Here is a 115343-nt window from a genome sequence, read left to right as displayed (position 1 = left end):
TCCACCGACATGCGGGTGCCGAGGCCGGAGCACTCGGGGCAGGCGCCGAACGGGGCGTTGAACGAGAAGGTGCGCGGCTCGATCTCGGTCAACTGGATCGGGTGGCCGTTGGGGCACGACAGCTTCTCGCTGAAGTTCTGCCACGCGGCGGGCCCTTCGCGGTCGACGTAGTTGACCTGGACGAGACCGTCGGTCAGGCGCAGCGCCGTCTCCAGGGAGTCGGTCAGCCGGCCGAGGATGTCCGGGCCGGCGACGAGGCGGTCGACAACGACCGAGATGTCGTGCTTGTACTGCTTCTTCAGCGTCGGCGGCTCGGAGAGCTGGATCTGCTCGCCGTCGACGAGCGCGCGCGAGTAACCGCTCGCCGCGAGCTCCTTGAAGAGGTCGACGAACTCGCCCTTCTTCTGCGAGACCACCGGGCTGACGACCATGTAGCGGGTGCCGGGCTCGAGCTCCATGAGCTGGTCGGCGATCTGCTGGACGGTCTGACGCTGGATGCGCTCACCGCAGATCGGACAGTGCGGAACGCCGATACGCGCCCACAGCAGACGCATGTAGTCGTAGATCTCGGTGATGGTGCCCACCGTGGACCGCGGGTTGCGGTTGGTCGACTTCTGGTCGATCGACACCGCGGGGCTGAGGCCCTCGATGAAGTCGACGTCCGGCCGGTCCACCTGGCCCAGAAACTGCCGCGCGTACGCGGACAGCGACTCCACGTAGCGGCGCTGCCCCTCCGCGAAGATCGTGTCGAACGCGAGTGACGACTTGCCGGATCCGGACAGGCCCGTGAAGACCACCATCGAGTCGCGTGGGATCTCGAGGTCGACGTTGTGCAGGTTGTGAACGCGTGCGCCGCGCACACTGAGGTGCGACCCCGTCACCCTGCTGATGTTGCCGGATTCCCCGACCCGATCGCTGTTCACTCGCCCGCTGCTCACTCGCTCTATTCTCCGCCATCCGTACTGGGAAATCGGGGCTGTTCGCCCACCGCGCACCCGTTCGCCAGGTCGAACGTGTGTTCGATTCTACCCTGGACGGCACGGTGATCCCGTGCAGCCGCGAGTCTAGGCGCGACCACCGACATTCCAACCCTCGGCGACTGGATGCGGAGGCTGGAGTGGATGCGGAGGCAGGAGTGGATGCGGACGCCGGGCCGAGCGCTCAGCGCGGCGCGCGGCGGAGCAGGGCGGGGAGCAGCAGTCCGACCAGCGCGGCGAGTGCGAGTCCGGAGACGGCGGCGAGGACGGGGACGCTCGGCCCGATGCCCCTGCCGCCCCGGACCAGCAGCAGGGCGACGGCGGCGAGCTGCACCGGCACCTGGATGATCGCGAACCGACGGAGAGAAGGGAGCAGCACCGCGGGCTGCAGGCGTGCGGCGGCGGGCAGCGCCAGCATCCATCCGGCCAGCAGGTGGAGGGCGTGCGCACCGGCGATCAGGCCGAGCAGGCGCGGAGTGAGCGTGCCGGGCTCGATCAGGGAGGACAGCAGCAGCACCCCGATGAGCACCCACGCGGTCAGCCAGCGCGGCCGCCACACCGAGACGCCGATCAGGAGGGCTGCGATGCCGGTCCACGGACCCTCGGGCACGCCGACCAACACGAGCAGCAGCGCGATCGCGGCGAAGACCACGCGGACAGTCCAGGCAGGAACGGTCCGTACGCCGAGCACCGGTGCCGGCGTCGACGACCCGGATGGTGTCCCGATCGGCGTCCCGGTGCCGGGTGCGGACCCGTTCGCCGGCCGCGCGTCGTCGCGGCTCACCGTCGGGCCCGTCCGGACGCCAGCACACGCAGCGCCGCCTCGCGCAGCGCAGCATCCTGCCAGACGAGCAGCTCGACACCGCCCGACTGCAGCTGCTCGAGGCGGAGGGAGCGCTCGAGCTCGATGGTGCGCAGGGCTAGGCGATCACGGGCGGGCAGCTCCCGCGCATCCCGAGCAGGCAGCACGTCGACGGCGACCACCCTGTGGCCTGCGGCGCGCCAGGTGAGAGCGAGCGTGACGGGCTGATCGTCGAGGAAGGTCGACAGCACGAACACGATCGACCCCGGAGCGAGCCGCGGAGAACGGACCCGCGTGAACGGCGCCCCGTTCGCGGCGGTCGCCTCGATCGCCCGCAGCACCCGCTCCCGGTGCCGCGCGCCGGCCCGCGGAGGAAGCACGCGGCGCGACTCCCCCAGGTCGTCGAACCCGATCCGGTCGGCCGCGCCGGCGTAGGCGGCCGCGAGCGAGGAGGCGGCCTCCCGCGCGAGGTCGAGGGACGACACCGCGGGACGCGGGTAGGCGCGCGGCCAGTCGGCGACGACCGCGCTGACGTCGTCTCGCGCGTCGAGCGCGAGGTGCACGGCCGCGTCGGAGGTCGCCGTCGTGCGCCGGACGTACAGGTCGATTCCGCGACCGGCGCGCGCCGTGGCCTTCCAGTCGATGCGCCGCAGCCGGTCGCCGGGATGGAACAGGTCGATGTCGCGGAACTCGCCGCCGTCTCCCGGCCGCGTGGAGATGTGCTGCCCGGTCAGCCCGAGAAGCCGCGCGGGCAGCGGAAGACTGCGGAGGGGCGCGCGCCGCGGCCGGACGACCCGCTCGACAGCGGCCTCGTCCGTGGGCGTGCTCGCCCAGGCCGCGTCCGCGCCCAGAGCGCGAGCCTCGACCGCGGCGACGCGCTGCGGACCGGAGTGCACGACGGGCACCTCGCTGCGAAGGTCTGCGGCCGTTCGCGGGGTGACGACGGCCTCGACGGGTCCGGCGCCGCCCAGGCCCAGGCGGAGGTGCAGGGCGTCGGGGCGCTGCGTTCCGCGCCCCTGGGTGGCAGACGCCGCGACGTGGATGCCGAGGGTCGCGTCGCCGCTGCGGCCAGTCTCGTCAACCGTTACGGCGGTGCTGATCTCGACCGGGTCGACGGACGCGGCCGGCCGGCGGTCCCATCCCCACGCGGCGGAGAGCAGCAGCGGGATGCCGATCAGCGCCGGTTCGAGCCGGGACATGACGAATGCGGCGACCACGCCGATCACTCCGACCACGATCGCACCCGCCAGCGCCGGGCTGGGCATCCACCCCGTCCGTGTGACCGCGACGGCTCGCTCGGTCATCGGAACCTCGCCATCTGCGTGCGGCCCGTCACGCGGACGCCTCCGCCCCCGCGCGCTGCGCCGTCCCGACGGCCGGCGGTCCCGGCACGGTGTTGACCACCTCCAGGACGACCTGCTCCGCACGAACGCCGCCCGTCCACGCCTGCACCGTGAGCGTGAGCCTGTGGGCGAGCACCGGGACGGCCACGGCCTTCACATCGTCCGGGATGACGAAGTCGCGCCCGTCGAGCACAGCAAGAGCTCGGGCGACGAGCAGGAGGCCCTGCGACCCGCGTGGGGATGCCCCGACCTCGACGGAGCGGTGCCGGCGGGTGGCCGCGGCGAGGCGGACGCAGTACGCGGCGATGTCCGCATCCACATCCACCGCTTCGACCCCCGCCTGCATGGCCGCGAGCGTCGCCGCGTCCATGACCGCCTCGACCGTGGCGACCTCATGCCGTCGTGCCACACGGGAGAGCAGGACGCGCGACTCCCCCGCCTCGTCGGGGTAGCCGACGCCGAGCCGCACCATGAACCGGTCGAGCTGCGCCTCGGGAAGCGCGTACGTGCCCTCCGACTCGATCGGGTTGGCCGTCGCGACGACGTGGAAGGGCGACGGGAGCGGGAAGCTGCGGCCCTCGACCGACACCTGCCCCTCAGCCATGGCCTCCAGCAGCGCGGACTGCGTCTTGGGCGAGGTGCGGTTGATCTCGTCGGCGAGGAACAGCCCCGTGAAGACCGGCCCGGGACGGAACTCGAAGTCGCCGCTGCTCGGCACGTACACGAACGACCCGGTGATGTCGGACGGCAGCAGGTCGGGCGTGCACTGGAGGCGACGGAAGTCCAGCCCGACGGCGGCCGCGATGCTCCGGGCGGCGAGGGTCTTGCCGAGGCCGGGCACGTCTTCGAACAGCACGTGGCCGCCCGCCAGGATCGTGGCGAAGGCGATCCGCAGCGGTTCGCGCATCCCGACCACGACGCTCCCGACCCGGTCGAGCACGGCCGCGCCGAGCCGGGCGACCTCGTCGACCGGCAGCGAGGGGGATGCGGTGGACGTGGATGCGGTGCTGGATGCGGTGCGGGGGTCAGCGGGCACGGGTCGGCTCCTCGGGCGAGTGGGTGGTGGGCAGGCGAGTGACGGACAGAGTGTGTTGAGGCACGAGCTTTTCGAGGCGGTCGAGCACGGCGGAGATCTGCGAGGTCCGCGGCGATGTGACGACGGACCCGCGGCGGAGGAGCACGAGGATGTCGGGGCCGAGGAGTTCCTCCAGCTGCGCATCCGCCGCGCGGTCCTCCAGGTCGAGTCCGCGCAGGCGGAGAGCGCGCTCCGCGACCGAACGGAGGGCGCGCAGCCCCTCCGGCGACGCGCGTCCGCCGCGCGAGCTGAGCGACCAGCCAAGGGCGACGACATCCCGTCGCGACCCGGGGCGGAGTGGCGGCGCGGCCGGCGGCCAGGTCAGATCGGCCGCTTCGCCGAGGGCCGAGAGACAGGCCGTGAACGCCAGGGCCGCAGCACCGAGGCCGGTTGCGTGGGCTTCGTCCATCCCGAGCGACCAGGCCGCCAGACCGACCGCGACCCCCAGCACGGCGCTCAGGATGAGACGGCGCAGCAGCCGTGGCGGCAGGCGCTTGGGGCGCGGCGCGACACGCTGCCGGCCGTCGTCGCGCCGGGCTGGCCGCTCGGAGCGGTGCGTTCGGCGGGTGTCTCGTGTGCTCATCGGCGGCCGCCTTCCCGGGTGCTCGACCGGCCGCCGGACGCGACGCTCCAGGATGCGCGCAGCGCCTCGACCGCGTCCCGCGCGGCTGCGACGTCGGCTGCGGTCACGGGCGCGCTGCTGAACCGCGCGCGCAGGTAGAGGGCGAGGAGCCGGGCTGCGGCGTCACGGTCCGCCGCCACGCGGGCGACAACGCGCGCTGCGAACTCGGCGGGCGTCTCGGCGGGGAGGCGACGGACGCCGGAATCGGCGGCGCCCTCCTCCAGGCCCACCCAGGCGGCCTCGATCGCGTCACGCGGCTCGCGCGGTTCGGCGAGAACCTCAGCGGCGCGGTCGAGGCCGCGGCGCACCTGCTCCGGCTCGGGCTCGGGCCCCTGGTCAGCGTGCACCTCGGAGGTCTCCGCCACACCGACCGTGTCGAGCGGAGGCAGTTCGAGCGGCCGCGACGGACGGCGACGAAGGCGCCAGAGCAGCGCCAGTCCGATGATGACCGCGAGGACGACGAGGGCGACCAGCAGCCACGACAGGTCGATGCGGACCTCGTGCGCGGTCCCGCGGGGCGCCGGGGTGCCCGACTCCTGCGGAGCCGGCGCCTGCGTCCGGACGGGGCCGGGCGGCAGGAACATCCGCGGCCCGCTGAACTGCGGCGCTCCCTGGAACGCCACGGCGACAAGGGCGACCGCCGCGAGCACGACGCACACGGCGAGGGTCCATCGCCGCCGTCCGCCCGCCTTCGTGGTCACCCTGCCACCGTAGCCCGCGCGAGCGCCCAGCGGTGCCGACCGGTCAGCCCAGGTGCCCGGCCTTCTCCATCTGCCGCAGATCGCGCTTCAGATCGGAGAGCTCGTCGCGCAGGCGGGCCGCCAGCTCGAACTTCAACTCGCCCGCCGCCGCCAGCATCTGCTGGTTGAGGTCGGCGATGAGACCTTCGAGTTCTGCCGCGCCCTGGGCCGCGATGCCGCCGTTGCGCAGGTTGGGCGTCGGGCTCTTGCGCTTCTGCTCGCGCCCGGCGAGCATCCGTGCGGTGTCCGCCTCCTCGCGCGCCAGCACGTCGGTGATGTCGGCGATGCGCTTGCGGAGCGGCGTCGGATCGATGCCGTTGACGCGGTTGTACTCGATCTGCTTCTCGCGCCGCCGGTCGGTCTCCTCGATCGCGCTCTTCATGGAGTCCGTGAGCACGTCCGCATACATGTGGACCTGCCCGGACACGTTTCGAGCCGCTCGTCCGATCGTCTGCACCAGCGAGGTCGAGGAGCGCAGGAAGCCCTCCTTGTCGGCGTCGAGGATGGCGACCAGCGACACCTCCGGAAGGTCGAGTCCCTCACGCAGCAGGTTGATGCCGACCAGCACGTCGTAGACGCCCGCGCGGAGCTCGCTGAGCAGCTCCACCCGGCGCAGCGTGTCGACGTCCGAGTGGAGGTACCGCACCTTCACCCCCGCCTCCGCGAGGAAGTCGGTGAGCTCTTCCGCCATCTTCTTGGTGAGCGTGGTGACGAGCACGCGCTCGTCGCGCTCCACCCGCAGGCGGATCTCCTCCAGCAGGTCGTCGATCTGCCCCTTGGTGGGCTTGACCACGATCTCGGGGTCGATCAGGCCGGTCGGTCGGATGATCTGCTCGACCACGCCGTCCGCGATGCCCATCTCGTACTTGCCCGGGGTGGCGGAGAGGTACACGGTCTGGCCGACGCGGTCCTTGAACTCATTCCATTTGAGCGGACGGTTGTCCAGCGCGCTCGGCAACCGGAAACCGTGCTCGACCAGCGTGCGCTTGCGCGACGCGTCGCCCTCGTACATGGCGCCGATCTGCGGCACGGTCACGTGCGACTCGTCGATCACCACCAGGAAGTCGTCGGGGAAATAGTCGAGCAGGCAGTTCGGGGCCTCCCCCGGCGCGCGACCGTCGATGTGTCGGGAGTAGTTCTCGATGCCCGAGCAGAAACCGATCTGCTCCATCATCTCGAGGTCGAACTGGGTGCGCATCCGCAGCCGCTGGGCCTCAAGCAGCTTGCCCTCGCGCTCCAGCTCCTGCAGGCGCTCCTGCAGCTCCTCCTGGATGGTGCCGATCGCACGCTGCATCGTCGCGGGGCTCGCGGCGTAGTGCGTCGCCGGGAACACGGACACCGCATCCATCTTCTTGATCACGTTGCCGGTCAGCGGGTGCAGTGAGTACAGCGCCTCGATCTCGTCGCCGAACAGCTCGATGCGGATCGCGTTCTCTTCGTAGACGGGGATGATCTCGATCGTGTCGCCGCGCACGCGGAACTTACCGCGCGAGAAGTCGACGTCGTTGCGCTCGTACTGCATGTTGACGAAGCGGCGGATCAGCGCGTCGCGGCCGACGTTCTGGCCGACCTGGAGGGCGACCATGGCCTCCAGGTACTCCTCAGCGGCACCGAGGCCGTAGATGCACGAGACGGTCGAGACGACGACGACGTCGCGCCGGCTGAGCAGCGAGTTGGTGGTGGAGTGACGCAGCCGCTCGACCTCAGCGTTGATCGACGAGTCCTTCTCGATGAAGGTGTCCGTCTGCGGAACGTAGGCCTCCGGCTGGTAGTAGTCGTAGTACGACACGAAGTACTCGACCGCGTTGTTGGGCAGGAGTTCGCGGAACTCGTTCGCAAGCTGCGCCGCGAGCGTCTTGTTGTGGGCGAGCACCAGCGTCGGGCGCTGCACCTGCTCGATCAGCCACGCGGTCGTCGCCGACTTTCCCGTGCCGGTCGCACCCAGCAGCACCACGTCGGTCTCACCCGCGTTGATGCGGGCGGACAGTTCGGCGATCGCCTGCGGCTGGTCGCCGCTCGGACTGTATTCGCTGACGACCTCGAAGGGACGGACGGAGCGCGTGGGAAGCATGCCTCCAGTCTAGGAAGGACCACCGACAGTACGGTCGGCTCTCGCTCACAGCGGAACGGCGCGGGTCACGGCCGCGCGCACAGTTCCTCCCAGAGGGCGTCGACCTGCTCGAGGGTGTGCTCCAGGGTGCCGCCGGTCTCGATCACGACGTCGGCGACGGCCAGCCGCTCGGCGTCGGATGCCTGGGAGCGGATGCGGCGCTCGGCCTCGACCCGATCCATCCCGCGCAGCTCCACCAGCCGGGAGACGCGGGTCTGCTCGTCGGCGTGGGCGACGACCACGCGGTCGAACGGGTACTCGTTGGCGGACTCGACCAGCAGGGGCACGTCGTAGACGACGATGGCGTCGGGGTCGCGCTCGGCGGCCGCCCGGAACCGTGCCGTCGACTCCCGGAGCACTGCGGGATGGGTGATCCCGTTCAAAGCGTGCAGTGCCTCCGGGTCGCCGAAGACGATCGCCCCGAGAGCAGGACGGTCGAGGCTGCCGTCGGGTGCGATGACGCCGTCGCCGAAGCGGCGGGCGATCTCCGCCAGCGCCGGCGTTCCTGGCTCCACCACCGCGCGGGCGATGCGATCGGCGTCCACCACGACGGCGCCGTGCGACGCGAGGCGGGAGGCGATGGTCGATTTTCCGGACGCGATCCCGCCCGTGAGTCCGATCAGCTGCACGTGCCCAGCCTAGCCAGGCCGGCGCGGAGCCGTGGCGCGGTCGGCCGCCGGGAACGACGAAGCGGCCGGCCCCGAAGGACCGGCCGCTCGTACTCAGATGCTCAGGAGTTGGAGCTGAGCTTCTCGCGGAGTGCCGCGAGCGACTCGTCGTCGGCGAGCGTTCCGCCGGCGCCGGAGTCGGAGGAGTAGGTCGACGTACCGCTGTCGGCGGCAGCCTCCTCGAGGCCCTTCGCAACCTGGCGCTTGTGCGCCTCCCAACGAGCCTGGGCGGCAGCGTACTGCTGCTCCCACTCGTCGCGCTGCGACTCGAAGCCTTCCTTCCACTCGTTGGTCTCCGGGTCGAAGCCCTCCGGGTACTTGTAGTTGCCCTGGTCGTCGTACTCGGTGACCATGCCGTAGAGCGCCGGGTCGAACTCGGTGCCCTCGGGGTCGACGCCCTCGTTCGCCTGCTTGAGCGACAGCGAGATGCGGCGGCGCTCCAGGTCGATGTCGATGACCTTGACGAACACCTCGTCGCCCACCGAGACGACCTGCTCGGCCAGCTCGACGTGCTTGCCGGACAGCTCCGAGATGTGCACGAGGCCCTCGATGCCATCGGCGACGCGGACGAACGCACCGAACGGAACCAGCTTGGTGACCTTGCCCGGTGCGACCTGACCGATCGCGTGGGTGCGGGCGAAGACCTGCCACGGGTCCTCCTGCGTCGCCTTGAGCGACAGCGAGACGCGCTCGCGGTCGAGGTCGACCTCGAGGATCTCGACGGTGACCTCCTGGCCCACCTCGACGACCTCGGAGGCGTGCTCGATGTGCTTCCAGGAGAGCTCCGACACGTGGACGAGACCGTCGACGCCGCCGAGGTCGACGAACGCACCGAAGTTGACGATCGACGAGACGACGCCCTTGCGGACCTGGCCCTTGTGCAGGTTGTTGAGGAACGTGGTGCGGGACTCCGACTGGGTCTGCTCCAGCAGCGCGCGGCGCGAGAGCACCACGTTGTTGCGGTTCTTGTCGAGCTCGAGGATCTTGGCCTCGATCTCCTGACCCAGGTACGGGGTGAGGTCGCGGACACGGCGCAGCTCGATGAGCGACGCGGGCAGGAAGCCGCGCAGGCCGATGTCGACGATCAGGCCGCCCTTGACGACCTCGATGACCGTACCGGTGACGACACCGTCGGCCTCCTTGATCTTCTCCACATCGCCCCAGGCGCGCTCGTACTGCGCACGCTTCTTGGACAGGATGAGGCGACCCTCCTTGTCCTCCTTCTGGAGAACGAGGGCCTCGACGGTGTCGCCGACCTCGACGACCTCGCTGGGGTCGACGTCGTGCTTGATGGAAAGCTCACGGGAGGGGATGACGCCCTCCGTCTTGTAACCGACGTCGAGGAGGACCTCGTCGCGGTCGATCTTGACGACGGTGCCTTCGATGAGGTCTCCGTCGTTGAAGAACTTCAGCGTCTTTTCGACCGCGGCAAGAAAGTCCTCAGCAGATCCGATGTCGTTGACGGCGACCTGCTTGGGTGCCTTGTCGGTCGTTGCGGTTGTCATGTAGTGGGTGCTCCGTAATGGACAGGAATCAGGCCGGTCGCGTTGTTCTTCTGATGTGTTTCCGCGAACGGCAGGCGGATAGGGATGTCACACAAGTGACGTTCTAGTCTACCCGGCCGCGGAGGCGTGCAGCAAGCCGCGGTCGGAGAGGATGTCACGCAGCGCCGGGCCGAGGTCGGGGTAGGCGAAGTCGTAGCCGGCGTCGAGCAGCCGTTCGGGCACGACCCAGCGGCTCTTCAGCACCAGTTCGGTCTCCGTGCGGATCGCGATCGAGCCGAGCTCGAGCATCCACCGGTGGGCCGGGAGACCGATCGGGCGGCCGAGCAGACGGCGCAGCTCCGCCATCAGCGTGCGGTTGTCCGTGGGGTGCGGCGCCGCGATGTTGACCGGCCCGTCGAGGTCGGGCCGGCCGCGCAGAAACTCGATCGCGCCGAGCACGTCGGCGATGTGGACCCAGCTGAACCGCTGTCGTCCGCCGCGCGCCCGGAACTCGTGGAACGTTCCGGCGTTCCGGCGTGCGGTCGTGGCGAACCAGCGGCCGTCCACCTGGGGGCCGCCCAGCCCGAACCGGGTGAGGTTGACGAGTGGCGTGAGCGCGCTGCCGTCACCGAGAACGATGGCCATGCGCAGCGCGACGCGACGGGTGCCCGAGAGGTCGCCCTCGAACAGCTCGTGCTCCCAGGCCTTCGCGACCTCGACCGAGAAGCCGGAGCCGAGCTCGCCGGTGGACTCGGTCATCGGGCGGTCCTCGGCATGGCGGTAGATGGTCGCCGTCGAGGCGTTGAACCAGACCGGCGGCGGCGCGTCGCTCGCGGCGATCGCCTCCCGGAGCGCCCGCGTGGTGGCGAGCCGGGAGCGGAAGATCTCGGCCCGGTTGGCATCGCCGTAGCGGCAGTTCACGCTCTTGCCCGCCAGGTTGATCACCGCGACGGCACCGGTGACTGCTCTGCGCAGGCCGTCGGCGTCGTCCCAGCGCACGTCGGGCCCGCTGCGGCCCACCAGGATGACCTCCGAACCCGCGGCGCGGTAGTGCTCCTCCAGGTACTGCCCGACGAATCCGGACGCTCCGGCGATGACGATGCGCTCGTTCACTCCGACCGCTCCCCCGTTTCTCTCTTCTCTGGTGTATCTGTGTTCCGCGATGCCCGCGTCTGCGCCGCCGGACCGCCCGGCTCGATCGCATAGCGGAACCGGCCGCGGTACTGGTAGATCCGCCCGATCAGCGGCACGTGCACGGTGATGGACACCCGCTGGTGCTCGTGCTGGTCGTCCCAGCGTTCGGTCAGGACGACGACCGGAGCGAGTGGACTCGGGACACGCACCCGCCGCCCACCGACCACCAGCCAGACGGCGGTGGAGCGCAGCCGGAGTCCGCCATCCCGGACGGTTGCGGCGAACCGCGCCTCCGCCCGCACCGGATCGCCGAGACGATCGATCACCGTTCCCCGACGGACGCCGATCTCGTCCACCATGGTCGCCGCACCGGACCGGAGTGCGAACCATCGCGTGGCCGCGACGGCGGGCGAACCGTCGGCCGCGGTGACCGCGCGGTTCTCGACGGTGAAGGGCACCTCGCGCTCCCACACCGGGAACATGACGTGCGACCGGGCGAACACCGCCAGTACCGGCCACAGCCACCGGCACGGCGTGCCCACCGTCTCGAACACGCCACTCCCCCGCCCGACCGCGCCGGCCGGGATGGCGTCGAAGTACGCCCGCAGTCGCGGATGCAGCTCGTCGAACGCCGCGCCCAGCACGGCGCGGTACGGGGAGGTCACCGGTGGAAGGACGCGCCGCTCAGTCGAGCAGCGCAGCCTTCAGCGTGTCGAGGCCGACGCCGCCGATGTCGAGGGCCTTCTTGTGGAACGCCTTGATGTCGAACGACGCGCCCTCGCGGCGGGCGTACTCGTCGCGCAGCTGCTCCCAGATGCGCTGCCCGATCTTGTACGACGGAGCCTGCCCGGGCCAGCCCAGGTAGCGGTTGACCTCGAAGCGGACGAACCCGTCGTTCATGTTGACGTTCTCGCGAAGGAACGGGAAGGCGTCCTCTCCGGTCCACGGACGCGAGCCGTCCGGCAGCGGCTTCTCGAGGTGCACACCGATGTCGAGCACGACGCGCGCCGCGCGCATGCGCTGCCCGTCGAGCATCCCGAGCCGGTCCGCCGGGTCGTCGAGGTAGCCCAGCTGCTCCATGAGCCGCTCGGCGTAGAGCGCCCAGCCCTCCGCGTGCCCCGAGGTGCCGGCGATGCGACGCCACGAGTTGAGCTGCGCCTTGTTGTAGGTCGCCTGCGCGATCTGCAGGTGGTGGCCGGGAACGCCCTCGTGATAGACGGTCGTCAGCTCGCGCCAGGTGTCGAACTCGGTCACGCCCTCGGGCACGCTCCACCACATCCGCCCCGCGCGCGAGAAGTCGTCGCTCGGGCCGGTGTAGTAGATGCCGCCTTCCTGCGTCGGCGCGATCATGCACTCGAGACGGCGGATCTCGGCAGGGATGTCGAAGTGCGACTTGCCGAGCTCTTCGATGGCCCGGTCGCTCGTCTCCTGCATCCAGCGCTGCAGCGCATCGGTGCCGTGCAGCTTGCGGCTCGCGTCGCCGTCGAGGAACTCGATCGCCTCGAGGACGGTCGCTCCCGGCTTGATCTCGCGCGCGATCGACTCCTGCTCGGCGCGCATGCGCGCGAGCTCTTCGATGCCCCACTCGTACGTCTCATCGAGGTCGACCGTGGCGCCGAGGAAGCTCCGCGAGGCGAGCGCGTACAGCTCCCGGCCCACGGCGTCCTTCTCGGGGGCGTGCTGGGCCAGCTCGTTCTCGAAGAAGTCGGCCAGCGTGGCATACGCCTGCGCGGCCTCCTTCGCGCCATCCGCCAGATCGCCCTTCAGCGACTCGGGAAGCGTGCCGTTCAGGGGCTTCGCGTCGGCGGTGAACTCATAGAAGAAGCCCGTGTCGGCCACCTGCTTCCGCGCCTGCGCGAGCACCTCGCGCACCTGGCGGATGGCCGGGACGTTGCCTGCCGCGATGCCGCTGCGCAGGGTCTCGATGTAGCCGTCCATCGCGGCGGGCAGATTGTGGAGGCGCTTGGCGACGTTGGCCCAGTCGTCCTCCGTGTCCGTCGGCACCAGGTCGAAGATGTCTCGCAGCTCCTGCGGCGGCGATGCGATGACGTTGAGGTCGCGCTGGGCGAAGCCCGCCTCGTGCTTCTCGACCGTGAGCTGCAGCTCACGTGTGAGATCCATCTTCGTGACCCGGTCGATGTCGTCGACCGGGTCGGCCGCTTCGATGCGGGCGAGGGTCTCTCTGACTTTGCCGATGGCGTGCTCAGCGCCGGCAGGCGAGTAATCGGCGTACTCCCCCTCTCGGCCGGGGCGGCCGAGCCAGACGTGGAACTCCGGGTACAACTCGAGCTGGGTGTCGACCCACTCCTCGGCGATCGTGTCGACCGGAGTGGGTTCGCGCTTCTGATCGTTGGTCATGATCCGACCCTATCGAGGAGGCAGCGGCCGAGGCACGGTGTCGTCGGGAATGTGGACAACTCCCCGTCGGCGGGAGCTGTGGGCATATCTCGCCGCCGCGCTCAGCGGCCTTCGTCGATGGCCCTGTCGCCGCCGTCCGGTCGACGATGACGCGCCCGACGGTCGAGCTCATCGTGCAGGGCGACGAAGAAGCGGTCGATCTCGCCCAGACGACGCGTGTACATCAGTACGTCGGCCCCGGGAAGCTGGCCCACCGCGTCGAACTCGATCCGCGTGTGCGTCTCGTCCACGGGCACATACCGGACGCGCTGTTCGAAGACGAGCTCGAACGAGAGCAGCTGCGCGAACGGGTCCCGCAGACTCGTGCCCTTCAACGCGTCGCGGACGAAGTCGCGCGCCTGCGCCGGGGGAACAGGCACGACCTCGCTGGGGATGCGTCGCGGAACGACCGCCTTCTTCCGGCGCTTCCGAGGCTCCAGCTCGCTCACATCCGGAGACTACGCCCCGCGGCGATCAGTGCGCCCCCCGATCAGTGCGCGGCGGCGTCCCAGTTGGAGCCGCGGCCCACCTGCACGTCGAGCGGCACGCGGAGGTCGGCCGCGCCGGCCATGCGGGCGCGTACGATCGCCTCCAGCGCATCCCACTCGCCGGGGGCCACCTCGAAGATGAGCTCGTCGTGCACCTGCAGCAGCATGCGCGACTCGAGGCTCTGGTCGATGATGTCGCCCGCGATCCCGAGCATCGCGACCTTCATGATGTCGGCGGCGGAACCCTGGATGGGCGCGTTGAGCGCCTGCCTCTCCGCGTTCTCGCGAAGCACCCGGTTGGTGGAGGTCAGGTCGGCGAACGGCCGGCGGCGGCCGAAGATCGTCTCGGTGAAGCCGTCGACGCGCGCCTGCTCGACGACGTTGCGCAGGTAGTCGCGCACGGCGCCGAAGCGCTCGAAGTAGTCGGTCATCAGCTGGCGCGCCTCGGAGGTCTCGATGCGCAGCTGCTTGGAGAGGCCGAACGCGCTGAGGCCGTAGGCGAGGCCGTACGACATCGCCTTGACCTTCGTGCGCATCGCGGACGTCACCTCGGACGGGTCGACGCCGAAGACGCGCGCGCCGACGAAGCGGTGCAGGTCCTCCCCCGCGTTGAAGGCCTCGATGAGGCCCGGGTCCTCCGACAGGTGCGCCATGATCCGCATCTCGATCTGCGAGTAGTCGGCGGTGAGCAGCGTCTCGAAGCCCTCGCCATGGCGGAACGCCGAGCGGATCTCGCGCCCCTCCTCCGTGCGGATCGGGATGTTCTGCAGGTTGGGGTCGTTCGACGAGATGCGGCCCGTGCTCGTACCGGTCTGGTCGTAGGTGGTGTGGATGCGTCCGTCCACCTCGACCGAGCGCTCCAGCGTCTCCACGATCTGCTTCAGCTTCGTGGCGTCGCGGTGCTGCAGCAGGAGCCCGAGGAACGGATGCGGGTTCTTCTCCTGCAGGTCGGCGAGCGAGCCGGCGTCTGTCGAGTAGCCGGTCTTCGTTGCGCGCGTCTTCGGCATCCCGAGCTCCTCGAAGAGCACCTGCTGGAGCTGCTTGGGCGAGCCGAGGTTGATCTCGTGGCCGATCTGCGCGTACGCCTGCGCGGCGTAGTCGTTGGCTTTGTCGGTCAGCTGCCCGCGGAGGCGTGCGAGGACCTCGGAGTCCATGGAAACACCGTTGAGCTCCATCTCGGCGAGCACGGCGACGAGCGGCAGCTCGATATCGTCGAGGACGGCGCGGGTGCCCTCGTCGAGCGCGATCATCTGCCCCTCGGCGACCCGGCGGATGTACCACGCCTCGGTCGCGGGGCTCACGGCGTCGTTGATCGGGACGAGCTGGTTCGGGTCCGAGACCGGCAGCGTCTCGCCGAGCACCTCGTACACCTGCTCCGCCAGCGACTGCGGCGCGGCGCCCGGCTTCACGAGCCAGGACGCGATCCGCGTATCGAACGCCAGACCGTCGACCACGAACGCGGCACGGCTGAGCGCCTTGAACTGCGGCTTCGCGTGGAAGAAGAACTTGGGCGCGCTGCTCGCCAGCCACTGCTCGAGGGCCTCGTAGTCCTTCCGGCCGGCCACCCAGGGCACGTACACGGTGTCGTCCGCTGCGGCGAGGCCGAAGCCCGTGATGCCGGCAGGGCCGACCTCGAGCTGGACGGCGACCGCGGTGTCGTCCGCCGAGGCCTTGGACAGCCAGTTCGCGAGTTCCTCGTCGACCAGCGTGCGCACGGCCGGGGCGCTGACCGCGCCGGCGTCGCCCACCTCGGCGACGGACATGGCGCCGTCGAGCATCCCGTCCTCCGCCGCGGTCTTCATGAGGCGGTCGAGGAGGGTCTTGAACTGGAGGCGCGCGAAGATGTCGCGCACGGCGTTCTCGTTGAGGGGCTTGCGCTCCAGGTCGTCGAGCGCGATCGGCAGTTCGACGTCGTCGAGCAGCTGGTTCAGCCTCCGGTTGCGGAGTGCGTTCTCCTTCTGGTCGCGCAGGTTCTGCCCGACGACGCCCTTGATCTCGTCGGCGTGCGCGACGATGTTCTCGACCGTGCCGTACTGCTGCACCCACTTGACGGCGGTCTTCTCGCCGACCTTGTCGATGCCGATCAGGTTGTCGCTCGTCTCGCCGACCAGGGCGGCGATCTCGGGGTACTGGTGCGGCTCGATGCCGTACTTCTCGCGGACGGCGGCGGGGTCGTAGATCTTCAGCTCGGAAACTCCGCGCACGTTCGGGTACAGCAGGGTCACGTCGTCGTTGACCAGCTGGATGGTGTCGCGGTCTCCGGACACGAGAAGGACTTTGTAGCCCTCCTCCACGCCGCGGCGGGCGAGGGTCGCGAGGATGTCGTCGGCCTCGTAGTCCTCCTTCGCGATGGTCGTGACATTCATCGCATGGAGTGCTTCTTCGAGCAGAGGGACCTGGCCGGCGAACTCCGACGGGGTCTCACCGCGGGTGCCCTTGTACTCCGGATATTCGCGCGTGCGGAACGAGTAGCGGGAGATGTCGAACGCGACCGCGATGTGGGTCGGCTTCTGCTGCTGGAGCAGGTTGATGAACATCGCGATGAAGCCGTGGATCGCGTTCGTGTGCTGACCCTCACGGTTGACGAAGCTGTCCACCGGGAGTGCGTAGAAGGCCCGGAAAGCGAGCGAATGGCCGTCGACGACGAGGAGGGTAGGCTTTTCGGAGTCTGACACCAGGACAGCCTACAAGGGGCCGGTGACAGTCCAGACGACCCGTCGAGAGAGGCCGAGGATGACCGAAGACGCGCTCGCGTACGTGCAGCAGAGGGGGCTCGGCCGGCTGGCCGAGAAGATGGGGATCGAGATCATCGAGTTCAGCGTGGAGCGCTCCGTCGCGCGCATGCCGGTCGAGGGGAACACCCAGCCCGCGGACCTCCTGCACGGCGGCGCGTACGTCGTCCTCGGCGAGTCGCTCGGCTCGATGTCGGCCAACCTCTACGCAGGCGAGGGACGCCTGGCGGTCGGGATCGAGATCAACGCATCGCACACGCGCTCGGCGACGAGCGGCTACGTGACCGGCGTGTGCACGCCCATCCACCTGGGCCGGACGCTGACGACGCACGAGATCGCGGTCACCGACGATCGCGGCCGCCGCTGCTCGACGATCCGCATCACGAACCTGATCAAAGACCTCTAGCGCCCCGCCATCGAGTACGCACAAACTGCACGCGAAACTGGGCGCGAGCGTGCAAAGTTTGTGTACTCGACGGTGGACTACTTCTTGGGGGCGAGCTGCTCGATGATCGCCTGCGCGACATCGTGCATGGTGAGGCGGCGGTCCATCGACGCCTTCTGGATCCAGCGGAACGCCTCCGGCTCGCTGAGGCCCATCTTCTCGTTGAGGAGGCCCTTCGCCCGGTCGACCAGCTTGCGGGTCTCGAAGCGCTGCACCATGTCGGAGACCTCGGCCTCGAGCGCGATGATCTGCTGGTAGCGCGCGAGCGCGATCTCGATGGCGGGCAGCAGGTCGTTCGGCGTGAACGGCTTCACCACGTAGGCGAGTGCACCGGCCTCGGTCGCCCGCTCGACGAGCTCCTTCTGGCTGAACGCGGTCAGCAGAACGACGGGCGCGATGTGGTCCTTCGACAGGCGCTCGGCCGCGGAGATGCCGTCGAGCTGCGGCATCTTGACGTCCATGATGACCAGGTCGGGGCGCAGCTCGGTCGCGAGGGCGACCGCCGTCTCGCCGTCTCCGGCCTCTCCGACGACCTCGAAACCGTTGTCGCGCAGGATCTCGACGATGTCGAGGCGGATGAGCGATTCGTCCTCCGCCACGACGACGCGGCGGGGTGCGGTGGTGGTGGATTCCTGGTCAGTCACGTCCGAAAGCCTACGGTATTCTTCAGGGGTTGTTGTGCGCCGCTGTGGCGGAATGGCAGACGCGGAGCACTCAAAATGCTTTGTCCGAAAGGGCGTGTGGGTTCGAGTCCCACCAGCGGCACGACTTCAGATGCGGGCGCCGACCACGGTCGCGGCGAAGCGCCGGGCGCGCTCGGCGAGGCCGGCGATGCGGTCCTCGACCACCTGATCCGCGTCGAAGCCCACGTACGACGGCGGTGGAGTACGACGCACGTTGGCGCTGCACTCGAAGGCGCCGCACACATGCGTCCCGACGGTGTCGCCATTGCGGCCCGGCTGACCGGCGCGGCGCGCCGACCAGAACCAGACGTCGTTGGTGAGGTGCACATCCTGGCACCAGCCGCACATCGACGGCACATGTGACCGCATGGAGGCCTCAGAAGCGCGGAGCACGATGCCCACCGGGCCGTCCGCCGTCGGGATGACGACGTAGCCGCGCTGCGGGAGCCGCGGGTCGCGCCAGCCGAGATACTCGCGTCTGGCCCAATCCACCTCGTGCAACCCCGGGGGAAGCGGAAGCTCTTCTGCTTCGCTGCGGGAGCAGTTGACGAACGACTCGCGGATCTGCTGCGGGCTCAGGATCTCCATGCGCACCTCCTCCTCCCATGCTCGCACAGGATCGGGGAAGCACCGCTTGACCCTGCCCCCGTGGTCAGGGCTTAGCGTGCTCGCATGACCACGATCGAGAGCGTCACCGACGCCACATTCCAGGAGGCCGTGCTCGCCGCCCCGGGCACCACCGTCGTCGAGTTCTGGGCGGAATGGTGCGGTCCGTGCCGGGCGCTGAGCCCGATCCTGCAGCAGCTGCAGGAGGAGCACGCCGACCGCATCCGCATCGTCAAGATCAACGCGGACGAGAACATGGAGAGCACTGTCGCCTACAAGGCGCTCGCCCTGCCGGTGATGAAGGTGTTCCGCGACGGCGAGGTGGTGAAGACGATCATCGGGGCGAAGCCGAAGCCCGCGATGGAAATGGAGCTCGCCCCGTTCCTGTGACCGGACGCCGACCCGCCGCGTGCGGGAGCGTCAGGTGAGGTGGTCGAACGCCCCGCTCACCCACCCGATGTAACGGTCCGCCGATCGCAGCACCGCTTCGCGCGCATCCCGCGGGATGACGTTGCCGAGGTTGCCGTACATCCGCTCGAACGGCCGGTCGCATACCGTGTCGGCGATCCGCCGCGCGACGGCGGCCGACAGGGGGATGTCGTTGGGGAAGCTGCGCTGGAAGGTCACCCACCGCTGCGACGGCCCGGGGAACACCGTGTCGCCGCTGAGCACGACCCCACGGTCCCAGTGCACGACCGCGCTCCCCGGGAAGTGGCCGCCGATCGTCCGCAACAGGACGCCGGGGAGCACCTCCTCCTCACCGGTCCACGACTGGATGGCCGGGTCCTCCCGCTGCACCCAGTGGCGGTCGGCCTCGTTGACCAGCACCGGCGGGTCGCCGAGCATCCTCGACCAGGTCACCTGCGCGCCGAACATGTGCGGGTGACTGGTCGCGATGACGGCGACCCCGCCGAGGTCCTGCACGGCGGCCGCGGCCGCCTCGTCGACGTAGCCCGGCGGGTCCCAGAGCAGGTTGCCGTCGGGGGTGCGCAGCAGGATGCCCTGCTGCCCGATCCCCACCTTCGGCTCGCTGCGCAGCCCGTACAGGTCGGGCTCCAGTTCGACGACCACGACGCGCTCGCCCTCGCGCTGCAACCGCTGCAGCGTCGTCCACTCCTGCCCGGTCGGCGGCACGTACTGCCGCTCGTCCTCGCAGATCGGGCAGCGCTCCGGGGGCTCCTCCCCCGACGCCGTCATCACGGGCGCCGTCTCCACGGCACAGGTCGTACACAGCCACTCCGCCACATCCGGGACTCTAGCCCGACGGAATAGGCTGCGACCAGGACCGATTGGAGTGGATGTGAAACGCATCGGGTTCCTCAGCTTCGGGCATTACCAGCCCATCCCCGGCTCCGTGTCGCGCACCGCCGCGGACGCCCTCCACCAGGCGATCGACCTCGCCGTCGCCGCGGAGGAGCTGGGGGCCGACGGCGCCTTCTTCCGCGTGCACCACTTCGCGCCGCAGCTGGCGTCGCCGTTCCCGCTGCTCGCCGCCATCGGTGCGCGCACGTCGCGCATCGACATCGGCACCGCGGTGATCGACATGCGGTACGAGAACCCCCTCTACATGGCCGAGGATGCGGCGGCGGCCGACCTGATCTCCGGCGGCCGGCTGCAGCTCGGCGTCAGCCGAGGGTCACCCGAGACGGCGCTGCGCGGCTCCGAGTCGTTCGGGTACGTGCCCGCGGAGGGCGAGTCGGATGCGGACATGGCACGCCGCCACACCGAGCTGTTCCGCGCGGCGATCGCCGGCGCGGGCGTCGCCGAGGCGAACCCCGCGATGACGGGCGGACAGCGCGGCGCGTTGGCGATCGAGCCGCAGTCGCCGGGACTTCCCGACCGGATCTGGTGGGGCGCCGGCACCCGCGCGACGGCCGTGTGGGCCGCCGAGCAGGGCATGAACCTGATGAGCTCGACACTGCTCACGGAGGACACCGGCGTGCCGTTCTCCGACCTCCAGGCAGAGCAGCTGCAGCAGTACCGCGACGCGTGGAGGGCCGCGGGCTGGGAGCGCGAGCCGCGCGTGTCGGTCAGCCGCAGCATCCTGCCGATCACGACCGACCTCGACCGCCGCTACTTCGGCGCCTCCGCCCTCGCCGACCGACACGACCAGGTCGGCCACCTCGATGGCGGGCTGGCGCGCTTCGGCAAGAGCTACGTGGGCGACCCGGAGCGGATCGTGGAGGAGCTGCGCGAGGACGCCGCGGTCGCCGACGCGGACACGCTGCTGGTGACCGTGCCGAACCAGCTGGGCGTCGAGTACAACGCCCACCTGCTGGAGACGATCGTCACCCAGATCGCGCCGGCGCTGGGCTGGCGCGACTGACGAGGCGAGGCACACGGCGCGGACGATGTACCCCGAATGCGGCATAGACGTATTCCGGGATACTGCGATGATGGTCGTACCGCACACCCGAATCTGCGGTGACCGTACCGTTCCGCGATCAAAGGGTGTGCCATGCGAGCTCCGACTCTCCGCTCAGCGATCACGTCGGCCGCGCTCGCGCTCGTCATCGGCGGTTCGCTCGTCGCAGCGGCCCCGGCGACCGCGGTGACCCAGCGCGTGGACGCCACGACGCCGTCCTCGGCGATCACCAGCATGTGGGCGTGGGGCAACCCCATCGACCCGGCGACGGATGCGCGCGGCGAAGGGCTGCCGCAGTTCGAGCCGCAGGCGCTCGCCGACTTTGCGGCGGCCCACCACCTGCGCACCGTCTTCCTGTCCGTGCCGTGGGCGGCCGACGAGGGAGCGTTCGGGGTCTGGCTCACGGATGCGGTCAACGCTCTGCACGCTGCGGGCGTGACCAAGGTCGCGGCCCTCGGCGGCGATCCGGCGTGGGCGGATGATCCGTCGCTCGCGGCCACCTGGACGTCCGCCGCTCTGCGCGCCGCCCCGTTCGATGCGGTGCAGTTCGACGTCGAGCCGTGGGTGGTGTCCTCGGGCGCCCAGCTCCCCGCCGTCGTCGCGCAGCTCCAGGCGATGTACGACGCGGCGCGCGTGGCCGCCGGGACGGTGCCGATCGGCGCCGACCTGCCGTGGTGGCTCGCGGCCAAGCCGCAGCCGGGAGGCGGAACCGCGTTCGACGCGCTGCTCCCCCACCTGAAGTCGGTCGCGATCGTGGCGTTCAGCGACCACGCGGCGGGCACCGACGGGATCGTGGCGCTCGCGAAGCCCGCGGCGACGGCCGCCGCCAACAAGCGCATCCCGTTCACCATCGGCGTGGAGACGGACACACCGGAGGTCGCCGGCGGACCGGCCGCAACGTTCGGCGATGACAGCGCCGCGCTGCTCGAGTCGGAGACGGCGAAGGTCCGCACGGCCCTCGGCGGCCTGCGCGGCTACGGCGGCGTCACGGTCGAGCACCTGCTGTCCTGGCAGACCCTCATCGGCTGAGCTCCGGCCCCTTCTGCTTCTCCGCGAGGTGCACGTTGTTGCGGCCGACACGCCGTGCGCGGATGCAACAACGTGCACCTCGCGGGATGCGGACGCACCTCAGCGGCCGTCGGCGGCGGCCTCCAGCGCGGCGATGTCGAGCTTGCGCATCCCGAGCATGGCCTGATTCACCCGGGCCGCACGCGCCCGATCCGGGTCGGACTGCAGCTCGATCAGGCGTCGGGGAACGATCTGCCAGCTGACACCCCAGGGGTCCTTCAGCCAGCCGCACATGCTCTCCTCGCCGCCGTCCGCCGTGAGCGCCTCCCACAGCCGGTCCACCTCGGCCTGGTCGTCGCACAGCACCGACAGCGAGAACGCCTCGGTGAAGCCACCGGCGGGGCCGGTGTTCATCGCCTGGTACTCGACGCCGCCGAGCGTGAAGCGCAGCACGACGAGGCCGTCCGGCATCCCCTCACCGAAACGCTGCACCTCCAGGATCTCGGAGTCGGGGATGAGGGACGTGTACAGCCGGGCCGCCTCCTCCACCCCGCTCTCGAACCACAGGAACGAACTGACCTTCTGCATGGGTGTCCCCCTTCTGGCGTCGCTGCCGATGCGGCCCATGGTAGCCGTGCGGAGTAGCGTTGCACCCGTGTCCAGCACTGCATTCGCCAGCTACATCGCCATCGGGGACAGCTTCACGGAGGGGGTCGGCGACGAACTCCCGGACGGCCGGGTGCGCGGCTGGGCCGACTTCGTCGCGCTCGGGATGGCCGCAGCGGCCGACGGTCCCTTCCGGTATGCGAACCTCGCGGTGCGCGGCCGCAAGCTGGGGCCGATCGTGGCCGAGCAGGTCGAGCCGGCGATCGCCCAGCATCCCGACCTCGTCAGCCTCAATGGCGGCGGAAACGACATCATGCGACCGCGCGTGTCCATCGACGGCGTCGCGCGGACGCTGATGGATGCGGCGGACCGGGTGGTCGCATCCGGCAGCCACATGCTCCTTCTGAGCGGCGCGAACCCCAGCGCGCACCTGCCCCTCGGCGGTCTCATCCGGCGCCGCGGCGAGGAGCTGGCCGCCGCCGTGCGGGCGATGCTGCCGCGCGAGGGGATCACGTTCGTCGACAACTGGGCCGACCAAGGTCTGGAGGACATCCGCTACTGGTCGGAGGACCGCCTGCACCTCGGTCCGCTCGGCCACGCGCGGGTCGCGAGCAACGTGCTCACGGCCCTCGGCATCCCCGTTCCGGGCGAATGGGGCGTGGAGGAGGTCGCCGCCGCGCCGGCCGGCGAGAGCACGCGCCGCACAGCCGAGTACTACCGCCGCTTCGTGCTGCCGTGGATCGGCCGCCGGCTCACCGGGCGGTCCTCCGGCGACGGCCGCGCCGCGAAGATCGCAACCCTCACCCCGGTCGACCCGGAGTCCGCCCACCCGCTCTGACCCGCCGCCCCGCCGCCGTTGAGTTGACGCGACACGCCGTCCCGCGCTCGGCGCGGACGGCGTGTTGCGTCAACCAGAGTGCACGGGAGACAGGGGTCAGTCGTTGTCGCCGCCGGTCGTGTCGAAGCGGGTGGTGCGCTCTCCGCCGGCCCACGTCCACTCGGCGACCTCCGGGATGTCCTCCCCGTGCTCGCGCGTGTACTGCCGGGCGCGCAGGCGGGCGTCCTGCATCTCCTGCCGCAGCTCCGCCTCGCGCGTCGCCAGCCCCGGGACGCGGTCGATCACGTCGATCACCAGGTGGTAGCGGTCGAGGTCGTTGAGCATCACCATGTCGAACGGCGTCGTCGTGGTGCCCTCCTCCTTGTAGCCGCGCACGTGGAGGTTGTCGTGGCCGTTGCGACGGTAGGTAAGGCGGTGGATGAGCCACGGATAGCCGTGGTACGCGAAGATCACCGGCTTGTCGGCCGTGAACAGCGCGTCGTACTCGCGGTCGTTGAGGCCGTGCGGGTGCTCTCCCTCGCTCTGCAGCCGCATCAGGTCGACGACGTTGACCACGCGCACCTTGAGGTCCGGCAGGCGGCGGCGCAGGATGTCGGCCGCAGCGAGCGTCTCCAGCGTCGGGATGTCGCCCGCGCAGCCGAGCACCACATCCGGCTCCTCGCCCTCCACCTCGGTGCCGGCCCACGGGAAGATGCCGATGCCGCGCGTGCAGTGCGCGATGGCCTCCTCCATCGTCAGCCAGTTCGGCGCGGGCTGCTTGCCCGCGACCACGACGTTGACGTAGTCGACCGAGCGCAGGCAGTGGTCGTACGTCGACAGCAGCGTGTTCGCGTCGAACGGCAGGTACACGCGCACGACGTCGGCCTTCTTGTTGACGACGTGATCGATGAACCCCGGATCCTGGTGGGAGGCGCCGTTGTGATCCTGCCGCCAGACGTGCGAGCTGAGCAGGTAGTTGAGGGAAGCGACCGGCCGCCGCCACGACACCTCGCCCGCCGACTTCAGCCACTTGGCGTGCTGGTTGAACATCGAGTCGACGATGTGGATGAACGCCTCGTACGACGTGAAGACGCCATGGCGGCCGGTCAGGAGGTAGCCCTCCAGCCAGCCCTGGCACTGGTGCTCGCTCAGCACCTCCATCGCCCGGCCGGTCGGCGCGAGGTGGTTGTCGTCGTCGATCGGCAGGTAGCCGGCGTTCCACTGCTTGCTGGTGGTGTCGAAGACCGCCTGGAGGCGATTGGAGGCGATCTCGTCCGGGCCGAACAGCCGGAAGTCGTGCGGGTTGGCGATCATCACATCCCGCAGCCACTCGCCGAGCACGCGCGTCGCCTCGGCAACCGTCTCGCCGGGCTGCGGCACGTCGACGGCGTAGTCGCGGAAGTCGGGCAGCCGCAGGTCGCGGCGCAGCAGGCCGCCGTTCGCGACCGGGTTGGCGCTCATCCGCCGCTCGCCCTCCGGCGCGAGGCCGGTGATCAGCTCGACCGGGCGTCCCTGCTCGTCGAACAGCTCCTGCGGACGGTAGGAGGCCATCCAGCTCTCCAGCAGGCGCGTGTGCGCCTCGGTGTCGCGCGCGTTGGCGAGCGGGACCTGATGCGAGCGCCAGTTGTTCTCGGCGGGGTGCCCGTCGATCTCGGCGGGGCACGTCCATCCCTTCGGGGTGCGGAGGATCAGCATCGGCCAGGCGGGGCGCCCATCCAGTTCGTCGGCATCCGCCTCCGCCTTGATCTGCGCGATCCGGTCGAGGATCTCGTCCAGCGTCGCCGCCATCCGCTTGTGCACCTCGCGCGGGTCTTCGCCGTCGAACCCGCCCGAGACGATGTACGGCGTGTAGCCGTAGCCGCGCATGAGGTCGAGCAGCTCGGACTCGGGGATGCGGGCGAGCACCGTCGGGTTGGCGATCTTGTAGCCGTTGAGGTGCAGGATCGGCAGCACGACGCCGTCATGCTTCGGGTTGAGGAACTTGTTCGAGTGCCACGCGGTGGCCAGCGGGCCGGTCTCGGCCTCACCGTCGCCGACGACCGCCGCGACCAGCAGGTCGGGGTTGTCGAAGGCTGCGCCATACGCATGCGAGAGCGCGTAGCCGAGCTCGCCGCCCTCGTGGATGGAGCCGGGCGTCTGCGGCGCTGCATGGCTCGGGATGCCGCCCGGGAACGAGAACTGGCGGAACAGTCGCCGCAGGCCGTCCTCGCTCTGGTCGATGGCGCTGTACAGCTCGCTGTAGGTGCCGTCGAGGTAGGCGCCGGCGACGACGCCCGGACCGCCATGGCCGGGGCCGGCGACGAAGAGGGTGTTCAGGTCGCGCTCCCGGATCACCCGGTTGAGGTGCGCGTAGATGAAGTTGAGACCGGGGGTCGTGCCCCAGTGACCGAGCAGCCGCGGCTTGATGTCGTCCCGCGAGAGCGGGCGCCGCAGCAGCGGGTTGTCGAGCAGGTAGATCTGCCCGACCGAGAGGTAGTTCGCCGCGCGCCACCAGGCGTCGATGCGGTCGAGCGTCTCCTCGCTGAGGTCGTGGACGCGCTGGTCGGTGGGCCGGTCGGACGCAGTGGTGGTCTCGGTCAACGGGTGCTCCCTGCTCGGTGAGGTGTCCCGCGCGCGGAGGGGCCGGGCGCAGGGTGGGCTCCTCGCGAATCCTACGGCCGGTCCGCTCCGAAGAACAGGAGTGGAACAGACGATGGTGGAGACGGATGCCGGGCCGGTGACGGTGCACAGAACGGCGCGTGAATCCGCGGTGGCGACCATCCTGCTGCACGGGGCGGCGGGATCGTGGACGACGTGGGAGCCGATGGTCGCCGCGGCCGCGGCTGCACGCGGCTCGGCCGTCACGGATCTGATCGTCCCCGATCTTCCGGGCTGGGGCGACTCCCCCGCCGAGGTGGCGTCGCTCGACGCCGCTGTGCTCGCGTCGAGCGTCGCGACCGTCGCCCGCGCGCTCGGGTACGAGCGGTGGCGCGTGGTCGGACACTCGCTCGGCGGGTTCGTCGCGCTCGAGCTCGCGGTGCGTGAGCCGATCGCCACGGAGTCGGTGGTCCTGGTGTCGGCCACGACGTTCGGCGGGCAGGCCGATCGGCGCGGCACCGCATCCCTGCTGTACCGCCACGCACCGCTCATGCTGCTGCTCGGCGGGATGCGCGTGCTGGCCGCGCTCGGACCGGCCGGGCTCCGACTGGTGCGGGCGCTGGAGCGGATGCGGTTGCTGCCGCTGCTCATCGCCCCGATGTTCTCGTCGCCCGTCCCCGGCTCTGCGCACGAGCTCGCGCGCGATCTGCGGCCCGCCGCGTTCGTGCGCGCGGTCGCGTGCGCGCGGCGGTACCCGGCGGCCGAGCGCTGGGCGCGCATCCGGTGCCCGGTACTCTCCCTGCACGGCGACCGGGACGTCTTCGTCACGGCGGCGGACGACGCCGGACTCGCGGCCATCGTCCCGGGGCTGCGCACGCGCATCCTGCCCGCTACCGGGCATTTCGCGCACGTCGAGCATCCCTCGCTCCTCGCGGCACTGTGCCTGGGCGCGGTCGGTGAGGCAGGCGGCGACGAACCGCCCCTGGCCCGTGTCACCCGTGCGCGCTAGCGTCGAACCATGAGCGACACCGTGGTCCGTCCCGTCGACGACGCCGTCTGGGGCGATCTGGAGACCGTGTTCAGTACACCGGGAGACCCATCGGGATGCTGGTGCCAGTGGTTCAAGGTGCCGCGGTCGCAGAACGACCGGCTCTCGGTCGACGAGCGGCGGGAGCTGCTGCACGACCAGGTGCGGGAGGGCTCCCCCGGGGTGATCGCCTGGATCGACGGCGAGCCCGCCGGCTGGGCGGCCGTTGAGCCGTATTCCGCGTATCCGACGCTCGCGCGCTCCCCCATCACCAAACGGCGCGAGGGCGACCCCGATGACCCCTGGGCGGTCACCTGCTTCGTGGTCCGCTCGGAGTTCCGCCGTCAGGGCCTCGCCCGGATGCTGCTCGACGGCGCGGTGGAGCATGCCCGAGCCCAGGGCGCCGAGTCGGTCGAGGGGTACCCGGTGGACACTGAGGTGCGTCCGTCGCTGTCGGCGGCGGAGCGCTATCACGGCACCGTCGCGCTGTTCCGCGACGGCGGGTTCGAGGTGGTGCGCCGTCCGAGCGCGACGCGAGCCATCATGCGCCGGGCGGTCTGAGCTCCGCCGGCCGGTAAGCTCGACCGGGTGAGCTCCACCCGTCGCGACCGCCTCGTCGGCGCGGGCACCCAGGTGGCGACGGAAGTGAGCATCAACTACGGCTCGGCGCTGGCCGGCCTCCTCATCCCGATCGTCGGATCCGTCGTCGTCGTCGCCGCACGGCAGGTCGTGACGGCCGCGGCCGTGTTGCCGTTCTACCGGCCGCGCCGCGCGGAACTGACGTGGCGGCGGCTGTGGCCGGCCCTCGCGCTGGGTGTGGTGCTCGCCGCCATGAACCTCAGCTTCTACGAGGCCGTCGGGCGACTCGGGCTCGGCATCGCGGCCACCATCGAGTTCCTGGGCCCGTTCGCCCTCGCGCTGGCCGGATCCCGTCGCCTGCTGGATGCGGGATGCGCGGTGGCCGCCGCAGCGGGCGTCCTGCTCCTCACGGCGACCGAGGGGACGGTCGACCCTCTCGGGGTCGCGCTGGCCTTGACCGCTGCCGCCGCCTGGGCGGCATACATCCTGCTCACCCGTCAGGTCGCGATGCGTCTGCCGGGCCTGGAAGGCCTCAGCGTGGCGAGCATCGTCTCCACAGTATTGACCGTGCCCATCGCGCTCGTGGTCGTCGACTACAGCCGGGTGGATGCGCGCGTGCTGCTCCTCCTGCTGGCGCTCGGCGTGCTGTCGTCGGCCGTCCCGTACAGCCTGGACACCTTCATCCTGCGTCGGATCACACCGCGGCTGTACGCCGTCATCACGAGTTTCGGGCCGGTGGTCGCCACCGTCTTCGGGGTCATCGTGCTGGGCGAGCACTTCACGCTCATCCAGCTGGTCGGCATCGTGGTGGTGTGCCTCGCGGCCGGGATCACCATCGCGACGCAGCGCGACCATCCCCGCTCCGAGCTGGAGCAGACCGCCGAGTCCGTGCCCTGAACCGCGCCCGCTGTGGGACGCAACACGCCGTTTTGCGCGCCGCATAACGGCGGGTTGCGCCCCACGGATCAGCTGAGGATGTCCTTGGTGGTGAAGCGGCCCACCGCCAGCGCCCCGAAGACGACGATGTAGCCGAGCTGCAGCAGCGCGTTGTCGCCGAACGAGTCCCACGAGATCGGGTCGCGGAGGAAGTCGCCGAACCCCAGCCAGTAGTGGCTGAACAGCCAGGGGTGGAGTCCCTCCAGCTGCGGGAGCTGGTCGAGCACCTGCGAGACGACCGCCAGGACGGCAGTCGCGGCCATGGCGCCGACCGGGACGTCGGTGAGCGTCGACAGGAACAGCCCGATCGCGCACAGCCCGAGCAGCGACACCACGATGTAGAGGGCGATGAGCAGCAGGCGGAAGTACGCCTCCCCCATGCTCACCTGGATCCCGGACAGCAGAGTGACCGGGCCGATCGGGAAGAGCAGCATGCCGATCAGTGCTCCAGCCAGCCCGACGACCAGCGCGGCCGCGATGCAGAACACGGCGCTCCCGGCGTACTTGACCGCGAGCAGCCGGAGCCGCCCGGCCGGCGCGATGACGAGGTAGCGGAGGGTGCCGTGGCTCGCCTCGCCCGCGATCGTGTCACCGGCGACGACGCCGATCGTCAACGGAAGGAACAGGGGGACGCACACCACGAGGGCGGTGAACGCGACGAACAGCCCATTGGAGGTGATCTCGCTCAGGAAGGCCGGACCGCGCGAACTACCGCCGGTGACCCGCACCGCGATGGCGATCAGCAGCGGGATGGCCGCGAGAGCACCCAGCATCGCCCAGGTGCGCCAGCGCCGGAACATGACCGAGATCTCCGATCCCAGCAGCGCCCATCCCCCGCTCGGATGCTCACGACGTTCCGCGACGCCGCCCGCCGGGCGCGTGACGGACGGCTGGATCGCCCGCTCGGTGCCGACCTGGTCGGTGCGGGGCGCCGCACTCGGCAGGTCACTGCTCGGCAGTTCATTGCTCGACATCGAAGCCCTCCCCCGTGAGCTCCACGAAACGCTCCTCCAGGCTGGAGGAGCGCACGGCGAATCCACGCAGCCGCACTCCGTCGCCGACCAGCGCCGCCGACAGCTCTTCGGCCGCCGGAGCAGCGTCGCCCAGGGACGCCTCCACTCCGTTGCCCGTCACGACGGGGTCCAGACCGAACCGGCTCAGCACACCGACTGCCTGTGCCGCATCCGGCGTCTCGACCGCCACGCGCGGACCGGACGCGCTCCGGAGCTCGTCGAGCGACCCTTGCGCGACCAGCCGGCCGGTGCGCATGATCGCCGCGTGCGTGCAGACCTGTTCGATCTCGGCCAGCAGGTGACTGGAGACGAACACCGTCGTCCCCTCGTCGGCGAGCGACCGCACCAGCGCGCGCACCTCGCGGGTGCCCTGCGGGTCCAGCCCGTTCGTCGGCTCGTCGAGCACCAGGAGGTCGCGGTCGGTCAGGAGTGCGCCCGCGATCCCGAGGCGCTGCTTCATCCCGAGCGAGTAGGCGCGGACATGCTTGCCGGCCGCGTGCGACAGGCCGACGCGTTCGAGCGCAGCCTCCACCCGCGCGCGGCGGGTGGCGCCCGGAGCGTAGCGGTCGGCGGTGTCGCGCCGCATCAGGTTCGCCGTGCCCGAGAGGTATGGCGCGAACGCCGGCCCCTCGACCAGCGCACCGACCCGCGGGAGCACGCGGGCGCCGCGATCGGGCATCGCCTCCCCCAGCACCCGGATCGAGCCGGCGGACGGGGAGACGAGGCCGAGCAGCATCCGGATGGTCGTGGTCTTGCCCGACCCGTTCGGACCGAGGAAGCCGAACACCGAACCGCGCGGAACGTTCAGGTCGAGGCCGTCGACGACCGCCCGCGACCGGAAGCGCTTGGTGAGCCCGCTGGTCGCGATCGCCGCGTCGGTCACTGCGCGGTCGCCTGCGCCGCCGCGGTCTGCAGGGCCGAGACCGGGACGAATCCGGCCAGGACGCGGCCGTCCGCGGTGATGAGCACCGACACCAGCGAGGAGCTCAGCGCCCGGCCTCCGTCGACCGGCTGGGTCAGCTGCTGGAACAGCGGGTCGTCGGCCACCCCGGCCGGAGCCGAGCCGGCGGGCAGGGAGACGACGGTCGCCCAACCCTCGCCCGAGACAGCGGGCTTCGGGTGCGAGCCCGCGGCATCCTTGACCTGGTCACCGGTCGGCAGCTTCTGCTCGGACACGCTCGCACCCTGAGGCGGCGTGAACGAGAAGACACCGGCATCCGGCTTCTGGTCGCTGAACGCGGTGAAGCCGGCCTCGAAGGCGGGCGCGCTCGCGCCGCGGGCGGTGACGGCGACCTTCAGCGGGATGCCGGTCTTGCCGTCGACCGCGATGGAGACGCTGCCGATGAGGGTGGCGTCGGTGCGCGGGGTCAGCACAAGGTCGTACGCATCGCGTCCGGCCACCTTCGTCTCGTCGCCGAGGGTCACCTTCGTGGACGGGTCGACCGCCGCGAGGAAGCGCTGCGCCAGCTGCGACGGCGTCAGGGCCGTGGCGTCCGGAGTAGGCGTTGACTTCGCGTCGGAGTCCGGGAGGGTCGCGTGGGCGACCTTCTTGCCGTTGGACTCGTACAGCCAGAGGTCGTCGCCGTTGCGGATCGCATCCCGCTCGGCCAGCTTGTCGAGCACCTGGACGCGCACGTGCGTCGGGCCGTCGACCCACACCTTCGCGGTGTGGTCGGCGAGAGCCAGTTCGAGCAGGCTCGCGGCATCGCCGTCGTCCATGCCCTTCGACGTGGTCGCGGGGAGCTCGGGAAGTCCGAGCTCGGAGCTCTGCTCGACCGTGCCGGAGAACGACCGCGTGTCGCTCGCGGCAACCAGCCGCAGGACGTCGGAGGGCGACTTCACGGGGAGGTCCGACGCTCCGGCGGCGAGGGGTGAGACGATGACGGCGGCGGCGATCGCCACGGGGGCGACGACGGCGGGCGCCCAGCGCATCCAACGGTGTTCCATAGCCCGAGGATACGCGCGCCGGAGCGCCCCCGACCCTCCGGATTGGCTGGCAAAGCCGGACTTCATCCCCCGGTCGTACACCGCGTCATCCCTGAGGACGACGCCTGGATGCCCGGCCCGGTCGTCCCGCTCAGAACCGCCTGTCGACGGAAACGGAGGACGCGGTCAGGGCCGGCCTTCCGATCCCCTCCGTTCCGGTTCTGTCCTCGGCGTGTCGCGCCGGATCGCCTCCCTTTCCGGCCGCCTCCGAGACGCCGAATGGACGCGTCCCCTCGCCTCGCACGGCGGTGGAAAGGGAGGAGATACCGACCCGACGCGCCGCAGAATGCGGGAAAGGGAGGTGGATGCGGGCGCGAGGGCTCGGATGTCCTCCGGATCCCGCGCCGCGACGAGGGCGGGTACCCGGAGCGCAACCCGGGAACGCAGAAGGGCCCCGCCGAAGCGGGGCCCTTCCGACCGGTGCTACAGGACGTCGCCGACCCGGTGCACGCGGATGTCGTTGGTGGTTCCGGGGATCCCGGGAGGGGAACCGGAGATGATGATCACCTTGTCGCCGTCGACGGCGCGGCCGGTCGACTTGAGGGCCTCATCCACCTGCGCGACCATCTGGTCGGTGTGGGTGACGCGGCCGACGACGAACGACTCGACGCCCCAGAACAGCGACATGCGGCGGCGCACCGACTCCTCCGGCGTGAACGCCAGGATCGGGATCTTGTTGCGCAAACGCGCCATGCGGCGGGCGGACTCGCCCGACTCGGTGAAGACGCAGAGGAACTTCGCCTCGACGAAGTCGGCGACCTCGACCGCGGCAAGCGTGATCGCGCCCGACTGGGTGCGGGGCCGGGTGCCGAGCGGCTGGATGCGGTCCAGACCGTGCTCCTCGGTCGAGGTGACGATGCGCGACATGGTCTGCACGGTGACCGTCGGGTACTCGCCGACGCTGGTCTCGCCCGAGAGCATGACCGCGTCCGCGCCGTCGAGGACGGCGTTGGCGACGTCCGACGTCTCGGCGCGGGTCGGCACCGGGCTCGAGATCATCGACTCCAGCATCTGCGTCGCGACGATGACCGGCTTCGCCGCACGGCGGGCCAGCTCGACTGCGCGCTTCTGCACGATCGGCACGGCCTCGAGCGGCAGCTCGACGCCCAGGTCGCCACGGGCGACCATGATGGCGTCGAACGCCTCGATGATCTCTTCGAGCGCATCCACGGCCTGCGGCTTCTCGATCTTCGCGACGACGGGGACCTTGCGGCCCTCCTCCGCCATGATCTCGTGCACGCGCTCGATGTCCTTGGCGTTCCGCACGAACGAGAGGGCGATCAGGTCGGCGCCGAGCTTGAGGCCCCAGCGCAGGTCGGCCTCGTCCTTGTCGGACAGCGCCGGGACGTTCACGGCGACGCCCGGCAGGTTGATGCCCTTGTTGTTGGAGACGGGACCGGCGACGATCACCTCGGTCGTGACGACCGGGCCGTCGACCGCGACGACGCGCACGCGCACCTTGCCGTCGTCGATGAGCAGGTAGTCACCCGGCTTGACGTCGTTGGGCAGGCCCTTGAACGTCGTCGAGGAGATCTCCTTCGTGCCGATGATGTCTTCGGTGGTGATCTTGAAGATGTCGCCCTCGGCGAGCTCGTAGGGGCCTGCCTCGAACTTGCCGAGGCGGATCTTGGGGCCCTGGAGGTCGACGAGGACGGCGACCGGCTTCCCGGCGTCGTCGGCGGCCTTGCGCACGTTGGCGTAGACCCCCTCGTGCACCTCGTAGCTGCCGTGGCTCAGGTTCATGCGGGCCACGTCCACACCCGCGTCGATGATCGCGCGGATGTTGTCGTAGCTGGAGGTCGCCGGCCCGAGGGTCGCGACGATTTTGGCCCTTCTCATGCTTTTCTGTTCGCTCCGTGATTCTGCGCCGACGGCGCGTGATTTCTTGGTGGCGCCCGGTCGTGCGGGCATCGCCTCGCTCAGACGAGGATGCCGCGGTCGGTGGGACGGATCGGAGACGGCAACTGCGTCTCCCCTTCAAGATACCGGTCAACAGCGGCCGCCGCTGCCCGGCCCTCTGCGATAGCCCACACGATCAGGGACTGACCGCGGCCGGCGTCGCCGGCGACGAACACGCCCTCCTGCTCCGTCTGGTAGTCGGAATCACGCGCGACGTTGCCGCGGCCGTCGAACGGCAGGCCCAGCTGCGAAGACAGGTCCTGCTGCTCCGGGCCGGTGAATCCGAGGGCCAGCAGCACCAGGTCGGCCGGGATCTCGCGCTCGGTTCCGGCCTTCGGCACCCGGCGTCCGTCGAGGAACTCGGTCTCGGCCACGCGCAGGGCGCGCACCTCGCCGAACTCGTTGGAGAGGAACTCGACGGTCGACGCGAGGTACTCGCGCTTCCCGCCCTCCTCGTGGGCGGACTGGACCTCGAACAGCGTCGGCGTGGTCGGCCACGGCTGGTGGTCCGGGCGCTCCGACGGCGGCTGCTTGCCGATGGCGAGGTTGGTGACGCTCGCGGCGCCCTGACGGTGGGCGGTGCCGATGCAGTCCGCACCGGTGTCGCCGCCGCCGAGGACGATGACATGCTTGCCGTCCGCCGTGATCTGGTCGGCGATCTGGTCGCCCGCGCCCGCCTTGTTCTGCTGCACCAGGTACTCCATGGCGAAGTGCACACCGGAGAGCTCACGGCCCGGGATGGGCAGGTCGCGCGGCACCATGGCGCCGGTCGCGACGACGACCGCGTCGTACCGGGCGCGCAGGTCGTCCCAGCTGATGTCCGTGCCGATGTCGACACCGGCGCGGAAACGCGTGCCCTCGGCCATCATCTGGTTGAGACGCGCCTCGAGGTGCTTCTTCTCCATCTTGAAGTCCGGGATGCCGTAGCGCAGCAGGCCGCCGATGCGGTCGTCCCGCTCGTACACGGCGACCGTGTGGCCGGCACGCGTCAGCTGCTGGGCGGCGGCGAGGCCGGCAGGGCCGGAGCCGACGACGGCGACCGTCTTGCCGGTGAGGCGCTCCGGCGGCTGCGGCTGAACCCAGCCGTGCTGCCACGCCTGGTCGATGATCGAGACCTCGACCTGCTTGATCGTGACGGCCGGCTGGTTGATGCCGAGCACGCAGGACGACTCGCACGGCGCCGGGCACAGCCGCCCGGTGAACTCCGGGAAGTTGTTCGTCGCGTGGAGGCGCTCGATCGCCTGGCGGCCCTCACCGCGCCACATGAGGTCGTTCCACTCGGGGATGAGGTTGCCGAGCGGGCAGCCCGAGTGGCAGAACGGCACGCCGCAGTCCATGCAGCGGCCGGCCTGGCGGCGCAGCTGCGCCGGGTCCTGGGCTTCGTAGACCTCTTTCCAGTCCATGAGCCGAACCGAGACGGGGCGGCGCTTGGGCAGCTCCCGCTCCGTCACCTTCAGAAAGCCTTTGGGGTCAGCCACCGGTCACCTCCAGAATCCGGTTCCACACGATGTCGCCGTCGGGGTCGAGACCCTCGTCGACGGCTTCCTGGCGCATCTGCATCACCGCGGCGTAGTCCCGCGGCAGCACCTTGACGAACTTCGCGACGGTCTCGTCGAAGTCCTCCAGCATCCGGGCGGCGAGCTCGGAGCCCGTCTCGGCGGCGTGCTGTTCGAGCAGGTCGCGCACGATCTCGATGTCCGCGCTCCCGAGAGGCAGGAGCTCGAGCTCGCCGGTCGCGAGCGAGTCGCGGTTGACCCGCTCCGGCTTCAGGTCGTACACGTACGCGGTGCCACCGGACATGCCGGCGCCGAGGTTGCGCCCGGTGCCGCCGAGGATCACGGCGAGGCCACCGGTCATGTACTCGAGCGCGTGGTCGCCCACGCCTTCGACGACCGCGGTCGCACCGGAGTTGCGCACCAGGAAGCGCTCGCCCACGATCCCGCGGATGAACATGCTGCCCTGCGTCGCGCCGTAGCCGATCACGTTGCCGGCGATCACGTTCCGCTCGGCGGCGAACACGCTGTCGCGCGGGGGCTTCACGACGATCTGGCCGCCGGAGAGTCCCTTGCCCACGTAGTCGTTGGAGTCGCCCTCCAGCCGCAGGGTGATGCCCGCGGGGAGGAACGCGCCGAGCGACTGGCCGGCCGAACCGGTGAGCGTGATGTCGATGGAGCCGGCGGGGAGGCCGTTCTCGCCGTGGCGGACGGTCACCTCGTGGCCGAGCATCGTGCCGACGGCCCGCTCCGTGTTGCGGATCGGAAGGCTCAGCTCGATGCGGCCCCCGTTCTCCAGCACGTCGCGCGCCGCGTCGATCAGCTGCACGTCGAAGTGGTGCTCCAGCTCGTGGTCCTGCGCCCGGCCGTTGCGCCGAGGAGCCTCCGGGCCGAAGGCCGGACCGTGCAGGATGGGCGCGAGGTCGAGACCGGACGCCTTCCAGTGGTCGATGGCGCGGTCGACGTCGAGCAGCTCGGCGTGACCGATCGCCTCCTCAAGGGTGCGGAAGCCGAGGGCCGCGAGGTACTCGCGCACCTCTTCCGCGATGAACTCGAAGAAGTTGACGACGAACTCGGGCTTGCCAGAGAACCGTGCGCGCAGCTCCGGGTTCTGCGTCGCGACGCCGACCGGGCAGGTGTCCAGGTGGCAGACGCGCATCATGACGCAGCCGGAGACCACCAGCGGCGCAGTCGCGAAGCCGAACTCCTCGGCTCCGAGCAGCGCGCCGACGATGACGTCGCGGCCGGTCTTCAGCTGGCCGTCGACCTGAACGACGACGCGCTCGCGCATCCCGTTCAGCATCAGGGTCTGCTGCGTCTCGGCGAGCCCCAGCTCCCACGGCGTCCCCGCGTGCTTCAGCGAGTTGACCGGGGATGCGCCCGTGCCGCCGTCGTGGCCGGAGACCAGGATGACGTCGGCCAGCGCCTTCGCGGTGCCGGCCGCGACCGCGCCGATGCCCGACTCGGAGACGAGCTTGACGTGGACGCGGGCGCCCGGGTTGGCGCGCTTCAGGTCGAAGATCAGCTGTTTGAGGTCTTCGATCGAGTAGATGTCGTGGTGCGGCGGCGGCGAGATGAGGCCGACACCGGCGGTCGCGTGACGGGTGCGCGCCACCCACGGGTACACCTTGGTCGGCGGCAGCTGCCCGCCTTCGCCGGGCTTCGCCCCCTGCGCCAGCTTGATCTGGATGTCGTCGGCGTGGGTCAGGTACATCGACGTCACACCGAAGCGGCCGGAGGCGACCTGCTTGATGGCGCTGCGGCGCTCCGGGTCGAGCAGGCGGTCGAGGTCTTCCCCGCCCTCGCCGGTGTTCGACTTGGCGCCGAGCCGGTTCATAGCGATCGCGAGCGTCTCGTGCGCCTCCTTGGAGATGGAGCCGTAGCTCATCGCGCCCGTGGAGAACCGCTTGACGATGGACGAGACGGGCTCGACCTCCTCCAGCGGCACCGGCGGACGCTCGCCCTCCTTGAGCGAGAACATTCCGCGCAGGGTCATCAGCGACTCGGACTGGTCGTCGACGAGCTTCGTGTACTCGCGGAACACGTCGTACCGCCGCGTGCGCGTGGAGTGCTGCAGGCGGAAGACCGTCTCCGGGTTGAAGAGGTGCGGAGATCCGTCGCGGCGCCACTGGTACTCGCCGCCGGTCGCGAGGCGCTCGTGCGCGAGCGCGGCGCCCTCGGCGGGGTACGCGCTCTCGTGACGGGCGAGGTTCTCGGCCGCGATGACGTCGATCCCGACGCCGCCCAGCTTGCTCGTCGTTCCGGTGAAGTACTGGTCGACGAACTCCTGGCTGAGCCCGACGGCCTCGAACGCCTGAGCGCCCGCGTAGGAGGACACCGTCGAGATGCCCATCTTCGACATGATCTTCAGCACGCCCTTGCCGAGCGCCTTGATGACGTTCTTGACCGCCTTCTCGGGGCTGACGCCGGTGATCATCCCGCTGCGGACGAGCTCCTCGCAGGTCTCCATCGCCAGGTACGGGTTGATCGCCGAGGCGCCGTACCCGATGAGCAGGGCGACGTGGTGCACCTCGCGCACATCCCCGGCCTCCACGATCAGGCCCACCTTCATGCGGGTCTCCGAGCGGATGAGGTGATGGTGCACGGCGGCGAGCATCAGCAGCGACGGGATGGGCGCGAGGTCCTTCGTCGAGTCGCGGTCGCTGAGCACGATGAACTGCGCTCCGGCCGCGATGGCCTCGTCGACCTCGTCGCACATCTCGGCGAGGCGGCGCTCCAGGGCGTCGGGGCCGGCGTCCGAGCGGTACAGGCCGCGCACGGTCGTGGTCAGCGTGCTGCCCGGCCGCGGGTCGATGTGCTGGATCTTCGCCAGCTCGTCGTTGTCGATCACCGGGAAGTCGAGCACGACCTGCTTGGCGTGCTCCGGACCGGCCGACAGCAGGTTGCGCTCCGGGCCGAGACCGAGCTTCAGGGAGGTGACGACCTCCTCGCGGATCGAGTCGAGCGGCGGGTTGGTGACCTGCGCGAACTGCTGCGTGAAGTAGTCGAACAGCAGGCGCGGGCGCTCCGAGAGCACGGCGACGGGCGTGTCCGAACCCATGGCGCCGAGCGGCTCCGCGCCGGTGGTCGCCATCGGGCGGAGGAGGATGCGGACCTCTTCCTCGGTGTAGCCGAACGTCCGCTGTCGGCGCGTGATCGACGCCGGGGTGTGCACGATGTGCTCGCGCTCCGGGAGGTCCTTCAGGTTGATCCGGCCCTCGTCCAGCCACTCCCCGTAGGGAGCGCCGGCGGCGAGCTCGGACTTGATCTCCTCATCCTCGATGAGGCGGCCGCTGACCGTGTCGACCAGGAACATCCGGCCGGGACGCAGCCGGCCCTTCCGGACGACGCGGCTGGGCTCGAAGTCGAGCACGCCGATCTCGGAGGCGAGCACGACGAGGCCGTCGTTGGTGACGACGTACCGGCCGGGGCGCAGGCCGTTGCGGTCGAGCGTCGCGCCGACGACGGAGCCGTCGGTGAAGACGATCGCGGCGGGACCGTCCCACGGCTCCATGAGCATCGAGTGGTACTCGTAGAACGCGCGGCGGACCGGGTCGATCTCGGTCTGGTTCTCCCAGGCCTCCGGCACCATCATCATGACGGCGTGCGGGAGCGACCGGCCGCTCAGCGACAGCAGCTCCACGACCTCGTCGAAGGAGGCCGAGTCGGAGGCGCCGGGCGTGACGATCGGGAACACCGGCTTCAGGTCGCCGAGCAGCTCGTTCTCCAGCTGCGACTGGCGGGCGCGCATCCAGTTGCGGTTGCCCTGCACGGTGTTGATCTCGCCGTTGTGGGCGATCATCCGGAACGGCTGCGCGAGCGGCCACGACGGGAACGTGTTCGTCGAGTAGCGCGAGTGCACCAGGGCGAGCTTGGATGCGAAGCGCTCGTCGGAGAGGTCCGGGTAGAACGGCTCCAGCTGGAGCGTGGTGACCATGCCCTTGTAGACGAGCGTGCGGCTCGACAGCGACGAGAAGTACAGGTCGAGCTCGCGCTCGGCCCGCTTCCGCAGGAAGAAGGTCTGACGGTCGAGCGCGATGCCGGAGACGGCCTCGCCGTTCTCGTCGACGCGGGTGGACGCGACGTAGAGCTGTTCGATCACCGGCATGGCCTGGCGGGCCAGCGTGCCGAGCTCGTCCGGTCGCACCGGGACGGACCGCCAGCCGAGGACGGTCAGCTCGTGCTCGGCCGCGATGGACTCGAGAGCCGCCTTGACCTCGGCGCGCTCGTCCTCCGCGCTCGGCAGGAACGCGTTGCCCACCGCGTACCGGCCGGCGGCGGGCAGGTCGAAGCCCGCGACGGCGCGCAGGAAGGCGTCCGGCACCTGGGTGATGATGCCGGCGCCGTCACCGGTGCCGGCATCCGAGCCGACCGCGCCGCGGTGCTCGAGGTGACGCAGCGCCTCCAGCGCGGCGTCGATGATGTCGTGCCCGGCCGTGCCCCGGAGGGTCGCGACCATGGCGAGACCGCAGGCGTCCTTCTCGTGGGCAGGGTCGTACAGGCCCTGCGGGCCAGGCACGGTCCCGAAGCGGGAATGGGGAGGCGTGAGCGCCATCTGTCGACCGTCCTCACAGTGTCGTGGATGTGGGGATGTTGGGTGCAGGGACGCCATCGGCCCGGTGCTTATGAGTTCCGCCGCATCCTCCGGGCCGTGTGCGGCTCGGACTCGTGGAGCGGTCAGGTGCGTGGGATCGCCTCGACGGTTTCGTACTTCGAGCCGTCGGGTTTATCCGTTCGTGGGGCTTGTGGCCTTGGCCGAAGCGGACCCGGCAGGCACACCGTCTGCGTCGGCGGCGTCCTCGTCCTCCAGGTCCGTATCGTCCGAGTCTACCTCAGCATCCGGGTTCACCCATTCACGACCCGGTCGGTACGGGCTGGGCTCGAGACCCGGGTGCCTGCGCGACTGGACGAAGAAGATGACGAGGCCCAGAACGACCGCGCCGAACGCGGCCCAGACATTGCTCGGGATGCCGAGGAACGTGAACTCGCTCGGGTCGATGCGGATCGACTCCAGGTAGGAGCGGCCGGCGCCGTACCAGATCAGGTAGACGGCGAACACCTTGCCCCACTGGAGGCGGAAGCGCCGCTGCAGCCAGACGATCACGAAGACGCCGATGATATTCCAGATCATCTCGTACAGGAAGAGGGGCTGGAACAGCGTGCCGTCCGGAAGACCGACCGGGATCGCCTTGTTGCCCGCGTCGATCTGCAGACCCCAGGGCAGGTCGGTCGGCAGACCGAAGAGCTCCTGGTTGAAGTAGTTGCCGAGGCGGCCGATGGCCTGCGCGAGCAGGAGCGCCGGTGCGAGGGCGTCCGCGAACGTCCAGAACCGCAGACCGGTCCAGCGGCAGCCGATGAGCACACCGATGGCGCCACCGATCAGCGCGCCGAAGATGGCGCCGCCGCCCTCCCAGATCGCCCAGATGCTGCCGGGCTCGAACGGGTTGAAGAGGTTGGCGCCCGGGTAGAAGAAGTCCTTCGGGTGGGTCGCGACGTGGTAGAACCGGGCGCCGACGATCCCGAGCGGCACGGCGCACAGCAGGATGTCGAGAACGACACCCGGCTCAGCGCCCTGCTTGGTGAGGCGGCGCGAGGTCCACATGGCGGCGACGACGATGCCGACCAGGATGATCAGCGCGTACATCTGGATGCGGTACGGCCAGAAAGGCAGCGGGATCTGCGCCCACTCGGGCCCAGGACTCGGGATGCTGGCCATCCAGCCGCTCATCGTCGCAAACACCCGATGACTCACCTTTCGTGTCGATCATGCCGCGGCGCGGAGAGGCGCGCGGCCACCATAGTCTAGAACGCCCGGCTAGGCCGCTGTGCCGCGGGCGAGCTCGGCCGCGACGCGCCCGGCCTCCGCCACGCCCCCGTCGCCCAGTGCCTTCACGAGCGCCGAGCCGACGATCGCGCCGTCCGCGTACTCGAGCACCTCGGCCACCTGCGCGGCCGACGAGATACCGAGTCCGACGCACGTGCTGGTCGCTCCCGCCTCGCGGAGACGGCCGACGAGCGTGCGCGCCGCCGCATCCACATCGGTGCGCGCGCCCGTGATGCCCATGGTCGAGACGGCGTAGACGAACCCGCGGCTCGCCTCCACCGCCTGCTTCAGGCGGGCGTCGGTCGAGCTGGGCGCGGCGAGGAACACGCGGTCGAGACCGACGCGGTCGGATGCGGCGAGCCAGTCGGCGCCCTCATCCGGGATGAGGTCGGGCGTGATGAGGCCTGCTCCCCCGGCCGCGGCGAGGTCGTCCGCGAAGCGGTCGACGCCGTACTGCAGCACCGGGTTCCAGTAGGTCATGACGAGCACGGGGATGTCGACCTGCGCGGTGATCTCACGGACGGCGGTGAAGCCGTCACGCAGGCGGAAGCCGGCGCTGAGCGCCTGCTGCGTCGCCGCCTGGATGACCGTGCCGTCCATCACGGGGTCGGAGTACGGCAGGCCGAGCTCGATGACGTCGACGCCGTTGTTCGCGAGCGCGACGGCCGCATCCACACTGGTCGCGAGGTCGGGGAAGCCGGCCGGGAGGTAGCCGATCAGCGCGCCCGATGCCTCGATGTTGCGGCGGGCGATCGCGTCGGCGACGCGGCTCGTGACCACGCCGCTCACGACTGCACCGCGTCCGCGTCGATCAGGTCGAAGTACCGCCCGGCGGTCTCCATGTCCTTGTCGCCGCGGCCGCTGAGGTTCACCAGGATGATGCCCTCAGGCCCGAGCTCGCGCCCGAGCGCGATGGCGCCGGCCAGCGCGTGGGACGACTCGATGGCCGGGATGATGCCCTCGGTGCGGCTGAGCAGGCGCAGGGCCTCCATGGCGTCCGCGTCCGACACCGGCCGGTACTCGGCGCGGCCGATCTTCGCGAGCCAGGCGTGCTCCGGGCCGACGCCCGGGTAGTCGAGGCCGGCGGAGATCGAGTGGGATTCGATGGTCTGGCCGTCCTCGTCCTGCAGCAGCATGGAGCGCGCGCCGTGCAGCACGCCGGGGCGGCCCTTCGTGATCGTCGCGGCGTGGCGCGGGGTGTCCGCACCCTCGCCGCCGGCCTCGAAGCCGACCAGGCGCACATCCTCGTCGTCCAGGAACGCGTGGAAGATTCCCATCGCGTTCGAGCCGCCGCCGACGCACGCGACGACGGCGTCCGGCAGGCGGCCGGTGAGCTCCTGCACCTGCTCGCGCGCCTCCTCGCCGATGATCTTCTGGAGGTCGCGCACCATCGCCGGGAACGGGTGCGGGCCCGCGACCGTGCCGAAGATGTAGTTGGTGTGCTCGACGTTCGTCACCCAGTCGCGCATGGCGTCGTTGATGGCGTCCTTGAGCGTGCGCGAGCCGGTCTTGACGGCGACGACCTCGGCACCGAGCAGACGCATCCGGGCGACGTTCAGCGCCTGGCGCTCGGTGTCGACCTCGCCCATGTAGATCGTGCACTCGAGCCCGAACAGGGCCGCGGCCGTCGCGGTGGCGACGCCGTGCTGGCCCGCGCCGGTCTCGGCGATCACGCGGGTCTTGCCGATGCGCTTCGTCAGGATGGCCTGGCCCAGCACGTTGTTGATCTTGTGCGAGCCGGTGTGGTTGAGGTCCTCGCGCTTGAGGATGATGCGGGCGCCGCCTGCGTGCTCGGCGAACCGGGGCACCTCGGTGATGATCGACGGGCGGCCGGTGTAGCTGCGGTGGAGCTCATCCAGCTCGGCATGGAACGCGGGGTCGGCCTTCGCCTCCTCCCACGCCGCCGACAGCTCGTCGAGCGCTGCGACCAGCGACTCGGGGACGAACCGCCCGCCGAAGTCGCCGAAATACGGACCCTGCTCAGTGCGGAGGGACATCAGACTCCCAAGAACTCTTCGAGCGTCGCGACGGGGTCGCTCGTGACGAGCGCCTCGCCGACGAGCACCACATCGGCGCCCGCCGCTCGGTAATGCGCGACATCGTCGGCCGTCTTCACGGCCGACTCCGCCACGCGGATGACGCCGGAGGGGATGCTGCCGGCCAGGCGGCCGAACAGGTCCCGATCCAGCTCGAACGTCGTCAGGTCGCGGGCGTTGACGCCCACGAGGCCCGCGCCGGTGTCGAGGGCGCGGCTCAGCTCGTCGGCCGAGTGCGCCTCCACCAGCGAGGTCATGCCCAGCTCGGTGATCAGCTCGTGCAGCTCGACGAGCCGCTTCTGTTCGAGCGCGGCGACGATCAGCAGCACCAGGTCGGCGCCCGCGGCGCGGGCCTCGAACACCTGGTACGGATCGGCGACGAACTCCTTGCGCAGCACCGGGATCGAGACGGCATCACGGACCGCCTCCAGGTCGGCGAGCGAGCCGTGGAAGCGGCGCTCCTCGGTCAGGACGCTGATCGCGCTGGCGCCCCCGGTCTCGTACGAGACCGCCAGGGCGGCGGGATCCGGGATGGCGGCGAGCGACCCGCGGGACGGGCTGGCGCGCTTCACCTCGGCGATGATCTTGACGCGCTCCGCCGGGGCGAGCGCGGTCAGGGCATCGAGTGCGGCGGGCCGGGCGAGCGCCGCGGCCTCCACCTCGGCGAGCGGACGCTCGTCGCGTCTCCGCTCAGCGTCCTCGAGCGCGCCGGCGACGAGGTCGGCGAGCACGGATCAGTGCCCCTTCGGGGTGTACTTGTCGCCGCCGACGCCGTACCCGGCGCGCTTCATGACCCAGCCGACGATGAGGCCGATCACCGCGAGACCCGCAGCCGCCCAGACGATGATGGGGGCGTCGAAGAAGAAGGCGATGGCGCCGATGGTGAACGCGACCAGCATGATGATCACGGCCGTCCACGCCGCCGGCGAGTGACCGTGGCCTGGCTCGACTGACTCGCTGCTCATGGGACTCCTGCACGTCGGGTGCGCGCCGCCCGGCGCGCACGGGAATTTGGAACGCACCCAGTCTAGTAGTCGCTCTTCCCCCGCCGCCCTCCACGCGCCAACCCCACCGTCGAGTCCGCAAACTTTGCACGGTTTCGCGGGCGCGGGCGTGCAAAGTTTGCGGACTCGACGGGGGTGGGAGGGGACGCGGAAGGGGAACGGACGGGAGGTCAGCGGGTGGGGTCGTCGCCGCGGGTGAGGTCGTCCCAGCTGTCGATCGCCGTGTCGCGGTCGAGGGTGGTGGGGGTCGCGGAGTCGGGCGCGTCAGTGTCCGGCGCGTCAGCGGCCGGCTCCTCGGCGGCGGCGCGGGCCTCGGCGTCGTCGGTGGGCTCCTCGTCGGCGAAGAGCTCGTCGGCGGGGCGCCCGTCCTCCCCCGCGAAGCGGGTCTGGTACTTGCGCGACGGACCGGGCCAGAGCCGCGAGAAGACGACGACCGCCGCGCTCGCCAAGATGACCAGGATGCCCGCCACGAGGGCCACCCACGGCCACAGCTCGATCGCGGACGAGTGCACCAGACGGCGGATCGAGGAGTCCCCGGCCACGCCGGTCGCCGTCGTGATCGCGGAGGTCGACGCGCCCACCGCATCCGACACCGCGCTGATCGCCGAGATGAGCACCGAGACGCCGAGCAGCAGGCCGAGCAGAGCGAGCACGATCCGGAAGACCGGACCGGCGATCGCCAGCGCAGCGGTCAGCGCCAGCCCCGCGAGCGACAGGGCGGTCAGCGCCGGCGCGGCCACCGACCCCGCCACGCTGATGGTGGTGGAGTGCTCGGCCGTGTCGGTCAGCGTGATCGTGAACCACGGCTGGGTCGCCGCCAGCAGCGCGAGACCGCTCCCCACGAGGAGGAGCAGCATCGTGGAGTACTTGACGCGGCGGCCGTTCACGGTCTCGGTCCTCACAGCACGCGCTTCATGGCGTTCGCCACGGCGACGGCGCGCAGCGGGGCTGCCGCCTTGTTCTGCGACTCCTGGAACTCGTTCTCGGGCACCGAATCGGCCACCAGTCCCCCGCCGGCCTGGACCCGCGCGACGCCGTCCATGATCGTGGCGGTGCGGATCGCGATGGCGAGGTCCGCATCCCCGGCGAAGTCGAAGTATCCGATCACGCCGCCGTAGACGCCGCGCTGGATGGGCTCCAGCTCGTCGATGATCCGCAGCGCCATCGGCTTCGGCGCGCCCGAGAGTGTTCCGGCCGGGAACGTCGCGCGGAACACGTCGATCGCCGTCGCGTCCGGCAGCAGGTCGCCCTCGACGGACGACACGATGTGCATGATGTGGCTGAACCGCTCGATGCGCATGAACTCCGTCACCTCGACGGTGCCCGCCTCGCACACCTTGAGCAGGTCGTTGCGGGCGAGGTCGACGAGCATCAGGTGCTCCGCGCGCTCCTTGTCGTCGGCGAGCAGCGACGCCTCCAGGTCGAGGTCCTGCTCCGGCGTCGCGCCGCGCGGACGCGATCCGGCGATGGGATGCGTGAATGCGCGTCCCTCCTGCACCTTCACCAGCGCCTCGGGCGACGAGCCCACGATCTGGTACGGCTCGCCGCTCGGCTTCTCCAGCGACAGCAGGTACATGTACGGGCTCGGGTTGAGCGCGCGGAGCACGCGGTAGACATCGAGCGCGGGAGCCGTGCACTCCAGCTCGAAGCGCTGCGAGATGACGACCTGGAAGATGTCGCCGTCGACGATGCGCTCCTTGGCCGTGACGACCGACGAGAGGAAGTCCTCCCGGCGCGTGCGGGAGATCGGCTCGGCCGGGATGCCGAGGTCGACGTCCTCCAGCCACGCCTCGGAAGGTTGGGCGAGCTCGCGCTGCATGCGGTCGAGACGTGCCTGCGCATCCGCCCACAGCGCGTCCGCGTCGGCGACGCCGTCGGCCAGCGCGTTGGCGACCAGCTTCACGGTGCCGGTGCGGTGATCCACGACGACGAGGTCGGCCACGAACGCGAGCGCCTGGCCGGGCACCTCGACATCGGCGGGCGGGGCGTCGGGCAGACGCTCGATCTGCCGGATCGCCTCCCAGCCGATGAAGCCGACGAGACCGCCGGTGAGCGGAGGGAGGCCCGGGATGCGGGCGGTCTGCCAGCGCGCATGCAGCGCCGCGAGAGCCTCCAGCGGCCGGAGGGAGGCCGCCGTGCCGAGGGCGCGCTCGGCGGGCAGGCCGTAGTCGAGCCAGTTCACGGCTTCGCCCTCCTGCGTCAGCACGCCGAACGACGACGCGCCGACGAACGAGAAGCGCGACCAGATGCCGCCCTGCTCGGCGGACTCCAGCAGGAACGTGCCCGGCCGGCCGGCCGCGAGCTTTCGATAGATGCCCACAGGGGTCTCCCCGTCGGCGAAGAGCTCGCGGATCACCGGGACGACGCGGTGGTCGCCGACGAGTCCGTCGAAGGCGCTCCGGGTCGTCGTGCCGCCCACGGTGTCGATCACAGGTCGGCCGCCTCGATCTCGGGGCTCGAACCCACGACCGGCTCCAGCACATCCGCGTCGAAGCAAGTGCGTGTGCCAGTGTGGCAGGCCGCGCCGACCTGCTCGACCGTGACCAGCAGGGTGTCGCCGTCGCAGTCGAGCGCGGCGCCTTTCACGTACTGCACGTGCCCGGACGTGTCGCCCTTCCGCCAGTACTCCTTGCGGGAGCGCGACCAGAACGTCACCCGGCCCTCGCTCATGGTGCGGCGGAACGCCTCCGCGTCCATCCACCCCATCATCAGCACCTCGCGGGTGTCCCACTGCTGGATGATCGCCGGCACCAGCCCGGTGTCGGTGAAGCGGATGCGCTCCAGCACCGCATCGGTCGTCGTCGCGTTCATCGGCGGACCTCCATCCCGGCCGCGGCCAGTTCGTCCTTCACCTGCTCGATCGTCAACTCACCCTGGTGGAACACACTCGCCGCGAGCACGGCGTCGGCTCCCGCCTGGATGGCCGGAACGAAATGCTCCAGCGCCCCCGCGCCGCCCGAGGCGATCACGGGAACGCTGCTCAGGGCGCGCATCTCGCGGATGAGCTCCAGGTCGAAGCCCTCCTTGGTGCCGTCGGCGTCGATGGAGTTGACCAGCAGCTCCCCCGCGCCCAGCTCGATCGCGCGCGCCGCCCACTCCAGGGCGTCGAGGTCGGTCTCCGTGCGCCCGCCGTGCGTCGTCACGACGAAACCGGACGGCGTCGCGGCCGAGCGCTTCACATCCAGCGACAGCACCAGCACCTGCGCGCCGAACCGGGCGGCGATCTCGGAGATCAGCTCCGGGCGCGCGATCGCGGCCGAGTTGACACCCACCTTGTCGGCACCGTGGCCGAGGAGCTTCGCCACATCCTCGGGGCTACGCACGCCGCCGCCGACGGTGAGCGGGATGAAGACCTGCTCGGCCGTCGCCCGCACCACGTCGTACGTGGTGGCGCGGTCGTCGACGGTCGCCGTCACATCCAGGAAGGTCAGCTCGTCCGCGCCCTGCTCGAAGTACCGCCGGGCGAGCTCGACCGGGTCGCCCTGGTCGCGCAGGTTCTGGAAGTTCACGCCCTTCACGACGCGGCCGGCGGCCACGTCGAGACAGGGGATCACCCGGACCGCGACGCTCATCAGATCCGCGCAGCGTGGATGGAGGTGACCAGGATGGCGCGGGCGCCCAGCTCGTACAGGTCGTCCATGATGTGGTTGGTCTGCTCGCGCTTGATCATCACGCGCACGGCCACCCACTCCGGCTCCCCCAGCGGAGAGACGGTCGGCGACTCGACGCCCGGCGTCAGCGCGACCGCCTTCTCGAGCAGTGCGACAGGGAGGTTGTAGTCGATCAGCACGTACTGGCGGGCGACCATGACGCCCTGCAGCCGGCGCACCAGCGTGTCCACCCCGGCGGCCGGCGACGGGGACGAGATGAGCACGGCCTCCGACTCCAGGATGACCGGTCCGAAGATCTCCAGCCCCTGCTTGCGCAGGGTGGAACCCGTCTCGACGACGTCGGCGACCGCGTCGGCGACGCCGAGCCGCACGGCCGACTCGACCGCTCCGTCCAACTTGATCAGGGAGGTGCTGACACCGTGCTCGCCGAGGAACGCGCCCACGAGGCCCGGGTAGCTCGTCGCGACGCGCTTGCCCTCCAGGTCGGCCAGCTCGGCGAACACGCCGGCCGGACCGGCGAACCGGAACGTCGACGCGGCGAAGTCGAGGGCGCTGATCTCGGCGGCGGGTGAGCCCGAGTCGAGCAGCAGGTCGCGGCCGGTGATGCCGACGTCGAGCGCGCCGGAGCCGACGTAGGTGGCGATGTCACGCGGGCGCAGATAGAAGAACTCGACGCCATTGCGGGCGTCGGTGACGATGAGCTCCTTCGGGTCGCGGCGGCCGACATAGCCGGCCTCGTGCAGCATCTGCGCCGCGGTCTCGGAGAGGGAGCCCTTGTTGGGGACGGCGATCTTCAGCATTCGCAGGTCTTTCGTGACGTGATCGGACGAGTGGATGGGCCTAGGTACGGCGAAAAGGCTGGTCCATCACAGATGTCGGTACACGTCGGCCGGCGTCAGTCCCTTGGCGAGGAGCAGGACCTGCAGGTGGTAGAGCAGCTGCGAGATCTCCTCGGCGGTGGCCTCGTGGGACTCGTACTCGGCGGCCATCCAGACCTCGGCGGCCTCCTCGACGATCTTCTTGCCGATGGCGTGCACGCCGGCGTCGAGCTCGCGGACGGTGCCGGAGCCCTCCGGGCGGTCCTGCGCCTTCTGCGCGAGTTCGGCGAAGAGGTCGTCGAAGGTTTTCACCTCTCCAGCGTACCGGTCCGCCCGAGCCGGTCAGACATTCGTGCCGAATGTGCGGTATGCCTCGCTGATTCCGCACATTCGGCACGAATGTGCGGAGTACGGGTCAGTGGAGGTGCGGCAGCGCGGCGGCACGGAGGGCCGCGATGCGGTCCGCCGGCTCTCCGCGGAAGACGCTGGAGCCCGCCACGAACGTGTCCGCCCCGGCTGCGGCCGCCGTGACGATCGTCTCCTCGGTGATGCCGCCGTCCACCTGCAGCCACACGTCGAGACCCCGCGCCTCGACGGCCTGCCGGAGCGCGTTCAGTTTCGGCATGGTCTCCGGCATGAACGACTGGCCGCCGAATCCCGGCTCGACCGTCATGACGAGCACCTGGTCGAACTCCTCGAGCAGGTCGAGGTACGGCTCGATGCCGGTGCCCGGCTTGACCGCGATGCCCGCCCGCGCGCCGATCGAGCGCAGGCGGCGCGCCAGTGCGACGGGATCGTGCGCGGCCTCGGCGTGGAAGGTCACCGAGTACGCCCCGAGCTCCGCGTACCCCGGCGCCCAGCGGTCCGGGTCGTCGATCATCAGGTGCACATCCAGCGGGACGGGGCTCACCTCCTGGATGCGGCCCACCATCTGCGGCCCGAACGTCAGGTTCGGGACGAAGTGGTTGTCCATCACGTCGACGTGCACCAGGTCGGCGGTCGCGATGCGCTCCACCTCGGTCTGCATATTGACGAAGTCGGCGGCCAGGATGCTGGGGTTGATGCGGACGCGCGGGTCGATCCGGTCGGCGGAAGGGGTCGAAGCCATGACTCCAGCCTAGGCGGAGCGCTTGCGGAGCAGCGCGATGAACATCCCGTCGGTGAGGTGCCGGTGCGGCCACAGCTGGACGGTGTCGCCGTCGCCCGCGAGATCGAGCCGTTCGACGGCGATGGACTGCAGGGTGTCGGCGGTCGCCTGCGGTTCGAGCAGGTCGCCGTGGCGCTCACGCGCGTCGGCGACGACCCCGCGGGTCTCGGCGAGGTGCGGTGAGCAGGTCACGTAGGCGAGCAGGCCGCCGGGCTTCAGAGCGGCGATGGCCGAGTCGAGCAGCGCGGACTGCAGCGCGGTCAGCTCGGCGACATCCCGTGGGCTCTTCCGCCAGCGCGCCTCCGGGCGGCGACGGAGCGCGCCGAGCCCGGTGCACGGGGCGTCGAGCAGGATGCGGTCGAACGCTTCGGGATGCTCGGCGCCGACGACCGTGCCGTCCAGCTCCCAGACGGGCACCTCCAGCGGCACCGGAGCGAGCGCGCGCCGAACCAGCTCGGCGCGGGCGGGGACCAGCTCGTTCGCGACCAGGGTCGCGCCGCCGGTCAGCGCCTCGGCGGCGAGCAGAGCCGCCTTCCCGCCGGGGCCGGCGCACAAGTCGAGCCAGCGCTCCCCCGGCCGCACCGGCTCCGCGCGGGTCAGCGCGAGGGCGGCCAGCTGCGAGCCCTCGTCCTGCACGCGGATGCGTCCCTCGGTCTTCTCGACGATCCCGAAAGGGTCGCCGCCGCCGACGGTGAAGCCGGGAGGCGAGAAACGGTCGTCGCGGGCGTCGTCCGGCTTGTCGACGAGACCGGGCAGTGCGATGAGGTTGACCCGCGGCGCGGTGTTGTCGGCCTCCAGGAGCTGCTCCAACTCCTCCACCCGGCCCTCGGCGTCGAGCGACCGGCGCAGCGCGCGGACCACCCAGACGGGATGCGAGTACAGCGCCGACAGGCGGTCGTCGTCGTTCTTCGCCCGCGACGCCACCTCATCCCGCCACTCGTCGGGAGTGTGGCGGCCGATCTCGCGCAGCACGCCGTTCACGAAGCCGGTGCCCGAGCGGCTGCCGACGCTGCGCGCCAGCCCGACCGACTCGTTGACCGCCGCGTGCGACGGGACGCGCATCGACAGCAGCTGGTGCGCGCCCAGCCGCAGCACGTCGAGGAGAGGCGGGTCGATCCGCTCGACGTCACGGCCCGCCGCGATGGCGATGACCCGGTCGTAGTAGCCCTGCATCCGCAGCGTGCCGTAGGTCAGCTCGGTGGCGAGGCCGGCATCCGCCGGGGAGAGCCCGGCGCGGGCGATGCGCGTCGGAAGGAGGAGGTTGGCGTAGGCGTCGGAGTCGCTGACGGCCTGCAGCACGTCGAGTGCGACCTGGCGGGCGGGCTGGACGCGGGTCTGCGGCGGACCAGAACGCGGACGGGGCCGACGGTCGCGGTTGCGGTCGTCGCGCGGCGCGTTCATGCGAACACCACCCCGGTCGACCCGGCGGAGGAGGCCGACGCGGAGGCGACTCCACGCAGCCAGTCGGCGGCGGGCATCGCGCGCTTCCCGGCCGGCTGGACGGTGACGAGCTCCAGCGGAGCGGTCCCGGTCCCGACGAGCACCCGCTTGCCGCGCAGCTCGACCGCGCCAGGAGCCACGGGCTCCTCACCGTCGGTCGTCCGCGCTTCGTGCACCTTGAACCGCTCGCCGTCCAGCAGCACGAACGCGCCCGGCTCGGGCGTCACGCCACGCAGCCGCGCGGAGACCCGCTCGGCCGGTTCGGTCAGGTCGAGCCGCGCATCCTCGAGCGTCAGCTTCGGCGCCAGCGTGACTTCACCCTCCTGTGGCGTTGCGACGGCCGTGCCCGCGGCCAGCGCGTCGGCGGTGTCGGCCAGTAGGGCCGCGCCCTCCTGGGCCAGGGCGGAGAGGAGCTCGCCGGCCGTCTCATCCGGGCCGATGGGGCGTCGCAGCTCGGCGTACACATCCCCCGCGTCGAGCTCCGGCACGAGATGGAAGACCGCCGCGCCGGTCTCGGTGTCCCCGGCGATCACGGCGCGCTGCACGGGCGTGGCGCCCCGCCAGCGCGGGAGCAGGGAGAAGTGGAGGTTGACCCAGCCGAGGCGCGGAAGCGACAGCAGCGGCTCGCGCACCAGGCCGCCGTACGCCACCACCACGCCGAGGTCGGGCTGCAGGGCGGCGATGTGCTCGGTCACATTGTCGCCGAGGCGGTTCGCCTTGATCACCGGCAGCCCGAGACGCTCCGCAGCCTCCGCGACGGGCGATGGGGTCAGCACGCGCTTGCGGCCGAGCGGCGCATCCTCACGGGTGACGACGGCGACCACCTCGTGCCGGGCCGCGACGGCCTCCAGGGACGGGAGGGCGACGGCCGGCGTTCCGGCAAAGACGATGCGCATGGAGAAGGTTCTTTCGGTTCGGGACGGCGACCCAGCCTACTCTGCGAAGCTCATGACCGGCCGCGAGCGGCGGCAGCCCGGGGTCGGCTCCTAGAGGATCTCGGGATCGTCGAAGCGCACCCGGAGCGTCGGGGCCGGACGGTAGCCCGGCCGTCCCGCCGGCGCGCGACGACGTCGGGTCGCGTTCTTCACGACGGCGGCACGGACGGACGCCGCGACGTCAGCGCCGTGCGCGTACTCGAACCGCAGCACGGCGCGGACGAGGTCGGGCCCGGAGCGGGCGGCGCGCGCCGACGGACCCTCCGCCTCCACCGGCGCGGGCCCCAGCACGTCGATGAGGAGCGAGCGGTCCACCGCATCCAGCACTTCGGTCACGGTGGCCTCCGACCCGGTGACCGAGGCGAGACGCACCGCGGGCGGGAAGCGCAGCTCGCGGCGGTCCACCAGCTCCTCGTGCGCGAACTCGACCAGGCGCCCGGTCGCGAAGTCGCGCGCCAGCGGTCCCCCGACGCCGACCAGGACGGTCGGGGCGCCGGGTGCGGCGAGCCCGGCCGCGCTCTGCCACCAGCGCAGACAGTCCTCGGCGACGTGCAGGCTCTCGCGCGCCAGCATCCGCTCGCCGTCCAGCAGCAGCACCGCCTGGTACCCGCCCTCGGCGATCGGCTCGGCGCCGCGGGTCGCGACGACGAGCGCGGGCGCCGACCCGACGCGCTGCACGGGATGATCGCCGTCGGCGAGGATGACGCGCGTGCCGGGGAACGCGCGTCCCAGCTCCTCCGCGGTGCGGCCCGAGCCGACGGTGACCAGCCGGAACCGCCGGTGCTCGCAGTGCTCGCACTGCCAGTCGGTCGCGAGCCGGCCGCAGACGGTGCACGACGGCGGCGAGCCCGCCCGCGTCTGGTGCAGCGCGCCCTTGCAGTTCATGCACCGCGCCGCCTGGCCGCAGTTCGCGCAGGCGATCACCGGAGCGTAGCCGGGGCGCCCGACCTGCACGAGCACCGGGCCGCGCGGCCGTCCGCTCTCGCCGTTGAGCGCCTCACGGGCGGCGCGCCAGGCCGTCGACGGGATGCGTGCGGCGCGGGCCATCGGCTCGGGCGCCTGCTGGTTGGCGGTGAGCACCACCTTCGGGGTCTGGATGCGCTCCGGCGCGATGTCGCGCAGCCAGCCGAGCTCCACCAGGCGCTGCGCCTCAACGCTGCGGATGTTGCCGCTCAGCACCAGAGCGCAGCCATCGAGCTCCTGCCGAACGAGGGCGGCATCCCGCGTGTGCACATACGGGCTCAGCGGCTCGGCGTGCAGAGGGTCGCTGTCCTCCCAGACCGCGATCAGGCCGAGCCGCTCGGCGGGGGCGTAAACGACCGAGCGGTTGCCGATGACGATGCGCGGACCGGAGAGCGCCTCCAGGAAGCCGCGGTACCGGTCGGGGTTCGCCTGCCCGGCGTCGGCGCGCACGACCGCGTGCGCGGGAGCGGTGACCGCGAGTGCTGCGGCCAGCTGCTCCAGGTCGCGGTGATCGGGAACGGCGACGATCGCGGTGCGGCCGCCGCGCCAGCAGTCGGCGGCCAGCGCCGCCAGGGTGACCGCCCACTCGCCGACCCAGGTGCCGTCGGGCAGCGGCACGAGGCGCGGGATGGCGCGGAGCGCGATCCGCTCGCCGCGCGCGACCGCATCCTCCAGCACCCGCTCTCCGTACCCGCGCACCGCCACGGCCGCCCCCGACAGCTCCTGAGTTTTTCGGCCCTCCGATGGCGTGTCGGGCGGAAAAACTCCGGAGCTGTCGGCGGCGGCGGATCGCGCCGAGAGCCACGCCTTCTCGACGCGCACCATCCGGCCGGGGACGGCCAGGCGCAGGATGTCGCTCGCCGTACCGGCGCTCCGATCCGCGAGCCGCCGCGCCAGCCGCCACACGCTCGGCGTGAGCACCTGTGCGGGCGAGACGACGGCCTCCAGCGGGCTCAACGTCCCGTCGTACCCGTCGTCCGGCTCGCCGACCTCGACCAGGTAGCCGTCGGCGACACGGCCGGCCGACCGCAAGGGGACGCGCACGCGCACGCCCGGCTGCGCCTCGGCGGCGAGCTCCTCGGGGATGCTGTAGTCGAAGAGGTGGTCGAGCTGCGGGAGCGGCGAGTCGAGGACCACCCGGGCGACCCGTCCGGCCGCCGCCACCGCTAGATCCCCGCGGCCGAGCGCAGGTCGTCGACGCGGTCGAGCCGCTCCCAGGTGAACTCGGGGAGCTCGCGGCCGAAGTGCCCGTAGGTGGCCGTGCGCGCGTAGATCGGGCGGAGCAGGTCGAGGTCGCGGATGATCGCGGCCGGCCGCAGGTCGAAGACGTCGCGGATCGCGCCGATGATGCGCTCCTCCGGAACCTTCGCGGTTCCGAACGTCTCGACGTACAGCCCGACGGGCGCCGCCTTGCCGATCGCGTACGCGATCTGCACCTCGAGCCGGTCGGCGAGGCCTGCGGCGACGGCGTTCTTCGCCACCCAGCGCATGGCGTACGCCGCCGAGCGGTCGACCTTCGACGGGTCCTTGCCCGAGAACGCGCCACCGCCGTGGCGGGAGGCCCCGCCGTAGGTGTCGACGATGATCTTGCGGCCGGTGAGACCCGCGTCGCCCTTGGGGCCGCCGATCTCGAAGCGTCCGGTCGGGTTGATGAGAGTCCGGATGTGCGAGGTCTCGAGCCCGGCGGCGTGCATCACCGGGTTGATGACCTCTTCGATGACCTCCGCCTGCAGCTGCTCATTGGAGACCTGCGGGGCGTGCTGCGTCGACAGCACGACCGTCTGCACCGACTTCGGGACCGCGCCCTCGTAGCCGATGGTCACCTGGGTCTTGCCGTCGGGCCGGAGGTAGTCGAGCGTCCCGTCCTTGCGGACGGACGCGAGGCGCTCCGCGAGTCGATGCGCGAGCCAGATCGGCAGCGGCATGTACTGCGGGGTCTCGGTGGTGGCGTAACCGAACATGATGCCCTGGTCGCCAGCACCCTGACGGTCGAGGTCGTCGTGGCTCTGCTCCGCGCGCGTCTCGAGGGCGTTGTCGACGCCCTGCGCGATGTCGGGCGACTGTGCGCCGATCGACACGGACACGCCGCACTGGGTGCCGTCGAAGCTGACGTCGGACGAGTCGTACCCGATCTCGACCAGCTTGTTGCGCACCAGGGCCGGGATCTCGACGTAGCCGTTCGAGGTCACCTCGCCGGCGACGTGCACGAGACCGGTGGTGACGAGGGTCTCCACGGCGGCCCGGCTGTGCGGGTCGACGGTGAGCAGCGCATCCAGAATGCTGTCGGAGATCTGGTCGCAGATCTTGTCCGGGTGCCCTTCGGTGACGGACTCGGACGTGAAGAGACGCAGATCTGCCATTGTTCTCCCTGGTCGACGGGGCGCTTGTCTCACGACCGGATTCCTCCGGCGCAAGCGTGTTTACGCGATGACGTCGAGGATACGGTCGGCCACCGACAGCTTGCTGCCCGAGGCCTCCATTACTATATCGCCGCCCTTGCGCAGGACCACGACCTCATTGCTCTCCGTTGCGAAGCCCTGCGACCAGCCCACCTGATTGAGCACGAGGAAGTCGCTGCCCTTGGCGGCGAGCTTGGTGCGGCCGAGCTCGATGAGGGCCTGCGGGTCCGGCTCGGTCTCGGCCGCGAACCCGACGACGACCTGGTCGTCGCGCTTGTGCGCGGAGAGCCCGGCGAGGATGTCGGGGTTGGCCACCAGCTCCAGCGTCAGGGTGTCGCCGTGGTCCGACTTCTTGATCTTGGCCTCGCGGGTCTCGGCCGGACGGTAGTCGGCGACGGCCGCTGTCATGATGACGACGTCGGCGGCGCGGGCAGCCTCCTCGACCGCCTCTTGCAGTTCGAGCGCGGTCTGCACCTCGATGAGCTCGACGCCCTCCGGCGGTTCCACCTCGAGGTGCGCGGCGATCAGCACCACGTCGGCGCCGCGAGCCTGCGCGGCGCTGGCGATGGCGACCCCCTGTCGACCGCTCGACCGGTTGCCGAGAAAGCGGACGGGATCGAGCGGCTCGCGCGTCCCCCCGGCGGTGATGACCACGCGCTTCCCGGCGAGGTCCACGCCGCCGCGTGGGCGCCGGGCGGCCTCGTTGGCGCGGCGTCGCTCGGAGAGCACCACCACGTCGTTCACCGCAGGAGCCTCGGCCGCGGACCCCGCGGGAAGGGCGGCGGGCGCGTCAGCGGGGGCTTCGACCGCGCGCGGCATCGCCCCGGCGGCACGCAGGGCGGCCCGGACGATGACCTCCGGCTCCTCCATGCGGCCGGGGCCGGAGTCGGCGCCGGTCAGCTGACCGCTCGCCGGCCCGACGACCGTGACGCCGCGGCTGCGCAGGGTTGCGATGTTCGCGACCGTGGCCGGGTTGCGCCACATCTCCGTGTGCATCGCGGGCGCGATGACCAGAGGCGCGGTGGACGCGAGGACGGTGTTGCCGAGCAGGTCGTCGGCCAGGCCGGCGGCGAGCTTCGCGATGGTGTTCGCGGTCGCCGGGGCGATCACGATCAAGTCGGCGGACTGGCCGATCGCGACGTGACGGACCTCGGCGACGCCCTCGTACAGGTCGGTCGCGACCGGGTTGCGGCTGATCGCCTCGAGCGTCGGTCGCCCGACGAACCGCAGAGCGGCCTCCGTCGCGACCACGTGCACCGAGTGACCCTCGAGGACCAGGGCGCGGATGACACCGACGGCTTTATACGCAGCGATGCCGCCGGTCACTCCGACGACGATGGTCAATCGTGGGCTCAACGGCGGCACCTCTCCTCGGCCGGGGCCTCCCGGCTGCGGTCGTCCTGCGGTGTTGTCTTCTGCCTCTGTCTTACTCGGCGGCGATCGGCTTCAGGACGAGCTTGTCCTCGTTGATCTCGTGGAGCGCGACCGACAGCGGCTTGTCGTCGACGGACGAGTCGACCAGCGGGCCGACGTTGTCGAACAGGCTGCCCTCGTGGAGGTCGGCGTAGTAGTCGTTGATCTGGCGGGCCCGCTTGGACGCGAAGATCACGAGCGCGTACTTGGACTCGACGCGCGACAGGAGGTCGTCGATGGGCGGGTCGATGATGCCGTTGTTGCTGGTGGCCATGGATGCTCCTTGCTCTGGGCGATCGGGCGCTGAGCCGGATCGGACGACCGCGAGAGGCGGCCGAGGACGGTGGGCGCGCCGGCGACGGCGCGGAGGAAGGTCATGGACGCGCTGGCGCCGCACGGACCTTCATCAAGTCTACGACCTCGCGGGCCGCCTCGGCGACGTCGTGGTTGACGACCTTGTAGTCGAACTCGTCCTGGGCGGCCAGCTCGACCTTTGCCGTCTCCAGACGCCGCTGCTGCTCGGCCGCATCCTCCGTGCCACGCCCGATGAGGCGCCGCACCAGTTCGTCCCAGGTCGGCGGGAGGAGGAAGATCAGGCGGGCCTCCGGCATCGACTCGCGCACCTGGCGGGCGCCCTGGAGGTCGATCTCCAGCAGCACGCTGCGTCCGGCGGCGAGGGCTTTCTCGATCGGAGCGCGCGGCGTGCCGTAGCGGTAGGCGTTGTGCACGGTGGCGTGCTCGAGCAGCTCGCCGGCGGCGATCATCCGGTCGAACTCGGCGTCATCGACGAAGTAGTAGTTGATCCCGTCGACCTCGCCCGGGCGCGGCGCACGCGTGGTCGCGGAGACCGACAGCAGCACGTCGGGATAGTGCTCCCGGATGTAAGTGGAGACGGTGCCCTTGCCGACCGCGGTCGGACCGGCCAGCACGACCAGCCGGTTGCGCTGGCGCGCGCTGCGGTTCTCGCGCTCGATGAGGTACTGGCGCAGCCGGAGCCGCTGGTGGCGCCCCAGGCCGCCGAGGCGCTTCGCAGGCGAGATGGCGAGGCGGTCCAGGGCCTCCTTCATCTTCGTCGTGCCGATGGCGGGCACGCTGAGCAGGAACTCGGTCACGCGCAGGCGCCCCTCGACGCCCTCCGGGTCGGCGGTCGCGCGGTCGAGCACGACGAGCGGCGATACCTCGCGCGAGGCGATCGCGGCCTTCACCGCGGCACGAGCACGGCGCGCGGCGACGGCGGCCTGCGAGGCGGCCTGACGGTCGACCTCGGGCGGTGCAGGGCGCAGGGAGGCAGCCTCCCGGGTGGATGCGGCCTCAGACATGCGCGGACCGCACCTCCTCGGCGCGACGCGCGATCGCGTCGGCCAGACCCGCGGGCCCTGCCGTGAGGAGCCCGCGCGACTCGCTGACGATCACACCGGTCGCGAGCGAACCGAACAGCCGCGGCGCGTCCTCGACCCGGGCGCCCTGGTGCCCGAATCCGGGCGCGAGCACCGGGAGTGCAGGTGTCCGCTCCCCCGCCGTCGCCACATCGATCCCGTAGTGGGCGAGCTCGACGGTCGCGCCGAGCACCAGCCCGACCGATCCGAAGGGCGCGCCGCCCGGCTGCTCCTGATTGAACGAATGCACGTCTTCGATGATCGCACGAGCGACAGACTGTCCCGCCCGAGGCCCGGAGCGGACGACGGCCTGCTGCACATCCGCCGCCTCCGGGTTGGAGGTCGCGGCCAGGACGAAGAGTCCCTTGCCGGCCCGCTCCCCCAGCGCCATGGCGTCGGCGAGCGACCCGACCCCCTGGTAGGCGGCGACGGTCATCGCGTCGGCCTCCAGAGGAGACCCGGGAGTCAGCCACGCCTCCGCGTAGGCCGTGACGCTCGTTCCGATGTCGCCGCGTTTGACGTCGGCGATCACCAGGAGACCGGCGGCACGAGCGGCGGCCAGCACCTGCTCCAGCGCGCCGTAGCCCGCGGCGCCGAAACGCTCGAAGAAGGCCACCTGCGGCTTGACGATCCCCGCCCGGCCGGCTGCGGCCTCCACCACCGTCAGCCCGAAGGAGCGGAGGCCGTCGGCCGACGCCGGGAGCCCCCAGGCCTCGAGCAGGTGCGCGTGCGGGTCGATGCCGACGCACAGCCGCCCCTCCTCGGCGAACACCCCCGCGAGGCGCTCCCCGAACCGCGCCCGGCGCCCGGCCGACGGCTCCTGAGTTTTTCGGCCCGCCACCGGCGTGTCGGACGGAAAAACTCCGGAACTGTCGGCTGCGGGAGCGGGGGTCGTCATGCTCGGGCGGCCCTCTCGACGGCGTACTCCTGGAGGGACTTCACGTCGAAGCCCTCGCGGATGGCGTCCAGCGACGCGACAGCGGCGCTGAGCTCGGCGATGGTCGTGAAGAGCGGCTTGTCCGCCGCGACCGCCGCGGCACGGATCTCGTACCCGTCGGCGCGGGCGGACCGCCCGCTCGGGGTGTTGATCACCACATCCACCTCGGCACGGTTGATGATGTCGACGATCGAGTCGCCGCCGCTCTCCTGTGCCTCGCTGTGCTTGCGCACGATGCGCGCCGCGATCCCGTTGCGGTTCAGCACCTCGGCCGTTCCCTCGGTCGCGACGATCTCGAAGCCGAGCTGGTGCAGCCGGAGCACCGGGAGCACAACAGCCCGCTTGTCGCGGTCGGAGACGGACACGAACGCCGTCCCGCCGAGCGGCATGCCGCCGTACGCGGCCGACTGGCTCTTCGCGAACGCCGTCGGGAAGTCCTTGTCGATGCCCATGACCTCACCGGTCGAGCGCATCTCCGGGCCGAGCACCGAGTCGACGACGGTGCCCTCCTTCGTCCGGAACCGCTTGAACGGCAGCACGGCCTCCTTCACGGCGACAGGCGAATCCATCGGGATGCGCGAGCCGTCCTGATCGGGCAGCAGGCCCTCGGCGACCAGGTCGGCGATCGTCTCGCCCACCATGATGCGCGAGGCCGCCTTGGCGAGCGGGATGCCGAGCGCCTTCGAGACGAACGGCACCGTCCGCGACGCGCGCGGGTTGGCCTCGAGCACGTAGAGCACGCCCGCGCCGATCGCGAACTGCACGTTCAGCAGGCCGCGCACGCCGATGCCCTCGGCGATCTTCCGTGTGGCCTCGCGCACGCGGTCGATCTCGCGGCGGCCGAGCGTGATCGGCGGGAGGGTGCACGACGAGTCGCCCGAGTGGACACCGGCCTCCTCGATGTGCTCCATCACGCCGCCGATGTACAGCCGCTCGCCGTCGAACAGGGCGTCGACGTCGATCTCGATCGCGTCGTCGAGGAAGCGGTCGACCAGCAGTGGATGCGACGGGCCGACGATGCCCTGGCCCGCGACCCGCTCGAAGTAGTCGGCGAGCGACGCGCTGTCGTACACGATCTCCATGCCGCGACCGCCGAGAACGAAGCTCGGACGCACCAGCACCGGGTAGCCGATCTGCTCGGCGACGTGCGAAGCGCTCGGGAAGTCGACGGCGGTGCCGTTGCGCGGCGCGACCAGGCCGGCGTCGTCGAGGATCCCGGAGAACAGTCCGCGCTCCTCCGCCAGGTCGATGGCCTCCGGCGTGGTGCCGAGGATCGGGACGCCCGCGGCCTCGAGGCCCTTCGCGAGCCCCAGCGCCGTCTGGCCGCCGAGCTGCACGACCACGCCGACGAGCTCGCCGGACTGCGACTCCGCGTGGATGATCTCCAGCACGTCCTCCAGCGTCAGCGGCTCGAAGTAGAGCCGGTCGCTGGTGTCGTAGTCGGTCGACACCGTCTCGGGGTTGCAGTTGATCATGATCGTCTCGAACCCGGCGTCGTGCAGCGCGAACGACGCGTGCACGCACGAGTAGTCGAACTCGACGCCCTGCCCGATGCGGTTCGGACCGGAGCCCAGGATGACGACCTTGCGCTTGTCGCTCGGCTCCACCTCGGTCTCCAGGTCGTAGCTGGAGTAGTGGTACGGCGTGAGCGCCGGGAACTCGCCCGCGCAGGTGTCCACCGTCTTGTACACCGGCCGGACGCCGAGGATGTGGCGCACTTCGCGCACGTCGGCCTCGCCGAAGCCGCGCAGCTCGCCGATCTGCGCGTCCGAGAACCCGTGGTCCTTGGCGTAGCGCAGCGTGTCGGTGTCGAGCGTCGGGGCGTCGCGGATCTGGTCGGCGACCTCGTTGATCAGGACGATCTGGTCGATGAACCAGGGGTCGATCTTCGTGGCCTCGAACACCTGCTCCGGCGTCGCGCCGAGGCGCAACGCCTGCTGGACGTCGACGATGCGGCCGTCGGTCGGCGTCGCGATCGAGTCGAGCAGCTCGTCCACGGTGCGCGTCTGCGGCCCCCAGTGGAACGACGAGCCGCGCTTCTCGAGCGACCGGAGCGCCTTCTGCAGCGCCGAGCTGAAGCTGCGGCCGATGGCCATCGCCTCGCCGACCGACTTCATGGTCGTCGTCAGCGTCGGGTCGGCGGCCGGGAACTTCTCGAACGCGAACCGCGGGACCTTGACGACGATGTAGTCGAGCGTCGGCTCGAAGCTCGCCGGGGTCACCTTGGTGATGTCGTTCGGGATCTCGTCCAGGCGGTAGCCGATGGCGAGCTTCGCCGCGATCTTCGCGATCGGGAAGCCGGTCGCCTTCGACGCGAGCGCCGAGGAGCGGGAGACGCGCGGGTTCATCTCGATGACGATGATGCGGCCGTTCTCCGGGTTCACCGCGAACTGGATGTTGCAGCCGCCGGTGTCGACACCCACCGCGCGGATGATGTCGATGCCGATGTCGCGCATCCGCTGGTACTCGCGGTCGGTCAGCGTGAGCGCCGGGGCGACCGTGATCGAGTCGCCGGTGTGCACGCCGACCGGGTCGACGTTCTCGATGGAGCAGACGACGACCGTATTGTCGGCCGTGTCGCGCATGAGCTCGAGCTCGTACTCCTTCCAGCCGAGGATCGACTCCTCCAGGAGCACCTCGCTGGTCGGGCTCTGGTGGATGCCGTCGCCGGCGATGCGGCGGAGCTCCTCCGGGGTGTGCGCGAAGCCCGAGCCGAGTCCGCCCATCGTGAACGAGGGCCGGACCACGAGCGGGTAGCCGAGGTCCTCGGCGAACTCGAGGGCCTCATCCACCGTGTGGGCGATGTGGGAGCGCGCGACCTCGGCGCCCGCCTCCACGACGAGCTCCTTGAAGATCTGGCGGTCCTCGCCCTTCTGGATCGCCTCGAACTTCGCGCCGATCAGCTCGACGCCGTACTTCTCGAGGATGCCGTGCTCATGCAGCTGCATGGCCGCGTTGAGCGCCGTCTGTCCGCCCAGGGTCGGGAGGATCGCGTCCGGGCGCTCCTTGGCGATGATCGTCTCGATGACCGGCCAGGTGATCGGCTCGACGTAAGTCGCGTCGGCGAAGTCGGGGTCGGTCATGATCGTCGCCGGGTTGGAGTTGACGAGGATGACGCGGACGCCCTCCGCCTTCAGCACGCGGCAGGCCTGGGTGCCGGAGTAGTCGAATTCGACCGCCTGGCCGATGACGATCGGCCCGGAGCCGATGACCAGGACCGAATTAATGTCGTTGCGTTTAGGCATTCTGATCTCGCTTGTCTGTTTGAACCTCGGTCGCAAGCTCCCTCGGCGCTGGGTTCGCAGGACCGCTCCGCGCTCCTCTTGAGCTCCACCGCGCGCGTTTGGGCATCAGGCGTTCTCCTGGTTCTCGGTGCCGGCGGACTGGTCGGCGTGCTGAGCGCGCACCATGTCCAGGAAGCGGTCGAAGAGGTAGTTGGCGTCGTGCGGGCCCGCGGCCGCCTCGGGGTGGTACTGCACGCTGAAGGCGTTCAGGTCGAGGCAGTTCAGGCCCTCGACGACGTTGTCGTTGAGGGAGAAGTGGCTCACCTCGACGCGGCCGAAACCGGCAGGCGAGTCGAAGGACGCGTCGATCGGCGCCTTCACCGCGAAGCCGTGGTTCTGCGCGGTGATCTCCACACGGCCTGTGCGCTTGTCGAGCACCGGCTGGTTGATCCCGCGGTGGCCGAACGGCAGCTTGTAGGTGTCGAGGCCGAGCGCGCGGCCGAGCAGCTGGTTGCCGAAGCAGATGCCGAAGTACGGCAGCCCGGCGCGCAGCGTCTCCTGCAGGAGCGCGACATGCTTGTCGGAGGCCTGGGGGTCGCCGGGGCCGTTCGAGAAGAACAGTGCCGAGACGCCGAGGTCGAGCACATCCTGCGCGGACACCTGCTGCGGGAGGACGTGGACGTCGAGCCCGCGGGCGGCGAGGTTCTCCAGCGTGGACTTCTTCACGCCGAGGTCGAGGACGGCCACCGAGCCGACCTTCTCGCCGACGGCCGGGACGGTGTACGGCTCGATCGTCGACACCTCGGCCGACAGGTTGCGGCCCTTCATGGGCGCTCCGGCGAGCACCAGATCCAGCTGCTCGCTGTCGCTCAGCGCGAAGTCGTCGCCGGAGAAGACGCCGGCGCGCATGGCACCGGCCGAGCGGATGTGACGGGTCACGGCGCGCGTGTCGATGCCGCTGATCCCGACGACGCCCTGGGCGACGAGGTCGTCGTCGAGGCTCCGCTGGGCGCGGAAGTTGGAGACGACGCGGCTGGGCTCGCGCACGACGTAGCCGGCGACCCAGATCTGGCGCGACTCCATGTCCTCGTCGTTCGTGCCGGTGTTGCCGATGTGCGGCGCCGTCATGAGGACGATCTGGCCCGCGTACGACGGGTCGGTCAGCGTCTCCTGGTACCCGGTCATCCCGGTGGCGAACACGGCCTCGCCGAGCGTGCGCCCACGGGCGCCGTAGGCCCGGCCGACGTACCGTTTTCCGTCTTCGAGGACGAGCACTGCGGGTTCTGCAGCGAGCACGTCACACCTCCTTGTCGTTCGGGCGGTCGACGCCCGTCGTGTCGTCGCCGGTGGTCTCCGCACCGGCCGTGCCTGCGGTGTCCGACCGCGGCACGAGATCTTCGATGGCCGCGGCGAGCTGCGCGCGGCCGGCCGGGTCGACGACCCGGACGTAGCTGTCGGCGGCGGTGCCGCCGCTGGTGGTCCAGCCGAGGCGGAGCAGGCCGTCCTTCTCGACGACGCGGTCGATGGCGACGCTCGCGGCGCCGATGCCGGTGACGACGGCGGCCGGGATGAACACCGGCTGCTCCCCCGTCACCGCGAGCTCGACGCCCTCCGGCCGGACGGTCACCGTCGCCGTCCCGCGGAACGCAAGCCCCGGCAGGGTGAGCCGCTCCAGGGGCTGACCGGCGCGGGTCGTCGCGACGTACAGCACCTCGGTGGAGGCGGTCGGCGCGCTCAGCGTTCCCGGGGTGGAGTAGCCGCCGCCGGATGCCGTGTCGCGCCGCACGCGCCGGCGCCAGCCGACGACCGCCAGTGCGAGCACGATGACGACGACCGCGAGGATCCCGAGGGTGGGGAGCACCTTATCCATGCGCCGTCACCCCCGCTCCGGCGGCCAGACGCCCGGCGTCGACCACGGTGCCGTCGAGCACGGTCGCCCGGCCCTGGTGGAAGGTCGCCACGACACGTCCGGGCAGCGTCAGCCCGAGGTAGGGCGAGTTGACGCCCTTGCCCGCGAGGTCGCCGGTCGAGAACGTGCGCGACGCGGTCGGGTCGTAGAGGAAGAGGTTCGCCGCAGCGCCCGCGGCCAGCGGCGCGCCGTGGCCGTCCAGCCGGCCGATCTTCGCCGGGGTGGCGGACAGGACGCGCGCGATGTCGGCCCAGCCGAGCATCCCGTTGTCCACGACCGACGCCTGCACCACCGAGAGCGCCGACTCGAGGCCGACCATGCCGAACGCGGCGGCATCCCACTCGCAGTCCTTCGACTCGACGGGATGCGGAGCGTGGTCGGTGGCGACGATGTCTATCGTGCCGTCGGCGAGGCCGGCGCGGAGCGCCTCGACGTCCTCCCGGCTGCGCAGCGGCGGGTTCACCTTGTAGCGCGCGTCATAACCGGTCGCCAGCTCCTCGGTGAGAGCGAGATGATGCGGGGTGACCTCGGCGGTCACGTCGATGCCGCGGGCCTTCGCCCAGCGGATCACGTCGACGCTACCGGCCGTCGAGACGTGGCAGACGTGCAGGCGCGAGCCGACGTGCTCGGCGAGGAGCACATCCCGGGCGATGATCGACTCCTCGGCCACCGCCGGCCAGCCCGCCAGACCCAGCTCGCCCGAGAGCGCGCCCTCGTTCATCTGGGCGCCCTCGGTCAGGCGCGGCTCCTGCGCGTGCTGGGCGATGACGCCGTCGAACGCCTTCACGTACTCCAGCGCCCGGCGCATCAGCAGCGGGTCGGAGACGCACTTGCCGTCGTCGGAGAACACCCGGACACGGGCACGGGACTGCGCCATCGCGCCCAGCTCGGCGAGGCGCTCGCCCGCGAGTCCCACCGTCACGGCGCCGATCGGGCGGACGGTCGCGTAGCCGGCGGCCTCGCCCAGGCTCAGCACCTGCTCCACCACGCCAGCGGTGTCGGCCACCGGCGACGTGTTCGCCATGGCGAACACCGCCGTGAAACCGCCCGCGGCCGCGGCGCGCGTACCGGTCAGGACGGTCTCGCTCTGCTCGTAGCCGGGCTCGCGCAGGTGCGTGTGCAGGTCGACCAGTCCGGGCAGCGCGAGCAGCCCGTCCGCGTCGATCGCCGTCGCGCCCGCAGCGCTCAGCCCGGTACCGGTCTCCACGATCCGGCCGCCCTCGACCAGAAGGTCGGTCCGGGTGCCGTCGGCCAGCGTCGCGCCGCCGATCAGGAATCTCTCGTCCACACTCACCTCACACCGCCGGGCCGTACCTGTTCGGGACCTGCACCCGACAGCAGCAGGTACAGGGCTGCCATCCGCACGGAGACGCCGTTCGCGACCTGCTCCCGGACCGTCGAGCGCGGGGAGTCCGCGGCCGCGGCCGAGATCTCCAGCCCGCGGTTCATCGGTCCCGGGTGCATCACAATGCTATCGGCCCGCAGCCGGCCCAACCGTTCCTCGTCCAGCCCCCAGCGTCGCGTGTATTCGCGTGTGGTCGGGAAGAACGCGGCGTTCATCCTCTCGGCCTGGATGCGGAGCATCATCACGACGTCGGGTCCCTCCGCGATCGCCGCGTCGAGGTCGTAGCCGACCGTGGCCGGCCAGCCGGACACATCCACCGGCAGCAGGGTCGGCGGTGCGACCAGCGTGACGTGGGCGCCGAGCGTGCGCAGCAGCCACACGTTCGAGCGCGCGACGCGCGAGTGGAGGATGTCGCCGACGATCGCGACGCTCACGCCGTCGAGGTCCTTGCCGCGCGATGCGGTGCCGTGGAGGCGGCGGCGCATCGTGAACGCGTCGAGCAGCGCCTGGGTCGGGTGCTCGTGCGTGCCGTCGCCGGCGTTGACGATGCCCGCGTCGATCCAGCCGCTCGCCGCGAGCGTCTGCGGAGCGCCGGACGACCCGTGACGGATCACCACGGCGTCCGCGCCCATCGCCTGCAGCGTCTGGGCGGTGTCCTTGAGGCTCTCGCCCTTCGAGACGCTGGAGCCCTTCGCCGAGAAGTTGATCACATCGGCCGAGAGGCGCTTCGCGGCGGCCTCGAACGAGATGCGCGTTCGCGTGGAGTCCTCGAAGAACAGGTTGACGACGGTCTTGCCGCGCAGGGTCGGGAGCTTCTTGACCTCGCGGTCCTGCACATCCGCCATGTCCTCGGCGATGTCGAGCAGCCGGATGGCGTCCTCGCGCGGGAGGTCGCGGGTGGAGAGCAGGTGCCTCATGCGTCGGCCTCCTGCGTCGCGTTCGGTTCGGCGTTCGGGTCCTCGATGGTGACCGACTCGTCGCCGTCCACGTCGGCGAGCCGCACGTAGATACGCTCCGACGCGGCCGACGGCAGGTTCTTGCCCACGAAGTCGGCGCGGATCGGCAGCTCGCGATGGCCGCGGTCGACCAGCACCGCGAGGCGTACGGCCCGGGGGCGGCCGAGGTCGCTCACCGCGTCCAGGGCTGCGCGGATGGTCCGGCCCGAGAACAGCACGTCGTCGACCAGCACGACGGTCTTGCCGTCGATCGGGCCGGGCAGTGAGGTGGGCTGCGGCGTGCGCGTGGGATGCCGCGAGAGGTCGTCGCGGTACATGGTCACGTCGAGCGCGCCCACGATGTCCGCCGGCAACGCGATGGCCGCCGGTTCGATGCGCTGGATGTTCTCGGCGATCCGCCGCGCGAGCACGACGCCGCGGGTCGGGATCCCGAGGATCACCAGGTCGTCCGTTCCCCGGTTGGACTCCAGGATCTCGTGAGAGATCCGAGTCAACGCCCGGGCGATGTCAGCCTGTTGCAGCACGGTGCGCGCTGTCATGCCGACCTCCTTCCCCGCCTCACAGGACGGCTCTTAAAGGATGCCTACGTCGCCCACCCTATCAGCCTCCCGCCGCCAGTCGCCGCCGTCCCCCACTCCGAAAACGGAGGAGTCCGCGGGTGTCCGCCCTTCGTATCCCCTCCCTTTCCCGCCGACACTCCGGGCGGGACGTCGGAAGTCCTCCGTTTCTCCGCAGCGCCCGCCAACCGGCAGGGATGGGCGAAACGGAGGAGACGGGAGGCGACACGCCGCCGGGATGCACGAAACGGAGGAGCCGGCGGGCTTGCACCCGGCGATCTCCCCCGTTTCAGACGGGGTCAATGGTCGGCGAGGAACGCGGTGAACGCCTTCTTGTCCGTGACGCCGCCGGGATACTGCTTGCCGTTCACGAGCACGGTCGGCGTCCCCTTGATCGTGTCGAGCACCTTGGTGCCGTCGACCTCGATCGGGCCCTTCTGGGAGTGCGCGGTGTTCGCCTGCGCCCACGCCTGGTACGGCCCGCTGTCGGCCAGGCACGACGTGATGTCCCCCGCACCGGCGTCGCTCGCGCGCTTCGCAAGCTGCTTGTCGGTGAGCCCGTCGGAGTTCTCCTCCGGCTGGTCGGTGAACAGCGCCTGGTAGAACGGCAGCACCGCGCTCCGGTCCGTCACGGCGACGCAGGTCAGCGCCGCGGCCGCCCTGGTCGAGTATCCGGTGCCGTTCGATGCGGCGTCGAGGAAGGTCAGAGGGTGCAAGCGGAGGGTGATCGACCCGTCGTCGACGGCCTTCGCCAGCGTCCCGCCGTTCGTCTGCTCGAACGCGCCGCACACCGGGCACATCGCGTCGAACCAGATGTCGACCTTCTTCTCGCCGTCGCCCGCCGTGATGAAGCCTCCGTCGAAGTCGACAGCGCCGTCCGTGCCGGTCGGCGGCTTGTCGGTGGCCACCGGGACATTGGATGCTCCGCCCAACAGCGAGCACGCCGCGACGCCGGAGACGATGCCGACCGCCAGTACGGCGGCAGCCGCCGCGCGGGCGACCCGGCGACGCAGGCTCGTCCGCACGCCGCTCATACCGACCTCGTTTGGGCGATCTTGGCGAGCAGTCCGTTCACGAAACCGGCCGAGTCATCCGTCGAGAGCACCGTGGCCGCCTCGACCGCCTCGGAGATCGCGACGCCCTCGGGCACCTCGTCGTTGAACAGAACCTCCCACACGCCGATGCGCAGGATCGCGCGGTCGACGGCGGGCATGCGCGCCAGCGTCCAGCCCTGCGCGTACGTCTCGATCAGCTCGTCGATCTCATCCTCGTGCTCGATGACCCCGTCGAGGATCTCGCGCGCATACAGCCACGACGCCTCACGCGCAGGCTCGTTCGCCGCGCGCTCGGCCTCGGTCGCCAGCGCCTGCCGGAGCGGCGTCTGCCGCAGGTCGGCGCTGTAGAGCACGTCGAGCGCGCGCTTGCGCGCCTTCGTCCGAGCGCTCATTCAGTCGTTGACGCGGCCGAGGTAGTCGCCCGTGCGGGTGTCGACCTTGACCTTGGTGCCGGTCTCGAGGAACAGCGGGACCTGGATCTGGTAGCCGGTCTCGACCGTCGCGGGCTTGGTGCCGCCGGTGGAGCGGTCGCCCTGCAGGCCCGGCTCGGTGTAGGTGATCTCGAGAACGACGGAGGCGGGGAGCTCGACGTACAGAGGCGAGCCCTCGTGCAGCGCGACCGTCACGTTCTGGTTCTCGAGCATGAAATTGGCGGCGTCGCCGACGACCGGGCCCGGGATGGTGATCTGGTCGTAGTCGGACGTGTCCATGAACACGAAGTCGGCGCCGTCCTGGTACAGGTACTGGTAGTCGCGGCGGTCGACGTTGGTGATCTCGATCTTGGCGCCTGCGTTGTAGGTGCGGTCGACCGTCTTGCCTGTCGTGACGTTCTTCAGCTTGGTGCGGACGAACGCGCCGCCCTTGCCCGGCTTGACGTGCTGGAACTCGATCACGGTCCAGAGCTGTCCGTCGATGCTGAGGACGACGCCGTTCTTGATGTCAGCGGTTGAGGCCAAGGGGATGTTTCCGTTCGCTCGATGAGAAGTTTCGGGTGGTGCCGGCTTCGCTACGGGAAGCGGCCCACGGTCGGCCGCGCACGGCGGCCCCCAGAGATTCTAGACGTCAGCGGGCGTTTCGGCGAATGAACGCGAGCGCCAGCCGGTACGACTCGAAGCCGAACCCGGCGATGACGCCGGTCGCCACAGCGCTCAGCACGCTGGTGTGGCGGAACTCCTCCCGGGCGTGCGGATTCGACAGGTGCACCTCGATCACGGTGCCTCCCGCCTTCGTCACGAGCGACACCGCATCCCGCACGGCGTAGGAGTAGTGCGTCCACGCCCCGGCGTTCAGGATGACGGGCGCACCCGTGTCCGCCGCTTCATGCAGCCAGCGAAGCAGCTGGCCCTCGTCGTCGGTCTGGCGCAGGTCGATGGTGTCGTCGCCGGCGTCCTGCGCGAGGACGACGCGCAGGTCATCGAGGGTGCCGGAGCCGTAGACGTCGGGCTCGCGGGTGCCGAGGCGCCCGAGATTGGGGCCGTTGAGGACGAGGATGCTCGTCATGTCACTCCTCCCCGTCCTTGAGCGGGCGCACGCGTACCGCCGACCAGGTGTCGTCGACCGCGATGTTGCTCACGCCACGCCAACCGTAGGCGCGGGCCTCGCCCGCGACCACGTCGCGGTTGACGTCAGCGCGCCCGCCCTTCGGGTACACGACCCAGACGGCGCGCGCTCCGGATGCCACCGGCAGCTGCTCGGCGTAGCGCGCCAGCAGGTCGTCGCGCGTCCGGACCACGCTCACCACGATCGCGGCGGACTCCACCGGCGCCTCGGTCGCACCGTCCGGGAGCGCGCCCAGCAGTGCGCGGTCGCCGTCCTCTGCGACCACCAGCGCGATCCCGTCGCCGGGCTTCGCCTGGAACCTCTGCAGCACGGTCTTCTCGCTCACGAGCCCACCTCCTGGTATGCGGCGAACAGCAGGCTCTGATCGGGGCCGGCCAGCACGGTGGGCCGGGCGACGTCGTCGAGCACGATGAACCGCAGCATACTGCCCCGGGCCTTCTTGTCGCGCTGCATCGTGGCGAGCAGGGTCTGCCAGCGGCCCAGCGGATACGACACCGGTAGGGTCAGCGACTCCAGGATGCGGCGGTGCCGGTCGACGACCTCGTCGCTCAGCCGCCCGCTCAGCCGGGCGAGCTCCGCCGCGAAGACCATCCCGACGGAGACGGCGGCGCCGTGGCGCCACTGGTACCGCTCGGCGTGCTCGATGGCGTGCCCGAGGGTGTGGCCGTAGTTGAGGATCTCGCGGAGCCCCTGCTCGGTGAAATCCTCCCCCACGACCCGCGCCTTGATGCCGATGGACAGCTCCACCAGCCGGCGCAGTTCCGGCGTCTCGGGGTCGGTCGCCCGGTCGACGTCGGCCTCGATGATGTCCAGGATCTCCGGCTCGGCGATGAACCCGTACTTCACGACCTCCGCGAAGCCGGCGAGGATCTCGTTCTTCGGCAGGGATGTGAGCGTGTCGAGGTCGCAGATCACGGCGTCCGGCGCGTAGAACGCCCCGACGAGGTTCTTGCCCTCCGCGGTGTTGATGCCGGTCTTGCCGCCGACCGCCGCATCCACCATCCCGAGCAGCGTCGTCGGGACCTGGATCAGCTTCACGCCGCGCAGCCAGGTCGCGGCCACGAATCCGGCCAGATCGGTGACGGCACCGCCGCCGAACCCGATGACGGCGTCCGATCGGGTGAAGTCGGCCTGCCCCATGATGCCCCAGAGGAACGACGCCACCTCTACGCGCTTGGCCGCCTCCGCGTCCGGCACCTCGGCGAGCAGCACCTCGTAGCGCCCGACGAGCGACTCGCGCAGTTCGGCGGCCGCAGCGCCCAGCGTCGGCGGGTGCACGACGAGCACCTTGTTGACCGCGTTCCCGAGGTGGTCGGCGAGTTCCAGCCGGAGTCCGCGGCCCACGATCACCGGGTACGGATGCGCACCCGGGACCAGGATCTCGGTGGGGGCGTCGGTCATGCGTGTCCTTCCTTCTGCGACTCGACCCAGGTCGCGATCTCCTCGACGATGGTGTCGATGGGACGGGACGAGGTGTCGGCCGTGTAGTCGGCGAGCGAGTGGTAGAGGTCGCTACGCGCGGCGACGAGGCGCTTCCACGACTCGAGGTCGGTCACCAGCGGCCGCTTGGAGTTGTCGATGCGGCGGGCGATCGCCTCCGGGCGCACGGTCAGCAGCACCACGCGGGTCTCGGCCAGGTCCGCCTGCGTCGCGGGGTCGAGCACGGCTCCCCCGCCGAGCGAGACGACACCCGGTTCGCGCACCGCCTCGGCGACGGCAGCTCGCTCCAGCTGGCGGAAGTACGGCTCCCCGTGCTCGGCGAAGAGAGCAGGGATGGGGCCGTGCTGCGCCACCACGACGGCGTCCGTGTCCACGAACGGCAGGTGCAGCCGGCGCGCCAGACGCTTGCCGACCCGCGTCTTGCCGGCCGCGGGCGGGCCGATCAGGACGACGGGCGTCGTGAGCTCGGACGACACGGCGTCAGGCGTAGGGGGCGCTGACGCGCTCGGTCGTGAGGTTCTCCGGGATGCTGGCCAGGTACGCGTGGAGGTTGCGGGCCGTCTCGCCGATCGAGTCGCCGCCGAACTTCTCGAGCACGGCGTTCGCGAGGACGAGAGCGACCATGGCCTCCGCCACGACTCCCGCGGCCGGAACCGCGCAGACGTCGGAGCGCTGGTGGTGCGCCGGTGCGGCCTCGCTGGTCGCCACATCCACTGTGCGCAGCGCGTGCGGGACGGTCGCGATCGGCTTCATGCCGGCGCGGACGCGGAGCACGCCGCCGGTGCTCATTCCGCCCTCGGTGCCGCCCGCCTTGTCGCTGGTGCGCGCGATCGTGCCGTCAGCGGCGACGAGCTCGTCGTGCGCCTCCGACCCGCGACGCGTCGTGGTGAGGAACCCGTCGCCGATCTCGACACCCTTGATCGCCTGGATGCCCATGAGCGCCGCGGCGAGCTGTGCGTCGAGCTTGCGGTCCCAGTGGACGTGCGAGCCGAGCCCCGGCGGGACGCCGTACGCCAGCACCTCGACGACGCCGCCGAGCGTGTCGCCGTCCTTGTGTGCGGCATCCACTTCGGCGACCATGCGCTCGGAGGTGGCCGGGTCGAAGCAGCGCAGCGGGTCGGCGTCGAGCGTGTCGACGTCGGACGGGCGCGGAAGCGGGGCGTCCTCCGGCACGCGCACCGGTCCGATGGAAAGGGTGTGGCTGACCAGGGTGATGCCCAGTTCGTTCAGGAACGAGCGCGCGACGGCGCCGAGGGACACGCGGGCGGCCGTCTCGCGGGCGCTCGCGCGCTCCAGGATCGGTCGGGCCTCGTCGAAGCCGTACTTCTGCATGCCGACGAGGTCGGCGTGACCGGGACGCGGACGCGTGAGGGCGGCGCCGCGGCCGGACTTTAACACCTCCGGATCGACCGGCTCGGGGCTCATCACGTCGACCCACTTCGGCCACTCGGTGTTGCCGATGCGCAGGGCGATCGGGCTGCCGAGGCTCAGACCGTGACGGACGCCGCCGGAGACCTCCAGCGCATCCTGCTCGAACTTCATGCGCGCACCGCGGCCGTACCCGAGCTTGCGACGCGCCAGATCGGCACGGATCGCGTCGAGCGAGACCGGGACCCCGGCGGGAAGACCCTCCAGGACAGCGATGAGTTCGGGACCGTGGGATTCCCCGGCCGTGAGCCAACGAAGCATGATTCGATTCTGGCACAGCGCAGTGACTTCGCCGGCAGCGTGACGGCCCAACGCGTCGGCTCCGAAGTGTCCTGAATTGGGCCGCTAATGGCGGTGGCCTCTGAGGATCGCTTGCGGGACGACACCCGCCGCGAACCCCGCCCCGCTCTGGAAGAAGAGTTCCGAAGGGTGGTTCTCCAGGCTTTCGAAGTCGGCGCTGAATCCGGGCGGACTGGACCCGGACAAGTCGTGGGCGGCCGCAATCCTTACCCTGTACGGACCAGGGGTGAGGAATGATCCATTGAAACTAACGTCTAATGTCGCTGCCGCACAGGATGCTGTAGCCGGTATCGCTGAGATCAAAACGGATATGCAGGCGCAGAAAGTGGAACTCGGTTCCAGCAATATCGCGAGCATGAAGGATGCGGCAGTCGTGACGAACACCGCACTGGAGGGCATCCTCAAGCTGTCTGCGACATTGATCAGTCACTCCCGGAATGTCGATTCGCTCGCGAAGAAGATCGAGCAGCGCGACAGTCTGGACGCAGCGATCTGGGGGGCTGAGTCATGAGCGGTCACGACCGTGAGAGCCAGGGATCCAGCGCGTCCGAGGAGGAGACCGCGGAGGCTCTTGCACAGGTTCGCGTGCAGGAAGAGCGGTGGGACGAGTATCGGCGCGCGATGAGGGAGCACACCTCCCGGTTCGAAGAGGCGGCCGCTGCCCTGGGCCCGACGAACTACTTCGTACAGAAAGGGCTGGCGGCGCGAAGAGAGCTCGACAGCTACGTCGGCCAACTCACGTATCAGCAGACGGAGCTCCTGAACGAGGCCGAACGGGCGATCACGTCGTCCTCGGAAGTGGGTGCCTGATGGGGTTGATTTATGACGCGGCCGACTCGAACAACCTGAAGACCGCACTCACCGGGAATCTGACCTCGGCGTTGTCAGTGTTGCAGGCGACGGAGAATGCCTCTCGTCGTCTCGTCGAGGCACTGAGTGGCGGTGAGCTGTCCGGTAAGGGCTATTCGGCCGCGCAGCTCGTTCTTACGCGGGACATCATCCCTCAGATCACGGCTGCCCGGGATGAGATCGACCTCATCCAGAACGACCTCACCAAGTACACGTACGAAGACGGCAAGGTCAATCGCTTCGGCGTCCTGAAAGAAGACGAGCTGAACGCACAGCTCACCGCCACCCGGGCGCAGCGGGATCTCACCGAGAGTCTCAAGGAGATGAACAGCGCGCTCGTCACTGCGGTGAATGCTGTCCTGCCTGGCACAGCGGAAGCCTTGGGCGCCGTGAATTCCCAGTTGGACCTGGTGTTGACGCAACTGGAGAGCGACCTCCGCGATCTGACGGACAGGCTCGATGCTCTCCGTGGGTTCCATCAGGGGACCACCGGGCTCTTCCATAAGACCGTGTCCAAGGGAAAAGGCGTCGACATGTTCGCCCTGAAGGAGGCGAAGCCGGACCCGAAGAAGGACGCACAGTATCTGACGGAACTCTTGAAGGGGATGACTCCGGAGCAACGGTCTGCGTATCTCAACAGTCCGCAGTTTCGGGAGTGGGCGTCAAAGCATTGGGAGGGCGCGAAAGTCGCGATGGACGCGGCCGCCGATTCCGGTCTCATCGCCGTGAAGTCGCCGGAATATGCACACTTCCTCACCGGATATTGGAACCACAAGGCTCTCCTCAAGGCGGGGATCGACCCGGCGACCTGGGACCTCCGTCGCGGAACGGAGGCGAACTGGGAGACGATCAAGAAGGTCTACGACTACTACGGCCGCCTCTATCTGAAGAACCCCGACCTTCAGTGGGCAGGCATGGCGAACATGATCGGTCCGTCATTCGCCGGCGGGTTCCGTGATCTGGCCATGCTGCGCAGCATCCTGAAATCCGGGGTACAGCCCCCATTGATCCCGGACAACGTTTGGGCGGTCCTGAAGCAGTTCAGCGACGAGGAGTTGCGGTTCTACGAAACGACTCTTCTGGGGATGCAGAAGGAGATCTTCCTCGATCAGGCCCGTCAGCACGAGGCGTTCCTCGGTGGCGGCATGAAAGAGATCGAGCGCCTCCGCGCCTCCGGTGCGATCGACCAAAAGACGGAGATTGCCTGGGGTCAGATCGCATCCGGAGATCCGGCACAGGTCTCTCAGGGGAACGGGTACCTGCTCGAGCGTGAGCAGAACGAAATCATCAATGACAATTACGATGCCATGCGGAATCACGCGCCCACGGGAGGGGCGATGACGCAATTGATCACACTGATCGGCGCCGCGTCGATACCGGGGGCGAAGACGTTCCCCGAGGTGTTCTCCGAAGGGAACATCTCCGTCAAGGAGGACCGCTGGTCGTTGATCAAGGAAGACACCCTGCCCGTCTATCGGGAACTGCTGAAGAACCAGCCAGAGAAGGTGCGGGAGATCATCGAGTCCGACTTCACCAACCGCACCGAGGGGATGCGCATCCCCAACAGGCTTCCCGAGATTGTGGGCCGGTTGCGGCAGGGGTTCACCGGGAAGGAGAAACCATGAGGTACACGAGACCGGCCCGCGCTGCGGTGGCGGGGATGCTGGTGTTCACACTGACTGGGTGCGGAGTTGTCCAGGTACTCACGGCTGACACCTCCCTACCGCAATGCGACACCCGACCGAAACAGGAAGCAACCATGACTAGCGCGACAAACTCGCAACTGGACGAGACAGGACTGAAGAAGATCTACGAAACCTGTCAGGTCACCTTCGACATCAGCAGGAACGAACTCCTCAAGGAAGACCTCGCCCTCCCCGCCACTGCCCGTTATGTGCCCAGCATCACGACCGACGGCCCCATAGCCCTCACCCTTCGGGGTTCCAAAGGGACACTCACTGCACGCACTGACCACATCAGGTTCTTCTCAGTGGAGGAAGAACCTTGGGTTGATATCACGTACTTCCTGACCGCCGAGACTTTGGAAGAGTTCGTCACGATCATCCGCGACGGCGCCGAGGCCTACGGCTTCGACAAGACCAGCGCGGAATATCAGATTAAGGCCATGAAAGACCGTCCCAATGATGGTTTCAAAATTGCACTTGATCCCGGCTACAAACTCGGGTTCGAAGTGATCTATGACCTCCGCTATAGGGGTCCAGGGCACGTCAACACCGTCATCGTCTTGGTCACTCCGGCGGTCAGCGAACCGAGGCCGCATTCCTATTCTGAGCCGACCTCCTGAGATCGTGGACCGCACGCGACAGGCATGCACGGAAGCAAGAACCACGAGATACAGACTGGCCCGCGCTGCGGTGGTGGGGATGCTGGTGTTCACACTGACCGGGTGCGGAGTGGTCCAGGCACTCACAGCAGAGTCCTCGCGACCGCAATGCGACAACCCAACGCAACAGGGAACCACCATGAACGACCCGAAAAGCTCCCGAATGGACGAGGCGGGCCGGAAGGAGATCTACAAAACCTGCCAGGTCACCTTCGACCTCACCAGAAACGAACTCCTCAAAGAGGATCTCGGCATCGCCGCCACCGGCTACCCGCCCAACCTTTCAACCGATGGCCCGATGACTCTCACACTCCACGGCTCCCACGGAACACTCACCGCCCACTCCGACCACATCCGGTTCTTCACGGTCCCAGAAGAAGCGGGGGTTAGCGAGATCTCGTACTTCCTGACCGCAGACACCCCGGAAGAGTTCTTCACCATCATCCGCGACGGCGCCGAAGCCTACGGCTTCGACAAGACCAGCGCGGAACGCGAAATCAAGTACATGAAGAATGACCCCGATCGCGGTTTCAAAGTTGCGCTTCAGCCTGGTTACAAGCTCGGGTTCGAAGTGATCTATGACCTCCGTTACAGAGGCCCAGGGCATGTCAACACCGTCATCGTCTTGGTCACTCCGACCGCCAGCGAATTCCAACCCCTGCCAGGACTCTGAGCACCGCGTTTCCCGACCTGAGAAGCGGCCGAGACCAGGTCTCGTCCTCCTCTCAACGCTCTGAGCGCCGGAGTTCTCCGCTCGGAGCACGTGGGCCTCCGCCCTCAGACCTCCAACGGAGCGCCCTGCGCGTCGATGCCGACCGCGTCCAGCATGGCCGCGAGCACGGCCTCCTCGTCCTCCAGCGGCTGCAGTGGGTCGCCCGAGACGAACACACGCACCTGCAGAAGGGCCTGGTGGGCCAGCATGGCGAGGCCCGAGACGACACGGCCGCCCACGGACTCCCACTGGCGGGCCAGCGGCGTCGGCCACGGCTCGTACGCGACGTCGAACAGGACGGACCGGCGCCGCGTGGAGTCGGTGTAGACCGCCTCGGTGGTGGTGCCGCCCGGCAGCGTGCTGATCACGAGGTCCGGCACGTCGAGCGAGCGGTCCGCCTGCGCGAACGGACGGATGCGGACGCGCAGGCCGAGCTGGTTCGCCAGCGGTTCGATCCATGCGCTGCGCTCCAGGTCGCGCACGTGCGCATCCACCCGGTCGGCGCCGAGCTCCGCCGCCGCGACGAGCGCCGACGCCGCGGTCGCTCCCCCGCCCAGGATGTGGACGTAGTGCGCCTGCTCGAGCCCGGCCGCCTGCAGGGCGCGCACGATGCCGGCGACGTCGGTGTTGAAGCCGCGGACCGCCTCGCCGTCGAGGAGCACGGTGTTCGCTCCCCCGGTCTGCTCCGCGATGCGGTCGGTCTCGGTGAGGAGCGGGAGCACCGCCTTCTTCAGCGGCATAGTCAGCGACAGCCCGCGCCACTCCGGTCCGAGGCCCGCGATGAACTCCGGCAAGGCGTCCTCGGTGACGTCGATGGCCTCGTACGACCAGTCCATCCCGAGCGCCTCGTACGCGGCCCGGTGCAGCAGCGGCGACTTCGAGTGGGCGATCGGCGAACCGAGCACGGCCAGCTTGCGGCTGGGAGCCTTCGGCTTGCGGGGCTTGGATGCTGTCGACTTCGCGGGGGCCTTGGTCGACTGCTTCGTCGGGGCCTTCGCGGGCTCAGGCTCGGAGGCCGTCTCGGGCTCCGGCTCTGCCTCATCCTCCGGCTCGTCGTGCGGGGCCTCCCGCTCGACGGCCTCCTCCGCCTCCTCGACCGCTGCCTCCTCGGCTTCGCGCTTCCGCTCGGCCTCGACGAGCGCAGCGATCGATGCCTCCGCCGATGCCTCCGAGACGCCGTCCTCGACCGCGGCCCGCTCGTCGGCCTCGTCCGTCTGCGACTCCTCGACCGTGTCGTCCTCGAGCACCGCGGGCTCCGCCAGGTCCTCGTCGCGCCGCTGCTTGCTCGTGTCACTCATAGCCGGGGTTGTCCCTCATCCACTGCTGCCATTTCTCCACCGCTGCCTCGTGTTCTGCCTGCGTGGTGGAGAAGATCGTCTCTCCGGTCTGGAGGTTCCAGGTCACGAAGTACATCCAGGTGCCGTCGGCGGGATGCTGCACCGCGTTGATCGCCAGGTCGCCCGGGTTCGAGATCGGGCCGACCGGCAGGCCGGGATGCACGTACGTGTTGTACGGGTTCCCGGCGTCCTCGCGCTCGGCGTCGGTCGTCTCCACCCGGTCGGTGTGGCCGGTGCCATAGGCGACCGTCGCGTCCGACTGCAGGTCCCATCCCTGGGCCAGCCGGTTGAGGAAGACCCGAGCCACCTTGGGGTAGTCGTCCTTCAGGCCGGCCTCGCGCTGAACGACGGACGCGAGCACGACGGTGTTCCAGCGGTTCTGCGGGGCGACGCCCGCCTCGTCGAGTGCCTGGAACATCCGGTCGACCATGGTCTTGATCGCCTGCTGCGCCGTCGTCCCCGGTGCGAAGGTGTAGGTCGCCGGGAACAGGAAGCCCTCGAGCGACTTGGCCTCGGCGGGGAGCCCGTACGCGGCCGGGTTCGCGGCCGCGGTCTGCAGGTCGGCGAGCGGGATCTTGGTCGCGTCCGACACCGTCTGCAGGATGTCCTTCTCCGGAGTCCCCTCCGGGATCACCGCGGTGTTCTCGACGCGCGACGACGGATCCTTCAGGGCGGCAAGCGCCGCTGCCGCGCTCATCTGCTTCGCGAGCTTGAAGACGCCGGGCTGGAACTCCACATCCGGCTTCTGCCGCAAAAGCAGCGAGTAGAACGCGTCGTAGGTCTTGACGACACCCGCCTTCGCGAGGTTCTCCGAGATCGTCGAGCCGTCGTCGCCGGACTTGATCGTGAACATGACCTCGCCGGTCCCTGTGCCCTTGTAGTCGTTCTCGGGCGGGAAGAGCGCGTTCTGCACCTTGGCGATCTGCGGCTGGAAGATGGCGTACGCGGCGCCGGCCATGCCGCCGAGGATGCCGAGCACGACGATGGTCACGATCAGCCGCTTGACCCACCGGCGCTTCTTCGGCGGCTCGTCATGCGACAGATAGTTCTGCTGCCGCCAGACGAGTGGATGCTCGTCCTGGGCGGAATCATCCTCGGTCTCCTCCAGCACTCCGAAGATGGTACGCGCAGGATGGTCATGGTGCGATGGCGTCTGATCGTCCGAGCCGTGGCGCGCCGCGACGGAGACCGTCTCGGGCTCCTCGACGTGGGCGATGGGGCCGGTGATGACGGCGTCGAAGTCGAGGCCGTCGAGCGCCGCGCGATCTGCTGGCGTCTCCTGGGACGGGATCGGCGAGGAGATCGGCGTGCTGTCGTCGAACAGCGACCACGGCGTCGCGGACGGGGATTGCGCGGCCGAAACGGGAGCTCCGGCGACGGGCGCCGACGGCTCCTGCGGCTCCTCGGGCTGCGCCGAGGTTGGCTGCTGCTGCACCTGCTCCGCCTGCGCCTGCGACTCCTCCGCCCGGCGCTCCTGCGCCTCGCGGGCGGCCCGCGCCTCGCGGCGCGTCATCGGCGGACGCTCGCCGCTGTCCGTCGCCGGCGTCTGCGGCGGCGACGGCGGCCGGTTCACGGCCGGGAAGGCGGGCGGCTCGGGCCGCTCTGGGGGGTTCTGAGCCAAGCTACTGTCCAATGCTCGATTCGACGGGGTCACCCGGCGGACGGCCTGTGGCCCGTTCCGCATCGAGGGCGTGCTGCAAAATTATCGTGGCCGCGACCTGATCCACCACCGGACGCGCCTTCTTCGCATTCCTGCCCGACGCGCGGAGCGCCGAGGCCGCCGACACGGTCGACAGGCGTTCGTCGACCAGCCGTACCGGGATCCCGACCTCGACGGCCAGAGACTCGGCGAAACCGATCGCGTCCGCCGTGGATGCGGTGTGCGCGCCCGAGAGCGCCAACGGCAGTCCGACGATAACCTCGAAGGCTCCGAGTTCGCCGACGATGTCGGCGATCCGCCGGCGGTCCGCAGCGTCCTCGGAGCGAGGGACCGTCTCGACCGGGGTGGCCAGCATCCCGTGCAGGTCGGACCGGCTCACTCCGATCCTGACCTTGCCGACGTCGATGCCGATCCGCACCCCGCTACGCACGCGGTGCTATCCGATCGCCGAGACGACGGCGCTCAGCGCCGCGGGGATCGCGTCCGCGTCGGTCCCGCCGCCCTGCGCCAGGTCGGCCTTGCCGCCGCCACCGCCGCCGAGCACGCCCGCCGCCGTCTTCGCGAGCGCACCCGCGTTGACGCCCGCGTCACGAGCGGCCTGGTTGGTGCCGACGATCACGACCGGCTTGCCGCCGGCGCGGGCCGCGAGGGCGACCGCCGCGGCGTCCGAGCCGAGGCGCTCGCGCACCGTGGTGACCAGCATCCGCAGGTCATCGGCGCTGTTCAACGTGCCCGCGTCCTCGGCCACGACGGTGACCGCTCCGCGACGCGACGCCGACTCGAGCAGCGTCGGCACCTTGTCGAGCACCGCACGGGCCTCGAACGCCTGGATGCGCTTCTCCGCCGCCTTGAGGCTCGCCATCAAGTCGGCGATCTTCTCGGGCAGCTGCTCGCGCGGCGTCTTGAGCGAGCTCGACAGCTGCGACACGATCGTGCGCTCGACCGCGAGGTCCTTGAACGCCTCCAGGCCGACCAGCGACTCGACGCGGCGGTTCGTGGAGCCGACGGAGGACTCGCTGACGAGGTTGATCATCCCGATCTCGGAGCTCGTCGAGACGTGCGTGCCCGCGCAGAGCTCGCGCGACCACGGGCCGCCGATGTCGACGACGCGCACGACATCGCCGTACTTCTCGCCGAACAGCGCCATAGCGCCGAGCGCCTTCGCCTCGCTCAGCGGCAGCTCGCGGGTGGTGACCTCGAGGTTCTGCCGGATGGCGTTGTTCGAGATCTCCTCGATCTCGCTCCGCGTCTCAGCCGAGAGCGCCTGGTTCCACGAGAAGTCGAGACGCAGGTAGCCGGCCTTGTTGTACGAGCCGGACTGGTGCGCGTTGGAGCCGAGCACCTGGCGGAGCGCGGCGTGGATGATGTGGGTGCCCGAGTGCGCCTGTCGCGCGCCGCGGCGGTAGTCCGCATCCACGATGCTCGTCGCCGGAGCGCCGACGCCGACCTCGCCGCTGCGGACCAGCACCTTGTGGCTGATCAGGCCCTTCACGGGCTTCTGCACGTCGAGCACGTCGAGCTCGTAGCCGGGGCCGACGATCGAGCCCGCGTCCGCATCCTGTCCGCCGGACTCCGCGTAAAGCGCCGTCGCGCCGAGGATGACCTCCGCGACCTGGCCCTCGCGGGCGCTGTTCACCGAGCGCCCATCGACGATGAGGCCGAGGATGCTCGACTCCGTCTGCAGCTCGGTGTACCCGGTGAACACGGTCTCGCCGAGCGAGCGGAAGCTGCTGTACACCGACAGGTCGGCCAGCGCGGTCTTCTTCGCCTTCGCGTCCGCCTTCGCCCGGGAGCGCTGGTCGGCCATGAGCTTGTCGAACGCGCCGCGATCGACGGTGAGCCCGGCCTCCTCCGCCATCTCCAGGGTGAGGTCGATCGGGAAACCGTAAGTGTCGTGCAGGAGGAACGCGGTGTCGCCCGCGAGTTGCTTCCGCCCCTCCTTCTGCGTGGTCGCCACCGCGGTGTCGAGGATGCTCGTTCCCGCGGTGAGGGTGCGGAGGAAGGTCTCCTCCTCCGCGTAGGCGAGCTGCGAGATGCGGTCGAACTCGGTGTCGACCTCCGGGTACGCCGCCTTCATCGCGTCGCGCGAGACGGGGAAGAGCTCCGGGAAGGTCGCGGTCTCGACGCCGAGCAGGCGCATGGCGCGCACGGTGCGGCGGAGGAGGCGGCGCAGAACGTAGCCGCGTCCCTCGTTCGACGGGGTGACGCCGTCGGCCATGAGCATGAGCGCACTGCGGACGTGGTCGGCCACGACGCGCAGCCGCACGTCGTCCTCGTGCGCCTCGTTGCCGTACGGCTTCTCGGCGAGCTCGGCCGCGCGGTCGAGCACCGGACGCACCTGGTCGATCTCGTACATGTTGTCGACGCCCTGCTTGAGGAACGCGACGCGCTCGAGACCCATGCCGGTGTCGATGTTCTTCTTCGGCAGGTCGCCGAGGATCTCGAACTCCTTGCCGTCGCCCTCGCCGCGCAGGTACTGCATGAAGACGAGGTTCCAGATCTCGACGTAGCGGTCGTCGTCCGTCGCCGGTCCGCCGTCGATGCCGTAGGCGGGGCCGCGGTCGAAGAAGATCTCCGAGCACGGGCCCGCGGGGCCGGGCTGGCCGGTCGACCAGTAGTTGGTGTCCTTGCCGAGGCCCTGGATGCGGTCCGCCGGCAGGGTCGAGACGCGCTGCCAGATCTCCCGCGCTTCGTCGTCCTCCTCGTAGACCGTGACCCACAGGTCCTTCGGGTCGAAGCCGAGGCCGCCGTCGTCCTCCGACGTCGTCAGCAGCTCCCAGGCGAAGGTGATCGCCTGCTCCTTGAAGTAGTCGCCGAAGGAGAAGTTGCCGCACATCTGGAAGAACGTGCCGTGCCGCGGCGTCTTGCCGACCTCGTCGATGTCGAGCGTGCGGATGCACTTCTGGACGCTCGTCGCGCGCGGGAACGGCGCCGGCACCACACCGGTCAGATACGGGACGAAGGGCACCATCCCGGCCACCGTGAAGAGCAGCGACGGGTCGTCGCTGACCAGGGAGGCGGAGGGGACGACGGTGTGGCCGCGCTGCGCGAAGAAGTCGAGCCAGCGGCGGTGGATTTCAGCGGTCTGCATGGGTTCCGGTCGATCGAAGTCTGCGGGTGGGAGGGAAAGGGGGCGTCAGTCGCCCTGGATGGCCGAGCGGATCTCGGCCTCGCGCTGACGGTATCCGTCGGTGACGGCCTCCCCGAAGTCGCGCGCCTTCTGGTCGATGTTGCTGAAGAATTCGCGACCCTTGGCGGTCTCGTTGACCTTGTGGGCGACGGCGAAGCCGATGGCCACGCCGGTGAGCAGCCACAGGAAACTCTTCATGCTGATCCTCCCTCTCTGGATGCCGCCGCGCGCGGGCGCGGCGCACGAGAGTCAAGTCTAGTGCGAGCCGCCGCGTCCCTTCCTGGAGCCGAATCCTCCAGCGGCCCGGAACGCCGCCCGCGCCGCGGCGCTGAAGCCGGCGAGCTTGATCAGCGGGCCGCCGACCGTCGCGGCGAACAAAGCCACCAGGGCTGACACGTTGCCGGTGACGTCCGCGACGTTCTTGGTGATCACATCCACCCGGGCGAGCTGCTTGTTCGTCTCCTGCAGCGTCGTCGCGGTCTCGTCGAGGATCGGCGTGATGCCGTCGCTCGCCTCCTTGATCGCGTCGCGCGTCGAGTCGAGCACCCGCCCCAGCTTGATCAGGGGGATGGCGATGAAGCCGACGAGGACCGCGAACACGACGGCCGCGATCAACCCTGCGATGTCTCCTCCGGACACGTGGGCTCCTTCCATTCCGCCTCAGGCATACGGCACAAGCGTAGTCGCACGCGCGGGCGGCGGGAACGGCGCGAGCAGGAAAGGCGTGCCCGGAAACGACGAACGGGGCCGCGACGAAGAGTCGCGACCCCGTCCGGGGTGGTGCTGATGCTCAGCGAGCCGCGTAGTACTCGACGACCAGCTGGACCTCACAGGTCACGGGGACCTCTGCGCGCTTCGGGCGACGCACGAGGCGGGCCTGCAGCTTGTCGATCTCGACATCCAGGTAGCCCGGGGTCTTCGGCAGAACGTCGAGGTGACCGCCGGCGGCCGCGACCTGGAAGGGCTCGGTGCCCTCGGAGCGGGCCTTGACGTGGATGAGCTGGCCCGGCTTCACGCGGAAGGACGGGCGGTCGACGAGCTGGCCGTCGACGAGGATGTGACGGTGCACGACGAACTGGCGCGCCTGCGTGATGGTGCGGGCGAAGCCGGCGCGGAGCACGAGGGCGTCCAGACGCATCTCGAGGAGCTCGACCAGGTTCTCACCGGTCAGGCCCTGCGTACGGCGGGCCTCCTCGAAGGCGATCCGGAGCTGCTTCTCGCGGATGCCGTACTGGGCGCGCAGACGCTGCTTCTCGCGCAGACGCACGGCGTAGTCCGAGTCGGCCTTGCGCTTGGTGCGGCCGTGCTCACCCGGAGCGTAGGGGCGCTTCTCCATGTAGCGCGCCGCCTTCGGGGTGAGCGGGATGCCCAGGGCCCGCGACTCGCGGGTCTTGCTGCGGGAACGTGAAGACACGGTTTCCTTTCGAAAGTTCTCTCTGACGTGATGGATGCGGGCATACGTGTGCGCCCGCAGAGAGAGGGATTGTCGCCAGGGACGCCCGGCTACAGGGCTCTTCCCATCGAATCGTGGACGCGGCAGCCGCACCCCGAACACGCTTCTAGGCGCAGAAAGTCTAACAGATCGTGGTCAGCGCCCGCGCACGATGCGGCGCAGCTTCGCCAGCCGTGCGGAGACGTCCCGTTCGTTGCCGTGCTCGGTGGGCGTGTAGTACGTCGTGCCGGCCAGCTCGTCCGGCAGATACTGCTGCTCGAGCACGCCGAGCGCGTCGTCATGCGGGTACTTGTAGCCCTTGCCGTGACCGAGCCGTTTTGCGCCGGGATAGTGGGCGTCGCGAAGGTGCTTGGGCACGCGTCCGATCTTGCCGGCGCGCACGTCGGCGATCGCGGCGTCGAGCGCCATGTAGGCCGCGTTCGACTTCGGTGCCGTGGCCAGGTGCACGACCGCCTGGGCGAGAGGGATGCGGCCCTCCGGCATCCCGATGTACTGCACGGCGTCGGCCGCGGCGATGGCGACGCCGAGTGCCTGCGGGTCGGCCATCCCGATGTCCTCCGACGCCAGCACGATGATGCGGCGGGCGATGAAGCGCGGATCCTCCCCCGCCTCGATCATGCGGGCGAGGTAGTGCAGGGACGCGTCGACGTCGGAGCCCCTCACCGACTTGATGAAGGCGCTGATGACGTCGTAGTGCTCGTCGCCGTTGCGGTCGTAGCGGAGCAGCGCGCGGTCGACGGCCTGCGCGACGAGCTCGGCGGTGATGACCGGCTTCTTCTTGGAGGTCGCCGGCGTGGCCGACGCCGCTGTGACCGAAGCGGCCTCCAGTGCCGTCAGCGCCCGTCGGGCGTCGCCCGAGGCGAGACGGATGAGGGCGGCGCGCGCCTCCGGGTCGAGCGTGTACTGGCCGCCGAGACCGCGGTCGTCTGCCACGGCGCGGTCGATGACGACGCCGAGGTCGTCGTCGCTCAGCGTCTCCAGGGTGAGGAGCAGGCTGCGCGAGAGCAGAGGCGAGATGACGGAGAACGACGGGTTCTCGGTCGTCGCAGCCACGAGGATGACCCAGCCGTTCTCGACGCCGGGCAGCAGCGCATCCTGCTGCGCCTTGGTGAAGCGGTGGATCTCGTCGAGGAAGAGGACGGTCGAGACCCCGTAGAGATCGCGCGTCGAGAGCGCCTCGTCCATCACCAGCCGGACATCCTTCACGCCGGCCGTCACGGCCGACAGCTCGACGAATCGGCGGCCCGAGGAGTGCGCGATCGCCTGCGCGAGGGTCGTCTTGCCCGTGCCGGGCGGACCCCACAGGATGACGGAGACCGACCCCGACTGCCCCTCCTTGTCGGAGGCGAGCGCGACCAGCGGCGAACCCGGCTTGAGGAGGTGACGCTGACCGGCCACCTCGTCGAGCGACTTCGGGCGCATGCGCACCGCGAGAGGAGTCGCTCCGGTGCGGAGCCCAGGTTGCACGTCGACCACCCGTCCAGGCTAGTCGTGACCACCGACAGTCCGCCTGGGAGCGGCGAGTTTGTCGTCCATAGGGCCGCCGGATAGGGTTCTCCATGATCCAGCGGGCGCACGCCTCGCGGAGATCCCCCGTACCGACGCCGGAGGACACACGTGGCACCGAAGCAGAACGACCGCGAAGCGCGACAGGCACGCGAGCGGCTGCGCGCCTACCAGGCGCGACAGACCGTGCACGAGCACAAGGTCAAGCGCCGCAAGCGTGACAACTGGGTGGCCGGAATCGCGGCCATCGTGATCGTCGCCCTCGCGGTGGGCACGCAGCTCCTGTACTTCTCCGCCGGACCCGGCGCGGCGAAGGCTTCGTCCTCGTCGTCCCCGTCCACGTCGCCCTCCGCGGGCGGCGTCCCGCCGAAGACACTCGCCGAGGACCGCACCTGGACGGGCACGATGACGATCAACGGCGTCCCGCTGGGGGTCTCGCTCGACGGCGCCGCGGCCCCGCAGGCCGTCTCGTCCACGGTGTCGCTCGTGCAGAAGAAGTTCTACGACGGCCTGACCTGCCACCGCCTGACCAACGGCGGCTTCTACGTGCTGCAGTGCGGCGACCCGAAGGGCGACGGTACCGGCGGACCGGGCTACGAGTACGGCCCGATCGAGAACGCGCCTGCCGACGACGTCTACAAGGCGGGCACGATCGCGATGGCCCGCCAGGGCAACAACGCCGAGAGCCAGGGCAGCCAGTTCTTCATCGTCTACGAGGACACGAAGATCCCCTCGGACGACGCCGGCGGCTACACCGTCATCGGGTCGGTGACCAGCGGCCTCGACCAGCTCAAGGCGCAGGTCACCGACAAGGGCATCGAAGGCGGGAAGACCGACGGCACCCCCGCGGTGAAGACGACGATCGACAGCTTCACCCTGCAGTGACCGTGGCACGTGCAATAGGCTGATTCCCAAACGAGGGGCGGCATCCCGCCCGATCGCGCAGCAGCAAGGTGAGGCTCTTGGCTACTTCTGAACAGCACCCCTGGGGACGTGTCGACGACACCGGAACCGTGTACGTCCGCGAGGGCGACGGCGAACGCGTCGTCGGCGAGTACCCCGACGGTACGGCGGAGGAGGCGCTCGCGTACTTCGAGCGCAAGTACACCGATCTCGCCGGACAGGTCGGCCTGCTGGAGCAGCGTGCGCGCCGGGGAGCCCCCGCGAGCGACGTCGCCAAGTCCGTCGCCAACCTGCGGTCCGCCGTCGAGGGCGCGAACGCGGTCGGCGACCTCGCGTCCCTCCTGACGCGCCTGGATGCACTGGGCGGCACCGTGGAGGAGCTCACCGAGCAGCAGAGCGCCGAGGCGAAGGCTGCGCTCGACGCCGCCATCGCCGAACGCACCGCGATCGTCGAGCAGGCGGAGGCCCTCGCGGCCCAGGACCCGGCGCGGACGCAGTGGAAGACGACGAGCGCCGAGCTCGACGCCCTGTTCGCGCGCTGGCAGGCCCACCAGCACGACGGCCCGCGCATCCCCAAGAACGAGGCGAACGAGCTGTGGAAGCGTTTCCGTGCCGCCCGTTCGACGATCGAGCACAACCGCAAGGCGTTCTTCGCCGAACTGGACACGCAGCACCGCGACGTGCGCAACCGCAAGAACGCGCTCATCGAGGAAGCCGAGAAGCTCATCCCGCTCGGTGCGGACGGGGTGCCGGAGTACCGCCGCCTGCTCGACCAGTGGAAGGCCGCCGGCCGCGCCGGCAAGAAGAACGACGACGCCCTGTGGGCGCGCTTCAAGGCCGCGGGCGACGCGATCTACTCGGCGAAGGCCGAAGTGGATGCGCGCGACAGCGCCGAGTACGAGGCGAACCTCCAGCAGAAGCTCGCGCTCCTCGACGAGGCCGAGCCGCTGCTGAAGGCCACCGATCGTGAGACTGCCCGCGCGCAGCTGCTGTCGATCCAGGAGCGCTGGGACCAGATCGGCCGCGTGCCGCGCGAGCAGGTGCGGCCGATCGAAGACCGCCTGCGCCGCGTCGAGGCGGCTGTCCGCCGCCTGGACGAAGAGCACTGGGAGAAGAACAACCCCGAGAAGAAGGCTCGCTCCGAAGGACTGGCCAGCCAGCTCAACGCGGCCATCGCGAAGCTGGAGCAGGAGCTCGCCGATGCGCAGGCGACCGGCGACAGCGCCAAGGTGAAGGCAGCGCAGGAGGCCCTCGACGCCCGCAAGATCTGGCTCGACGCGCTGGGCTGAGCCGTCGTGATGACGCGGCGGTGAGCTCACCGCCGCGTCGCACTTCTCCACAGCACGCCTGACGAGGACGTTCTCCACCGTTCCGAGAATCCCGGCCCGCCCGGGATCCTCCCGGACGAGGCTGGAGGCATGAACACGATCTCCGCTCCCCTGCTCGACGCCGACATCCTGCCTGTGGTCGAGCTGCTCTCCCTCTGTCTCGACGGTCACCTGTTCCGTGTCGGCGACGCGTTCGCCCCGGCCGACGCGGTCGACGGGCCGGCGCTGCGGTCGCAGGCGTTCGCGCGCACCGCGCCCGGCTGGGCCGTCGCCGACCGTGGGTCGGCGGCCTGGATCCACGGCACCCGCGCCATGGCGCCCCCGGTCCCCCAGGTCTGCGTCCCGCCCCATCGCCGGGGAGGCGCGCTCTTCCCCGCTGTCGACACCTCACATCGCGTGCTCGGTGACGGCGAGACCGTCGTCTACGACGGTGTGCGGGTCACGAGCCCCCTGCGCACTGCGGTCGATCTGCTCTGCTCCGGCACGCGCTTCGGCGAGACGGAGGCGCTCGAAGTCCGGCACCTCCTGCTGCTCGCCGGAGTCTCACCGTCTGAGCTCGACGACCGGCTGCGGAGCAGTCGGCAGAAGGGATGCGGCCTTGCGCGGCAACGGCTGCCCGCCGTGGCTCGCGCACGGCTGCCGCTCGCGATGGAGCCGGCGGTCGGGTCGGCGGTCGTCGGTGGTCAGCCGCCGCTGACGCGGTAGACGTCGTAGACGGCGTCGATGCGGCGCACCGCGTTGAGGACGCGGTCGAGGTGGGTGGTGTCTCCCATCTCGAAGACGAAGCGGCTGAGGGCCAGCCGATCGCTGGAGGTGGTCACCGTGGCCGAGAGGATGTTGACGTGATGTTCGGACAGCACGCGGGTGACGTCGCTGAGGAGGCCGGAGCGGTCGAGGGCTTCGACCTGGATCTGCACCAGGAAGACGCTCTTGGAACTCGGCGCCCACTCGACGTCGATCATCCGCTCGGGCTCCTGAAGCAGCGACTGCACGTTGTGGCAGTTCGCCTGGTGCACCGAGACGCCCTGGCCGCGAGTGATGAACCCGACGATCGGGTCGCCCGGGACGGGAGTGCAGCACTTCGCCAGCTTCACGAGGATGTCGGGGGCGCCACGAACGAGCACTCCGGAGTCGCTGTTGCGCAGCTGACGGCGGCCCTTGACCGGGATCTCGAGCTCGCCGTCCGACTCGACCTCGGTCTGCAGGGAGGCGACGATCTTCTCGATGACCGACTGCGTGGAGACGTGCCCCTCACCGACGGCCGCGTACAGGGCGGACACGTCCGGATACTTGAGCGAGAAGGCGACCTCGACCAGGGCGTCCTGCGTCATCAGCTTCTGGAGCGGCAGGTTCTGCTTGCGCATCGCGCGCGCGATCGCATCCTTGCCCTGCTCGATCGCCTCGTCGCGGCGCTCCTTGGTGAACCACTGGCGGATCTTGTTGCGCGCACGCGGGCTCTTGACGAAGTTGAGCCAGTCCTGGCTCGGGCCGGAGTCCGGGTTCTTCGAGGTGAAGATCTCGACGACGTCGCCCGTGTTGAGGCTGCTCTCCAGCGGGACGAGGCGACCGTTCACCTTCGCGCCCATCGTCCGGTGGCCCACCTCGGTATGCACGGCATACGCGAAGTCGACCGGGGTCGCACCGGCGGGCAGGCCGATCACTCGTCCCTTCGGCGTGAAGACGTAGACCTCCTTCGCGCCGATCTCGAAGCGGAGCGAGTCGAGGAACTCGCTCGGGTCGGCGGTCTCCGCCTGCCAGTCCGAGATGTGGGCGAGCCAGGCCAGGTCGGTGTCCACCTTCGCGGGGCCGCCGGAGCTCTTGCCGGTGGTCTGCTCCTTGTACTTCCAGTGCGCAGCCACACCGAACTCGGCGCGCTGGTGCATCTCCTCGGTGCGGATCTGGATCTCGACCGGGCGGCCCTGCGGACCGATCACGGTCGTGTGGAGCGACTGGTACAGGTTGAACTTCGGCGTCGCGATGTAGTCCTTGAAGCGGCCGGGCATCGGGGTCCAACGCGCGTGGATCTGCCCGAGCACCGCGTAACAGTCGCGCACCGTGTTCACCAGAACGCGGATGCCGACCAGGTCGTAGATGTCGTCGAACTCGCGGCCGCGGACCACCATCTTCTGGTAGATCGAGTAGTACTGCTTCGGCCGGCCGACGACCTTGCCGCGGATCTTGGCGGACTTCAAGTCGTCGTTGATCGCGTCGATGACCTGCTGCACCAGGCGCTCGCGCTCCGGCGTGCGCTGCTTCACGAGACTCTCGATCTCGGCGTACAGCTTCGGGTACAGCACCGCGAACGACAGGTCCTCGAGCTCCCACTTGATCGCCTGGATGCCGAGACGGTGCGCGAGCGGTGCGTAGATCTCGAGAGTCTCGGTCGCCTTGCGCGTCGCGGATGCGGCCGGGACGAAGCCCCAGGTGCGCGCGTTGTGCAGGCGGTCCGCGAGCTTGATGATCAGCACCCGGATGTCCTTCGACATCGCGACGATCATCTTCCGGACCGTCTCGGCCTGCGCGCTGTCACCGTACTTGACCTTGTCGAGCTTGGTGACGCCGTCGACCAGCATCGCGATCTCGTCGCCGAACTGGTCCCGCAACTCGTCGAGCGTGTACTCGGTGTCCTCGACCGTGTCGTGCAGGAGCGCAGCGGCGATGGTCTTGGCGCCGATGCCCAGGTCGGCGATGATCTGCGCGACGGCGACGGGATGCGTGATGTACGGCTCGCCCGAACGACGCTTCTGGCCGCGGTGCGCCCGCTCCGCAACGGAGTAGGCGCGCTCGATCAGCGACAGGTCGGCCTTCGGGTGGTGCATCCGCACCGTGCGCATCAGTGTCTCGACAGCACCGCCGGACGGCTGCGCTCGGGAGAAGATGCGCGGCACGAGACGGCGCAGGGAAGCGCTCTGCGATGTCGTCGTGTCAACCATTCGCGCGCCTCCTGTCGTCCATTATGACCGCTCCGGAACACCGTTCTGTCACGATGCGGGATCTCGGCCCTAGACGATCGCTCCTGGCGTACCGTCGTCGCGCAGAACGGGACCGCCCTCGGCGTGCCAGGCGCTCATCCCGCCCGCGACGTTGGCGACGGGATAGTTCGCCTCGATGAGCGCATCGGTGACCCTCCGCGACCGGGCGCCGCTCCGGCAGATGACCAGCAGCTGCTGGTCCTCCGGAAGCTCATGCTGCCGCTCCCCCAGCTCACCGAGCGGGATGTGGTGCGCACCGGGCGCGTGCCCGGCCTCCCACTCGAAGGGCTCGCGTACGTCGAGCAGCCACGCGTCACCCGCGTCGGTCAGCTCGCGCGCACGCGCAACGGTGATCTCGTCCTCGGGGAGGAAAGGCGTCTGCGGGGCGGCGTCGGTCATCCGGCCAGGCTACTCCGCGGCCGCAGCGACTGCGTCGGTCTTGACCTCGGCCTTCGGACGGATGGACAGCACCTTCTGGTCGTGCTTCCGGATCGCCGGCTCCTTCTCACGGAACTGCGAGTACATCGGCGCGGCCAGGAAGATCGTCGAGTACGTGCCGACGATGATGCCGATCAGCAGGGCGAGGGAGATATCGCGCAGCGTCGCCGCACCGAGCGCGTAGGCACCGATGAACAGGATGGACGCGACAGGCAGCACCGCCACGACGGCCGTGTTGATCGACCGCACCAAAGTCTGGTTGACCGCCAGGTTGACCGACTCGGCGAACGTGCGCCGGGTCAGCTCCATCTCCTCCTTGGTGTTCTCGCGGATCTTGTCGAACACCACGACGGTGTCGTACAGCGAGTAGCCGAGGATGGTCAGGAAGCCGATCATGGTCGCCGGCGACACCTCGAACCCGACGAGCGCATACACACCCGCCGTGATGATGAGGTCGTGGAACAGCGAGATGATCGCGGCGGCGGACATCTTCCAGGTGCGGAAGTAGAGCGCCATGGCGATGAAGGCCAGCAGCAGGAACACCACGAGGCCCTGGATGGACTGCTGCGTCACATCCGCACCCCACGACGGCCCGATGAAGGTCGCAGAGACCTCCGACGCGTCGACGTCGTACGCCTTCGCCAGCGCGTCCGACACCTCGCGCGTCTGCGTCTCCGACAGCTGGTCGGTCTGCACGCGCACGGCGTTGTCGCCGACCACGCTGACGTGCGAGACGGCGCTCGGCACGACACTGCTGACAGCGTCCTGCGCCTTGCCGGTGTCGGTGCTCGACACGTCGCTCACCTGGAACTGGGAACCGCCGCGGAACTCGATCGAGAAGTTGAACCCGCCGCGGACGATCGGCACGAGGATCGAGAGCACGACCATGACGGCCGCGATCGAGTACCAGATCTTGCGGCGGCCGACGAAGTCGATCGAGCGCGCGCCGGTGTAGAGGTCGTTACCGAATTGCACGAGACGGCTGGCCATCAGGAGTCCTTCCCCTCGGTCGATCGATCCGAGGACGTCGAAGCGCCGGCGAGCTCTGCCGCCTTGCGCTCGGCGATCGTCTGGCGGCGAGCCGCCTCCTTGCCCGCTCGCGCGGCCGTTCCCGCCTTGACGGCTGCCGTCGGCGCCCGGAACTGTGCGGCGCCGCGATACACTGCGCCGAGCGCCTGAGGGTCGAGGCCGGACAGCGGGTGACCGGAGCTGAAGAAGCGCGTCCGCGCGAGCAGCTGCAGCGTCGGGTGCGTGAAGAGCAGCACGACGATGACGTCGATGATGGTCGTGAGTCCGAGCGTGAAGGCGAACCCGCGCACGTTCGCCGCCGCGAGCACGTACAGCACGACGGCCGCGAGGAGGTTGGTGGCCTTCGACGCGTAGATCGTCCGGCGGGCGCGTCCCCAGCCGGCCTCCACGGCGGATTCGAGACCCCTCCCATCGCGCAACTCGTCTCGGATGCGTTCGAAGTACACGATGAAGGAGTCGGCCGTGAAGCCGATCGCGACGATCAGACCCGCCACACCCGCGAGGGAGAGCCGGTAGTCGTAGTGCCACGAGAGCAGCGAGATCGTCAACCAGGTCAGCACGCCGGCCACGACCAGCGAGAAGATCGTGACGAGACCGAGCAGTCGGTACTGGAAGAACGTGTAGATCGCGACCAGGATGAGGCCGATCAGACCCGCGATGAGACCGGCGAGCAGCTGCGCGGTACCGAGGGTCGCCGAGATGGTGTCCTGGCTCTGCACCTTGAAGCTGAACGGCAGCGCGCCGAACTTCAGCTGATCGGCGAGGGCCTTCGCGGTCGTCTCGGTGAAGTTACCGGTGATCTGCGGCTTGCCGTCCGTGATCGCCGCCTGCGTCGTCGGCGCGGAGATCACCTTGCCGTCGAGCACGATCGCGAACTGGTTCTGCGATCCCTGGAGGCCGACGAGGCGCGTCGTGACGTCGGAGAAGGCCTTGGTGCCCGCCCCGTTGAAGACGATGTTCACGGCCCACTGGCCGGTCGTCACGCCCTGCGAGCTCTGGACCAGCCCGGCGTTCGCGTCGCTGATGTCCTGACCCTTGACCTCGACCGGGCCCAGCAGGTACTTGACCGTGTTCTTGTCGTCACACGTGATCAGCGGCTGGTCCGTCGGCGCGGAGCTCGTCGTCTTGTTCGCGTTCGCCTTGCAGTCGTAGGCGTTGAAGTCGGCCTGGAGCTTCGGCGTGACCCAGGCGAGGTCGCTGCCGTTCGTCGGCTTCGTCGAGGGCGTCGCCTGCAGGTCGGGCGCCGGTGACGGCGCCGGGGTGGACTTGCCGTCGGCGCCGACGACCTCGTTCGTCGGGCCGCCGGCGATGAGCACCGGACGGAAGTCGAGACGTGCGCTGGACTTCACGCGGTCGAGCGTCGCCTGGTCCGGCTTGCCGGGAAGCGAGACGACGATGTTCTTCGAGCCCTCGGTGGAGATCTGCGCCTCGGACACGCCGGACGCGTCGATGCGCTGGCGGATGATCGACACCGCCTGGTCCAGCTGCTGCTGCTGCACCGACTGGCCGTTCTCGACCTGCGGGGCGAGGATGATCTGCGTTCCCCCCTCGAGGTCGAGGGCGAGCTTCGGCAGCCACGTGGCGTTGCTGAACAGGACGCCTGCCGTGAGGGTGCCGAGGAGCACCACCACGATGACGCCGAGCCACGTCAGCGAACGCCAGGCTTTCTTGACCGGGGTCGACTTTGCCACCAGGAACTCAGCTTTCTACGAGCGCTCCGGCCCCGCGTGGGGGCCGGAGCACAGGGGATGTGTCAGTCGTCGCTCTTCGAGCCGGGCTTCTTGGGCGAGTCGTCGAGACGCTCGCCGTACTCCGGCGTCGTGGAGTCCGACGCGTCGTGAGTGATCGCGTGGTCTTCGTTGAGTTCGACACCGGGGGCCTCGGCGTCGTCGCTCGTGGCCTCCGCGTTCGTGGGCTCGACGACGCGGGCGAGCACCTGGCGGTGCACCTTGACGACGTGGCCGGGGCTCGTCTCGATGGTGGCGGTGTTGTCGTCCTCGTTGACGGACAGGAGCGTGCCGTAGAGACCGAAGTTGGTCATGACCTCGGCGCCGGGCACCATCTTCGAACGCGTCTCCTCCTGCTCCCGGCGCCGCTTGCGGCTGTTCCGGAACATGAAGAACACGAGGGCCGCCAGGATGACGACCATCAGGATGGTCAACGGGTCAAAGACCATGAAGCTGCCGAACCTTTCGATGGGGGCAAGGGGGTTGGCCGAACGGCCAGCTTGGATTATATGTCATCGACGAGCGTCGGAGGCTGGGAGGAATCCCGCCGCGGGCTCGGAATTCCGAGATGACGCCATGCCGCAGCGGTCGCCATGCGGCCGCGGGGCGTTCGGGAGAGCAGTCCGATGCGCACGAGGAAGGGCTCGACGACCGACTCGATCGTCTCCGCCTCCTCCCCGACGGAGACCGCGAGGGTGTTCAATCCCACCGGTCCGCCGTCGAAACGTTCGAGGATGATCTGCAGCACCGCACGGTCGAGGCGGTCGAGGCCGAGCGGGTCGACATCGTAAAGTTCGAGCGCCGCGCGCACCGCATTCACATCGGCCCGGCCGCCGTGGACGAGCGCGTAGTCGCGCACCCGGCGCAGCAGCCGGTTGGCGATGCGCGGCGTGCCTCGGCAGCGCCCGGCGATCTCGGCCAGCGCCTCCCGGTCGACCTCGAAGTCGAGCATCGTCGCCGCCCGCGTGAGCACCTGGGTCAGCTCGGCCTCGTCGTAGAACTCGAGGTGTGCGGTGAACCCGAAACGGTCACGCAGCGGGTTGGGCAGCAGCCCCGAGCGCGTCGTCGCGCCGACCAGCGTGAACGGTGCCAGATCGAGCGGGATGGACGTGGCGCCCGCGCCTTTTCCGACCATGATGTCGATGCGGAAGTCCTCCATCGCGAGGTACAGCATCTCTTCCGCCGACCGCGCCATGCGGTGGATCTCGTCGATGAAGAGCACCTCGCCCGGCGTGAGCGACGACAGCAGCGCCGCGAGGTCGCCGGCGTGCTGGATGGCCGGACCGCTGGAGAGGCGCAGCGGCCGCTCGCTCTCGTGCGCGACGATCATCGCGAGCGTCGTCTTTCCGAGCCCCGGGGGGCCGGCGAGCAGGATGTGGTCGGCCGTCCGCTCCTGCATCCGTGCCGCAGTAAGCAGCAACTGGAGCTGACCGCGCACCGTCGCCTGCCCGACGAACTCGGACAGCGTGCGCGGCCGCAGGGCTCCCTCGAAGGCGAGCTCGGTCTCCGACTCGAGCTCCGGGGTGGTCAGATCGTCGCTCATCGCGCCGGTCCGAGCCGCGAGAGGGTGAGGCGCAGGAGGGCCTGGACGCTGTCGCGGTCCTTCTCCTCGGTCTCGGCCGTGACCTCGGCGACCGCCTCGGCGGCGACCCGCTCCGGCCAGCCGAGCCCGACGAGGGCGACGAGCACGCTGTCGCCGACCGACGACGGGGCTCGGGATGTCTTCACCGCGGGCGCCGGACGGCGGACGGCGGTGAGCTTGCCGGCCAGGGAGACGACGATCAGCTTCGCGGTCTTGGGCCCGATCCCGGACACCTTGCGGAAGGGGGCGTCGTCGTCGGCTGCCACCGCGGTGGCGATGTCGTCCGGCGACAGCACGGACAGCACGCCGATGGCCGACTTGGGACCGACGCCCGACACGCCGTTGAGAAGCTCGAACACGTCCAGCTGCTCCCGGTCGGCGAATCCGAACAGCTGCAGGGCGTCCTCCCTGACGATAAGCGAGGTGTGCAGGAAGGTCTCTTCACCCACGCGCAGCGACAGCACGTGGTCGGGCGTCAGCTGCAGGGCGAAGCCGACGCCGCCCACCTCGACGACGGCGGTGCCGCCGCTCGCCGAGAGCACGGTACCGCGGAGGGAGGAGATCACCGTGCAAGCCTACGGGGCACCGCCGACGTGCGGCTGGAGCGCTCCGCGGCGCGCCACGCCTGCTGCGCGGGGGTGAGCGCGGTGTCCGTCGCTCCCCCGGCGTCGGCCGCCACCGGGCCGCCGCGCCAGGCATGGCAGATGGCGATCGCGAGGGCGTCCGCCGCATCCGCCGGCTTCGGCGCCTCCGCGAGCCCGAGGATGCGCGCGACCATCGCCTGGACCTGCCTCTTGTCCGCAGAGCCGTAGCCGGTGATCGCCGCCTTCACCTCGCTCGGCGTGTGCAGGGCGACCGGGAGGCCGCGCTTCGCCGCCGAGTGCAGGGCGACGCCGCTGACCTGCGCGGTTCCCATCACGGTGCGGAGGTTGTGCTGCGCGAACACGCGCTCGATGGCGACGACCGCGGGCAGATGCTCATCGAGCAGGCGCTCGATGCCGTTCCCGACCGCGAGGAGCCGCTCCTCCAGGGCCATGCCCGGCGGGGTGCGGATGACCGTCACATCCACCAGCGTGGCGCGACGGTCCGCCTGCACGTCGACGATCCCGACACCGCAGCGCGTCAGACCCGGGTCGATGCCGAGCACCCGGATCGTCACGGCCGCGACCTACTCGTCGTCTTCGTCGAGCTGCGCCTGCACCTCAGGGCTGATGTCGAGGTTCGTGTACACGTTCTGCACGTCGTCGGAGTCCTCGAGGGCGTCGATGAGGCGGAACACCTTGCGGGCCACCTCGGCGTCGGCCTCGACGTTGACGGTCGCCACGAACTCCGCGTCGGCCGAGTCGTAGTCGATACCGGCCTCCTGCAGCGCGGTGCGTGCCGCGACCAGGTCGGAAGCCTCGGTCAGCACCTCGAATCTCTCGCCCCGGTCGGTGACCTCCTCCGCACCGGCGTCGAGCACGGCGGTGAGGACCGTGTCCTCATCCACACCGTCGGCGTGCGGCACGACGATGACGCCCTTGCGGTGGAAGTTGTAGGCGACACTGCCCGGGTCGGCCATGGTGCCGCCGTTGCGGGTCATCGCGGTCCGGACCTCGGCCGCCGCCCGGTTCTTGTTCTCGGTGAGGCACTCGATCAGCAGTGCGACGCCGCCGGGGCCGTAACCCTCGTACATGATCGTCGTGTAGTCGATCGACTCGCCGGTGAGGCCTGCGCCGCGCTTGATGGCGCGGTCGATGTTGTCGTTCGGGACCGAGGTCTTCTTGGCCTTCTGCACCGCGTCGACGAGCGTGGGGTTACCCGACAGGTCGGCACCGCCGGTCTTCGCCGCAACCTCGATGTTCTTGATCAGCTTCGCGAAGGACTTCGCGCGGCGGGCGTCGATCACCGCCTTCTTGTGCTTGGTCGTTGCCCACTTGGAATGCCCGGACACTGGTGCTCCCTCGTCTCACGTCTGAAGATCCTGACCATTGTAGGACGACTGCCCGCCCCGCTCCCGCACCGACCCTCGCGGCGGGGTCAGGCCGCCCGCAGAGCCGCCCGGCGCACCTTCCCGAGGAAGTACTCGTGGAAGCGGGTGTCGCCGGTGATCTCGGGGTGGAACGACGTGCCGAGCAGGTTGCCCTGCTCGACGGCGACGACACGACCGTCCGCGACCGTTGCCAGGGGTGTCGCCCGCTCGCCGACGCTCTCGACGATGGGTGCGCGGATGAACACCGCGTGCATCGGCTCCTCGCCGACCGCCGGGATGTCGAGGTCGGTCTCGAACGAGTCCACCTGCGAGCCGAACGCGTTGCGCCGCACCGACACATCCAGGCCGCCCAGGCTCTGTTGGCCGGCGATGCCGTCGAGGATGCGGTCGGCGAGCATGATCAGCCCGGCGCACGTCCCGTACACGGGCAGACCGTCGGCGATGGCCTGGCGCAACGGCTCCGCGACGCCGAATGCGCGCGAGAGCTTGTCCATCACGCTGGACTCGCCGCCCGGGATCACCAGGCCGTCGATCTCCTCCAGCTCGGACGCACGGCGTACGGGGACGGCGTCGGCGCCCAGGCCCCGCAGGACCGCGATGTGCTCGCGGAAATCCCCCTGCAGGGCGAGGACGCCGACCCGCGTCGTCGTTCCGGCCACGCTTACCAGCCGCGCTCGGCCAGACGGTGCGGAGCGGGGAGGTCGCCGACGTTGATGCCGACCATGGCCTCGCCGAGGCCGCGGGAGACCTCCGCGATGACCTTCGGGTCGTCGTAGAACGTGGTCGCCTTGACGATCGCCGCCGCGCGCTGCTCGGGGTTGCCGGACTTGAAGATGCCCGAGCCGACGAACACGCCGTCCGCGCCCAGCTGCATCATCATCGCCGCGTCGGCCGGGGTGGCCACGCCGCCCGCGGTGAAGAGCACGACCGGCAGCTTGCCCGTCTCGGCGATCTCGGCCACCAGCTCGTACGGGGCCTGGAGCTCCTTGGCCGCGACGTACAGCTCGTCCTTGGTCATCGACTTCAGGGCGTTGATCTCCGAGGTGATCTTGCGGATGTGCTTCGTCGCCTCGGAGACATCGCCGGTGCCGGCCTCGCCCTTCGAGCGGATCATCGCCGCGCCCTCGTTGATGCGGCGGAGCGCCTCGCCCAGGTTCGTCGCACCGCACACGAACGGCACGGTGAAGCGCCACTTGTCGATGTGGTTGACGTAGTCCGCGGGCGAGAGCACCTCGGACTCGTCGATGTAGTCGACGTCGAGCGCCTCGAGCACCTGCGCCTCGACGAAGTGGCCGATGCGGGCCTTCGCCATGACGGGGATGGACACCTCGGCGATGATGGCCTCGATCAGGTCCGGGTCGCTCATCCTGGCTACGCCGCCCTGGGCGCGGATGTCGGCGGGGACGCGCTCGAGCGCCATGACGGCGACGGCGCCGGCGTCCTCGGCGATGCGGGCCTGCTCGGGGGTGACGACGTCCATGATGACGCCGCCCTTCAGCATCTCGGCGAGGCCGCGCTTGACCCGGCTCGAACCGGTCGCGCTGCCCTGTACGTTGTCTGTCATCATCGCCCTCTCGTGCGGAACAAAGAATGTTTTGGCCTATGCCGAACGATAGCATCCCCCTCGCAGCTGGATAGACTCGACCGCGGGACCATCGGCGGGGAGCGTAATGGACGGAAACGGCATCACCGGCGCCACGGCGTCGGAGATCGCGGCGAGCGTGCGCGCGCTGCACGAACGCGGTGCGCTGCGCCGCGGCGACGCTCTGCCGCCGGTGCGCGAGCTGGCGGCGCAGCTGCAGGTCAACCGCAACACCGCCGTCGCCGCCTACCGTCTGCTCGCGCATGCGGGCGTCGTCACGGCGCGCGGCCGGGCGGGCACCGTCATCGCCGGGGTCGAGGCGGTCGCGCAGGAGGGCTACGCGCAGGACAGCGTCCTCCGCGACATCGGAACCGGCAACCCGGACCCGCGCCGCATCCCGCAGCCGTCCGCAGCGCTCGCCGGCGCCATCGGACGACCCGTCCTGTACGGGGAGCCCGTCATCGACCCGGCCCTCGAGGAGCGCGCGCTCGCCTGGGTGCGCGACGACCTGCCCGACCAGACGGTGCGCATCACCGTGACCAACGGCGCTGTGGATGCGGTCGAGCGTCTGCTCGCGCAGGCTCTGCTCCGTGACGACGCCGTGGCGCTGGAGGATCCGTGCTTCCTGGCGAGCATCCACACCGTCCGGCTGGGCGGGTATCGGGCCGTCCCGGTGCCGGTGGATGCGGAGGGCATGACCGTGGACGGCCTGCGTGCCGCTCTCGCCGCGGGCGTCCGCGCCGTCATCTGCACGCCGCGGGCCCAGAATCCCACCGGCGCGACCCTCTCCCCCGCACGCGCCGCCGAACTGCGCGCGGTGCTCGCCGACCATCCCTACGTGCTCGTCATCGAGGACGACCACTTCTCCATGCTCTCGCAGCGGCGCTACGAGACGCTGATCGGGCCGGGGCACCGGCGCTTCGCGCTCATCCGCTCGGTGTCGAAGTTCCTCGGCCCGGACATGTGCCTCGCCGTCGCCGCCACCGACCCGGAGACGGCCGAGCGCCTCGCCTTCCGGCTGAGCCCGGGCACGACCTGGGTCAGCCATATCCTTCAGCGCCTCGTGCTCGCCCAGCTGACCGACGAGACGGCCCTCCGCGAGATCGCCGACGCCGGCCGGCACTACGCCGAGCGGAACCGCGACTTCGCGGCGGAGCTGACCGTGCGCGGACTCCCCGCCGAACCGGCCGACGGCCTCAACCTGTGGGTCGAGCTTCCCGTGCAGGCGCGGACGGTGGCGGAGCGCCTCATGCGGCGCGGCTGGCTGGCGCGGACGGGCGACGAGTTCCAGCTGGCCGAACATCCCGAACCGTCACATCACCTGCGCCTGACCGTGCACGACCTCACCGCCGAGGAGAGCGCGCGGCTGCTCGACGACCTGGTGGATGCGGCGCGCTGAGCCCCGGACCAGATGAGAGGATCGAGGGATGAAGATCCTCTCGATCCAGTCCGCGGTCGCCTACGGTCACGTCGGCAACTCCGCCGCCGTCTTCCCGCTGCAGCGCATCGGCGTCGAGGTCCTGCCCGTCTACACGGTGAACTTCTCCAACCACACCGGCTACGGCGCGTGGCGTGGACCGCTCATCTCCCCCGACGACGTCCGCGAGGTCATCACCGGCATCGAGGAGCGCGGCGTGCTCGGCCAGATCGACGCCGTGCTCTCCGGATACCAGGGCAGCGAGGGCATCGGCGACATCATCATCGACGCCGTCGCCCGCGTGAAGGCGGCCAACCCGGACGCCGTCTACGCGTGCGACCCGGTCATGGGCAACGCGAAGTCCGGCTGCTTCGTCGCCCCGGCCATCCCGGTGCTGCTGCGCGAGCGTGTGGTTCCGGTGGCCGACATCATCACGCCGAACCAGTTCGAGCTGGGTTTCCTGACAGAGACCTCGCCCGACACCCTCGAGTCGACGCTGGAATCGGTGGATGCGGCGCGCGCCATGGGCCCTCGCACCATCCTCGTGACGAGCGTCGAGCGTCCGGATGCACCGGCCGACACGATCGAGATGCTCGCCGTCGACGACGCGGGCGCGTGGATCGTGCAGACCCCGCGCCTCCCGCTGAAGGCCAACGGATCGGGCGACGTGACGGCGGCGCTGTTCACGGCGCACTACGTGCGCACCAGCGATGCCGAGCTGGCCCTGCGGAAGACCGTGTCGAGCGTGTTCGACCTGCTCACGCGCACCCTGGAGTCGGGCGAGCGCGAGCTGCAGCTGGTCGAGTCGCAGGACTCCTACGCTAACCCGCGCGAGCAGTTCGCGGTCACGCGCGTACGCTGACCCGCCTCCCCCACCATCAGCTCCTGAGTTTTTCGGGCAAATCGCCGCTAAAACGGCGAAAAACTCAGGAGCTGTTGGCTAGGGACGCGGCCAGGCGTCTGCGATGGCCGCCCGGACCTCTCCGAGCAACTGGGGCAGCGCCTTCGTCTTGGCGATGATGGGCAGGAAGTTCGCATCCTGAGCCCACCGCGGCACAACGTGCTGATGGAGGTGCGCCGCGATCCCGGCTCCCGCGACCTCGCCCTGGTTCATGCCGATGTTGAAGCCGTCGTTCTTCGACACCTGACGGATGACGCGCATCGCCGTCTGGGTGAGGCTGCCGATCTCGGCGACCTCCTCCGGCGTCGCCTCGTCGTACGTGGCGATGTGGCGGTACGGGCACACGAGCAAGTGGCCGCTGTTATACGGGAACAGGTTCAGCAGTGCGTAGGCGTGCGTTCCGCGCGCGACGATCAGCGCATCCTCGTCGCTCATGCTCGGGGCGACGCAGAACGGGCAGTCGTCTTTGCCCGGCTGCTGGCCGTGCTGGATGTAGACCATCCGGTGCGGCGTCCAGAGCCGCTGGAACTCGTCCGGAACGCCGACGAGGTACGACGGGTCGTCGACGCGGATGCGCGCAGCGTCGACGCTGTCCCGGATCGCCCCATCGGCTGCGCCGTCTCCGTTCGGGTCGTCCGACGTCCCGTACGAGTCGAGGTTCAGTCGTGCCATGCCGTGTCGACCAGCTCGTGCGAGCGGATGCTCTCGACGATCCGCTCGATCGCCTCGTCGACGGTCACGCCGTTGCGCTGCGTGCCGTCTCGGAACCGGAAACTGACCGTGCCCGCCGACGCATCCTCTTCTCCCACGATCAGCTGGAAGGGGACCTTCGCCTTGGTGTGGGTGCGGATCTTCTTCTGCATGCGGTCGTCGGAGTGGTCGACCTCGGCGCGCACCCCGCGGGCGCGGAGCCGCGAGATCACGTCGTCGAGGAACGGCGCGTACTGGTCGGCGACCGGGATGCCCACGACCTGCACCGGCGACAGCCAGACCGGGAACGCGCCGGCGTAGTGCTCCAGCAGGATCGCGAAGAACCGCTCGATCGAGCCGAGCAGCGCCCGGTGGATCATCGCCGGCTGCTTGCGTGTGCCATCCGCCGCGTTGTACTCCAGCTCGAACAGCTCCGGCTGGTTGAAGTCCAGCTGGACGGTCGACAGCTGCCAGGTGCGGCCGATCGCGTCGCGCGCCTGCACCGAGATCTTCGGGCCGTAGAACGCCGCCCCGCCCGGGTCGTCCACGAGCTCCAGACCGGACTCGATCGCCACCTGGCGCAGCGTCTCGGTCGCGGTCTCCCAGCTCTCGTCGCTGCCGACGTACTTGTCCGGGTCCTTCGTGGAGAGCTCCAGGTAGAAGTCGGTGAGGCCGTAGCCGCGCAGGGTGTCCAGTACGAACTCGAGCTGGCGGGCGACCTCGTCCCGGATCTGGTCTTCCGTCACGTAGATGTGGGCGTCGTCCTGGGTGAGCCCGCGGACGCGCGTCAGACCGGCCAGGGTGCCGGACTTCTCGTACCGGTACACCGTCCCGAACTCGGCCAGCCGGAGCGGGAGCTCGCGGTAGCTGCGCCCGCGCGCACGGAAGATCAGGTTGTGCATGGGGCAGTTCATCGGCTTCAGGTAGTAGTCCTGGCCCTGCCGGGTGATGTTGCCCTCCGCGTCGCGCTCCTCGTCGAGGTGCATCGGCGGGAACATCCCCTCCTTGTACCAGTTGAGGTGCTGGCTGGTCTCGAAGAGGTGCGCCTTGGTGATGTGCGGCGTGTTGACGAGCTCATAGCCGTTGGCGATGAGCCGGTCGCGCATGTAGTCCTCGATCTCCTTGCGGATGATCCCGCCCTTCGGGTGGAACACCGCCAGGCCCGAGCCGATCTCGTCGGGGAAGCTGAACAGGTCCATCTCGGCGCCGAGCTTGCGGTGGTCGCGCTTGGCGGCCTCCTCCATGCGGGTCTGGTAGGCGCGCAGCTCCTCCTTGCTCGCCCAGGCGGTGCCGTAGATGCGCTGCAGCTGCTTGTTCTTCTCGTTGCCTCGCCAGTAGGCGGCGGCGACGCGGGTGAGCGCCCAGCCGTTGCCGATCATGCGGGTGTTCGGGAGGTGCGGGCCGCGGCAGAGGTCCTTCCAGACCGTCTCCCCCGTCTTCGGGTCGACGTTGTCGTAGATGGTCAGCTCGCCGGAGCCGACCTCGACCGACTCGCTCTCGTCGAAGGCGGCGGTGTCGCCGTGCTGGACCCCGCCCTTGAGGCCGATGAGCTCCAGCTTGTACGGCTCGTCGGCGAGCTCCGCGCGCGCCTCCTCGTCGGTGACGACACGGCGGACGAACCGCTGGCCCGCCCGCTGGATGCGCGACATCTCCTTCTCGAGAGCCTTCAGATCCTCCGGGGTGAACGCCTCCTGCACGTCGAAGTCGTAGTAGAAACCGTCCGTGATGGGCGGCCCGATGCCCAGTTTCGCGTCGGGGTTCACGGCCTGCACGGCCTGGGCGAGGACGTGCGCCGTCGAGTGGCGCAGGATGCTGAGGCCGTCGGGCGAGTCGATGGTGACCGGCTCGACCTCGTCGGTCGTCGTGACGGTGGTCGCGAGGTCCTTCAGCTCACCGTTGACGCGCATCGCGACAACGGAACGGTCGGTGAAGAGCTCGAAGCCGTCGGCCACCTGTCCACTCCTTGTTCGTGGGTCGATTTGGGAACCCTCCAACTCTAGCCGGACCGGGGATGCCGGACGGAGCGGCCGCCGACGGGCGCGCTCTCGTCGTGCACCCGCCCGGCGATGCGCCCGAGGGCCTCCGCCATGGCGTCGGCGACCACCCGAGCAGGCGGCACGTGCTCTCCGTCGGTCTGCACGCTGACGCGGAACCGACCCGCATACGACACGGCGAGGACTCCGACGCGGACGTTCCCTGACAGCAGCGCCAACGGCCAGGCGGCGACGAGTTCCGTGCCGGCCAGGCGGTACGCGCGCGGCGGCCCGGTCAGTTCGGATGCGATCGCCGCCACAGCGCGCTGACTCCGCGCGAACCGCATGAGAAAGCGCGCAGCGCGGGGGCTGCGCATCAACCGGAACGTCCCGATGGCGCGCGCCCGCGCCTTCTCGGAGCGCGTCGCAGCGGCAACCTGCGCGATGGAGCCGTCGGAGCGGGGATCGGTCTGCGGACCTCCGAGCGGGATGTCGACCAGCATCACTCCTGTCGCATTCCCCTCCCCTGCCGACCGCGCAAGCCGGACGGGACACGAGACGGGGACCGACGCGGGCGGCACCTCCCCTGCATCGACGAGCGCCGCGCGAATCCCTCGCCCGAACGCCGTGAGGAACGCGTCGTTGATGGTGCCGCCGGCGCGCCGGGCACCCTCGTGCAGTGAGGCGAGATCGACATCCAGGAACGCGACATCGCGCGTCGTGCCCAGCGGTCCGAGCAGGACCTGCGAGCGGACACGGCGGCGGAAGACGGCGAGCGTCTGGACCACGAGGTCCCCCAGTCGCAGGATGAACGACCTCCGCGGGGGTGGAACGGTATCCGCGTGCCCAGGGCCGGCCACGTCGGTCGTGTCCGCCGGCAGGGGGTCGGAGAGGGCGGCGACCAGCTCCTCTGCGCCCAGGCCGTCGGCGACCGCGTGGTGCAGCCGGAACAGCATCCCGCAGCGGTCACCGGCCACGCGCGGAACCAGGAGAAGCTCCCAGAGCGGGCGTCCGTCGTCCAGCGAAGTCATGGCGACGCGCGCGCAGGTCCGCTCGAGCGCTGTCGACACGTCTCCGTCTGCGGCCGCGGTCTCCGCACCGATCACCCGGACGTGATGCGTCAGGTCCGGAGTGACCGTCCGCCACGTCCACTCACCGCCGGCGTCCACCGGCACACGGTGAAGAGCGGGCAGCCGCGCGACCCGAGGGGCCAGCGTGTCGCGGAGGACGTCCACATCGGGGGCACCGGCTGCGTTCACGAAGCCGCCGGGGGCGAGAAGGCCGACCAGGGTGACGACGTTCGGCTGTCCCTGCTCCACGGCGAAGTTGGCCGCATCCACCCCTGCCATCGGCGTCGGCTCCACCCGAGCGGTCCTCATGGACCAACGCTACGGCGGGCCGGACGCGCCCCTCAGGCCGAAGGTCCCTGGCTCGCGCCCGGGTTCCGTGCACCCTGGCGGGACGTTCGGCCCTCGTCGGCCGTCTCCCCCTCGCCCATCGTTGCGGCATGACCGATATCGCCGTCGTCCAGCATTGGGAGCAACCGACCGCCGTCCTGCACGAGCGCGTCCCCCTCGCGGACCTCCCCGCATTCTTCGCCCGCGCGTTCCAGGAGACCGCGGCGGAACTGCAGGTCCAGGGGCGTCATCCGGCGGGGCCCCCGTTCGGCAAGTACTCCGGGATGCCCACCGACACCGTCGAGGTCGAGGCGGGCTTCCCGGCCTCCGGACCGATCACGGCATCGGGTGATGTCGTGCCGGGGACGCTGCCCGGAGGACGAGTGGTGGAGGCCACGCATGTCGGACCGTACAACACGATCCGGCAGACCTACGACGAGATCCGGCGCTTCGCCGCCGACGCCGGCCTGACTCCCGGCGATGTCATGTGGGAGTGCTACCTGAGCGATCCGCAGAGCCAGCCCGATCCGGCCACGTGGCGGACGACGATCTGCTGGCTCGTGGACTGACCGCTTCAGGAGCCGCCGACGCCTACGCGCTGAGTCGCGGGTAGTCCGTGTAGCCCTCGGCACCGGTTCCGTAGAACGTGGCCGGGTTGGGCTGGTTCTCCGGGTGCTCGCCCTTCCACCGCTCCACGAGGTCCGGGTTGGCGATTGCGAGCCGGCCGACGGCGACCGCGTCCGCATGCGCGTCCTCGACAAGCGAAATCGCCTCGTCGCGCGTCGTGATCGAGCCGAATCCGCTGTTCACGATGAACGGGCCGCCGAAACGCTGCCGGAGGTCTTGCACGAGCTCGCCGGTCGGCTCCCTGTGCAGCACGCTCACGTAGGCCAGGCCGAGCGGCGCGATCCCGTCGACGACGGCCCGGTATGTGGCGGTGGTGTCGGCGAGATCGGTCTCGAACACATCCTGGATGTTGTGCATCGGCGACAGTCGGATGCCCACCCGCCCCGCACCAACAGCGGCAGCGATCGCGCCGACGACCTCGACGACGAAGCGGGCGCGCGCCTCCGGGGAGCCGCCGTACTCGTCGTCGCGGATGTTCGACACCGGTGAGAGGAACTGGTGCAGCAGGTAGCCGTTCGCACCGTGCACCTCGACCCCGTCGAACCCGGCCGCGATGGCGTTCCTCGCCGCGGCGACGAACTCATCACGGACCGTCGCGAGCTCCTCGGCGGTGAGCGCGTGCGGCACCGGGTAGGCGACCTTCCCGGTCGTTGTGCGCGTCTCGCCGTCGATGGGGACAGCGCTCGGGGCGACGATGCGCTCGGTGCCGGTGATGAGCGGATGCGAGACGCGGCCGCCGTGCATCAGCTGCATGACGATGCGCCCGCCCCGGACGTGCACCGCGTCGGCGACGGCACGCCACCCGGCGATCTGCTCGTCTGTGACGATGCCCGGCTGGCCCGGGTACGCGCGGGATTCGTGGCTCGGATAGGTGCCCTCGGAGATGATCAGACCCACGCTCGCCCGCTGCGCGTAGTGCTCCGCCACCAGTGGCCCCGGGATGCCCGCCTCGCCCGCGCGGGTGCGGGTGAGCGGCGCCATCACGACGCGGTTGGGAAGGTGGAGGTCTCCGAGCGAGACGGGAGAGAACAGATCCATCGAGGGGATGCCTTTCGGGGTGCGGATGCGTGAGACCGGTCGGGGTCAGCAGGTGCGCGGTCGAAGCGCGACCTTGGCGGCAACGGGCGTTCTCCTCGATGTATTCCGTCGCCCAGGAGACTCTCACGCTGGATGCGTACCCCTGGTGCACGGCGATCGGTCCCGTCACACTTGACGGAGAGGACGAGGGAGGTTCCGCATGACGGTGACCGCTCAGCATGCGATCAAGCCGCTGACCCTGGAGACCTTCCCGGCCTGGCTGGCGCTCGCGCAGAAGCACAACGGCGTCTGGGGCGGGTGCTACTGCTCCTACTTCCACGGCGACACGGAGGCCACCGTCAAGCGCGAATACGACGGTCCGACCTTCAAGCAGCGGCTCGTGGCGGAGGGCGTGGCCCACGCAGCGCTCGTCTTCGACGGTGACGATGCGATCGCCTGGTGTGAATACGGCAGTCCCGCCGAACTGCCGAACATCTACCACCGCAAGCAGTACGACGCCGGCGAGACCCGTCCTGCGCCGTGGCGCATCACGTGCTTCTTCGTCGACCGCGACCACCGTCGCGAGGGGGTGGCCCGGGAGGCACTGGATGGGGCGCTCGAGCTGATCGGGCAGGCCGGTGGTGGCGAGGTGGTCTCGTTCCCCAACGAGCTCGCCCCCGGGAAGCGGACGTCGTCGTCGTTCCTCCACAACGGCACGAGGGCGATGTTCGAGAAGGCCGGATTCACCTTCGAGCGGCACATCGGCAAGAGCAAGACGGTGATGCGCATCACGGTCCCGCCGTCGGCGGACTGACACAGGCACCTGCGACGAGGTCTCTCCGCTCTCCGTCGATCGTGCGCTCGTACACTCGGCACATGCGGACGCATGACGTGATCGTGATCGGTGCCGGGCTCGCGGGGCTGCGATGTGCCGCCGAGCTGGCCGCCCAGGGCCGCGAGGTGGTCGTGCTCGAGGCCTCGGACCGTGTCGGTGGGCGGCAACGGACCGACCGCGTCGACGGCTTCACCCTCGACCGCGGCTTCCATGTGCTGAACACCGCCTACCCGGCGGTCCGCGCGGCAGTGGACGTCCACAGTCTTTCCGTCGCAGCGTTTCCGACAGCGGTCCGGGTGCGTCGCACGGACGGCTCGATGGCCTCCCTCGCGCATCCGCTTCGGCATCCGGGCCTGATTCCGGCGACACTCGCCAGCGGTCTCGTCACACCGCGTGACCTTGTCGGGCTCGTCCGGTGGCTCGGTCCCGTGGCTTTCCGCCCCCGCGCTACGGTCGCGCGCCCGGATCGCACCGTCGGCCGGGGCTGGGACGAGGCCGGTCTGACTGGGCCGCTCCGCACTCAGGTGTTGTCGCCGTTCTTCGCGGGAGTCCTCGCCGACTCCTCTGAAATGACGTCAGACACGTATGTCCGCCTGCTCGCACGATCGTTCCTTCCGGCTGCTGCGGGCCTCCCCCGCGAGGGCATCGCCGCGCTCCCGAACGCGCTCGCTTCGCGCGCTCGTGCGGCGGGAGCGGACATCCGGCTCGGCCGCGCGGTGAGTCGACTGCGCCGGCACGACGGTCGATGGGATGTGGATGCGCTCGGGGAGCAGACCCTGCGGGCGCGCGACGTCGTCGTGGCGGTGGGTGCGGAGGCCCTCACGGGGCTCGTGGACGCGTCCGCCCCATCCACACGGGGCTTGCAGACGTGGTGGTTCGCGGCGGAGGAAGCTCCGGTCTCCGGGTTGCTGACGATTGATGGGAGTCGCGAAGGCCCGATCGTCAATGCGCTGGCGATCTCCGCCACGATCCCGGAGGCGGCGCCGTCGGGCCGCCACCTCGTGCAGGCGACTTGCCTCTTGACGCCCGGCAGCGTGGCGAGCGAGGCCGACGTGCGTGACCAGCTCACACGGCTGTACGGCCCGGCCTCGTCATCGTGGCGGCTCCTTCGTCGCGACGACATCCCGCACGCGCTCCCCGCTCTGCCCCCGCCGATGCGACGTTCGTCTCCCGCCCGCATCGGCCCTGGCCTGCATCTCGCGGGCGACCACCGCGAGTCGCCGTCGATCCAGGGCGCGCTCCATTCGGGACTGCGGGCGGCGAGATCGGTGGTTCATGAACCACGGTGATAGCGCGGACGAGCGCTACGATCGCGCTGTGTCGTCCTCTCGGTCACCGGCGCGGTTCCGCCGGACAGGAGCGGTGATCGTCGCGGCGGTTCTATCGTTCTGCTACTCATTCGTGCTGACGTTATTGGCCGTCGCACTTGTCGTGCAATGGGTCACAGGGCAGGGCACCATCGGCAACCTCACCAGCAACGCCGCAAATCGCGGCGTCGCCTTCCTCGTCGTCGTTTGCGTCGGCGGCGCCATCGCTCTCGCGGCGGGTGCGGGAAACGCCGTGAGGGGTCGCCGCGGCCTCTCAGCGATCATCCCTCTCGCTGTGCTCGTGCTGTTCGGTCTCATCGGCGAATCGATCGATATCGCGTCCGGGAACCCGCTGCTCGACAACCTGATCGGTTCCGCGATCATCGTGGCGGCAGCGGTACCGCTGGTGCTGCTTCTCCTACCGAGGCGACTGCACGCGGACTCGAGGGAGCCGAGCACTGCCGTCGGCACTCTTCCGTGATGATCACCAGGATCTAGTCGGAACCCCACACCGGACGGGCCTCAGAGGCCCGCGCGAGAAGTGGTGCGGTATCCAGCACGACGTGCGACTCAGGGATGTCGAACGCCGACCACTGGACGACCACCTCGAGGGGGCCCTCCGGAGGAAGCGGCCAGAAGCTCACGGTCGCCACCTGACCACAGAGCTGGCGCTGCTCGCAAGAGGTAGCTCTTGTTTCCCGGGCCGTCCTCGCTACGCTGACACTCATGATCCCGAGCACCCAGGGCAAGCCGCCAGGCAAGCGGCCGTGGTGGGTCCCTGCCGCCAGCCTGCGGAACTCGCGAATATGGCTCTGTGGTACACAGCCATCTTCGCGCTCAATGGGTCGATCGTCATAGCATCTCCGCCGCCCAACCCCTGGTTCGTCGTCGTCTGCCTCTTGTGGGGCATGCTCGCCGCTTGGGCGTGGCTCGGTCTGCACTACTTCGCACGGAAGGGTGAGCAGGGCCGCCCTGCCGGACGTCGGTGAGGTGAAGGCGACGCGGGTTCGGCATGCAATAACCGTTGCTTTGAGTATCGTCGCCGTCACGCTCCTTGCGGGCTGCGCCCCACTGTTCCCTCTGTGTTCTATGCCCGACATTCGGCCGCCTCACATCACCGTCGACGCTGCCATCTGGCTGCGGACGCATCCTGGCGGCACGGTTCACGCCTGCTACGCCGGCGCGTGCGACGACGAGGACGGAGTGAGGCCGTCCTTCGAAATCGTGGTCCCTCGCACCGCGAATCTCAGCAAGCAGCACGACCTTGTGGTCACGTTGACCGATCGGACGGGGACGACGACTGAGACGGCGCGGATGGCGCTCGAGCTCATCCCGGGGCAGAAGGGTGCACCGTGTCCTATGCCGGACCAGTGGAGCCGCATCGTCCTCGTCGGGACGGACGGGAAGGTTCAGGTGGGCGGGGCCGACGACGGCCGCCTCATCGTCCCGACCCCGGCGGATCGGGAATGACAGCGTCCCAGCGACGCTGATTGTCGCTTCGCACTCACATGATTGCCTGTCCACCGCAACGTCAATCCACTCCAATTCGACCGAAGCAGTGCTCCAGTCGACGTCGCCTCGGCGCGCGCCGGTGAGTTCCGGGTACTCATCATCGACATGCTCCTGCAGGATCAAGCCCAACTGCTCGATCGCTGCGCCGAGGTATGCGTCGAGCAGTGCTTCTTCGGAAACATCGGTCACAAGGCGGACGGCTCCGAGCAGGCGCGTCAACTCACTATCGCGAGCGAGCCCTCCGTGGGCGAGGCGTGCCGCGGCGTGACCGATTGGCGGTCAGCCGCTGGCCCGCTCAGAGGTAACAGTTGGTTCCGATCGCGAACTCCGCGAACAGCGTCCAACCACTCATCGCCCAGGCGATCAGTACGCCAGCCGCTGTCGCTGCGAGGAAGACCTCGACGGCGAGCAGAACCCGGCGGGCGATCTCTCCGCGAGTCGTGAGAAGCAGCGCGATCAGAGCCCCCGCGCTCACGAGCACGAGAGGCGCGACGCCGAAGATCAGGAGGAACAGTAGATCGCTCGTCCCTGCCGCGCGCGCCTTGCACTCATCGTCGTACGTGTCGCCTAGCACCAGCGCGAACCAGCACCAAGCGACGATGATCGCTGCCGAGGAAAGAACGATCGCCGCCGGAGAGTAGGTGCGCTGCGTCGTGGAGGGGCTCGCTGAAGTCATCGACGCTCACTCTAGTTAGGTGGGCGGCGCGGCCGCCGCGTAGGGTCGAAGCATCCACGCGGCGGCCTAGGTCTCAGTCCCCGGCTGCCGCGTCATCTCCCTTCGTCTGCGCGGTGCCGTGGAGGTCGATGAGGCGGTCGTAGCCCCACTTGATGAGCTCCTCGATGGAGGCGCCGTTGTCGGGAACATGGGGGGTGCTAGAGGTGGGCATGTGAGCCTCTCGGTCAAGGGCGGGCTCCCGCCGGTTGCGGGTGCCCCTTGACCGGGTAGATGCGGCGGAAATGCATGTGTGCTCATGACGTCCTTCTGCTGGTTCGGCGACCGAGGTCCGGTCAATCTCTTCTACGGATGACGAGGCCGCCGAGTCCAACGCTTCGGTGGATCCGCGCCCAATAGGTTCTACGGCGCAGCGGCAGCGAAAAAATGCAAAGTTGAAGCGGTCGGGGATGGTGCTCATACGTTTCCTCCACGGTCCTGGTGGAGCATCCGCCGGATGCGGGTGCCCTCACCTCTGGATGGGCCGAGCCGCGCAGTCGCACAGATTTGGCCCTCACTACCTAGAGGTGCCGAGCGCGCAGTGAGCTTCGGTCGCGGTTGCCCTTCGCTCTTAGGAAGTGCGCCAACTGGAGGCTTTGTGACACGGATGCAGCGAATTTCTTCTGATCGCCTGCGACGTGATCGCGTGACCGACCGGAAGCGCAGCGTCACGGCAATACGCTGGCCCCATGACCACGACGCCCCGCGAGCTCGAAGCCGAGCTCGACACCTCCGCAAAGAGCATCCGAGCGCTCCTGCGCGAGGAGTACCCGGAGCACGAGCACGGCGCACGGTGGAAGCTGGATGACGACCAGGCGACCGTGGTGCGGGCGCGGTTCTCGGATTGACGATGGCGACGCTCTTCCTGATGGTCGGACAGCCGGGCAGCGGCAAGACGACACGAGCACGAGAGCTCGAACGCGAGCATGCTGCGATCCGGATGAGCCCGGACGAGTGGATGAAACCGCTCTTCGGGGTCAGCGACATGGATGGCCGTCGGGACGTACTTGAAGGGCGGCTCATTTGGACTGCGAGTCAGGTACTGCGACTGGGCAACAACGCGATCCTCGACTTCGGCCTCTGGGGCCGTGACGAGCGCGCAGGGCTGCACTGGTTGGCCGGTTCCCTCGGCGCTACCGTTCAGACGGTCTTCGTCCCGGTCGACCCGGGAACTCAGCTCGAGCATGTGCAGCAGCGCTTCGTCGACGACCCGAGTGGCACATGGGAGATGGATGCAGCAACGCTCGATCGATGGCGAGCGGTATTCCAAAAGCCGGGGCCCGAGGAGCTTGATGGGAGCTGGCGCCCTGAACCGCCAGCGGGGTACGCCTCCTGGCTCGACTGGCTCAGCGATCGCTGGTCGACCTCGCTAATCTGACACCGAGCCCCCGATAGAACGAAGCGGAGCTGTGACAACCGAACCTTCATGGCGTGTGACCGTGCCCCCGGGCGCCGCGATGTTCTTGCACGACCGCTTCGGCGCACCGGGTCTCCTCCGTGCAGGCGCCGGCTTCTGGGCAACGCTGCACGCGGCACCGGGCCGGCTCTGGCTGGTCCGCGGCAAGGACGTCATCGAGATCCCTGAGATCGAGGACGTTGGAACCGGCCCATCGGACAACGGCCGCGGTACCTGGACGCAGGCTGTCATCGTGACCAGCCACGGTGAGAGTCTCCCGCTCATGCCGTACGAGAAGCACGGGCTGCTTCCGCACACCGTTCAAGACCCGACCGCGATCGCCTCCGAGATCCGGTCAGTCGTGTTCGGTGCTTAGTCGCCGCTCCACGCAGAGCGGCCGGCCGACACCTGGTTTCCTCTCCGCTTACGGCCGGCGCGCTACTCGTTTGACCAGTTGAGCGCTCCGGGGGCGGAGCATCGGTTGAAGGCCGAGCTCAATATGGGGCGGCGCAGGCGCGGCCGCCGATCGGTGCTTGGGGTTCACCGTCGCGGCCTCGGTCCTGGCTCAGTCGACCTTCTCGATGAAGACCTCGACGCTCACGCCGTCATTCGGATCCGTCCCGGCCAGGCGGATCAGGTCCGAGCGACGCGGAGTCTGGAAGTCGTGGACAGCCTCGTCCTCGATCTCGACGAACAGCTCGAACCGGCGCCCACGGGAGTGCTCGTTCGCCCACGCCATCGCCGCGTCGACATCGTCCGCCTCGGTCAACGCGAACGCCTCGAGCTGCCAGCCGGTGTCCGGTCCGGGACGTTCCCAGAAGTTCACTCGATAGGTCGGGCGGCCGACGATTCGTCGCGGTTCGGCGTGAACTGTCTCGTGTGCTCGCACCGCGCGAGCTTATCCACCACCAGTCGCGGCACCGCCGGCACTTCTGCAAAGATGAGGCTGACCGGGGACGATCGGGGGAATCGGATGACGGTATCGGAGCGCGGCCTCGCCGTCGCGCGGGCGACGACGCGGTTCCGCCGGCGCACCATCGCGGCGAACATCCTCGTCGCGGTCGCCGCGCTCGTGCTGCTGCTCATGGCGGCCGTCGACTGGTACCTCCTCATCCAGCTGAACCCGGTGACGAGGTTCTTCATTTTCGGCACGCTCCTCGTAGTCGGCTGGCTCCCCGTCGCGCTCGTGATCACAGCGGTGTGCCTGCGGCCGTACTGGTTGACCTTCATCTCGCTCGGCGTCGTCGGCGCCTGGATGATCGCGACGCTCGTCGTCTGGGCGGTCCCGGATGCGCCCTACCCGTATCCGGAGATCTCGTGGCCGCACCGCGGATCATCCTGACGAGCGAGGCAGCTCCTCCGCTGGTGTGACGCTCTCACCGCTGCGGATGGCCAGAGTAAGACAGTGCGGTGGAGAACGGTTCTGGGGTGGGTGCCCGCCACGCTCTGCATCGTGCTCGTCGCCGCGGCCATCTGGCTTGACGCCGCCAGGACCGGAATCCCGGGTGTGCTCCTCGTTGGAACGCTCGACAGCGGGCAGCTCTCCGTGCTGCTCGTCGCCATCGGTGCCGCCTGCGGAGTCGTCGCCGCCATCCAGGCGGCGGTCCTGGCTGGCCGGCTCCGGCGGCCGTTCCTCCGGGTGCTCGTGCGGGCGGTCTCCGGGCTCTTGCTTCTGGCAGCTCTTCCGGTGGGCTACCTGCTGATGCTCTTAGCCGCGTTCTCCAGCGTGCATGCGTACGAACCCATCGCCGCCCCTGGGCACAACGTCGTCGTCCGATCCTTCACCTGGCATCACCGCAGCCTCGACTTGCTCGAGCAGGACGGGCTGCTGTTCCACGAGGTCGCGATCTGCGGCGAGGGAATTCCGGTAGATGGCTACGACGCCTTCGCTGCCGGGCAGTACGACCTGGTTTCTCGCGGCGACCGCGACGTGATCCGGTTCGCAGAGCGGCCGGGCGGCCCATTTACAGGCGAGGCGATCCTCGGATCGCGGCCAGGGGATGACGTGACCGCGAGCTGCAGCTCGCGGTGAGAAAAACGAAACCCCCACCGCCGGGAGGCGACAGGGGTTCGTTAAGCGGGCGAGCTACTGCTTCTTCAGCTTGATCGTCGTTGTGGTGCCCAGGGCGCTGGCGGAGTAGCTGATGGAGTCGTTCTGGAAGGTGAACTCCTTGGTGGCGTCGCTCGAGGCGAGCATGGCCGACTCGGTCGCTGCGACGTCGCGGGTAGAGGTCCACTTGTACGGCGTCGAGGCATCCGTCGGTGCCGCGAAGCTTCCGACCCAGTAGATCGACTTGGTGTCGCCGTTGTCGGTCACCCAGTTGATGGTGATGACGTTGCCGGTGATCTCGGCTTCCTGGTAGCTGTCGGCGGCTGCCGAGTTGGTCTGCTTCCAGGTGCCCGTCAGGTCAGCCGGCTTGTCGACCTCCTTGGTCGGCTCCGGGGTGGAGTTGCTGGAGCCCGATGACGAAGATGCTGACGACGATGCCGTGTCCGAACCGGTGCTGCATCCGGTAAGGGCGAGGGCTGCGGTGATGGTTGCTGCGATTGCGATTGGTGTGAGCTTGTTCATGATCACCTTCATCGTGTCATTTCGACGCGGAAGACTCAGGACCCCAATCGGGGGCGAGAGTGACGAGACGGGCCGGAACGCTGACGCAGTCGGTCCGACGCCGACAAGGACGGAAGGCCGTCGACCGCGTGCGCGCGAACCGACGACACGCGCGGTACGGAAAATCGCAGGATT

The 115343-nt window shown here is 69.9% G+C and carries 114 protein-coding genes and 1 tRNA gene (1 of these 115 only partly in view); 29 read left to right on the top strand and 86 right to left on the bottom strand.

Going from position 1 to position 115343, the window contains the following annotated elements; genetic code table 11:
- The 14 genes from uvrA to polA all read right to left on the bottom strand — a co-directional run.
- A protein-coding gene (gene uvrA / locus H284_RS0119515) for an excinuclease ABC subunit UvrA (protein ID WP_018191147.1) crosses the window boundary here: on the bottom strand, positions 1-923 show its 5' portion. The gene continues 1987 nt to the left of window position 1, outside the view; only the first 923 of its 2910 coding nucleotides appear in the window; it begins with the start codon at positions 921-923; its stop codon lies off the left edge, out of view.
- Positions 924-1161: 238 nt separating this feature from the next.
- Positions 1162-1761 (bottom strand): hypothetical protein, encoded by a 600-nt coding sequence (locus H284_RS0119510; protein WP_020077534.1) that lies wholly within the window; start codon positions 1759-1761, stop codon positions 1162-1164.
- Positions 1758-3083 (bottom strand): DUF58 domain-containing protein, encoded by a 1326-nt coding sequence (locus H284_RS0119505; protein WP_020077533.1) that lies wholly within the window; start codon positions 3081-3083, stop codon positions 1758-1760. Before H284_RS0119505 ends, H284_RS0119510 begins: the two co-directional genes overlap by 4 nt.
- A gap of 28 nt (positions 3084-3111) precedes the next feature.
- Positions 3112-4158 carry an AAA family ATPase gene (locus H284_RS0119500; protein WP_020077532.1) on the bottom strand — a complete coding sequence of 349 codons (1047 nt, stop codon included), beginning with the start codon at positions 4156-4158 and terminating at the stop codon, positions 3112-3114.
- Positions 4148-4780 (bottom strand): hypothetical protein, encoded by a 633-nt coding sequence (locus H284_RS0119495; protein ID WP_020077531.1) that lies wholly within the window; start codon positions 4778-4780, stop codon positions 4148-4150. The genes H284_RS0119500 and H284_RS0119495 overlap by 11 nt, the downstream gene beginning before the upstream one ends.
- Positions 4777-5520 (bottom strand): DUF4129 domain-containing protein, encoded by a 744-nt coding sequence (locus H284_RS0119490; RefSeq protein ID WP_231371291.1) that lies wholly within the window; start codon positions 5518-5520, stop codon positions 4777-4779. The genes H284_RS0119495 and H284_RS0119490 overlap by 4 nt, the downstream gene beginning before the upstream one ends.
- A 43-nt stretch (positions 5521-5563) precedes the next feature.
- The gene (uvrB, locus tag H284_RS0119485; RefSeq protein ID WP_018191153.1) at positions 5564-7630 is read right to left on the bottom strand and encodes an excinuclease ABC subunit UvrB; all 2067 of its coding nucleotides are present in this window, start codon (positions 7628-7630) and stop codon (positions 5564-5566) included.
- Between the two features lie 65 nt (positions 7631-7695).
- Complete coding sequence (gene coaE / locus H284_RS0119480) at positions 7696-8298, bottom strand: dephospho-CoA kinase (protein ID WP_020077529.1); 603 nt, start codon at positions 8296-8298, stop codon at positions 7696-7698.
- Between the two features lie 101 nt (positions 8299-8399).
- Complete coding sequence (gene rpsA / locus H284_RS0119475; protein WP_018191155.1) at positions 8400-9842, bottom strand: 30S ribosomal protein S1; 1443 nt, start codon at positions 9840-9842, stop codon at positions 8400-8402.
- 108 nt (positions 9843-9950) lie between these two features.
- Positions 9951-10934, bottom strand: a complete 984-nt coding sequence (locus H284_RS0119470; RefSeq protein ID WP_020077528.1) for an epimerase — start codon at positions 10932-10934, stop codon at positions 9951-9953.
- Positions 10931-11620, bottom strand: a complete 690-nt coding sequence (locus tag H284_RS0119465; RefSeq protein ID WP_020077527.1) for a DUF4166 domain-containing protein — start codon at positions 11618-11620, stop codon at positions 10931-10933. Before H284_RS0119465 ends, H284_RS0119470 begins: the two co-directional genes overlap by 4 nt.
- 19 nt (positions 11621-11639) lie before the next feature.
- A complete protein-coding gene (locus tag H284_RS0119460) occupies positions 11640-13313 on the bottom strand; it encodes a DUF885 domain-containing protein (RefSeq protein WP_020077526.1) in 1674 nt (557 codons plus the stop codon).
- A gap of 101 nt (positions 13314-13414) precedes the next feature.
- Complete coding sequence (locus H284_RS0119455) at positions 13415-13801, bottom strand: hypothetical protein (protein ID WP_020077525.1); 387 nt, start codon at positions 13799-13801, stop codon at positions 13415-13417.
- Between the two features lie 41 nt (positions 13802-13842).
- A complete protein-coding gene (polA, locus tag H284_RS0119450) occupies positions 13843-16515 on the bottom strand; it encodes a DNA polymerase I (protein ID WP_020077524.1) in 2673 nt (890 codons plus the stop codon).
- A gap of 58 nt (positions 16516-16573) precedes the next feature.
- On the opposite strand from polA, the gene H284_RS0119445 reads away from it, so the two are divergent.
- Positions 16574-16978 carry a hotdog fold thioesterase gene (locus tag H284_RS0119445; protein ID WP_018191161.1) on the top strand — a complete coding sequence of 135 codons (405 nt, stop codon included), beginning with the start codon at positions 16574-16576 and terminating at the stop codon, positions 16976-16978.
- Positions 16979-17055: 77 nt separating this feature from the next.
- On the opposite strand, the gene H284_RS0119440 is transcribed toward H284_RS0119445, so the two are convergent.
- Positions 17056-17661, bottom strand: coding sequence for an ANTAR domain-containing response regulator (locus tag H284_RS0119440; protein ID WP_020077523.1), 606 nt, complete (start codon positions 17659-17661; stop codon positions 17056-17058).
- A gap of 38 nt (positions 17662-17699) precedes the next feature.
- On the opposite strand from H284_RS0119440, the gene H284_RS0119435 reads away from it, so the two are divergent.
- Positions 17700-17782: transfer RNA gene (locus H284_RS0119435), tRNA-Leu, on the top strand.
- Between the two features lie 5 nt (positions 17783-17787).
- Here the strand turns inward: H284_RS0119435 and H284_RS0119430 are convergent.
- The gene (locus H284_RS0119430) at positions 17788-18288 is read right to left on the bottom strand and encodes an FBP domain-containing protein (protein WP_018191163.1); all 501 of its coding nucleotides are present in this window, start codon (positions 18286-18288) and stop codon (positions 17788-17790) included.
- An 84-nt stretch (positions 18289-18372) separates the two neighbouring features.
- Between H284_RS0119430 and H284_RS0119425 the strand changes: the two genes are divergently transcribed.
- A complete protein-coding gene (locus H284_RS0119425) occupies positions 18373-18696 on the top strand; it encodes a thioredoxin family protein (RefSeq protein WP_020077522.1) in 324 nt (107 codons plus the stop codon).
- Positions 18697-18726: 30 nt separating this feature from the next.
- Here H284_RS0119425 and H284_RS0119420 read toward each other — a convergent pair whose 3' ends face one another.
- A complete protein-coding gene (locus H284_RS0119420; protein WP_020077521.1) occupies positions 18727-19503 on the bottom strand; it encodes an MBL fold metallo-hydrolase in 777 nt (258 codons plus the stop codon).
- Between the two features lie 97 nt (positions 19504-19600).
- On the opposite strand from H284_RS0119420, the gene H284_RS0119415 reads away from it, so the two are divergent.
- Positions 19601-20632: an LLM class flavin-dependent oxidoreductase gene (locus H284_RS0119415; RefSeq protein ID WP_020077520.1), complete on the top strand. Its 1032-nt coding sequence runs from the start codon at positions 19601-19603 to the stop codon at positions 20630-20632.
- Positions 20633-20764: 132 nt separating this feature from the next.
- The gene (locus H284_RS0119410) at positions 20765-21700 is read left to right on the top strand and encodes a hypothetical protein (RefSeq protein ID WP_020077519.1); all 936 of its coding nucleotides are present in this window, start codon (positions 20765-20767) and stop codon (positions 21698-21700) included.
- Between the two features lie 99 nt (positions 21701-21799).
- Here H284_RS0119410 and H284_RS0119405 read toward each other — a convergent pair whose 3' ends face one another.
- Positions 21800-22267: a VOC family protein gene (locus tag H284_RS0119405; RefSeq protein ID WP_020077518.1), complete on the bottom strand. Its 468-nt coding sequence runs from the start codon at positions 22265-22267 to the stop codon at positions 21800-21802.
- Positions 22268-22334: 67 nt separating this feature from the next.
- On the opposite strand from H284_RS0119405, the gene H284_RS0119400 reads away from it, so the two are divergent.
- A complete protein-coding gene (locus H284_RS0119400; RefSeq protein WP_020077517.1) occupies positions 22335-23123 on the top strand; it encodes an SGNH/GDSL hydrolase family protein in 789 nt (262 codons plus the stop codon).
- Between the two features lie 96 nt (positions 23124-23219).
- On the opposite strand, the gene H284_RS0119395 is transcribed toward H284_RS0119400, so the two are convergent.
- Positions 23220-25682 (bottom strand): phosphoketolase family protein, encoded by a 2463-nt coding sequence (locus H284_RS0119395; RefSeq protein ID WP_020077516.1) that lies wholly within the window; start codon positions 25680-25682, stop codon positions 23220-23222.
- A gap of 100 nt (positions 25683-25782) precedes the next feature.
- Here H284_RS0119395 and H284_RS0119390 point away from each other — a divergent pair, with 100 nt between their 5' ends.
- From H284_RS0119390 to H284_RS0119380, 3 genes are read left to right on the top strand one after another with little or no spacing between them, the layout of a single operon-like run.
- Positions 25783-26688, top strand: a complete 906-nt coding sequence (locus H284_RS0119390; RefSeq protein ID WP_231371290.1) for an alpha/beta fold hydrolase — start codon at positions 25783-25785, stop codon at positions 26686-26688.
- Between the two features lie 9 nt (positions 26689-26697).
- Positions 26698-27267, top strand: a complete 570-nt coding sequence (locus H284_RS0119385) for a GNAT family N-acetyltransferase (RefSeq protein WP_020077514.1) — start codon at positions 26698-26700, stop codon at positions 27265-27267.
- A 27-nt stretch (positions 27268-27294) separates the two neighbouring features.
- Positions 27295-28182, top strand: a complete 888-nt coding sequence (locus H284_RS0119380; RefSeq protein WP_020077513.1) for an EamA family transporter — start codon at positions 27295-27297, stop codon at positions 28180-28182.
- Between the two features lie 68 nt (positions 28183-28250).
- Here the strand turns inward: H284_RS0119380 and H284_RS0119375 are convergent, their stop codons facing one another.
- The 40 genes from H284_RS0119375 to aroC all read right to left on the bottom strand — a co-directional run bounded on the left by H284_RS0119375 (position 28251) and on the right by aroC (position 72250).
- Positions 28251-29195, bottom strand: coding sequence for an ABC transporter permease (locus H284_RS0119375; RefSeq protein WP_020077512.1), 945 nt, complete (start codon positions 29193-29195; stop codon positions 28251-28253).
- Positions 29182-30117, bottom strand: a complete 936-nt coding sequence (locus tag H284_RS0119370) for an ABC transporter ATP-binding protein (RefSeq protein ID WP_020077511.1) — start codon at positions 30115-30117, stop codon at positions 29182-29184. The genes H284_RS0119375 and H284_RS0119370 overlap by 14 nt, the downstream gene beginning before the upstream one ends.
- Positions 30114-31166 (bottom strand): LolA family protein, encoded by a 1053-nt coding sequence (locus H284_RS0119365; protein ID WP_020077510.1) that lies wholly within the window; start codon positions 31164-31166, stop codon positions 30114-30116. The genes H284_RS0119370 and H284_RS0119365 overlap by 4 nt, the downstream gene beginning before the upstream one ends.
- 477 nt (positions 31167-31643) lie before the next feature.
- Complete coding sequence (pyk, locus tag H284_RS0119360; protein WP_018191177.1) at positions 31644-33059, bottom strand: pyruvate kinase; 1416 nt, start codon at positions 33057-33059, stop codon at positions 31644-31646.
- A gap of 80 nt (positions 33060-33139) precedes the next feature.
- Positions 33140-34597 (bottom strand): glutamate synthase subunit beta, encoded by a 1458-nt coding sequence (locus H284_RS0119355; RefSeq protein ID WP_020077509.1) that lies wholly within the window; start codon positions 34595-34597, stop codon positions 33140-33142.
- The gene (gene gltB, locus H284_RS0119350; protein WP_020077508.1) at positions 34590-39167 is read right to left on the bottom strand and encodes a glutamate synthase large subunit; all 4578 of its coding nucleotides are present in this window, start codon (positions 39165-39167) and stop codon (positions 34590-34592) included. The genes H284_RS0119355 and gltB overlap by 8 nt, the downstream gene beginning before the upstream one ends.
- Positions 39168-39338: 171 nt before the next feature.
- Complete coding sequence (lgt, locus tag H284_RS0119345; RefSeq protein WP_018191180.1) at positions 39339-40340, bottom strand: prolipoprotein diacylglyceryl transferase; 1002 nt, start codon at positions 40338-40340, stop codon at positions 39339-39341.
- An 87-nt stretch (positions 40341-40427) separates the two neighbouring features.
- Positions 40428-41225, bottom strand: coding sequence for a tryptophan synthase subunit alpha (gene trpA / locus H284_RS0119340; RefSeq protein WP_020077507.1), 798 nt, complete (start codon positions 41223-41225; stop codon positions 40428-40430).
- Entirely contained in the window at positions 41222-42433 is a 1212-nt protein-coding gene (gene trpB, locus H284_RS0119335) for a tryptophan synthase subunit beta (protein WP_020077506.1), read from the bottom strand. Before trpB ends, trpA begins: the two co-directional genes overlap by 4 nt.
- Positions 42433-43203 (bottom strand): indole-3-glycerol phosphate synthase TrpC, encoded by a 771-nt coding sequence (gene trpC, locus H284_RS0119330; protein ID WP_020077505.1) that lies wholly within the window; start codon positions 43201-43203, stop codon positions 42433-42435. The genes trpB and trpC overlap by 1 nt, the downstream gene beginning before the upstream one ends.
- Positions 43204-43206: 3 nt before the next feature.
- Complete coding sequence (locus H284_RS0119325; RefSeq protein WP_018191184.1) at positions 43207-43437, bottom strand: DUF6704 family protein; 231 nt, start codon at positions 43435-43437, stop codon at positions 43207-43209.
- A gap of 209 nt (positions 43438-43646) precedes the next feature.
- Complete coding sequence (locus H284_RS0119320; protein WP_020077504.1) at positions 43647-44378, bottom strand: Trp biosynthesis-associated membrane protein; 732 nt, start codon at positions 44376-44378, stop codon at positions 43647-43649.
- A complete protein-coding gene (locus H284_RS0119315; protein WP_020077503.1) occupies positions 44375-45907 on the bottom strand; it encodes an anthranilate synthase component I in 1533 nt (510 codons plus the stop codon). The genes H284_RS0119320 and H284_RS0119315 overlap by 4 nt, the downstream gene beginning before the upstream one ends.
- Complete coding sequence (gene hisI, locus H284_RS0119310; RefSeq protein ID WP_020077502.1) at positions 45904-46287, bottom strand: phosphoribosyl-AMP cyclohydrolase; 384 nt, start codon at positions 46285-46287, stop codon at positions 45904-45906. The genes H284_RS0119315 and hisI overlap by 4 nt, the downstream gene beginning before the upstream one ends.
- Positions 46284-47048 carry an imidazole glycerol phosphate synthase subunit HisF gene (gene hisF / locus H284_RS0119305; RefSeq protein ID WP_018191188.1) on the bottom strand — a complete coding sequence of 255 codons (765 nt, stop codon included), beginning with the start codon at positions 47046-47048 and terminating at the stop codon, positions 46284-46286. The genes hisI and hisF overlap by 4 nt, the downstream gene beginning before the upstream one ends.
- Positions 47048-47887 carry an ATP phosphoribosyltransferase gene (gene hisG, locus H284_RS0119300; RefSeq protein WP_020077501.1) on the bottom strand — a complete coding sequence of 280 codons (840 nt, stop codon included), beginning with the start codon at positions 47885-47887 and terminating at the stop codon, positions 47048-47050. Before hisG ends, hisF begins: the two co-directional genes overlap by 1 nt.
- Before the next feature lie 66 nt (positions 47888-47953).
- Positions 47954-48217, bottom strand: coding sequence for a phosphoribosyl-ATP diphosphatase (locus H284_RS0119295; protein WP_020077500.1), 264 nt, complete (start codon positions 48215-48217; stop codon positions 47954-47956).
- A 103-nt stretch (positions 48218-48320) separates the two neighbouring features.
- Positions 48321-49013, bottom strand: a complete 693-nt coding sequence (gene rpe / locus H284_RS0119290) for a ribulose-phosphate 3-epimerase (RefSeq protein WP_020077499.1) — start codon at positions 49011-49013, stop codon at positions 48321-48323.
- A 9-nt stretch (positions 49014-49022) separates the two neighbouring features.
- On the bottom strand, positions 49023-50453 hold the full coding sequence (locus H284_RS0119285) for an RsmB/NOP family class I SAM-dependent RNA methyltransferase (RefSeq protein ID WP_020077498.1): 1431 nt from the start codon (positions 50451-50453) through the stop codon (positions 49023-49025).
- Complete coding sequence (gene fmt / locus H284_RS0119280; RefSeq protein WP_020077497.1) at positions 50450-51388, bottom strand: methionyl-tRNA formyltransferase; 939 nt, start codon at positions 51386-51388, stop codon at positions 50450-50452. Before fmt ends, H284_RS0119285 begins: the two co-directional genes overlap by 4 nt.
- Positions 51389-51478: 90 nt before the next feature.
- On the bottom strand, positions 51479-53554 hold the full coding sequence (locus H284_RS0119270; protein ID WP_020077495.1) for a primosomal protein N' family DNA-binding protein: 2076 nt from the start codon (positions 53552-53554) through the stop codon (positions 51479-51481).
- Between the two features lie 2 nt (positions 53555-53556).
- Positions 53557-54750, bottom strand: a complete 1194-nt coding sequence (metK, locus tag H284_RS0119265) for a methionine adenosyltransferase (protein WP_018191195.1) — start codon at positions 54748-54750, stop codon at positions 53557-53559.
- A 60-nt stretch (positions 54751-54810) separates the two neighbouring features.
- Positions 54811-56133, bottom strand: a complete 1323-nt coding sequence (locus tag H284_RS0119260; protein WP_020077494.1) for a bifunctional phosphopantothenoylcysteine decarboxylase/phosphopantothenate synthase — start codon at positions 56131-56133, stop codon at positions 54811-54813.
- An 82-nt stretch (positions 56134-56215) separates the two neighbouring features.
- Positions 56216-56476, bottom strand: a complete 261-nt coding sequence (gene rpoZ / locus H284_RS0119255; RefSeq protein WP_018191197.1) for a DNA-directed RNA polymerase subunit omega — start codon at positions 56474-56476, stop codon at positions 56216-56218.
- A 100-nt stretch (positions 56477-56576) separates the two neighbouring features.
- The gene (gene gmk / locus H284_RS0119250) at positions 56577-57521 is read right to left on the bottom strand and encodes a guanylate kinase (RefSeq protein WP_020077493.1); all 945 of its coding nucleotides are present in this window, start codon (positions 57519-57521) and stop codon (positions 56577-56579) included.
- On the bottom strand, positions 57514-58476 hold the full coding sequence (gene pyrF / locus H284_RS0119245; RefSeq protein ID WP_286132345.1) for an orotidine-5'-phosphate decarboxylase: 963 nt from the start codon (positions 58474-58476) through the stop codon (positions 57514-57516). The genes gmk and pyrF overlap by 8 nt, the downstream gene beginning before the upstream one ends.
- Positions 58473-61760: a carbamoyl-phosphate synthase large subunit gene (gene carB / locus H284_RS0119240; RefSeq protein WP_020077491.1), complete on the bottom strand. Its 3288-nt coding sequence runs from the start codon at positions 61758-61760 to the stop codon at positions 58473-58475. The genes pyrF and carB overlap by 4 nt, the downstream gene beginning before the upstream one ends.
- 105 nt (positions 61761-61865) lie before the next feature.
- The gene (gene carA, locus H284_RS0119235) at positions 61866-63035 is read right to left on the bottom strand and encodes a glutamine-hydrolyzing carbamoyl-phosphate synthase small subunit (protein WP_231371289.1); all 1170 of its coding nucleotides are present in this window, start codon (positions 63033-63035) and stop codon (positions 61866-61868) included.
- A 1-nt stretch (position 63036) separates the two neighbouring features.
- A complete protein-coding gene (locus H284_RS0119230) occupies positions 63037-63609 on the bottom strand; it encodes a PH-like domain-containing protein (protein WP_231371288.1) in 573 nt (190 codons plus the stop codon).
- Positions 63602-64936: a dihydroorotase gene (locus H284_RS0119225; RefSeq protein ID WP_020077490.1), complete on the bottom strand. Its 1335-nt coding sequence runs from the start codon at positions 64934-64936 to the stop codon at positions 63602-63604. The genes H284_RS0119230 and H284_RS0119225 overlap by 8 nt, the downstream gene beginning before the upstream one ends.
- Positions 64937-64938: 2 nt before the next feature.
- A complete protein-coding gene (locus H284_RS0119220; RefSeq protein ID WP_018191204.1) occupies positions 64939-65910 on the bottom strand; it encodes an aspartate carbamoyltransferase catalytic subunit in 972 nt (323 codons plus the stop codon).
- Entirely contained in the window at positions 65907-66488 is a 582-nt protein-coding gene (gene pyrR / locus H284_RS0119215; protein ID WP_020077489.1) for a bifunctional pyr operon transcriptional regulator/uracil phosphoribosyltransferase PyrR, read from the bottom strand. Before pyrR ends, H284_RS0119220 begins: the two co-directional genes overlap by 4 nt.
- Before the next feature lie 317 nt (positions 66489-66805).
- Complete coding sequence (locus H284_RS0119210; protein WP_020077488.1) at positions 66806-67540, bottom strand: DsbA family protein; 735 nt, start codon at positions 67538-67540, stop codon at positions 66806-66808.
- The gene (gene nusB / locus H284_RS0119205; protein ID WP_020077487.1) at positions 67537-67953 is read right to left on the bottom strand and encodes a transcription antitermination factor NusB; all 417 of its coding nucleotides are present in this window, start codon (positions 67951-67953) and stop codon (positions 67537-67539) included. Before nusB ends, H284_RS0119210 begins: the two co-directional genes overlap by 4 nt.
- Positions 67954-68517, bottom strand: coding sequence for an elongation factor P (efp, locus tag H284_RS0119200; RefSeq protein WP_018191208.1), 564 nt, complete (start codon positions 68515-68517; stop codon positions 67954-67956).
- A 106-nt stretch (positions 68518-68623) separates the two neighbouring features.
- Positions 68624-69061, bottom strand: a complete 438-nt coding sequence (locus H284_RS0119195) for a type II 3-dehydroquinate dehydratase (RefSeq protein WP_020077486.1) — start codon at positions 69059-69061, stop codon at positions 68624-68626.
- Position 69062: 1 nt separating this feature from the next.
- Positions 69063-69446, bottom strand: coding sequence for a hypothetical protein (locus H284_RS0119190; protein ID WP_020077485.1), 384 nt, complete (start codon positions 69444-69446; stop codon positions 69063-69065).
- Positions 69443-70522 (bottom strand): 3-dehydroquinate synthase, encoded by a 1080-nt coding sequence (gene aroB, locus H284_RS0119185; protein WP_020077484.1) that lies wholly within the window; start codon positions 70520-70522, stop codon positions 69443-69445. Before aroB ends, H284_RS0119190 begins: the two co-directional genes overlap by 4 nt.
- The gene (locus H284_RS0119180) at positions 70519-71037 is read right to left on the bottom strand and encodes a shikimate kinase (protein WP_018191212.1); all 519 of its coding nucleotides are present in this window, start codon (positions 71035-71037) and stop codon (positions 70519-70521) included. Before H284_RS0119180 ends, aroB begins: the two co-directional genes overlap by 4 nt.
- 4 nt (positions 71038-71041) lie before the next feature.
- Positions 71042-72250, bottom strand: a complete 1209-nt coding sequence (gene aroC, locus H284_RS0119175; protein ID WP_020077483.1) for a chorismate synthase — start codon at positions 72248-72250, stop codon at positions 71042-71044.
- Between the two features lie 265 nt (positions 72251-72515).
- Between aroC and H284_RS20435 the strand changes: the two genes are divergently transcribed.
- The 5 genes from H284_RS20435 (at position 72516) to H284_RS0119150 (ending at position 76155) form a co-directional block, all read left to right on the top strand.
- Positions 72516-72800, top strand: coding sequence for a hypothetical protein (locus H284_RS20435; protein ID WP_155885523.1), 285 nt, complete (start codon positions 72516-72518; stop codon positions 72798-72800).
- Positions 72797-73099 (top strand): hypothetical protein, encoded by a 303-nt coding sequence (locus H284_RS0119165; RefSeq protein ID WP_020077481.1) that lies wholly within the window; start codon positions 72797-72799, stop codon positions 73097-73099. The genes H284_RS20435 and H284_RS0119165 overlap by 4 nt, the downstream gene beginning before the upstream one ends.
- Entirely contained in the window at positions 73099-74763 is a 1665-nt protein-coding gene (locus tag H284_RS0119160) for a hypothetical protein (RefSeq protein WP_020077480.1), read from the top strand. The genes H284_RS0119165 and H284_RS0119160 overlap by 1 nt, the downstream gene beginning before the upstream one ends.
- 134 nt (positions 74764-74897) lie before the next feature.
- On the top strand, positions 74898-75443 hold the full coding sequence (locus H284_RS0119155; RefSeq protein ID WP_020077479.1) for a hypothetical protein: 546 nt from the start codon (positions 74898-74900) through the stop codon (positions 75441-75443).
- A 178-nt stretch (positions 75444-75621) separates the two neighbouring features.
- Positions 75622-76155 (top strand): hypothetical protein, encoded by a 534-nt coding sequence (locus H284_RS0119150; protein ID WP_231371287.1) that lies wholly within the window; start codon positions 75622-75624, stop codon positions 76153-76155.
- Between the two features lie 104 nt (positions 76156-76259).
- On the opposite strand, the gene H284_RS20430 is transcribed toward H284_RS0119150, so the two are convergent.
- From H284_RS20430 to H284_RS0119110, 8 genes are all read right to left on the bottom strand, one after another.
- Positions 76260-77492: a shikimate dehydrogenase gene (locus H284_RS20430; RefSeq protein WP_020077477.1), complete on the bottom strand. Its 1233-nt coding sequence runs from the start codon at positions 77490-77492 to the stop codon at positions 76260-76262.
- Positions 77485-79152 carry an endolytic transglycosylase MltG gene (mltG, locus tag H284_RS0119140; protein ID WP_231371286.1) on the bottom strand — a complete coding sequence of 556 codons (1668 nt, stop codon included), beginning with the start codon at positions 79150-79152 and terminating at the stop codon, positions 77485-77487. Before mltG ends, H284_RS20430 begins: the two co-directional genes overlap by 8 nt.
- Before the next feature lies 1 nt (position 79153).
- On the bottom strand, positions 79154-79621 hold the full coding sequence (gene ruvX / locus H284_RS0119135; protein ID WP_029043026.1) for a Holliday junction resolvase RuvX: 468 nt from the start codon (positions 79619-79621) through the stop codon (positions 79154-79156).
- A 6-nt stretch (positions 79622-79627) separates the two neighbouring features.
- The gene (gene alaS, locus H284_RS0119130; protein WP_020077474.1) at positions 79628-82282 is read right to left on the bottom strand and encodes an alanine--tRNA ligase; all 2655 of its coding nucleotides are present in this window, start codon (positions 82280-82282) and stop codon (positions 79628-79630) included.
- A gap of 45 nt (positions 82283-82327) precedes the next feature.
- A complete protein-coding gene (locus H284_RS0119125) occupies positions 82328-82519 on the bottom strand; it encodes a hypothetical protein (RefSeq protein WP_018191224.1) in 192 nt (63 codons plus the stop codon).
- 57 nt (positions 82520-82576) lie between these two features.
- Positions 82577-82960 carry a DUF948 domain-containing protein gene (locus tag H284_RS0119120; protein WP_018191225.1) on the bottom strand — a complete coding sequence of 128 codons (384 nt, stop codon included), beginning with the start codon at positions 82958-82960 and terminating at the stop codon, positions 82577-82579.
- A 151-nt stretch (positions 82961-83111) separates the two neighbouring features.
- Complete coding sequence (gene rpsD / locus H284_RS0119115) at positions 83112-83735, bottom strand: 30S ribosomal protein S4 (protein ID WP_018191226.1); 624 nt, start codon at positions 83733-83735, stop codon at positions 83112-83114.
- Between the two features lie 174 nt (positions 83736-83909).
- Positions 83910-85250, bottom strand: a complete 1341-nt coding sequence (locus H284_RS0119110) for a replication-associated recombination protein A (RefSeq protein WP_081630431.1) — start codon at positions 85248-85250, stop codon at positions 83910-83912.
- A gap of 141 nt (positions 85251-85391) precedes the next feature.
- Between H284_RS0119110 and H284_RS0119105 the strand changes: the two genes are divergently transcribed.
- The 3 genes from H284_RS0119105 (at position 85392) to H284_RS0119095 (ending at position 88216) form a co-directional block, all read left to right on the top strand.
- Complete coding sequence (locus tag H284_RS0119105) at positions 85392-86165, top strand: peptidylprolyl isomerase (protein ID WP_020077472.1); 774 nt, start codon at positions 85392-85394, stop codon at positions 86163-86165.
- Between the two features lie 77 nt (positions 86166-86242).
- Positions 86243-87472, top strand: a complete 1230-nt coding sequence (locus tag H284_RS0119100) for a DUF349 domain-containing protein (protein ID WP_029043025.1) — start codon at positions 86243-86245, stop codon at positions 87470-87472.
- Between the two features lie 129 nt (positions 87473-87601).
- Complete coding sequence (locus tag H284_RS0119095; RefSeq protein WP_020077470.1) at positions 87602-88216, top strand: type IV toxin-antitoxin system AbiEi family antitoxin; 615 nt, start codon at positions 87602-87604, stop codon at positions 88214-88216.
- On the opposite strand, the gene H284_RS0119090 is transcribed toward H284_RS0119095, so the two are convergent.
- The 11 genes from H284_RS0119090 to pdxS form a co-directional block, all read right to left on the bottom strand.
- Positions 88195-90444 (bottom strand): RelA/SpoT family protein, encoded by a 2250-nt coding sequence (locus H284_RS0119090; protein WP_018191231.1) that lies wholly within the window; start codon positions 90442-90444, stop codon positions 88195-88197. The genes H284_RS0119095 and H284_RS0119090 overlap by 22 nt on opposite strands.
- A gap of 69 nt (positions 90445-90513) precedes the next feature.
- Complete coding sequence (locus tag H284_RS0119085; RefSeq protein WP_018191232.1) at positions 90514-90882, bottom strand: rhodanese-like domain-containing protein; 369 nt, start codon at positions 90880-90882, stop codon at positions 90514-90516.
- Between the two features lie 9 nt (positions 90883-90891).
- Positions 90892-91911, bottom strand: a complete 1020-nt coding sequence (secF, locus tag H284_RS0119080) for a protein translocase subunit SecF (protein WP_020077469.1) — start codon at positions 91909-91911, stop codon at positions 90892-90894.
- Positions 91911-93641 (bottom strand): protein translocase subunit SecD, encoded by a 1731-nt coding sequence (gene secD, locus H284_RS0119075; protein ID WP_018191234.1) that lies wholly within the window; start codon positions 93639-93641, stop codon positions 91911-91913. The genes secF and secD overlap by 1 nt, the downstream gene beginning before the upstream one ends.
- 62 nt (positions 93642-93703) lie before the next feature.
- Complete coding sequence (gene yajC / locus H284_RS0119070; RefSeq protein WP_018191235.1) at positions 93704-94126, bottom strand: preprotein translocase subunit YajC; 423 nt, start codon at positions 94124-94126, stop codon at positions 93704-93706.
- Positions 94127-94182: 56 nt separating this feature from the next.
- Positions 94183-95220 (bottom strand): Holliday junction branch migration DNA helicase RuvB, encoded by a 1038-nt coding sequence (gene ruvB, locus H284_RS0119065; protein WP_020077467.1) that lies wholly within the window; start codon positions 95218-95220, stop codon positions 94183-94185.
- Entirely contained in the window at positions 95217-95825 is a 609-nt protein-coding gene (gene ruvA, locus H284_RS0119060; protein WP_020077466.1) for a Holliday junction branch migration protein RuvA, read from the bottom strand. Before ruvA ends, ruvB begins: the two co-directional genes overlap by 4 nt.
- A complete protein-coding gene (gene ruvC, locus H284_RS0119055) occupies positions 95822-96412 on the bottom strand; it encodes a crossover junction endodeoxyribonuclease RuvC (protein ID WP_172823254.1) in 591 nt (196 codons plus the stop codon). The genes ruvA and ruvC overlap by 4 nt, the downstream gene beginning before the upstream one ends.
- Positions 96413-96427: 15 nt before the next feature.
- Positions 96428-97192, bottom strand: coding sequence for a YebC/PmpR family DNA-binding transcriptional regulator (locus H284_RS0119050; protein WP_020077464.1), 765 nt, complete (start codon positions 97190-97192; stop codon positions 96428-96430).
- A gap of 86 nt (positions 97193-97278) precedes the next feature.
- On the bottom strand, positions 97279-97890 hold the full coding sequence (pdxT, locus tag H284_RS0119045) for a pyridoxal 5'-phosphate synthase glutaminase subunit PdxT (RefSeq protein ID WP_020077463.1): 612 nt from the start codon (positions 97888-97890) through the stop codon (positions 97279-97281).
- A gap of 2 nt (positions 97891-97892) precedes the next feature.
- Complete coding sequence (gene pdxS / locus H284_RS0119040; RefSeq protein WP_018191241.1) at positions 97893-98798, bottom strand: pyridoxal 5'-phosphate synthase lyase subunit PdxS; 906 nt, start codon at positions 98796-98798, stop codon at positions 97893-97895.
- A 103-nt stretch (positions 98799-98901) separates the two neighbouring features.
- Between pdxS and H284_RS0119035 the strand changes: the two genes are divergently transcribed.
- Both H284_RS0119035 and pdxY read left to right on the top strand, forming a co-directional pair.
- Positions 98902-100212, top strand: a complete 1311-nt coding sequence (locus tag H284_RS0119035; protein ID WP_020077462.1) for an aminotransferase class I/II-fold pyridoxal phosphate-dependent enzyme — start codon at positions 98902-98904, stop codon at positions 100210-100212.
- Positions 100213-100240: 28 nt separating this feature from the next.
- Entirely contained in the window at positions 100241-101092 is an 852-nt protein-coding gene (gene pdxY, locus H284_RS0119030) for a pyridoxal kinase PdxY (RefSeq protein WP_020077461.1), read from the top strand.
- A gap of 78 nt (positions 101093-101170) precedes the next feature.
- Here the strand turns inward: pdxY and H284_RS0119025 are convergent, their stop codons facing one another.
- Genes H284_RS0119025 through H284_RS20425 form a run of 3 tightly spaced genes read right to left on the bottom strand, consistent with a single transcriptional unit; the run spans position 101171 to position 105173 of the window.
- Entirely contained in the window at positions 101171-101803 is a 633-nt protein-coding gene (locus H284_RS0119025) for an HIT family protein (protein WP_020077460.1), read from the bottom strand.
- Entirely contained in the window at positions 101791-103773 is a 1983-nt protein-coding gene (thrS, locus tag H284_RS0119020; RefSeq protein WP_020077459.1) for a threonine--tRNA ligase, read from the bottom strand. Before thrS ends, H284_RS0119025 begins: the two co-directional genes overlap by 13 nt.
- A 44-nt stretch (positions 103774-103817) precedes the next feature.
- Positions 103818-105173, bottom strand: coding sequence for a wax ester/triacylglycerol synthase domain-containing protein (locus tag H284_RS20425; RefSeq protein WP_081630430.1), 1356 nt, complete (start codon positions 105171-105173; stop codon positions 103818-103820).
- A gap of 128 nt (positions 105174-105301) precedes the next feature.
- Between H284_RS20425 and H284_RS0119010 the strand changes: the two genes are divergently transcribed.
- Complete coding sequence (locus H284_RS0119010) at positions 105302-105760, top strand: GyrI-like domain-containing protein (protein ID WP_020077457.1); 459 nt, start codon at positions 105302-105304, stop codon at positions 105758-105760.
- A 22-nt stretch (positions 105761-105782) separates the two neighbouring features.
- Here H284_RS0119010 and H284_RS0119005 read toward each other — a convergent pair whose 3' ends face one another.
- The gene (locus tag H284_RS0119005) at positions 105783-106856 is read right to left on the bottom strand and encodes an alkene reductase (protein WP_020077456.1); all 1074 of its coding nucleotides are present in this window, start codon (positions 106854-106856) and stop codon (positions 105783-105785) included.
- Between the two features lie 199 nt (positions 106857-107055).
- Between H284_RS0119005 and H284_RS0119000 the strand changes: the two genes are divergently transcribed.
- From H284_RS0119000 to H284_RS0118980, 4 genes are all read left to right on the top strand, one after another.
- A complete protein-coding gene (locus tag H284_RS0119000) occupies positions 107056-107649 on the top strand; it encodes an N-acetyltransferase (RefSeq protein WP_020077455.1) in 594 nt (197 codons plus the stop codon).
- A 62-nt stretch (positions 107650-107711) separates the two neighbouring features.
- Positions 107712-108959 (top strand): NAD(P)/FAD-dependent oxidoreductase, encoded by a 1248-nt coding sequence (locus H284_RS0118995; RefSeq protein ID WP_020077454.1) that lies wholly within the window; start codon positions 107712-107714, stop codon positions 108957-108959.
- 73 nt (positions 108960-109032) lie between these two features.
- Positions 109033-109458, top strand: a complete 426-nt coding sequence (locus H284_RS0118990) for a hypothetical protein (protein WP_020077453.1) — start codon at positions 109033-109035, stop codon at positions 109456-109458.
- Between the two features lie 476 nt (positions 109459-109934).
- The gene (locus tag H284_RS0118980; RefSeq protein WP_020077451.1) at positions 109935-110447 is read left to right on the top strand and encodes a hypothetical protein; all 513 of its coding nucleotides are present in this window, start codon (positions 109935-109937) and stop codon (positions 110445-110447) included.
- Positions 110448-110784: 337 nt separating this feature from the next.
- Here H284_RS0118980 and H284_RS0118975 read toward each other — a convergent pair whose 3' ends face one another.
- Both H284_RS0118975 and H284_RS21130 read right to left on the bottom strand, forming a co-directional pair.
- Complete coding sequence (locus H284_RS0118975; RefSeq protein ID WP_020077450.1) at positions 110785-111165, bottom strand: hypothetical protein; 381 nt, start codon at positions 111163-111165, stop codon at positions 110785-110787.
- A 73-nt stretch (positions 111166-111238) separates the two neighbouring features.
- Positions 111239-111376: a hypothetical protein gene (locus tag H284_RS21130; protein ID WP_020077449.1), complete on the bottom strand. Its 138-nt coding sequence runs from the start codon at positions 111374-111376 to the stop codon at positions 111239-111241.
- Between the two features lie 514 nt (positions 111377-111890).
- Between H284_RS21130 and H284_RS21125 the strand changes: the two genes are divergently transcribed.
- From H284_RS21125 to H284_RS0118955, 3 genes are read left to right on the top strand one after another with little or no spacing between them, the layout of a single operon-like run.
- Positions 111891-112049 (top strand): hypothetical protein, encoded by a 159-nt coding sequence (locus tag H284_RS21125; protein WP_020077448.1) that lies wholly within the window; start codon positions 111891-111893, stop codon positions 112047-112049.
- 2 nt (positions 112050-112051) lie between these two features.
- Positions 112052-112579, top strand: coding sequence for a P-loop nucleotide/nucleoside kinase family protein (locus tag H284_RS0118960; protein WP_020077447.1), 528 nt, complete (start codon positions 112052-112054; stop codon positions 112577-112579).
- Positions 112580-112610: 31 nt separating this feature from the next.
- Complete coding sequence (locus H284_RS0118955; protein WP_231371285.1) at positions 112611-112973, top strand: hypothetical protein; 363 nt, start codon at positions 112611-112613, stop codon at positions 112971-112973.
- 189 nt (positions 112974-113162) lie between these two features.
- On the opposite strand, the gene H284_RS0118950 is transcribed toward H284_RS0118955, so the two are convergent.
- A complete protein-coding gene (locus tag H284_RS0118950) occupies positions 113163-113486 on the bottom strand; it encodes a hypothetical protein (protein WP_231371284.1) in 324 nt (107 codons plus the stop codon).
- A gap of 84 nt (positions 113487-113570) precedes the next feature.
- Here H284_RS0118950 and H284_RS0118945 point away from each other — a divergent pair, with 84 nt between their 5' ends.
- Both H284_RS0118945 and H284_RS0118940 read left to right on the top strand, forming a co-directional pair.
- Complete coding sequence (locus tag H284_RS0118945) at positions 113571-113939, top strand: hypothetical protein (RefSeq protein WP_020077445.1); 369 nt, start codon at positions 113571-113573, stop codon at positions 113937-113939.
- Positions 113940-114029: 90 nt separating this feature from the next.
- Positions 114030-114629, top strand: a complete 600-nt coding sequence (locus H284_RS0118940) for a hypothetical protein (protein WP_020077444.1) — start codon at positions 114030-114032, stop codon at positions 114627-114629.
- 54 nt (positions 114630-114683) lie between these two features.
- Here H284_RS0118940 and H284_RS0118935 read toward each other — a convergent pair whose 3' ends face one another.
- Positions 114684-115169 (bottom strand): hypothetical protein, encoded by a 486-nt coding sequence (locus H284_RS0118935; protein ID WP_231371283.1) that lies wholly within the window; start codon positions 115167-115169, stop codon positions 114684-114686.
- Positions 115170-115343: the final 174 nt, after the last annotated feature.

It is taken from the genome of Cryocola sp. 340MFSha3.1 (genome assembly GCF_000383315.1).
Taxonomy (GTDB): domain Bacteria; phylum Actinomycetota; class Actinomycetes; order Actinomycetales; family Microbacteriaceae; genus Leifsonia.
Note: the sequence above shows the minus strand (reverse complement) of the source record. Positions and strands in the feature narration are given on the sequence as shown.

Excerpts from the sequence above, each read along its gene's own strand:
- pdxS (WP_018191241.1), bottom strand. The coding sequence starts at position 98,798 with ATGATGACAGACAACGTACAGGGCAGCGCGACCGGTTCGAGCCGGGTC.
- secF (WP_020077469.1), bottom strand. The coding sequence starts at position 91,911 with ATGGCCAGCCGTCTCGTGCAATTCGGTAACGACCTCTACACCGGCGCG.
- H284_RS0118975 (WP_020077450.1), bottom strand. The coding sequence starts at position 111,165 with ATGACTTCAGCGAGCCCCTCCACGACGCAGCGCACCTACTCTCCGGCG.
- H284_RS0119220 (WP_018191204.1), bottom strand. The coding sequence starts at position 65,910 with ATGAGGCACCTGCTCTCCACCCGCGACCTCCCGCGCGAGGACGCCATC.
- nusB (WP_020077487.1), bottom strand. The coding sequence starts at position 67,953 with ATGAGCGCTCGGACGAAGGCGCGCAAGCGCGCGCTCGACGTGCTCTAC.
- pyrR (WP_020077489.1), bottom strand. The coding sequence starts at position 66,488 with ATGACAGCGCGCACCGTGCTGCAACAGGCTGACATCGCCCGGGCGTTG.
- H284_RS0118995 (WP_020077454.1), top strand. The coding sequence starts at position 107,712 with ATGCGGACGCATGACGTGATCGTGATCGGTGCCGGGCTCGCGGGGCTG.
- H284_RS0119420 (WP_020077521.1), bottom strand. The coding sequence starts at position 19,503 with ATGACGGCGTCGGGGGAGGAGCCCCCGGAGCGCTGCCCGATCTGCGAG.
- rpe (WP_020077499.1), bottom strand. The coding sequence starts at position 49,013 with ATGGCTTCGACCCCTTCCGCCGACCGGATCGACCCGCGCGTCCGCATC.
- pyk (WP_018191177.1), bottom strand. The coding sequence starts at position 33,059 with ATGAGAAGGGCCAAAATCGTCGCGACCCTCGGGCCGGCGACCTCCAGC.
- H284_RS0119025 (WP_020077460.1), bottom strand. The coding sequence starts at position 101,803 with ATGGCACGACTGAACCTCGACTCGTACGGGACGTCGGACGACCCGAAC.
- hisI (WP_020077502.1), bottom strand. The coding sequence starts at position 46,287 with ATGAACGCGACGACGACCGATGCGGTGCTGGAGCGCATCCGCTTCACC.
- uvrB (WP_018191153.1), bottom strand. The coding sequence starts at position 7,630 with ATGCTTCCCACGCGCTCCGTCCGTCCCTTCGAGGTCGTCAGCGAATAC.
- H284_RS20425 (WP_081630430.1), bottom strand. The coding sequence starts at position 105,173 with ATGAGGACCGCTCGGGTGGAGCCGACGCCGATGGCAGGGGTGGATGCG.
- H284_RS0119150 (WP_231371287.1), top strand. The coding sequence starts at position 75,622 with ATGAACGACCCGAAAAGCTCCCGAATGGACGAGGCGGGCCGGAAGGAG.
- H284_RS0119430 (WP_018191163.1), bottom strand. The coding sequence starts at position 18,288 with ATGGAGATCCTGAGCCCGCAGCAGATCCGCGAGTCGTTCGTCAACTGC.
- H284_RS0119495 (WP_020077531.1), bottom strand. The coding sequence starts at position 4,780 with ATGAGCACACGAGACACCCGCCGAACGCACCGCTCCGAGCGGCCAGCC.
- hisG (WP_020077501.1), bottom strand. The coding sequence starts at position 47,887 with ATGCTGAAGATCGCCGTCCCCAACAAGGGCTCCCTCTCCGAGACCGCG.
- aroC (WP_020077483.1), bottom strand. The coding sequence starts at position 72,250 with ATGCTTCGTTGGCTCACGGCCGGGGAATCCCACGGTCCCGAACTCATC.
- H284_RS0119405 (WP_020077518.1), bottom strand. The coding sequence starts at position 22,267 with ATGCAGAAGGTCAGTTCGTTCCTGTGGTTCGAGAGCGGGGTGGAGGAG.
- yajC (WP_018191235.1), bottom strand. The coding sequence starts at position 94,126 with ATGGTCTTTGACCCGTTGACCATCCTGATGGTCGTCATCCTGGCGGCC.
- H284_RS0119035 (WP_020077462.1), top strand. The coding sequence starts at position 98,902 with ATGGACGGAAACGGCATCACCGGCGCCACGGCGTCGGAGATCGCGGCG.
- lgt (WP_018191180.1), bottom strand. The coding sequence starts at position 40,340 with ATGAGCGGCTGGATGGCCAGCATCCCGAGTCCTGGGCCCGAGTGGGCG.
- gltB (WP_020077508.1), bottom strand. The coding sequence starts at position 39,167 with ATGGCGCTCACGCCTCCCCATTCCCGCTTCGGGACCGTGCCTGGCCCG.
- H284_RS0119445 (WP_018191161.1), top strand. The coding sequence starts at position 16,574 with ATGACCGAAGACGCGCTCGCGTACGTGCAGCAGAGGGGGCTCGGCCGG.
- H284_RS0119010 (WP_020077457.1), top strand. The coding sequence starts at position 105,302 with ATGACCGATATCGCCGTCGTCCAGCATTGGGAGCAACCGACCGCCGTC.
- H284_RS0118960 (WP_020077447.1), top strand. The coding sequence starts at position 112,052 with ATGGCGACGCTCTTCCTGATGGTCGGACAGCCGGGCAGCGGCAAGACG.
- H284_RS0119230 (WP_231371288.1), bottom strand. The coding sequence starts at position 63,609 with ATGGATAAGGTGCTCCCCACCCTCGGGATCCTCGCGGTCGTCGTCATC.
- H284_RS0118945 (WP_020077445.1), top strand. The coding sequence starts at position 113,571 with ATGACGGTATCGGAGCGCGGCCTCGCCGTCGCGCGGGCGACGACGCGG.
- H284_RS0119460 (WP_020077526.1), bottom strand. The coding sequence starts at position 13,313 with ATGACCAACGATCAGAAGCGCGAACCCACTCCGGTCGACACGATCGCC.
- fmt (WP_020077497.1), bottom strand. The coding sequence starts at position 51,388 with ATGCGCATCGTCTTTGCCGGAACGCCGGCCGTCGCCCTCCCGTCCCTG.
- H284_RS0119195 (WP_020077486.1), bottom strand. The coding sequence starts at position 69,061 with ATGACGAGCATCCTCGTCCTCAACGGCCCCAATCTCGGGCGCCTCGGC.
- H284_RS0119000 (WP_020077455.1), top strand. The coding sequence starts at position 107,056 with ATGACGGTGACCGCTCAGCATGCGATCAAGCCGCTGACCCTGGAGACC.
- rpoZ (WP_018191197.1), bottom strand. The coding sequence starts at position 56,476 with ATGGCCACCAGCAACAACGGCATCATCGACCCGCCCATCGACGACCTC.
- rpsA (WP_018191155.1), bottom strand. The coding sequence starts at position 9,842 with ATGACAACCGCAACGACCGACAAGGCACCCAAGCAGGTCGCCGTCAAC.
- alaS (WP_020077474.1), bottom strand. The coding sequence starts at position 82,282 with ATGCAGACCGCTGAAATCCACCGCCGCTGGCTCGACTTCTTCGCGCAG.
- H284_RS0119385 (WP_020077514.1), top strand. The coding sequence starts at position 26,698 with ATGAGCGACACCGTGGTCCGTCCCGTCGACGACGCCGTCTGGGGCGAT.
- carB (WP_020077491.1), bottom strand. The coding sequence starts at position 61,760 with ATGCCTAAACGCAACGACATTAATTCGGTCCTGGTCATCGGCTCCGGG.
- gmk (WP_020077493.1), bottom strand. The coding sequence starts at position 57,521 with ATGTCTGAGGCCGCATCCACCCGGGAGGCTGCCTCCCTGCGCCCTGCA.
- H284_RS0119210 (WP_020077488.1), bottom strand. The coding sequence starts at position 67,540 with ATGAGCGGCGTGCGGACGAGCCTGCGTCGCCGGGTCGCCCGCGCGGCG.
- H284_RS0119095 (WP_020077470.1), top strand. The coding sequence starts at position 87,602 with ATGAACACGATCTCCGCTCCCCTGCTCGACGCCGACATCCTGCCTGTG.
- H284_RS0119090 (WP_018191231.1), bottom strand. The coding sequence starts at position 90,444 with ATGGTTGACACGACGACATCGCAGAGCGCTTCCCTGCGCCGTCTCGTG.
- H284_RS0119410 (WP_020077519.1), top strand. The coding sequence starts at position 20,765 with ATGCGAGCTCCGACTCTCCGCTCAGCGATCACGTCGGCCGCGCTCGCG.
- H284_RS0119160 (WP_020077480.1), top strand. The coding sequence starts at position 73,099 with ATGGGGTTGATTTATGACGCGGCCGACTCGAACAACCTGAAGACCGCA.
- trpB (WP_020077506.1), bottom strand. The coding sequence starts at position 42,433 with ATGTCCCTCCGCACTGAGCAGGGTCCGTATTTCGGCGACTTCGGCGGG.
- H284_RS0119365 (WP_020077510.1), bottom strand. The coding sequence starts at position 31,166 with ATGCGCTGGGCGCCCGCCGTCGTCGCCCCCGTGGCGATCGCCGCCGCC.
- H284_RS0119425 (WP_020077522.1), top strand. The coding sequence starts at position 18,373 with ATGACCACGATCGAGAGCGTCACCGACGCCACATTCCAGGAGGCCGTG.
- H284_RS0119285 (WP_020077498.1), bottom strand. The coding sequence starts at position 50,453 with ATGAACGCGCCGCGCGACGACCGCAACCGCGACCGTCGGCCCCGTCCG.
- H284_RS0118935 (WP_231371283.1), bottom strand. The coding sequence starts at position 115,169 with ATGAACAAGCTCACACCAATCGCAATCGCAGCAACCATCACCGCAGCC.
- ruvB (WP_020077467.1), bottom strand. The coding sequence starts at position 95,220 with ATGAGCGACGATCTGACCACCCCGGAGCTCGAGTCGGAGACCGAGCTC.
- H284_RS0119005 (WP_020077456.1), bottom strand. The coding sequence starts at position 106,856 with ATGGATCTGTTCTCTCCCGTCTCGCTCGGAGACCTCCACCTTCCCAAC.
- hisF (WP_018191188.1), bottom strand. The coding sequence starts at position 47,048 with ATGAGCGTCGCGGTCCGGGTGATCCCCTGTCTCGACGTGGCCGCCGGC.
- pdxY (WP_020077461.1), top strand. The coding sequence starts at position 100,241 with ATGAAGATCCTCTCGATCCAGTCCGCGGTCGCCTACGGTCACGTCGGC.
- H284_RS0119125 (WP_018191224.1), bottom strand. The coding sequence starts at position 82,519 with ATGAAGAGTTTCCTGTGGCTGCTCACCGGCGTGGCCATCGGCTTCGCC.
- H284_RS0119085 (WP_018191232.1), bottom strand. The coding sequence starts at position 90,882 with ATGACCGACGCCGCCCCGCAGACGCCTTTCCTCCCCGAGGACGAGATC.
- H284_RS0119375 (WP_020077512.1), bottom strand. The coding sequence starts at position 29,195 with ATGTCGAGCAATGAACTGCCGAGCAGTGACCTGCCGAGTGCGGCGCCC.
- H284_RS0119155 (WP_020077479.1), top strand. The coding sequence starts at position 74,898 with ATGACTAGCGCGACAAACTCGCAACTGGACGAGACAGGACTGAAGAAG.
- H284_RS21125 (WP_020077448.1), top strand. The coding sequence starts at position 111,891 with ATGACCACGACGCCCCGCGAGCTCGAAGCCGAGCTCGACACCTCCGCA.
- H284_RS0119505 (WP_020077533.1), bottom strand. The coding sequence starts at position 3,083 with ATGACCGAGCGAGCCGTCGCGGTCACACGGACGGGGTGGATGCCCAGC.
- H284_RS0119165 (WP_020077481.1), top strand. The coding sequence starts at position 72,797 with ATGAGCGGTCACGACCGTGAGAGCCAGGGATCCAGCGCGTCCGAGGAG.
- H284_RS21130 (WP_020077449.1), bottom strand. The coding sequence starts at position 111,376 with ATGCCCACCTCTAGCACCCCCCATGTTCCCGACAACGGCGCCTCCATC.
- aroB (WP_020077484.1), bottom strand. The coding sequence starts at position 70,522 with ATGACCGACGCCCCCACCGAGATCCTGGTCCCGGGTGCGCATCCGTAC.
- metK (WP_018191195.1), bottom strand. The coding sequence starts at position 54,750 with ATGGCAGATCTGCGTCTCTTCACGTCCGAGTCCGTCACCGAAGGGCAC.
- pyrF (WP_286132345.1), bottom strand. The coding sequence starts at position 58,476 with ATGACGACCCCCGCTCCCGCAGCCGACAGTTCCGGAGTTTTTCCGTCC.
- H284_RS20430 (WP_020077477.1), bottom strand. The coding sequence starts at position 77,492 with ATGAGTGACACGAGCAAGCAGCGGCGCGACGAGGACCTGGCGGAGCCC.
- H284_RS0119325 (WP_018191184.1), bottom strand. The coding sequence starts at position 43,437 with ATGAGCAGCGAGTCAGTCGAGCCAGGCCACGGTCACTCGCCGGCGGCG.